The sequence below is a fragment of the Polaribacter sp. HA6-7 genome (assembly GCF_055693625.1).
Window position 1 is genome coordinate 57,672 of the sequence record NZ_CM146338.1, and the last position, 115,343, is coordinate 173,014.

Annotated in this window: 97 protein-coding genes and 28 pseudogenes (2 of these 125 cut by a window edge); 78 read left to right on the forward strand and 47 right to left on the reverse strand. The window is 31.0% G+C overall.

The genetic code is table 11. From position 1 onward, the window contains the following. From radA to panC, 4 genes and pseudogenes are all read right to left on the reverse strand, one after another. Nucleotides 1–477, reverse strand: partial view of a DNA repair protein RadA gene (gene radA / locus ACZ1HD_RS00365; RefSeq protein ID WP_472688305.1) — the 5' end (the start) only. 885 nt of this gene lie to the left of the window's left edge; 477 of the gene's 1,362 nt are visible here — the first part of the coding sequence; its start codon is at nt 475–477; its stop codon lies off the left edge, out of view. A 181-nt stretch (nt 478–658) separates the two neighbouring features. After that, a complete protein-coding gene (locus ACZ1HD_RS00370; RefSeq protein WP_472688306.1) occupies nt 659–1,561 on the reverse strand; it encodes a lysylphosphatidylglycerol synthase transmembrane domain-containing protein in 903 nt (300 codons plus the stop codon). A 44-nt stretch (nt 1,562–1,605) separates the two neighbouring features. Continuing rightward, nucleotides 1,606–1,956: an aspartate 1-decarboxylase gene (gene panD / locus ACZ1HD_RS00375; RefSeq protein ID WP_077810767.1), complete on the reverse strand. Its 351-nt coding sequence runs from the start codon at nt 1,954–1,956 to the stop codon at nt 1,606–1,608. 23 nt (nt 1,957–1,979) lie between these two features. Further along, a pseudogene (gene panC / locus ACZ1HD_RS00380) lies at nt 1,980–2,830 on the reverse strand (pantoate--beta-alanine ligase). 97 nt (nt 2,831–2,927) lie between these two features. Between panC and ACZ1HD_RS00385 the strand changes: the two are divergent. From ACZ1HD_RS00385 to glmS, 5 genes and pseudogenes are all read left to right on the forward strand, one after another. Further along, nucleotides 2,928–3,737, forward strand: coding sequence for a glycogen/starch synthase (locus ACZ1HD_RS00385; RefSeq protein ID WP_472688307.1), 810 nt, complete (start codon nt 2,928–2,930; stop codon nt 3,735–3,737). Between the two features lie 10 nt (nt 3,738–3,747). Then, the gene (locus tag ACZ1HD_RS00390) at nt 3,748–4,335 is read left to right on the forward strand and encodes a DUF4270 family protein (RefSeq protein ID WP_472688308.1); all 588 of its coding nucleotides are present in this window, start codon (nt 3,748–3,750) and stop codon (nt 4,333–4,335) included. Continuing rightward, nucleotides 4,332–4,652, forward strand: a complete 321-nt coding sequence (locus tag ACZ1HD_RS00395; protein ID WP_472688309.1) for a DUF4270 family protein — start codon at nt 4,332–4,334, stop codon at nt 4,650–4,652. Before ACZ1HD_RS00390 ends, ACZ1HD_RS00395 begins: the two co-directional genes overlap by 4 nt. Next, the gene (locus tag ACZ1HD_RS00400) at nt 4,612–5,349 is read left to right on the forward strand and encodes a DUF4270 family protein (protein ID WP_472688310.1); all 738 of its coding nucleotides are present in this window, start codon (nt 4,612–4,614) and stop codon (nt 5,347–5,349) included. The genes ACZ1HD_RS00395 and ACZ1HD_RS00400 overlap by 41 nt, the downstream gene beginning before the upstream one ends. Before the next feature lie 25 nt (nt 5,350–5,374). Continuing rightward, a pseudogene (gene glmS / locus ACZ1HD_RS00405) lies at nt 5,375–7,232 on the forward strand (glutamine--fructose-6-phosphate transaminase (isomerizing)). A 53-nt stretch (nt 7,233–7,285) separates the two neighbouring features. Here glmS and ACZ1HD_RS00410 read toward each other — a convergent pair. Further along, nucleotides 7,286–7,890 (reverse strand): annotated as a pseudogene (locus tag ACZ1HD_RS00410) (NAD(P)/FAD-dependent oxidoreductase). Between the two features lies 1 nt (nt 7,891). Further along, complete coding sequence (locus ACZ1HD_RS00415; protein WP_077810772.1) at nt 7,892–8,479, reverse strand: MarC family protein; 588 nt, start codon at nt 8,477–8,479, stop codon at nt 7,892–7,894. A gap of 85 nt (nt 8,480–8,564) precedes the next feature. On the opposite strand from ACZ1HD_RS00415, the gene ACZ1HD_RS00420 reads away from it, so the two are divergent. Then, nucleotides 8,565–9,134 carry a DUF3109 family protein gene (locus ACZ1HD_RS00420; protein ID WP_079737878.1) on the forward strand — a complete coding sequence of 190 codons (570 nt, stop codon included), beginning with the start codon at nt 8,565–8,567 and terminating at the stop codon, nt 9,132–9,134. Here the strand turns inward: ACZ1HD_RS00420 and ACZ1HD_RS00425 are convergent. Next, nucleotides 9,126–11,042 (reverse strand): tetratricopeptide repeat protein, encoded by a 1,917-nt coding sequence (locus tag ACZ1HD_RS00425; RefSeq protein WP_472688311.1) that lies wholly within the window; start codon nt 11,040–11,042, stop codon nt 9,126–9,128. The genes ACZ1HD_RS00420 and ACZ1HD_RS00425 overlap by 9 nt on opposite strands. A gap of 3 nt (nt 11,043–11,045) precedes the next feature. Further along, on the reverse strand, nt 11,046–11,777 hold the full coding sequence (locus ACZ1HD_RS00430; RefSeq protein ID WP_472688312.1) for a LytR/AlgR family response regulator transcription factor: 732 nt from the start codon (nt 11,775–11,777) through the stop codon (nt 11,046–11,048). Between the two features lie 331 nt (nt 11,778–12,108). Between ACZ1HD_RS00430 and ACZ1HD_RS00435 the strand changes: the two genes are divergently transcribed. The 16 genes and pseudogenes from ACZ1HD_RS00435 (at nt 12,109) to tsaB (ending at nt 23,849) form a co-directional block, all read left to right on the forward strand. Beyond that, on the forward strand, nt 12,109–12,678 hold the full coding sequence (locus ACZ1HD_RS00435; RefSeq protein ID WP_472688313.1) for an energy transducer TonB: 570 nt from the start codon (nt 12,109–12,111) through the stop codon (nt 12,676–12,678). 32 nt (nt 12,679–12,710) lie between these two features. Then, complete coding sequence (locus ACZ1HD_RS00440; RefSeq protein WP_472689412.1) at nt 12,711–12,848, forward strand: energy transducer TonB; 138 nt, start codon at nt 12,711–12,713, stop codon at nt 12,846–12,848. 69 nt (nt 12,849–12,917) lie between these two features. Beyond that, a complete protein-coding gene (gene deoC / locus ACZ1HD_RS00445; RefSeq protein ID WP_472688314.1) occupies nt 12,918–13,664 on the forward strand; it encodes a deoxyribose-phosphate aldolase in 747 nt (248 codons plus the stop codon). 2 nt (nt 13,665–13,666) lie between these two features. Continuing rightward, nucleotides 13,667–14,249 (forward strand): annotated as a pseudogene (locus ACZ1HD_RS00450) (acyltransferase). Next, entirely contained in the window at nt 14,242–15,669 is a 1,428-nt protein-coding gene (locus tag ACZ1HD_RS00455) for a hypothetical protein (protein ID WP_472688315.1), read from the forward strand. The pseudogene ACZ1HD_RS00450 and the gene ACZ1HD_RS00455 overlap by 8 nt, the downstream one beginning before the upstream one ends. Before the next feature lie 245 nt (nt 15,670–15,914). Further along, nucleotides 15,915–16,313, forward strand: a complete 399-nt coding sequence (locus ACZ1HD_RS00460; protein WP_472688316.1) for a hypothetical protein — start codon at nt 15,915–15,917, stop codon at nt 16,311–16,313. Nucleotides 16,314–16,513: 200 nt separating this feature from the next. After that, nucleotides 16,514–17,415, forward strand: a pseudogene (gene cyoE / locus ACZ1HD_RS00465) (heme o synthase). 10 nt (nt 17,416–17,425) lie between these two features. Beyond that, nucleotides 17,426–18,010, forward strand: a complete 585-nt coding sequence (locus ACZ1HD_RS00470; protein ID WP_079737886.1) for a cytochrome c oxidase subunit 3 — start codon at nt 17,426–17,428, stop codon at nt 18,008–18,010. A 57-nt stretch (nt 18,011–18,067) separates the two neighbouring features. Then, a pseudogene (locus ACZ1HD_RS00475) lies at nt 18,068–19,042 on the forward strand (cytochrome c oxidase subunit 3). 18 nt (nt 19,043–19,060) lie between these two features. Next, nucleotides 19,061–19,398: pseudogene (locus ACZ1HD_RS00480) on the forward strand (cytochrome C oxidase subunit IV family protein). A 144-nt stretch (nt 19,399–19,542) separates the two neighbouring features. Then, entirely contained in the window at nt 19,543–20,124 is a 582-nt protein-coding gene (locus ACZ1HD_RS00485; RefSeq protein ID WP_472688317.1) for a hypothetical protein, read from the forward strand. A gap of 5 nt (nt 20,125–20,129) precedes the next feature. Next, nucleotides 20,130–20,772, forward strand: a pseudogene (locus ACZ1HD_RS00490) (SCO family protein). A gap of 27 nt (nt 20,773–20,799) precedes the next feature. Further along, nucleotides 20,800–21,301 (forward strand): annotated as a pseudogene (locus ACZ1HD_RS00495) (DUF420 domain-containing protein). Beyond that, nucleotides 21,294–21,515, forward strand: coding sequence for a hypothetical protein (locus tag ACZ1HD_RS00500; protein WP_077810787.1), 222 nt, complete (start codon nt 21,294–21,296; stop codon nt 21,513–21,515). The pseudogene ACZ1HD_RS00495 and the gene ACZ1HD_RS00500 overlap by 8 nt, the downstream one beginning before the upstream one ends. Nucleotides 21,516–21,737: 222 nt before the next feature. Next, the gene (locus tag ACZ1HD_RS00505; protein WP_472688318.1) at nt 21,738–23,090 is read left to right on the forward strand and encodes a TolC family protein; all 1,353 of its coding nucleotides are present in this window, start codon (nt 21,738–21,740) and stop codon (nt 23,088–23,090) included. Between the two features lie 12 nt (nt 23,091–23,102). Further along, nucleotides 23,103–23,849 carry a tRNA (adenosine(37)-N6)-threonylcarbamoyltransferase complex dimerization subunit type 1 TsaB gene (gene tsaB, locus ACZ1HD_RS00510; protein ID WP_472688319.1) on the forward strand — a complete coding sequence of 249 codons (747 nt, stop codon included), beginning with the start codon at nt 23,103–23,105 and terminating at the stop codon, nt 23,847–23,849. On the opposite strand, the gene ACZ1HD_RS00515 is transcribed toward tsaB, so the two are convergent. The 3 genes from ACZ1HD_RS00515 to ACZ1HD_RS00525 all read right to left on the reverse strand — a co-directional run bounded on the left by ACZ1HD_RS00515 (nt 23,793) and on the right by ACZ1HD_RS00525 (nt 25,851). Beyond that, complete coding sequence (locus ACZ1HD_RS00515) at nt 23,793–24,593, reverse strand: mechanosensitive ion channel family protein (protein ID WP_472688320.1); 801 nt, start codon at nt 24,591–24,593, stop codon at nt 23,793–23,795. The genes tsaB and ACZ1HD_RS00515 overlap by 57 nt on opposite strands. Before the next feature lie 250 nt (nt 24,594–24,843). Continuing rightward, nucleotides 24,844–25,275 carry a hypothetical protein gene (locus tag ACZ1HD_RS00520; protein ID WP_472688321.1) on the reverse strand — a complete coding sequence of 144 codons (432 nt, stop codon included), beginning with the start codon at nt 25,273–25,275 and terminating at the stop codon, nt 24,844–24,846. Between the two features lie 375 nt (nt 25,276–25,650). Beyond that, complete coding sequence (locus ACZ1HD_RS00525; RefSeq protein WP_077810792.1) at nt 25,651–25,851, reverse strand: dodecin family protein; 201 nt, start codon at nt 25,849–25,851, stop codon at nt 25,651–25,653. 163 nt (nt 25,852–26,014) lie between these two features. Between ACZ1HD_RS00525 and ACZ1HD_RS00530 the strand changes: the two genes are divergently transcribed. Continuing rightward, the gene (locus ACZ1HD_RS00530) at nt 26,015–26,296 is read left to right on the forward strand and encodes a toxin-antitoxin system YwqK family antitoxin (RefSeq protein ID WP_472688322.1); all 282 of its coding nucleotides are present in this window, start codon (nt 26,015–26,017) and stop codon (nt 26,294–26,296) included. A gap of 480 nt (nt 26,297–26,776) precedes the next feature. Here ACZ1HD_RS00530 and ACZ1HD_RS00535 read toward each other — a convergent pair whose 3' ends face one another. The 18 genes and pseudogenes from ACZ1HD_RS00535 to ACZ1HD_RS00620 form a co-directional block, all read right to left on the reverse strand. Next, entirely contained in the window at nt 26,777–27,496 is a 720-nt protein-coding gene (locus tag ACZ1HD_RS00535) for an energy transducer TonB (protein ID WP_472688323.1), read from the reverse strand. Between the two features lie 69 nt (nt 27,497–27,565). Next, entirely contained in the window at nt 27,566–27,841 is a 276-nt protein-coding gene (locus tag ACZ1HD_RS00540; protein ID WP_472688324.1) for a VanZ family protein, read from the reverse strand. 58 nt (nt 27,842–27,899) lie between these two features. Next, a pseudogene (gene gcvH / locus ACZ1HD_RS00545) lies at nt 27,900–28,279 on the reverse strand (glycine cleavage system protein GcvH). A 30-nt stretch (nt 28,280–28,309) separates the two neighbouring features. Beyond that, complete coding sequence (locus ACZ1HD_RS00550; protein ID WP_472688325.1) at nt 28,310–28,747, reverse strand: hypothetical protein; 438 nt, start codon at nt 28,745–28,747, stop codon at nt 28,310–28,312. 56 nt (nt 28,748–28,803) lie between these two features. After that, nucleotides 28,804–29,343, reverse strand: a complete 540-nt coding sequence (locus tag ACZ1HD_RS00555; RefSeq protein ID WP_472688326.1) for a hypothetical protein — start codon at nt 29,341–29,343, stop codon at nt 28,804–28,806. 311 nt (nt 29,344–29,654) lie between these two features. Beyond that, a pseudogene (gene sov, locus ACZ1HD_RS00560) lies at nt 29,655–32,422 on the reverse strand (T9SS outer membrane translocon Sov/SprA). Nucleotides 32,423–32,471: 49 nt separating this feature from the next. Next, nucleotides 32,472–35,416: pseudogene (sov, locus tag ACZ1HD_RS00565) on the reverse strand (T9SS outer membrane translocon Sov/SprA). Nucleotides 35,417–35,420: 4 nt separating this feature from the next. Then, the gene (gene ruvA, locus ACZ1HD_RS00570; RefSeq protein WP_079737899.1) at nt 35,421–36,002 is read right to left on the reverse strand and encodes a Holliday junction branch migration protein RuvA; all 582 of its coding nucleotides are present in this window, start codon (nt 36,000–36,002) and stop codon (nt 35,421–35,423) included. A 29-nt stretch (nt 36,003–36,031) separates the two neighbouring features. Next, nucleotides 36,032–38,320 (reverse strand): annotated as a pseudogene (locus ACZ1HD_RS00575) (NADP-dependent malic enzyme). A gap of 92 nt (nt 38,321–38,412) precedes the next feature. Beyond that, on the reverse strand, nt 38,413–38,772 hold the full coding sequence (locus tag ACZ1HD_RS00580; RefSeq protein WP_472688327.1) for a hypothetical protein: 360 nt from the start codon (nt 38,770–38,772) through the stop codon (nt 38,413–38,415). Nucleotides 38,773–38,843: 71 nt separating this feature from the next. After that, nucleotides 38,844–39,704, reverse strand: coding sequence for an alpha-amylase family protein (locus tag ACZ1HD_RS00585; RefSeq protein WP_472688328.1), 861 nt, complete (start codon nt 39,702–39,704; stop codon nt 38,844–38,846). Between the two features lie 35 nt (nt 39,705–39,739). Further along, entirely contained in the window at nt 39,740–40,147 is a 408-nt protein-coding gene (locus tag ACZ1HD_RS00590; protein WP_472688329.1) for a hypothetical protein, read from the reverse strand. Nucleotides 40,148–40,179: 32 nt separating this feature from the next. Further along, complete coding sequence (locus ACZ1HD_RS00595) at nt 40,180–41,094, reverse strand: carbohydrate kinase family protein (protein WP_472689413.1); 915 nt, start codon at nt 41,092–41,094, stop codon at nt 40,180–40,182. A 9-nt stretch (nt 41,095–41,103) separates the two neighbouring features. Beyond that, a pseudogene (locus tag ACZ1HD_RS00600) lies at nt 41,104–42,396 on the reverse strand (MFS transporter); the annotation flags it as partial. Between the two features lie 100 nt (nt 42,397–42,496). After that, on the reverse strand, nt 42,497–43,093 hold the full coding sequence (locus tag ACZ1HD_RS00605; RefSeq protein WP_472688330.1) for a TonB-dependent receptor domain-containing protein: 597 nt from the start codon (nt 43,091–43,093) through the stop codon (nt 42,497–42,499). Continuing rightward, nucleotides 43,045–43,737, reverse strand: a complete 693-nt coding sequence (locus tag ACZ1HD_RS00610) for a TonB-dependent receptor domain-containing protein (RefSeq protein WP_472689414.1) — start codon at nt 43,735–43,737, stop codon at nt 43,045–43,047. Before ACZ1HD_RS00610 ends, ACZ1HD_RS00605 begins: the two co-directional genes overlap by 49 nt. Nucleotides 43,738–43,837: 100 nt before the next feature. Further along, on the reverse strand, nt 43,838–44,545 hold the full coding sequence (locus tag ACZ1HD_RS00615; protein ID WP_472688331.1) for a hypothetical protein: 708 nt from the start codon (nt 44,543–44,545) through the stop codon (nt 43,838–43,840). Then, entirely contained in the window at nt 44,545–45,120 is a 576-nt protein-coding gene (locus ACZ1HD_RS00620) for a carboxypeptidase-like regulatory domain-containing protein (protein WP_472688332.1), read from the reverse strand. Before ACZ1HD_RS00620 ends, ACZ1HD_RS00615 begins: the two co-directional genes overlap by 1 nt. Nucleotides 45,121–45,297: 177 nt before the next feature. Between ACZ1HD_RS00620 and ACZ1HD_RS00625 the strand changes: the two genes are divergently transcribed. The 6 genes and pseudogenes from ACZ1HD_RS00625 to ACZ1HD_RS00650 all read left to right on the forward strand — a co-directional run bounded on the left by ACZ1HD_RS00625 (nt 45,298) and on the right by ACZ1HD_RS00650 (nt 49,173). After that, nucleotides 45,298–45,600 (forward strand): LacI family DNA-binding transcriptional regulator, encoded by a 303-nt coding sequence (locus tag ACZ1HD_RS00625; protein WP_472688333.1) that lies wholly within the window; start codon nt 45,298–45,300, stop codon nt 45,598–45,600. Beyond that, a complete protein-coding gene (locus ACZ1HD_RS00630) occupies nt 45,566–46,321 on the forward strand; it encodes a substrate-binding domain-containing protein (protein WP_472688334.1) in 756 nt (251 codons plus the stop codon). The genes ACZ1HD_RS00625 and ACZ1HD_RS00630 overlap by 35 nt, the downstream gene beginning before the upstream one ends. Before the next feature lie 126 nt (nt 46,322–46,447). Beyond that, nucleotides 46,448–47,065 (forward strand): carboxypeptidase-like regulatory domain-containing protein, encoded by a 618-nt coding sequence (locus tag ACZ1HD_RS00635; protein WP_472688335.1) that lies wholly within the window; start codon nt 46,448–46,450, stop codon nt 47,063–47,065. Further along, nucleotides 47,041–47,457: a DUF5686 family protein gene (locus ACZ1HD_RS00640; protein ID WP_472688336.1), complete on the forward strand. Its 417-nt coding sequence runs from the start codon at nt 47,041–47,043 to the stop codon at nt 47,455–47,457. Before ACZ1HD_RS00635 ends, ACZ1HD_RS00640 begins: the two co-directional genes overlap by 25 nt. Beyond that, a pseudogene (locus ACZ1HD_RS00645) lies at nt 47,441–48,921 on the forward strand (DUF5686 family protein). Before ACZ1HD_RS00640 ends, ACZ1HD_RS00645 begins: the two are co-directional and overlap by 17 nt. Nucleotides 48,922–48,930: 9 nt before the next feature. Beyond that, nucleotides 48,931–49,173 (forward strand): MoaD/ThiS family protein, encoded by a 243-nt coding sequence (locus tag ACZ1HD_RS00650; protein ID WP_340931618.1) that lies wholly within the window; start codon nt 48,931–48,933, stop codon nt 49,171–49,173. A 3-nt stretch (nt 49,174–49,176) separates the two neighbouring features. On the opposite strand, the gene ACZ1HD_RS00655 is transcribed toward ACZ1HD_RS00650, so the two are convergent. After that, nucleotides 49,177–49,449, reverse strand: coding sequence for a DUF3817 domain-containing protein (locus ACZ1HD_RS00655; RefSeq protein ID WP_077810807.1), 273 nt, complete (start codon nt 49,447–49,449; stop codon nt 49,177–49,179). A gap of 93 nt (nt 49,450–49,542) precedes the next feature. On the opposite strand from ACZ1HD_RS00655, the gene ACZ1HD_RS00660 reads away from it, so the two are divergent. Next, a complete protein-coding gene (locus ACZ1HD_RS00660) occupies nt 49,543–49,950 on the forward strand; it encodes a molybdenum cofactor biosynthesis protein MoaE (RefSeq protein WP_472688337.1) in 408 nt (135 codons plus the stop codon). A gap of 35 nt (nt 49,951–49,985) precedes the next feature. Here ACZ1HD_RS00660 and ACZ1HD_RS00665 read toward each other — a convergent pair whose 3' ends face one another. Then, the gene (locus ACZ1HD_RS00665; RefSeq protein WP_472688338.1) at nt 49,986–51,008 is read right to left on the reverse strand and encodes a COX15/CtaA family protein; all 1,023 of its coding nucleotides are present in this window, start codon (nt 51,006–51,008) and stop codon (nt 49,986–49,988) included. A gap of 411 nt (nt 51,009–51,419) precedes the next feature. Here ACZ1HD_RS00665 and ACZ1HD_RS00670 point away from each other — a divergent pair. The 8 genes and pseudogenes from ACZ1HD_RS00670 (at nt 51,420) to ACZ1HD_RS00705 (ending at nt 60,338) form a co-directional block, all read left to right on the forward strand. Continuing rightward, nucleotides 51,420–52,390 (forward strand): annotated as a pseudogene (locus tag ACZ1HD_RS00670) (ribonucleotide-diphosphate reductase subunit beta). A 254-nt stretch (nt 52,391–52,644) separates the two neighbouring features. Continuing rightward, a pseudogene (locus ACZ1HD_RS00675) lies at nt 52,645–54,955 on the forward strand (ribonucleoside-diphosphate reductase subunit alpha). A 77-nt stretch (nt 54,956–55,032) separates the two neighbouring features. Continuing rightward, nucleotides 55,033–55,695 carry an SMI1/KNR4 family protein gene (locus ACZ1HD_RS00680; protein ID WP_472688339.1) on the forward strand — a complete coding sequence of 221 codons (663 nt, stop codon included), beginning with the start codon at nt 55,033–55,035 and terminating at the stop codon, nt 55,693–55,695. A gap of 29 nt (nt 55,696–55,724) precedes the next feature. Beyond that, nucleotides 55,725–56,057 carry a peroxiredoxin family protein gene (locus tag ACZ1HD_RS00685; protein ID WP_472688340.1) on the forward strand — a complete coding sequence of 111 codons (333 nt, stop codon included), beginning with the start codon at nt 55,725–55,727 and terminating at the stop codon, nt 56,055–56,057. A gap of 194 nt (nt 56,058–56,251) precedes the next feature. Further along, nucleotides 56,252–57,588: pseudogene (locus ACZ1HD_RS00690) on the forward strand (deoxyguanosinetriphosphate triphosphohydrolase). A 50-nt stretch (nt 57,589–57,638) separates the two neighbouring features. Continuing rightward, complete coding sequence (locus ACZ1HD_RS00695; protein WP_472688341.1) at nt 57,639–58,268, forward strand: hypothetical protein; 630 nt, start codon at nt 57,639–57,641, stop codon at nt 58,266–58,268. After that, the gene (locus ACZ1HD_RS00700; RefSeq protein ID WP_472688342.1) at nt 58,220–59,383 is read left to right on the forward strand and encodes a WD40/YVTN/BNR-like repeat-containing protein; all 1,164 of its coding nucleotides are present in this window, start codon (nt 58,220–58,222) and stop codon (nt 59,381–59,383) included. The genes ACZ1HD_RS00695 and ACZ1HD_RS00700 overlap by 49 nt, the downstream gene beginning before the upstream one ends. Before the next feature lie 301 nt (nt 59,384–59,684). After that, a complete protein-coding gene (locus ACZ1HD_RS00705) occupies nt 59,685–60,338 on the forward strand; it encodes a T9SS type A sorting domain-containing protein (protein ID WP_472688343.1) in 654 nt (217 codons plus the stop codon). Between the two features lie 50 nt (nt 60,339–60,388). On the opposite strand, the pseudogene ACZ1HD_RS00710 reads toward ACZ1HD_RS00705, so the two are convergent. Then, nucleotides 60,389–62,156: pseudogene (locus tag ACZ1HD_RS00710) on the reverse strand (1-deoxy-D-xylulose-5-phosphate synthase). 56 nt (nt 62,157–62,212) lie between these two features. On the opposite strand from ACZ1HD_RS00710, the gene ACZ1HD_RS00715 reads away from it, so the two are divergent. The 7 genes from ACZ1HD_RS00715 (at nt 62,213) to ACZ1HD_RS00745 (ending at nt 66,479) form a co-directional block, all read left to right on the forward strand. Then, nucleotides 62,213–62,662 carry a nucleoside deaminase gene (locus ACZ1HD_RS00715; RefSeq protein WP_472688344.1) on the forward strand — a complete coding sequence of 150 codons (450 nt, stop codon included), beginning with the start codon at nt 62,213–62,215 and terminating at the stop codon, nt 62,660–62,662. 7 nt (nt 62,663–62,669) lie between these two features. Further along, complete coding sequence (locus tag ACZ1HD_RS00720) at nt 62,670–62,972, forward strand: FAD-dependent oxidoreductase (RefSeq protein ID WP_472689415.1); 303 nt, start codon at nt 62,670–62,672, stop codon at nt 62,970–62,972. Further along, nucleotides 62,860–63,255: an NAD(P)/FAD-dependent oxidoreductase gene (locus tag ACZ1HD_RS00725; RefSeq protein WP_472688345.1), complete on the forward strand. Its 396-nt coding sequence runs from the start codon at nt 62,860–62,862 to the stop codon at nt 63,253–63,255. The genes ACZ1HD_RS00720 and ACZ1HD_RS00725 overlap by 113 nt, the downstream gene beginning before the upstream one ends. Before the next feature lie 41 nt (nt 63,256–63,296). Beyond that, nucleotides 63,297–63,884: an NAD(P)/FAD-dependent oxidoreductase gene (locus ACZ1HD_RS00730; RefSeq protein ID WP_472688346.1), complete on the forward strand. Its 588-nt coding sequence runs from the start codon at nt 63,297–63,299 to the stop codon at nt 63,882–63,884. 96 nt (nt 63,885–63,980) lie between these two features. Beyond that, nucleotides 63,981–64,538: a hypothetical protein gene (locus ACZ1HD_RS00735; RefSeq protein ID WP_472688347.1), complete on the forward strand. Its 558-nt coding sequence runs from the start codon at nt 63,981–63,983 to the stop codon at nt 64,536–64,538. Between the two features lie 56 nt (nt 64,539–64,594). Beyond that, on the forward strand, nt 64,595–65,506 hold the full coding sequence (locus tag ACZ1HD_RS00740) for a DPP IV N-terminal domain-containing protein (protein ID WP_472688348.1): 912 nt from the start codon (nt 64,595–64,597) through the stop codon (nt 65,504–65,506). Then, nucleotides 65,451–66,479, forward strand: coding sequence for an alpha/beta hydrolase family protein (locus ACZ1HD_RS00745; protein WP_472688349.1), 1,029 nt, complete (start codon nt 65,451–65,453; stop codon nt 66,477–66,479). The genes ACZ1HD_RS00740 and ACZ1HD_RS00745 overlap by 56 nt, the downstream gene beginning before the upstream one ends. Before the next feature lie 196 nt (nt 66,480–66,675). Here the strand turns inward: ACZ1HD_RS00745 and ACZ1HD_RS00750 are convergent, their stop codons facing one another. The 9 genes and pseudogenes from ACZ1HD_RS00750 to ACZ1HD_RS00790 all read right to left on the reverse strand — a co-directional run bounded on the left by ACZ1HD_RS00750 (nt 66,676) and on the right by ACZ1HD_RS00790 (nt 73,046). Then, a complete protein-coding gene (locus ACZ1HD_RS00750) occupies nt 66,676–66,882 on the reverse strand; it encodes a helix-turn-helix domain-containing protein (RefSeq protein WP_340931608.1) in 207 nt (68 codons plus the stop codon). Between the two features lie 2 nt (nt 66,883–66,884). Beyond that, nucleotides 66,885–67,679, reverse strand: coding sequence for a DUF2975 domain-containing protein (locus ACZ1HD_RS00755; protein ID WP_472688350.1), 795 nt, complete (start codon nt 67,677–67,679; stop codon nt 66,885–66,887). Nucleotides 67,680–67,813: 134 nt separating this feature from the next. Further along, nucleotides 67,814–68,314 (reverse strand): DUF2975 domain-containing protein, encoded by a 501-nt coding sequence (locus tag ACZ1HD_RS00760; protein ID WP_472688351.1) that lies wholly within the window; start codon nt 68,312–68,314, stop codon nt 67,814–67,816. A 3-nt stretch (nt 68,315–68,317) separates the two neighbouring features. Next, nucleotides 68,318–68,809 carry a DUF2975 domain-containing protein gene (locus ACZ1HD_RS00765; RefSeq protein WP_472688352.1) on the reverse strand — a complete coding sequence of 164 codons (492 nt, stop codon included), beginning with the start codon at nt 68,807–68,809 and terminating at the stop codon, nt 68,318–68,320. Nucleotides 68,810–68,959: 150 nt separating this feature from the next. Next, complete coding sequence (locus ACZ1HD_RS00770) at nt 68,960–69,661, reverse strand: Bax inhibitor-1/YccA family protein (RefSeq protein WP_472688353.1); 702 nt, start codon at nt 69,659–69,661, stop codon at nt 68,960–68,962. 69 nt (nt 69,662–69,730) lie between these two features. Then, nucleotides 69,731–70,166, reverse strand: a pseudogene (locus tag ACZ1HD_RS00775) (LexA family protein). 42 nt (nt 70,167–70,208) lie between these two features. Further along, nucleotides 70,209–70,358, reverse strand: a complete 150-nt coding sequence (locus ACZ1HD_RS00780) for a DUF4113 domain-containing protein (RefSeq protein WP_472688354.1) — start codon at nt 70,356–70,358, stop codon at nt 70,209–70,211. 55 nt (nt 70,359–70,413) lie between these two features. Then, nucleotides 70,414–71,469 carry a Y-family DNA polymerase gene (locus ACZ1HD_RS00785; protein WP_472688355.1) on the reverse strand — a complete coding sequence of 352 codons (1,056 nt, stop codon included), beginning with the start codon at nt 71,467–71,469 and terminating at the stop codon, nt 70,414–70,416. Nucleotides 71,470–71,546: 77 nt separating this feature from the next. Then, nucleotides 71,547–73,046, reverse strand: a pseudogene (locus ACZ1HD_RS00790) (aminotransferase-like domain-containing protein). Between the two features lie 67 nt (nt 73,047–73,113). Here ACZ1HD_RS00790 and ACZ1HD_RS00795 point away from each other — a divergent pair. Together ACZ1HD_RS00795 and ACZ1HD_RS00800 are read left to right on the forward strand one after the other, a co-directional pair. Next, nucleotides 73,114–74,933 (forward strand): annotated as a pseudogene (locus tag ACZ1HD_RS00795) (TonB-dependent receptor plug domain-containing protein). 245 nt (nt 74,934–75,178) lie between these two features. Next, nucleotides 75,179–76,044, forward strand: a pseudogene (locus ACZ1HD_RS00800) (cupin-like domain-containing protein). Between the two features lie 290 nt (nt 76,045–76,334). On the opposite strand, the gene rseP reads toward ACZ1HD_RS00800, so the two are convergent. Next, a complete protein-coding gene (rseP, locus tag ACZ1HD_RS00805) occupies nt 76,335–77,681 on the reverse strand; it encodes an RIP metalloprotease RseP (RefSeq protein ID WP_472688356.1) in 1,347 nt (448 codons plus the stop codon). Nucleotides 77,682–77,853: 172 nt separating this feature from the next. Here rseP and ACZ1HD_RS00810 point away from each other — a divergent pair, with 172 nt between their 5' ends. From ACZ1HD_RS00810 to ACZ1HD_RS00865, 12 genes and pseudogenes are all read left to right on the forward strand, one after another. Continuing rightward, entirely contained in the window at nt 77,854–78,534 is a 681-nt protein-coding gene (locus ACZ1HD_RS00810; RefSeq protein ID WP_340931595.1) for an SCO family protein, read from the forward strand. Between the two features lie 52 nt (nt 78,535–78,586). Then, complete coding sequence (locus ACZ1HD_RS00815) at nt 78,587–78,817, forward strand: FeoA family protein (RefSeq protein ID WP_077810830.1); 231 nt, start codon at nt 78,587–78,589, stop codon at nt 78,815–78,817. Next, nucleotides 78,817–80,927: pseudogene (feoB, locus tag ACZ1HD_RS00820) on the forward strand (ferrous iron transport protein B). The gene ACZ1HD_RS00815 and the pseudogene feoB overlap by 1 nt, the downstream one beginning before the upstream one ends. 208 nt (nt 80,928–81,135) lie before the next feature. After that, nucleotides 81,136–81,687, forward strand: coding sequence for a DUF2911 domain-containing protein (locus ACZ1HD_RS00825; RefSeq protein ID WP_472688357.1), 552 nt, complete (start codon nt 81,136–81,138; stop codon nt 81,685–81,687). Nucleotides 81,688–81,836: 149 nt separating this feature from the next. Next, entirely contained in the window at nt 81,837–83,762 is a 1,926-nt protein-coding gene (locus ACZ1HD_RS00830; RefSeq protein WP_472688358.1) for a class I tRNA ligase family protein, read from the forward strand. A 137-nt stretch (nt 83,763–83,899) separates the two neighbouring features. Beyond that, nucleotides 83,900–85,186, forward strand: a complete 1,287-nt coding sequence (locus ACZ1HD_RS00835) for a class I tRNA ligase family protein (protein ID WP_472688359.1) — start codon at nt 83,900–83,902, stop codon at nt 85,184–85,186. Between the two features lie 110 nt (nt 85,187–85,296). Beyond that, nucleotides 85,297–85,389 (forward strand): PQ-loop domain-containing transporter, encoded by a 93-nt coding sequence (locus ACZ1HD_RS00840; protein ID WP_472689416.1) that lies wholly within the window; start codon nt 85,297–85,299, stop codon nt 85,387–85,389. Beyond that, nucleotides 85,356–85,532, forward strand: coding sequence for a SemiSWEET family sugar transporter (locus ACZ1HD_RS00845; RefSeq protein ID WP_472688360.1), 177 nt, complete (start codon nt 85,356–85,358; stop codon nt 85,530–85,532). Before ACZ1HD_RS00840 ends, ACZ1HD_RS00845 begins: the two co-directional genes overlap by 34 nt. 94 nt (nt 85,533–85,626) lie before the next feature. Next, nucleotides 85,627–85,965: a hypothetical protein gene (locus ACZ1HD_RS00850; RefSeq protein WP_472688361.1), complete on the forward strand. Its 339-nt coding sequence runs from the start codon at nt 85,627–85,629 to the stop codon at nt 85,963–85,965. Continuing rightward, the gene (locus tag ACZ1HD_RS00855) at nt 85,962–86,090 is read left to right on the forward strand and encodes a hypothetical protein (RefSeq protein WP_472688362.1); all 129 of its coding nucleotides are present in this window, start codon (nt 85,962–85,964) and stop codon (nt 86,088–86,090) included. Before ACZ1HD_RS00850 ends, ACZ1HD_RS00855 begins: the two co-directional genes overlap by 4 nt. A gap of 49 nt (nt 86,091–86,139) precedes the next feature. After that, a pseudogene (locus ACZ1HD_RS00860) lies at nt 86,140–87,595 on the forward strand (sensor histidine kinase). Beyond that, a pseudogene (locus ACZ1HD_RS00865) lies at nt 87,585–88,365 on the forward strand (enoyl-CoA hydratase-related protein). The pseudogenes ACZ1HD_RS00860 and ACZ1HD_RS00865 overlap by 11 nt, the downstream one beginning before the upstream one ends. 93 nt (nt 88,366–88,458) lie before the next feature. Here the strand turns inward: ACZ1HD_RS00865 and ACZ1HD_RS00870 are convergent. Together ACZ1HD_RS00870 and ACZ1HD_RS00875 are read right to left on the reverse strand one after the other, a co-directional pair. Beyond that, nucleotides 88,459–89,043: a hypothetical protein gene (locus ACZ1HD_RS00870; RefSeq protein ID WP_472688363.1), complete on the reverse strand. Its 585-nt coding sequence runs from the start codon at nt 89,041–89,043 to the stop codon at nt 88,459–88,461. Between the two features lie 10 nt (nt 89,044–89,053). Continuing rightward, complete coding sequence (locus ACZ1HD_RS00875) at nt 89,054–89,182, reverse strand: hypothetical protein (RefSeq protein WP_472688364.1); 129 nt, start codon at nt 89,180–89,182, stop codon at nt 89,054–89,056. A gap of 64 nt (nt 89,183–89,246) precedes the next feature. Here ACZ1HD_RS00875 and ACZ1HD_RS00880 point away from each other — a divergent pair. After that, nucleotides 89,247–90,115: pseudogene (locus ACZ1HD_RS00880) on the forward strand (AraC family transcriptional regulator). A gap of 193 nt (nt 90,116–90,308) precedes the next feature. On the opposite strand, the gene ACZ1HD_RS00885 reads toward ACZ1HD_RS00880, so the two are convergent. The 3 genes from ACZ1HD_RS00885 to ACZ1HD_RS00895 form a co-directional block, all read right to left on the reverse strand. Beyond that, a complete protein-coding gene (locus ACZ1HD_RS00885) occupies nt 90,309–90,968 on the reverse strand; it encodes an HD domain-containing protein (RefSeq protein ID WP_472688365.1) in 660 nt (219 codons plus the stop codon). A 3-nt stretch (nt 90,969–90,971) separates the two neighbouring features. Then, the gene (locus ACZ1HD_RS00890; RefSeq protein ID WP_472688366.1) at nt 90,972–91,145 is read right to left on the reverse strand and encodes a hypothetical protein; all 174 of its coding nucleotides are present in this window, start codon (nt 91,143–91,145) and stop codon (nt 90,972–90,974) included. A gap of 132 nt (nt 91,146–91,277) precedes the next feature. Next, nucleotides 91,278–91,688 carry a BrxA/BrxB family bacilliredoxin gene (locus tag ACZ1HD_RS00895; protein WP_077810842.1) on the reverse strand — a complete coding sequence of 137 codons (411 nt, stop codon included), beginning with the start codon at nt 91,686–91,688 and terminating at the stop codon, nt 91,278–91,280. A gap of 157 nt (nt 91,689–91,845) precedes the next feature. Here ACZ1HD_RS00895 and ACZ1HD_RS00900 point away from each other — a divergent pair, with 157 nt between their 5' ends. From ACZ1HD_RS00900 to ACZ1HD_RS00985, 18 genes and pseudogenes are all read left to right on the forward strand, one after another. Further along, nucleotides 91,846–92,610: a TerB family tellurite resistance protein gene (locus ACZ1HD_RS00900; protein WP_472688367.1), complete on the forward strand. Its 765-nt coding sequence runs from the start codon at nt 91,846–91,848 to the stop codon at nt 92,608–92,610. A 309-nt stretch (nt 92,611–92,919) separates the two neighbouring features. Beyond that, on the forward strand, nt 92,920–94,926 hold the full coding sequence (locus ACZ1HD_RS00905; protein WP_472688368.1) for a DUF11 domain-containing protein: 2,007 nt from the start codon (nt 92,920–92,922) through the stop codon (nt 94,924–94,926). A 525-nt stretch (nt 94,927–95,451) separates the two neighbouring features. After that, nucleotides 95,452–97,746, forward strand: coding sequence for a hypothetical protein (locus ACZ1HD_RS00910; RefSeq protein WP_472688369.1), 2,295 nt, complete (start codon nt 95,452–95,454; stop codon nt 97,744–97,746). Next, nucleotides 97,734–98,099: a hypothetical protein gene (locus ACZ1HD_RS00915; protein ID WP_472688370.1), complete on the forward strand. Its 366-nt coding sequence runs from the start codon at nt 97,734–97,736 to the stop codon at nt 98,097–98,099. Before ACZ1HD_RS00910 ends, ACZ1HD_RS00915 begins: the two co-directional genes overlap by 13 nt. Nucleotides 98,100–98,499: 400 nt before the next feature. Beyond that, nucleotides 98,500–98,946 carry a CshA/CshB family fibrillar adhesin-related protein gene (locus tag ACZ1HD_RS00920; RefSeq protein WP_472688371.1) on the forward strand — a complete coding sequence of 149 codons (447 nt, stop codon included), beginning with the start codon at nt 98,500–98,502 and terminating at the stop codon, nt 98,944–98,946. Beyond that, nucleotides 98,921–99,496, forward strand: coding sequence for a DUF11 domain-containing protein (locus ACZ1HD_RS00925; protein WP_472688372.1), 576 nt, complete (start codon nt 98,921–98,923; stop codon nt 99,494–99,496). The genes ACZ1HD_RS00920 and ACZ1HD_RS00925 overlap by 26 nt, the downstream gene beginning before the upstream one ends. Before the next feature lie 271 nt (nt 99,497–99,767). Continuing rightward, on the forward strand, nt 99,768–101,978 hold the full coding sequence (locus ACZ1HD_RS00930; RefSeq protein WP_472688373.1) for a beta strand repeat-containing protein: 2,211 nt from the start codon (nt 99,768–99,770) through the stop codon (nt 101,976–101,978). 726 nt (nt 101,979–102,704) lie between these two features. Further along, entirely contained in the window at nt 102,705–103,619 is a 915-nt protein-coding gene (locus tag ACZ1HD_RS00935; protein ID WP_472688374.1) for a hypothetical protein, read from the forward strand. Nucleotides 103,620–103,862: 243 nt separating this feature from the next. Then, entirely contained in the window at nt 103,863–104,015 is a 153-nt protein-coding gene (locus ACZ1HD_RS00940; protein WP_472688375.1) for a hypothetical protein, read from the forward strand. A 19-nt stretch (nt 104,016–104,034) separates the two neighbouring features. After that, nucleotides 104,035–107,640, forward strand: a complete 3,606-nt coding sequence (locus tag ACZ1HD_RS00945) for a beta strand repeat-containing protein (RefSeq protein ID WP_472688376.1) — start codon at nt 104,035–104,037, stop codon at nt 107,638–107,640. Next, entirely contained in the window at nt 107,636–108,301 is a 666-nt protein-coding gene (locus tag ACZ1HD_RS00950) for a tandem-95 repeat protein (RefSeq protein ID WP_472689417.1), read from the forward strand. Before ACZ1HD_RS00945 ends, ACZ1HD_RS00950 begins: the two co-directional genes overlap by 5 nt. Next, a complete protein-coding gene (locus ACZ1HD_RS00955) occupies nt 108,297–109,340 on the forward strand; it encodes an Ig-like domain-containing protein (RefSeq protein ID WP_472689418.1) in 1,044 nt (347 codons plus the stop codon). Before ACZ1HD_RS00950 ends, ACZ1HD_RS00955 begins: the two co-directional genes overlap by 5 nt. A gap of 26 nt (nt 109,341–109,366) precedes the next feature. Beyond that, complete coding sequence (locus ACZ1HD_RS00960; protein ID WP_472689419.1) at nt 109,367–109,657, forward strand: Ig-like domain-containing protein; 291 nt, start codon at nt 109,367–109,369, stop codon at nt 109,655–109,657. A 35-nt stretch (nt 109,658–109,692) separates the two neighbouring features. Beyond that, entirely contained in the window at nt 109,693–110,466 is a 774-nt protein-coding gene (locus ACZ1HD_RS00965; RefSeq protein ID WP_472689420.1) for a tandem-95 repeat protein, read from the forward strand. Then, a complete protein-coding gene (locus ACZ1HD_RS00970) occupies nt 110,390–110,638 on the forward strand; it encodes a cadherin-like domain-containing protein (RefSeq protein ID WP_472688377.1) in 249 nt (82 codons plus the stop codon). Before ACZ1HD_RS00965 ends, ACZ1HD_RS00970 begins: the two co-directional genes overlap by 77 nt. 83 nt (nt 110,639–110,721) lie before the next feature. Beyond that, nucleotides 110,722–112,128 carry a tandem-95 repeat protein gene (locus tag ACZ1HD_RS00975; protein WP_472688378.1) on the forward strand — a complete coding sequence of 469 codons (1,407 nt, stop codon included), beginning with the start codon at nt 110,722–110,724 and terminating at the stop codon, nt 112,126–112,128. Further along, a pseudogene (locus ACZ1HD_RS00980) lies at nt 112,125–112,304 on the forward strand (cadherin-like domain-containing protein); the annotation flags it as partial. The gene ACZ1HD_RS00975 and the pseudogene ACZ1HD_RS00980, both read left to right, overlap by 4 nt. A 15-nt stretch (nt 112,305–112,319) precedes the next feature. Continuing rightward, on the forward strand, nt 112,320–115,343 hold the 5' portion of the coding sequence (locus ACZ1HD_RS00985) for a beta strand repeat-containing protein (protein WP_472688379.1). The gene runs 579 nt beyond the window's last position; only the first 3,024 of its 3,603 coding nucleotides appear in the window; its start codon is at nt 112,320–112,322; its stop codon lies beyond the right edge, outside the window.

A 115,343-nucleotide genomic window follows, 5' to 3' on the forward strand; every position in this document is an offset into this window, starting at 1 on the left:
ATTTTTAAAAATTTGTTGTGTGCTTGTTTCTGTTAGAATTAGACAATTAGAATTTTTTGCATCTAATCTTTCTGCTCTCATTTTTATTTGAGATTGACTTTCTTCACCTGAAACATACAATACTTTTTGACTAATATTTAAAGCAACCTGTAGTAATAATGTAGATTTACCAATACCAGGTTCTCCGCCTAAAAGTGTTACAGATCCTTTTACCAATCCGCCACCTAAAACAGTATCTAATTCGTTGTTATTGGTAACTACTCTTTCTTCTGGATTTAGAACAATATCTGCAATTTTTAAAGGTTTGTTAACTGTTTGTTTTGCAGTTGTAGATTGTTTCCAAACGTGTTTTTCTTCTTTTTGAATAACTTCTTCTACAATGGTGTTCCATTCTTTACAAGCGCCACATTGGCCAACCCATTTTGCGTGTTGTGTGCCACAGTTTTGACAGAAAAAAGTTGTTTTGGTTTTAGCCATTTAATTATTTTTGATAAAAGTATTAAACAAGTAAAGTTACAAAGTAAAATTAATTTATAACAGCTATTTTAGTTGTGTAATTAGTAACCAAATAGTTGCGTTAGCGATTGAAACGGCATCCTTTTTGCTTTTCGCAAAAAGATATAGTGTAAAGCGCGACCTTTAGGTAACGCCCAAAAAATTATTTACTTTTATTATATATTGGTAAAAAAAGAAATGCTAATCCACCAAAAATAATAATCATTGCTGTTTGCGCGGTCCACATAATCCAACCGAAAGCTGTTGCCGGTTCTGTGGCAACATTAAATAAAGCTAACGCGCTAGCAACAGCAATTGGATATAAACCAATACCGCCATTTGTTGCTGCAATTGAAAAACCACCAGCAATAAAACCGATTAGAATTCCGCCAAAAGGTACTTCTAGGCCATCTATAGCAGGTATTGTTGCCCAAAACATAGCAACATACATTACCCGGATAAATATAGTATGAAAAATAAAAGCCCATTTATTTTTCATTTTAAAAATACTTGTAACGCCTTCTATTAAACCGGTAACAAAAGTTTTAATTTTTAATAAAAAACCAGATTCTGCTTTTTTTACAAATGATGTAAAGATGTAAAAACCAATAATTAAAACTGCTAAGCCAATAATAATTTTTGTTGGGTTAAAGTTTTTTGTAAGTAGATTGTAAATAAAATCGAATTGAACAAATAGTGTAATTGCAACAATAGAAAGCATCATAATTAAATCTGCAATTCTTTCTGCGACAATGGTACCGAAGCCTTTTTCGAACGGAATTTTCTCGTAGTTTGCCATTACAGTTGCTCTAGAGATTTCACCGGCTCTTGGTAATGCTAAATTTACCAAATAGCCAACCAAAACAGCTAAAACACTGTTAGTAAATTTAGGTTTAAAGCCTAATGGTTCTAACATAAATTTCCAGCGATATGCTCTAGATAAGTGGCTTAAAATACCAAAAAATAAACCTAGAAAAATAAAACTATAATTTGCTTCTTTAAAGTAGGTAGCTAAGGTTTCTATTGATATTTCTGAGATAGAATACCAAACTAAAAAACCTCCCAAAGCGAGAGGTAATATAGTTTTTAAAATTTTCTTTATGTTCAAAACTAAGTAAGTGTATTGTCTTTTTCGTTAGGAAAAACTAAAGATGGCTTAAATGTTTTTGCTTGTTCTAGTTCCATAAAACCATAAACAATTAAAATTAATACATCTCCTTTGGCAACTTTTCTTGCAGCTGCACCGTTTAGTGTAATTTCTCCGCTTCCTCTTGGTCCTGGTATTGCATACGTTTCTAAACGTTCTCCGTTATTATTATTAACAATTTGAACGCGTTCTCCTTCGATAATATTTGCAGCATCCATTAAATCTTCATCTATGGTAATGCTTCCTATATAATTTAAATCTGCACCTGTAACTTTTACACGGTGGATTTTAGATTTTACTACTTGTACTAACATATGGCAAAAATACTATTTTTTAGTTAATTATTTTTTAGTCGAATGTTATCTATCAATCTTATTTCTCCTGCAAATACCGCAATAAAGGCTCTGTATTTTTTATTATCTATTTTAGTTTCTGCAGTTTCTAAAGTTTTTTCTTCTGCAATTGTAAAATACTCTAACTCTAATAAAGGTTGATTTTTAAATTGATTTTCTACCCATTCGTTTAATTCTATTACACTTTTTGTGCCAAAATTTTTCTTAACTTTTTTAAGCGTTTTGTAAATAAACGGTGCAATTTCTCGATGTTCTTTTGTTAGTCTAGTATTTCTAGAACTCATTGCTAAACCATCATCTTCTCTAAAAATAGGGCAGCCTTTTATTTTTACATCAAGCTGATGCTTTTGCACCATCTTTTTTATAATTTGTAATTGCTGAAAATCTTTTTCGCCAAAGTAGGCTTTGTTAGGTGTTACAATTTCAAATAAAGTTTTTACAATTGTACCAACACCATCAAAATGACCATCTCTAAATTTTCCTTCCATTTGGTGTTCTAATCCGTCGAAACTAAATTTTTCTGAGATAATTTTATCGGCATAAATTTCATCAACAGAAGGCGTAAATAAAACATCACAAGCAACAGACTCTAAAAGTTTACAATCGTTTTCTAATGTTTTTGGATATTTCTCTAAATCTTCTGCATTGTCAAACTGCGTAGGATTTACAAAAATACTTACTACAACAATGTCATTTTTTTCTTTGCTTTTTGTATTAAAGACAAATGACCTTGGTGTAAAGCGCCCATAGTTGGTACAAAACCTATTGTTTTTTTATTGAGTTTATACTCTAAAATACAGTCTTTTAGGTCTTTTTTGTTATTGAATATTTTCATTGTTATCTTGTTGCTAAAGTGTGCAAACTTACCATTTTAACACGATATTAGCATAAAAATTTGTATTTTTGCAAATCTCATAAAAGAGTTTGATTTAATGAAGGACAAGAGAATATTATTCGTTTCATCTGAAGTAGTACCTTACTTACCGGAAACAGAACTATCGTCAACTGCATTTAATGCAGCTAAAAATGCACATTCTAAAGGAGTACAAACTAGAATTTTTATGCCAAGATATGGTGTAATAAACGAAAGAAGACATCAATTACATGAAGTAATTCGTCTTTCTGGAATGAATCTAGTTGTAAATGATATGGATATGCCATTAATTATAAAAGTTGCATCGATACCGAAAGAAAGAATGCAGGTTTATTTTATAGATAATGAAGAATATTTTAAAAGAAAAGCCGTTTTTACTGATGAAGACGATACGCTTTTTGAAGATAATGACGAACGTGCAATTTTCTTTGCAAAAGGTGTTGTAGAAACTGTTAAGAAATTAAACTGGGCTCGAGATATTATTCATGTGCATGGTTGGATGGCTTCTTTATTACCACTTTATTTAAGAGAGTTTTATAATGAAGAACCATTGTTTACAGAAAGTAAAATTGTTACTTCTATTTATAACAATCCATTTGAAGGAAATTTAGATGAAGAATTAGCAGATAAAGTTAAGTTCGATTTAAATGATAATAGTAAAATAGCAACAATTAGTACACCTAACCATACTAATATATTAAAAAGTGCCATAGAAAATTCTGACGCAATTATACATGGTAGTGAAGACATTTCAGAGGAATTAACTTCTTTTATAGAAGAAAAAGAAATTCCTGTTTTAGGTTTTCAAGAAGAGAATTTTAAAGAAAGTTATTTAAATTTTTATGCTGATTTAGTTTCAGCAACTTAATTATTTTAGTGTGAAAAATATTTTTAGAAAGAATGCCTATTTTGGTGTTTTATTACTAGTACTTGCAGGTGTTATTTCTTGCGAAAAAGATTTTACAGATATAAATAGTGGTGTTGTAAGTAATACAAAGTTTACTACAAACGATACAATATTAGAAGTTTTGGTTTCTAATGCACCAATAGATAATGTTAAAGCAGATGGTTTAGAGTTACTATCATCACCTTATTTTGGTTTACAAGGGCAATATCTTTTAGGAACTTATATTAATGACGAGTATGAAAAAATAGAAGCATCTATTGTCTCTCAAATTAGCATAGATCCAGAATTAGAAATTGTGTCTTATGAAAACCCTGATAATTTAGCATATGAAACTACAATTGATACAGCTTTTTTAAGACTACCATATCACTCAACGTTAGTTTCTAATACAGATAGACCAGTTTATACTTTAGACTCTATTGTAGGAAATCAAGAATTACCATTCACTTTAAATATTTATGAATTAGATACATATTTAAATACTCTTAATCCAGAGGATCCTACAAAAACAAATTCATTTTTTCTGATGCAACTTATCAGACAAAATCTACACCATTGACTATTGAAGAAGATATGGATTTTAAACCAAATCCTAGCGATACTTTAGTGATTGTTAAAAGAAGGAATAGTTTAGGTGCAATTCATCAAACAGATACTATTAGATATACTTCTAGTGCTGCTTCAGAAATTGGGTTGCCAATGGCTATTATACCTTTAGACGAAACATTTGTAAAAGAAACGTTTTTAGATAATTATGGTACATCTAATTTCGATTCTCAGAATACTTTTAATAACTTTTTTAGAGGAATTGTAATTGAGGCAAAAGAAAAAGTACATGATTCACGGAGAAGAAGGAGGTTCTTTGATTGCTTTTAATTTAAGAAGTTCTGCAACTGCTGCGTTAAATCCATTAATCGAAGTGTACTATACAAACACGTTTTTTAAAGCAAACAGTACAGAAATTGATACTGTGATTACAAAAACACATACGTTTCAATTAGGCGGTATTATCAACAGTAAATATGCCGTTAATAACAAGGTTTACCCAGCAAATAATGAAGTGAAAATACAAGGAGCTGCTGGTTCTGAAGCTAATGTTGAGATCTTACAAGGAAATCAAATTTCTGTTCTCAAAAACAAAGAATGGTTAATAAATGATGCTACCTTAACTTTTTACATAAATCAATCTTCTGATACAGTTACTGCACCAAATAGACTTCATTTATATAAAAGAGGCGTTTCTGCGACAGGAACACCTATCTTAAGTCATGTAAAAGATAGTTATTCTGAATCTGCTACTTTTGGTGGAAACTTGGTTAGAGAAAATAGTAAGAAAGATAATTATGTATTTAAAATTACTGATTATGTTTCAGATTTATTGAGTGGTGAGACGAATTATAATCCTACGTTAAGGCTGAAGGTGTTTAATAATACAGATGCTCAAATTGCAGATACTACGTATACTAGATATAACTGGAATCCTAAATCTGTATCTATTTTAAACGGAGATGAAAGTTTAAACGGAACAAGAAGAGCTCAGTTAAAAATATCTTATACAAAGAAAAAGAACTAAAATTTTAGATTAAAATAGAATTGTTATGTGTGGAATTACGGGTTATATCGGTTTTAGAGATGCTTATCCTATTGTAATTAACGGATTAAAGAGATTAGAGTACAGAGGTTACGATAGTGCTGGTCTTATGATGTATGACGGAGAGAAAATACACTTATCTAAAACTAAAGGAAAAGTTTCTGAATTAGAATCTATTACAAACAATGAAGAAATAAGAAAGGTTGGTAAAATAGGAATAGGTCATACACGTTGGGCAACTCACGGAATTCCTAATGATACAAACTCTCATCCTCATTCTTCTCAATCTGGAAATCTAGTTATCGTTCATAACGGAATCATAGAAAATTACGATACTTTAAAGAAAGAATTAGTATCAAGAGGTTATACTTTTAAAAGTGATACAGATACAGAGGTATTAATAAACTTAATTGAAGAAGTTAAAAAACAAGAAAATTGTAAATTAGGTAAGGCAGTTCAATTAGCTTTAAATAATGTTATTGGTGCTTATGCCATTGCGGTTTTTGATAAAACAAAACCTAACGAAATTATTGTAGCTCGTTTAGGAAGTCCGATTGCAATTGGTATTGGTGAAGATAATTCAGAGTTTTTTATAGCTTCTGATGCTTCTCCTTTTATTGAGTATACGAAAGATGCTATTTATTTAGAAGATGAAGAAATGGCAATCATCAAGTTAGATAAAGGAATTAAAATACGTAAGATAAAAGACGATTCTTTAGTTGATGCAAATATTCAAAAGTTAAAGATTAGTTTAGATCAAATTGAAAAAGGTGGTTACGACCATTTTATGTTGAAAGAAATTCATGAGCAACCTAAAGCAATTATAGATACTTATCGCGGTAGAATGTTACCGAGATGAAGGGATTATTAGAATGTCCGGAATAGACAATCACATGAATAAATTCTTAAATGCAGAGAGAATTATCATTGTTGCTTGTGGTACTTCTTGGCATGCAGGTTTGGTTGGAGAATACCTAATTGAAGATAAGGCTCGTATTCCTGTAGAAGTAGAATACGCATCAGAATTTAGATATAGAAACCCAATAATTACATCTAAAGACGTAGTTATTGCAATTTCGCAATCTGGTGAAACTGCAGATACTTTAGCGGCAATTAAATTAGCAAAATCTAAAGGTGCTTTTGTGTTTGGTATTTGTAATGTAGTTGGCTCTTCTATTGCTAGAGAAACAGATGCTGGTGCTTACACGCACGCAGGACCAGAAATAGGTGTAGCGTCAACAAAAGCTTTTACTACTCAAATTACTGTTTTAACATTAATTGCGTTAAAATTAGCCTCTAAAAAAGGAGAAATTTCTAAGTCTGAATTAAGAACATTTTTACAAAAAATGCAACTGATACCAAAAAAGGTAGAAGACTTATTAAAAATTGATGAAAAAGTAAAAGAAATAGCAGCAGTTTATAAAGATGCACCAAATTGTTTATATTTAGGTAGAGGCTTTAATTTTCCTGTTGCTTTAGAAGGTGCTTTAAAACTTAAAGAAATTTCTTACATTCATGCAGAAGGGTATCCTGCTGCAGAAATGAAGCATGGTCCAATTGCCTTAATTGACGAGAACATGCCAATTTTTGTAATTGCAACAAACAAAGGACACTACGAAAAAGTTGTAAGTAATATTCAAGAAATTAAATCTAGAGCAGGAAAAATTATTGCAATTGTAACTGAAGGTGATACTCAAGTTAAAGAAATTGCAGATCATGTTATAGAAATACCAGAAACAGAAGAGGCTTTAACACCGTTATTAACAACAATACCTTTTCAGTTATTATCTTACCACATTGCTGTAATGCTAAATAAAAATGTAGATCAGCCAAGAAACCTTGCAAAATCGGTTACGGTAGAGTAAATAATAATACATATAAAATAAAAAAGCCAGCTAATTAGCTGGCTTTTTTATTGTTAAATTTTATGATGAATTTTAACGTGTTTGTTATTGTTCCAAAGAGTTAAAATATCGGTTGCAACTGCTGCTCCACTTCCCGCGGCAATGGCGTATTGACTTCTATGTCCTGCAATTGTTCCGCAGCAATAAAGACCTTTTTTTATAAAGTGATCGTTGTTTAAAAGTTGAATTCTGTCTTTCTCAGGATTTGCTTTTTTATGAGGTATAATGTATTCTTCGAATCCATCAATAGTAAATGGTTTAGAATAATTTAAAGCTAAAACTACTATTTTAGAAAGATAAGTGTCTTTATTTGTTTTAATTTGATAAGTATCTGCTAATTCTTTGACTGCAATTACCTTTTCATTTTCAATTTGCTGAATTTCACTATAAAGTTCTTCTAAATGTTCTTTTCCTTCTATAAGAATCTCTCTTCCTAGTTTTGCCGGAGCTAAACCTAAAACATTATTAAATAAAGCATTTTGAAGGTGAGAATTTTTTTGATGCATGATAATTCCAACTTTTTTTGATCAAAAAAAGGCTTGTCTTTTGCAGAACCAAGAACTAATGCGCACTGTAAACCTGAAACACCACCACCAAGAATTAAAGCATCAAAAACCATATTAAATAAATAAAGCTTTAATATTTTGAGCGAATAATTTTACAGCAATAGCTAATAATATAACACCAAATACTTTTCTAATTATCTGAATTCCGTTAGGACCAATTAGTTTTTCAATTTTAGAAGATGTTTTTAAAACTACGTAAATTAAAATAACGTTTAATAAAACAGCTGTTATAATGTTTTCTATATGAAACTCTGCTCTTAAAGATAATAAGGTTGTTAAACTACCAGGACCAGCAATTAAAGGAAATGCTAAAGGGAAAACAGAAGCTGTTATAGCATTTACACCATCTTCGCTATCTTTATAAAGAGTGATTCCTAAGATCATTTCTAATGCAATAAAAAATAGAATAAAAGAACCAGCAACAGCAAAAGAATTTACATCAATACCAATTAAACTTAATAAACTTTGCCCTAAAAACAGAAAAATAATCATAATTACACCAGCAATTAATGACGCTTTTTCAGATTGAATGTGGCCTGCTTTCTTTCTTAAATCGATAATAATAGGAATGTTACCAATAATATCAATTACAGCAAAAAGCACCATAAAGGCAGTAAATATCTCTTTAAAATTAAAATTCATAATCGTTTATTTTATTTTGCAAAATTAGTCAACTTACTTTACTGAAGTGTAAAATTAAAGAAAATAATTATCTTATTTTTGCAGCATGTTTCAACTAGGAAAAACTATAGTATCAGAAGATATAATCGAAAAAGATTTTGTGTGTAATATTTCTGCTTGTAAAGGTGCTTGTTGCATAGACGGCGAAGCAGGAGCGCCTTTAGATAAAGAAGAGACCAAGATTTTAGAAGATATATATCCTAAAGTAAAACCTTTTTTAAGAAAAGAAGGAATTGAGGTAATAGAAAAAGAAGGTACTTGGGTTACTAGCGAATGGGGTGAGTTAGAAACCCCTTTAATTAATGGTGCAGATTGTGCTTACGTAATTTTTGATGAAAAAAATACGGCACTTTGTGCAATTGAAGAAGCTTATAATCAAGGTGAGATTGATTGGAAAAAACCTGTTTCTTGTCATTTATATCCAGTTAGAGTGAAAGATTACAGCGAATTTTCTGCTGTAAACTATCATAAATGGGAAATTTGTGACGATGCGTGTACTCTAGGTAAAGAGTTGCAGGTACCGGTTTACAAATTTGTAAAGCAAGCTTTAATTAGAAAGTTTGGCGAAAATTGGTACGCAGAATTAGAAAAAGTCGCAGAAAAACATCTAAAATAGAGGAAACATTAAAATAACTTTTGTTCCGCAGGTTTTGTTGTTTTCGTTAACAACATCTTTGTACGTTAATTCAAAATTATTTTTAAGAGGTTTTGCAAAAGTTTCTAATCTATCTTTGGTTAATTCGATGCCAATAGATTTTCTTTGAATCGATTTTTTTGCTTTAATTTTAGCAGCAGCTTTTCTACCGATTCCGTTATCTTCAATTTCAATTTTAATATACTCGTTAGATACTTTTTCTAACGTAATACTCATTTTTTTATTCTCTTTTTTAGTTGATAAACCATGCCACAAAGAGTTTTCTAGAAAAGGTTGTAAAACTAAAGGAGGTATTTTAATTGCGTTTAAATTAACTGCATCATCATTTTTAATATTAAAGTCAATTTCATTAGAAAAACGAATATTCTCTATACTCATATAAAGTTTCATTGTTTCTAATTCTTCGGCTAAACTAGTTTCTTGAATAGAAGAGGCTTCTAAAATTTTTCGCATCAATTTAGAAAATTTATTTAGGTAAGAAGTAGCCTTTTTTTGATTGTTTTCTATAATGTAAAGCTTTATAGAGTTTAACGCGTTAAACATAAAATGAGGATTCATTTGCATTCTTAATGCATCTTGTTTTAAAGAAAGAATCTTTTTTTCAGTTTTAAGTTCCTTTTGCTGACCTCTATAAAACAAGGTAACAACAATAAATAAAAGAATACTAATAGAAAAAATTAGTAAATTTCTATTTCGAGTTACTTTTAAATGTGCAATCTGATTTTTTTTAGCTAAATCTTTAATTTGGTTTTCTGCTCTTTCTTTATTGTACTCGGTAATTAGGTCTCTAACATAAATTAAATTTCTTGCGTTAAATGTTTTAAAATCTTCTTCTTTTGCAACTTTATAATGGCTGTAAGCTTCTTTATAATTGCCTGTTTTGTTGTATAAAAAAGCCAGGTTTTCGTTTGCTTTTACAACAATTGTTTGAATTTTATGCTTTTTGGCAATTTCTAAAGCAGTGAGTAAATATTTTTTTGCTTCATCATAATTGCCCAAATATCCGTAGGATAAGCCCAAGGTATTATATGTATTCGATAAATAAAACTTGTCGTTTTCTTCTATTGCTAGCGGTAAAACTGCACTCACAGTTTCTAATGCTTTTTGATGATTGCCTTTTTTTGTAAGAACATTTGCAATACTATAACCACAAATAATTTTACCAATTTTAGAGTCTATTTGATTGTTATAATCTAACGATTTTTTAAAACTTTTTAGAGCTTCATCTAAATTACCCAAAGCTTCGTGAGCAGTACCAATTGTTTTATGATTGATAGCTAAACCTAATTTGTAATTTAATTTCTGATGAATTACGATAGATTTTTCAAACTCTTTTAGAGCCAAGTTATATTGTTTTAGTGAATTGTAAATGTTACCAATTCCGTTTTCTGAAATACTAATTAATTTCTGAATTTCGATACTTGGGTTTTCTACACTTAAACCTTTGTCTAATGCTTCTTTATGGTAATTTAAACCATTAATTATTTCGTCTTGCCTTCTGTAAACAGAGCCAATATTATTTAAGGTAGTAATTTCATTTTCTATACTATTTAATTCTTTGCTAATTTTTAAGGCTTCGTTATATTGAATTAAAGCTTCATTAAATAAAGAAATATCTCTATAATATTTTCCTAAAGTACTTTTACCGTAAAATAATCCTTCCAAATAATTGTTTTCTTTACTTGTTGCAATTATTTCTTCTAAAATTTTTTTGTTTTTCTCGTTACCTTTAAAAATAGAATCAATAGCACTAATGCTAGTGGGTTTGTTAAAAATAAGATAAGTTAATTTACTTTTTAAATCATTTTTTTGACTAAAAAGAACATTCGATAAAAGGTAAAACAGAATTAAAAGTATTTTAGACTTCATAAGTTAAAATTTTTCTAAGAATTCTGTTTTTTTACTTCTAGAAACCGGTATTTTATGATTGTTTTCTAACACAACATAACCATCGGTTTTTAAGTATTCTTTTACTTTATTTAAATTGATAACATAAGAATTATGGATTCTAAAGAAAACGTTTTGTGGTAATAAGGAATGAATTTCTTTTATCTTCTTAGTTACCACTATTTTTTTGTTGTCATCGGTAAAAATTGTTGAGTAATTTCCGTCAGAAGCAATAAATGTAATTTCAGACGGTTCTAAAAATAAGTTTACCGTCTGTGCTAAGCGTAATTTTTTTGTAGTCTGTTTGTCATTAAAATTCAATAACACTTTTTCTATATCGTTAGAATTTATAGATCGTAAATTATGCTTTTTTACTTTAGCGATAGTTTCTTCTAAATCATCTGTATCAATAGGTTTTAAAAGATAATCAATAGCTTCGTTTTTAAGCGCCTTTATTGCGTATTCGTTATAAGCAGTCGTAATTACAACTGCAAAATTTTTAGTTGTTAATTTACTTAAAAACTGAAATCCATCCATTGTAGGCATTTCAATATCTAAAAATAGACAATCGATTTCGTTAACAGCTAAATATTTTAAAGCCTCTTCGGGCTCATTAAAGGTAGCGACAATACTAATTTCATTTTCAAAATTAGACAATTCCCAAGATAAGCCTTGTATGGCTTTCGGTTCATCATCTATAATAACAGCTTTTAACATGATTGTAATTTATTCAGAATTGCTATATTATATAAATTTAGTAACACTTTTGCTTAATTAACGTACTTTTTGTCTTATAATTTTTACTTTTTGATAAAAAACAGACCAATTATACATTTTTAAGAACCATTTATACAAGTCTAAAATTTAAAGCTCTTGTTTTTATTTAGATTTGTATAGCATTTTAGGGGAATGCAACAATTTTTTTGAAATTTGAAACTGGTTAACTGTAGGGGGCTAATCAGTTTTATTAAAGCATCACATAAGTGATGCTTTTTTTATGGCACGTTCTTTGTTTTAACAAAGTCTTAACATAAAAAATTTCTTAATTATGAAAAACCTTAAAAAACTACCTTCAAAGCAATTAGAGAAATTCTCTAACATTTTTACACAATTAGGTCTTGTACTCGTTCTTTTTATTGTTTATATAACTCTAGAGCACGAAACTTCTAAGAAAACTGTTGCAGAAATTAAAGAGTATTCGTCCGAAAAAATATATTTAGAACCCACACAGGTTTTCGAATTTGTAAAAGAAGTCAAAACAAATCCGAAACCTAAGGCTATAAAACCACAAATTTTTATACGAGAAGAGGTTCAGAAAGTTAAAAACGATGTTGTAGAAACTGTAATAGATACATCAGAAGACGAACCTGTTATTATAAATGCTGATGATATTGTAGAGGTTGATATTCCTGATGAAGATCCAGTAATTAACGATGTACCGTTTATTAATATAGAAGATGCACCTGTTTTTAAGGGTTGTGAAGGTTTGTCTAAGAAAGAAAATAAAATATGTTTTGATAAAAAAATGAAACAGTTTGTGTTACGTAACTTTGATGCAGGTTTAGGTAATGAATTAGGTTTACACTCGGGATTCATAAAATTCAGACACAATTTTTAATTGATGACAAAGGAAACGTTGTCGATGTAAAAATTAGAGCACCACACAAAAGGTTAGAAAAAGAAGCAAGTAGACTGATAAAAAAACTGCCTAAATTTACTCCAGGAAAACAAAGAAATAGACCTGTAAGAGTTAGATATAATTTACCCATCGCATTTAGTGTAGAGTAATATTTTAAGCCCAACCAATTGGTTGGGCTTTTTACTATTGTATAGTTTAGATTTTGTTATTTTTGTAGTATGAAAATAAATCAATTTTTAGATGCTACCTATTTAAAGACTGCAGAACAAGCTGGTATAACCGAAGAAGAAAACCTTCAAAATGTTATAAGTTTGGTGGAAGAAGCAATTTTATATGAGTATAAATTGATTATGATTCGTGCCAATTACATAAAAGTTGCAAGAAGACTTTTAAACGATGCAAAATCAAATGTAGTTATAGGGACTGTTATCGATTTTCCTGCCGGAAACTCATCCTTAGAAAACAAAATTTCAGAAGCAAAAGAAGCTATTAATTTAACTGCAGATGAATTAGATTTTGTTGTAGATTATAGTGTGTTTAAAAACGGCAAAATTTCATCAATTAAAAAAGAAATAGAAGAATGCACTGCGCTTTGCCTAAAACATAATAAGAAAGCAAAATTTATTATAGAAGTTGCCGCATTATCTAGTGAAGAAATAATTGTAATTTCACAGCTTATAAAAGAAGTTGTAATTGAAAAGTTTGGATTAGAAAATGCAAAAAATGTATTTGTTAAATCCTCTACAGGTTTTTTTAAAACTGATGATAATTCTGCAAACGGCGCAACTTTAGAAACTATAAAGTTAATTCTAGAAAATGCAAAACCGTTAAAGGTTAAAGCAGCTGGTGGAGTTAAAAATTATGAAATGGCAGCTAAAATGATAGATTTAGGAGTTGACCGAATAGGAACTTCTTCTTCTAAACAAATTATAAATAAAATACAGAACGTAAACCAAGGTTATTAATTTTGAAAGATTTTTTTGCACACGAAACAGCTGTTATAGATACAGATTGCACAATTGGCAAAGACACTAAGATTTGGCATTTTAGCCACATAATGTCTAATTGTGTTATCGGTAAAGGTTGTAATATTGGTCAGAATGTTGTGGTTTCGCCTAAAGTTGTTTTAGGTAGTAATGTAAAAGTGCAAAATAACGTTTCTATTTATACTGGTGTTATTTGCGAAGATGATGTTTTTCTTGGGCCTTCTATGGTTTTTACAAACGTAATAAATCCAAGAAGTGCAATTAAAAGAAAAAGACGAATATAAAACTACAGTTGTAAAAAAAGGTGCTAGTATTGGTGCTAATGCAACCATTGTTTGTGGTAATAATATAGGTAAATATGCTTTTGTTGGCGCAGGAGCCGTTGTTACTAAAGAGGTTTTACCATATGCTTTAGTAGTTGGCAACCCTTCTAAACAAATTGGTTGGGTAAGCGAATATGGGCATAGATTAATTTTCGATGATAACGGTTTTGCCGTTTGTAAAGAGAGTAATCAGAAATATCAATTAAAAAATAATATAGTTATACAGTTAAAAAATGATTAAAAAATTTTTCCTTTTAGTTTTAATATTACCTTCTTTATTTTATGCTCAGTCAGAGAGGTATCCTGTTTTTGATGGTTGTAAAGGATCAGAAATAACATCCATAGAAAACTGTTTTTACGAAACTACAAAAAAACATTTTTTTGCAGAGTTTAAAACACCTGCAATTGTAGAAAATGAACAATATAAAGGTACAGCAAATGTTTTATTTATAGTAACTAAAGAAGGTGATTTTGAGGTTATCTATGTAAACACACCGTATCAAGAAATAAAGAAAGAAGTTTTAAGAGCTTTTAAGGTTTTTACAAGAATTACTCCTGCAAAATATAATAATAGAAGTGTAGAAATGCAATTTGAATTGCCAATTCAGTTTCCGATTGTAAAAAATAATAAAGAAACCAAGGCACCAATAAAAAAGAGTTTTTTGACTTCGAAAGAAGATTTATCTATAACTGTAGAAAAAAGTAGATTGGCAGATTCTGTTTTTTTAGAACACAATAGCTTGTTAAATATTCCTTTTACACATCAAAATTATGTAGATTATGAATTTGCATTGCACAAGGCTAGTGGTACGCATACAGCTTCTAAACCTTATGTTTATAATGAGATAAATAAATACTTAGATTTAAGTAAAGAGAAAACAAAGTTTTTAAAACCGAATAAAGAGTCTTGGTTGGGTAGAAAACTATGGAATGAACATTTACTGCAAGTAAAAAAGAAAGATTTTTGGTTGACTTTGGATTTTTTAGTTGATGTACAATTGGGAAAAGACAATTCTGATGTTTCTTATACATATAACAACTCTAGAATATTAACTGTTAATGGAGGTTTGGGTGATAAGTTTTCTTATTCTGCAACGGTTTATGAAAGTCAGGCAAGATTTGCAGATTATGTAAATAGCTTTATTAGTAGCAGATCTTTATTAACTAGACCAAAAAATTCTGACGGTTTAGTTCCTGGTAGAGGAAAAGCGAAGGCTTTTAAAGATGATGCATTCGATTATCCTGTTGCAGAAGGTTATTTAGCTTTTCAACCAAATAAATTTATGCAATTTCAATTTGGTAATGGTAGAAATTTTATTGGTGACGGTTACAGATCTTTTATTTTATCGGATGTTTCTGCACCAACCACTTACTTAAAGATGAAAGTAGATTTTTGGAAATTGCAATACACAAATGTTTGGATGTGGAATACAGAGCCATCAATTTCATCTGCTTCCAATCCTAACGAGCATGCTAGAAAATATATTGCAGCACATTATTTAAGTTTAAATTTAACAGAGAAATTAAATATCGGATTCTTTGAAACAGCAATATCTACAGGAGAAAATGGTTTTGATGCAGCGTTTTTTAATCCGGTAATATTTTATAGATCTGTAGAATTTAATAGAGGAGAAGATTCGGTAATGCTATTATTGGTTTAACAGGTAAATACAAGTTAAATAACAATGTTTCTTTATACTCTCAATTAATTGTTGATGAATTTTCTGTAGGAAATTTAAATGATTTAGGGAAATGGCAAAACAAATTTGCGTATCAATTAGGTGCAAAATACTTTGATGCATTTAACGTTGATGATTTATTTCTACAGTTAGAATACAATTATGCTAGACCTTATACTTTTGCTCACAAAACACCTATTTTAAATTATGGTAACTATAGCCAACCAATGGGGCATTTGTGGGGAGCAAACTTTTATGAAGCAATTGCAATTGCAAGATATAAGAAAGATAGATGGTCTTTTAGTGGTAAGTTAACCTTAGGTAAAAAAGGATTTGACTTTGAAGATGAAGCAATTAGTTATGGTGGTAACATTTATCAATCTTATGAAGATAGATTTAGCGATGTTGGTAATGAATTGGCACAAGGTAATACTGCAAATATTTTTATTGCAGATTTACAAGGTAATTATTTAATCAACCCGTCTAATCGACTAAGTTTATTTGCAGGCTTTACATACAGAAAGTTTTCGCCAAAAGTTTCTACTCAAACATATCCTGAAGGAAATACAGTATGGTTTTCTGCAGGAATACGAGCAGATTTATTTAATTGGTATTTAGATTTTTAATTTTATATAATTTTTTGGTTTTTATAATCGAATAATGATTATATTTGCAGTGTGATTCTTCTATAGAATCACACTTTTTCTTTTTCATAGCAATTTTCCCACTCAATTTATTGAGTGGGTTTTTTATTTATTATCAAAACTCTTAAAAGCTATGGTAGATTCATTTTTATCAAATATCTTTGCAGAATAATGGTAGTAATATGAATTCAACAGTTATTTCCGATAAGAAAACATCTATGCAAAGTATTATTTCAGACCTAAAACAATTAGCAAAAGTTGGTTTGTCTTTAAGTGTTGTGTTTTCTTCTATTGCAGGATATTTGTTAGCAGTAGAAACTGTGAGCTATTTTACACTCTTTCTTTTAGGTTTAGGTGGTTTTTTTATGGTTGGTGCATCTAATGCATTTAATCAAATTATAGAAAAAGATACAGATGCTATAATGAAACGTACACAAAATAGACCTTTACCAACAGGTAGAATGTCTGTAAACGTTGCGTTAACAATTGCAGTTTTATTCACAATTTTTGGTTTGGCAATTTTGTACAGTATAAACCCTAAATCTGCATTGTTTGGCGCAATATCTATATTCTTATACACTTGTGTTTATACGCCTTTAAAATCTGTAACACCATTAACTGTTTTTGTGGGTGCAATACCAGGTGCAATACCATTTATGTTAGGTTGGGTTGCTGCAACAAACAATTTTGGTATAGAAGCAGGGTTTTTATTTATGATTCAGTTTTTTTGGCAATTCCCGCATTTTTGGGCGATTGGATGGTTGCAGTTTGAAGAATATAAAAAAGCAGGATTTAATATGTTGCCAATGGGTTCTAAAGACAAAGGCGCAATTAAACAAATTATTTTCTACACGGTAATAATGATCTTGGTATCAATAGCACCTGTGTTAAAAGTTTCGGTTCATTTTATATTCACCCAATAACAGCTATAATAGTTGCTTTATTTGGTGTGATGATGCTTTTTTACGGAGTAAAATTATATAAAAGTGAAGATAATATTGATGCAAGAAAGTTAATGTTATCTAGTGTTTTGTACATAACAGTAGTACAAATTATATATGTGGTAGATAAATTTTTACATTAAAAGAAGACAGATGGAAGAACAAACATTACAACAAGAACTAACTGTTGCTAGAAAAAAATCTGCAAAACCTATGTTGTGGGTTTCGATGATTAGTATGGTTATGTTTTTTGCAGGTTTAACAAGTGCTTATGTAATAAGCATGAAAAGAGATGATTGGGTTACTTTTGATTTGCCAATTGCATTTTATACAAGTACAGCACTAATTATATTAAGTAGCATTACATTAATTTTATCTCAAAGATTTTTAAAACAAGATAAAAGACAATTATCGCTTATATTTGTAGTAGTAACACTTATTTTAGGTATTGCTTTTATTTGGCAACAATATGAAGGTTTTAACGAACTAAAAAGTCTTGGTTTGTATTTTACAGGACCAGGTAGCACAGTGTCTACATCGTTTATAATTGGTATTACATTAATGCACGTTTTTCACCTGATAGCTGGTGTTATTGTGCTTTTTGTTGTTATTTATAATCATTTTAAATATAAATATAAACCAAATGATTTGCTGGGGTTTGAACTTGGCGCTATCTTTTGGCATTTTGTAGATATACTATGGATTTATCTATTTTTCTTTTTCTATTTTATTAGGTGATGAAAAATGATTAATTTTGCGAAACTATTTCTAACATTTAATTAATAGATTACATTTATGGAAGCAAATATTGCTGTACCAACTGACAAAAAAGAAACCTGGAGCGGTGGTGGTGTAAAACCATTTGGCGCTAGTTATGGTAAAATGATGATGTGGTTTTTCATCTTATCAGATGCATTAACATTTTCAGGATTTTTAGCTGCTTATGGTTTAACTCGTTTTAAATTTATCGACTCTTGGCCAATAGCAGATGAGGTTTTTACTCACGTACCTTTTGTACACGGAGAATTTCCAATGATTTACGTTGCTATTATGACGTTTATCTTAATATTTTCATCTGTAACAATGGTATTAGCAGTAGACGCTGGTCATCAAATGAAAAAAATAAAGTAGCATGGTATATGTTTGCTACAATTATTGGAGGTATTATTTTTGTTGGTTCGCAAGCTTGGGAATGGAATACTTTTATTAAAGGTTCTTATGGTGCTGTTAAAACTACAGATGGTAAAGTTTTACAATTTGTAAAAGACGGTAAACAAATTGCTTTAGCAGATTTTGTTACCGGAGAAAGAACAGATGATAGGGTAGAGCACACTAGAAAAAATGGTTTATGGTTTCAAAGTGAAGAAACAATTGCTACTTATTCTGTAGCACAAGTTTTGGCTGCTTACAACGCTAACCCAGATATTCAAGTAAGAACAGAATTAATAGACAACAAGAAAAAAACAATATTATCTAGAGAAGAAGGTTCTTTACAACTTGCTAAAACTAAAATGGTAGTTGAAGGTGCAAACTTAAAAGCAAATGAGTATGGTAATACAATTTTTGCAGATTTCTTCTTCTTTATTACTGGTTTTCATGGTTTTCACGTATTATCTCGGTATAATAATTAATATCATCATCTTTTTTAATGTAATTTTAGGTACATATGAAAAAAGAGGACATTATGAAATGGTAGAAAAAGTTGGTTTATATTGGCACTTTGTAGATTTAGTTTGGGTATTTGTATTTACCTTTTTCTACTTAGTTTAATAAATAAAATAGATACAAATGGCACACGCACACGAATCAAACACAAAGAGAATATGGATCGTTTTTGGTATTCTTTCTGTAATAACTTTAGTAGAGGTTTATTTAGGTATTATTAAACCAGATGCTTTACACTTACATGGTCCAGGAACTAGTTGGTTAAATTGGATTTTTATAATCTTAACTTTAGCAAAGGCTTATGGTATTGCTTGGGTTTTTATGCATTTAGAAGGAGAAAAGAAATGGTTTAGAAGATCAATAGTTTGGTCCGAGTTTTTCTAATTTGCTATTTAGTAACCTTACTCTTAATAGAAGGAGGCTATTTATTCGATACATTATCACCACTTGTAAAATGGTAATATAATAAAGGTGGTTTTTAACCACCTTTTTTTATACCCAAAACTTAAGAAGTAACATTTTTTAAAAGGATTAATTATGAAGTTGTTTACAAAAAAAGAGTCGTATTATTTTTATTATTTATATTTCCTTTAATCTGTTTCTTATTGCTGTCTACAGGGCAAAATAATTTCACAAAACTTCCAATTGTTACCGAGCGTGTTTTAGATGTTTCTACGATTGATGAAACTAATACTGTAAAATTATACGATAAAGTTTCTATAATCTGCTTTTTGGGTAACGATATCGACAAAAATAAATCGCGTCTTTTTAATTTGAATCAGAAAATTTATAAAGAATTTATAGACAACAAAAAATTTCAAATAATAGGTATATATCCTTTAGGTAAAGAAGTAGAAGCAAATAATGTGAAAAAGCAATTAGGCGCTTTTACAGACATGAAGAAATGGAATTTTATTGCAGCATCCGATGAAAATATTTTGAAGCTTTATAACAGTTTCGAAACTAATGAAGAATTAATTAACTTAGGAAGTGCAAAAGCTTTTTTAGTAGACAAAGGCGTAAACCTTCGTGGTAGATTAGATGAAAAAGAAGTCTTATTTGGTTATGATATGAATTCTGTGGCAGAGTTAAAAGATAAGTTAAAAGATGATGTTAACGTATTATATTACGAATACTACGCAGCTTTTAAAGAGAGAAATAAAAACAAGGCAGAAAGAAAAATTTAAGTAATATGAACAAAAAATATTCTTTTATCGGTATTGCATTTATCATTTTGCTATTTGGTATTTACACTGTGCCTAAAGTTGTAGACAGATTTAAAGATTCTGATTTGGTAAAATTTAATAAAGTACCAAGTTTTGAATTTACAAACCAAGAAGGTAAAACAATTACTAATAAAAATTTTGAAGGTAAAGTGCATGTAGTAGAGTTTTTCTTTTCTACTTGTCCTACTATTTGTCCCATAATGAACCGAAAATGTTAACCATTCAAGATGAATTTTTTGGGAATCCTAACTTCGGAATAGCTTCTATATCTATTACTCCAGAAATCGATACACCGAAGTTTTAAAAGAATATGCAAAATCAAACGGAATTACACATAAAAATTGGCATCTGCTAACAGGTAAAAATGATGATGTAGTTTATGCACTTTCTAATAAAGGATTTAAATTATATGCCGGAAAAGGAGACGAAGAACATGGTGGTTTTGAGCATTCGGGTTTATTTGCGCTTGTAGATAAAGACGGTTACATTCGCTCTAGAAAAGATGAGTATGGTAATCCTATTATGTATTACAGGGCTATAGAAGAACAAACTTTTCCTGATCAGATTAAAGAATTGAAAGAAGACATTAAAACTTTATTAAATGAATAATTTAGCACAAGAAAAAAATATAAAAAAATTATTACAGTTTTATCTATAGTAATTCCTATTGCTGTAGCCGCATTATTTGGTATCAACTTAAGAGAATTAGGTTTTGATGTAGCTCCTTTAAAGTTTTTGCCACCTATTTATGCAACTATAAATGGTATTACAGCAATACTTTTAATTGCAGCAGTAATTGTAATTAAAAAAGGAAACAGAAAATTACATGAACAACTTAATAGCCTTGCAATTGCATGTTCTCTTTTATTTTTACTAATGTATATAGCTTATCACATGACAACAGATTCTACTACTTTTGGTGGAGAAGGTGTTATTAAATATATATATTATTTTATTTTGATTACTCATATTGTGTTATCTGTTATCGTGATTCCTTTTGTGTTAATAACATACATGAAAGCAAAATTGGGTAAATTTCGAACATAAAAAAGTAGCAAAAAAAACATTCCCTATTTGGCTTTATGTTGCAGTTACAGGGGTTATAGTCTATCTAATGATATCTCCTTATTATGTATAAAAACAAAATAGTTTTATTTATAGTAATTTTTTTACTTACTGTTTTTAATGGTTATTCTCAGTGCGCTATGTGTAAAGCTGTTGTAGAGAACGGAGATATTTCTATGGCAGAAGGTGTAAATAACGGTATAACATATTTAATGATTTTTCCTTACTTATTAATTGGAGTTTTATTTTACACACTTTACAGGTATAAAAAGAAAGCTAAAAATTAACAAATAAATAAGAGAGATTTACTGTAACATATTTTAATTTTAGTCGTCTTATTAAAACAAACAAAAAATAAGTTCTATTTATTATTTAAATTCTAGTCTGTTCATCATTCTGGTTTTTAGTAGATTAAGCTATTTTTGTTTTAATTATTGAAATAATAAATCAATTAACGCAGAATTAAAATTAAAGATTTTGAAAACCAAACTTATTTTATTTGTAGCCCTTTGTACCTCAATAGCTACTTTTTCACAAAAAAATGGACATTAAGAGAAGCTGTAAATCAAGCTTTAGCCAAAAACATATCTATACAACAGAATAAGTTAAGTGTAGAATTGGCAAAAAAGGATGTAGAAATTGCAAAAGGTAATTTTTTACCAAACTTAAATGGTAGTTCTTCTGGTAGATTTGGTTTCGGTTCTTTTATTGATAATATTAGTAATGCAAGAATTTCTACGGATAACTTTAATGCTTCTTTTGATTTAAGTTCTAGTGCAACCTTATTTAACGGCTTCAGAAATACAAATACATATAAACAAGCTCAACTTGGTGTAGAGTCTAGTTTATTAGATTTAAAACAAATAGAAAATGATATTTCTTTAAGAGTTGTAAATACTTTTTTAAATGTATTATTTGCTAAAGAGAACCTAGAAGTCGCAAAAGTACAAGCAGAAATTAGTAAAAAACAAATTGATGCTGCAAAAGCTAGATTTGATGCAGGTGTAATTGCCAAAGGAGAACTTTTAAATTTTCAGTCTACAGCAGCTAACGATGTTCAAAATGTAATTTTACAAGAAAATGCATTAGACTTGGCATTATTAAACTTAGCACAATTGTTACAAGAACCTGCAGAGAATTTTGACGTTGCACCGATAGAAGTTGCATCACCGTCATCAGATTTGTTGTATGCGAATTCTTCATCAGTATTTCAAAAATCTTTAAATTATATGCCGGAAATAGCAAGAGCTAAATTGGCAATTGACAATGCAAATTTTAATATAGAACTTACCAAAGGTGCTTTTTTACCTACTGTAACTGCTTTTGCAGGTATGGGAACAGGTTACAGTCATAGATTTAATGAGATTTTTACAAATGATTATTTTTTCAAACAACTAAATGACAATTTAGGTTATAATGTAGGTGTTTCTTTAAACATCCCTATTTTTAATAGATTCCAAACTAAAAATAGATTAGCACAATCTAAAATTAATAAAGAAATCTCAGAAACTAGATTAGAGAGTCAAAAGTTAGCTTTAAAACAAACTATAGAACAAGCCTTTTTAGACGTAAAATCAAGTTTAAAAGCATATGAAGCAGCAAAAATTTCTTTAGAAGCACAAAAAGAAGCTTTTAAAAACGCTCAAGAAAGATACAACTACGGTGCAATGACTTTATTTGATTTTGATTTGGTAAGAACAAGGTTGGTAAATGCAGAAGGGGCAATGATTCGTTCTAAATACGATTACGTGTTCAAAACAAAAGTATTACAATTCTATTCAGGAGAATTAGTTTTTAAAAACCCTCAATATTATATTTTAAGCCTCACTCGTTTTATTACTTGTGAGGTTTTCTTTTTTTGAAATACTATCTTTGTGAAAAAAAGAACATTGGCAATTATATTAAACATAGAGACATCAACTAAAAACTGCTCTGTAAACATAGCAGAAAACGGAGTTGTTTTAGCTATAAAAGAATTAAATAATGGTAATTATTCTCATGCAGAAGTATTACATCCATTTATAGAAGAAGTATTACAAAAAGCAGCTATAACAAAATCGCAAATAAGTGCAATTGCCGTTAGTAAAGGTCCAGGGTCTTATACAGGAATTAGAATTGGTGTCTCTGCTGCTAAAGGGCTTTGTTTTGCTTTAAATTGTCCTTTAATATCTATTGATACCTTAACAGCATTATCTTACGCCATATCTATCGAAAAAGGCTTTATAGTACCAATGTTAGATGCAAGGAGAATGGAAGTATATGCAGCGATTTTTAATTCTGAAAATGTTAATGTACGTGATACAAAAGCTGAAATAATAGATGAAGGTTCTTTTGCAAAAGAATTAGAACAATCTAAAGTATATTTTTTAGGTGATGGATCTGAGAAATGTAAACAAATTATAACTCATAAAAATGCAGTTTTTATAGATGAGAAGTTTCCTTCTTCTAAAGAAATGGCATCATTGTCTTATTTAAAATACAAAAAAAACGACATCGAAGATGTCGCTTATTTTGAACCTTTTTATTTGAAAGATTTTATTGTTATTCCGAAAAAAAGAAAAAACCTACTTTTTAATTTCCACTTGATGCGGATAAGGTATCTCAATTCCGGCGTTATCTAATGCTATTTTTGTGTTTTCAGTAACATCAAAATATACTTTCCAATAATCTTCTGTATTACACCATGGCCTTACTGCAAAATTAACAGAACTATCTGCAAGTTCTAATACTGTAACACTAGGTGCTGGATCTTTTAAAACTTTTGGATGAGAAGTTAAAACATTCAATAAAACATCTTTTGTTTGTTTAATATCAGCATCATAAGAAACTCCAAACACTAAATCTACTCTTCTTGTTCCTTCTGTAGTAAAATTAATAATGTTTCCGTTAGAAAGTGCACCATTAGGTATAATTATCTCTCTATTTGAAAGACCTGTTAATTTCGTTGTAAAAATTTCAATTTCTTTTACAACTCCGGTTTCTCCTTGAGCCTGTATCAAATCTCCAACTTTCATTGGTTTAAAAATCATTATTAAAACTCCTCCTGCAAAATTAGCTAAAGATCCTTGTAAAGCAAGACCTACTGCTAAACCTGCAGCGGCTATAATTGCAGCAAAAGAAGCTGTTTCTACACCTAACTTTGCTATAACAGTTATGAATAATAATATTTTTAAAACCCAATTAAGTAAATTTCCTAAAAATTTTTGAAGTGTAACATCTACATTTCTTTTCTTAAGAATTTTTGTAGTTGTGTTAATAATTATTTTAATTACAACTAAACCAATAATTAACATGGCTAACGCCATTAAAACTTTTGGTGTGTATTCTACCAATACCTCCTTTATATTTTCGATATGTTCTTCCATTAAATTTATTTAAATTGAATTATAGTAATTAAATACTTTTGTTACATCGTCAATTTTTTTCTATTTAGTTTTTCTTGTTTCATGAAGTTTTTAATCTTTGAAGATTTATTTCCAAATAAATTGTAAAAATCTTTCTTACCTTTAGGAAGTTTTACTAATTCGTTATTTAAAGCTACAAAATGTTCATCTTTTTTTGATATAAATTTTGCTTTTTTTGATGATTCAAATTGTGTTTTAGCTACTTTTCCTTCTATAAATGCAACATTTTTTTGGAGTATAAAGAAGCTTTTCCTTTTGCGTTTATTTCGAAATATTTTAATTCTCCGTTTAAATTAAGTACAGTAAACTTCTTACCTAAATTTACAAAATGGATTATTTGATTTTCTGTTTTAGACAAGAAATATACTGTCCCATCTTTAATAAACTCCATCTCATCTGCAAAAATATTGTAACGAAAATAAAATTTATCTTTCAAGTCATCTACTTTTGCCTCTTGATATTCTTCAGTTAAAAACCTTAAGTGTTGTGTTTGTGCTGAAGCATCTTTAGCGGTTACACCATCAATTTTAGTGTTTGGACCTTTAATTGTTATTGAAAGTCCATTTTGTCTTTCTAATTGTCCAAAAACAACTATTGATTGAGTAAAAAACAATACTGTTGCTAAAATTTTAATTTTTCTCATAATTTTTAATAAAACAAAGTTAGTTATAATGTTAATAAAGCCGGTATGGTTTGTGTATAAAAGATATTAATATTTTTAGTTGTATAACTTCACTAAAGTTCAGTTACTATTACACAATTTATAAAAAATAAGACACAATCTTCTATATTTAATGTTAAAGCATGCAATAATCTTGCCGAAATAAATAATTTATATAACTTTTGATTAGTTGCTATAACTTTTGTTTGAAATACAAATTATTTGTTTTTTTAGATTAAAAATATTCTAAAGATCATATGTACCCATGAATACAAACTACTATAGAAGAAATATCATTTTTATATACATACATAATTATGAACTAAAAAAGGCGATTTATTAAAATCGCCTTTTGTATTAGTTTACTTCAAATGTTATTTTTAAGTTGACTCTAAATTCGGTTACTTCATCGTCTTTTACTACTGCACTTTGCGATTGTACAAAAACGGATTTAATGTTTTTTACAGATTTAGAAGCTTGCTTTACTGCTTTTTTTGTTGCGTCTTCCCAACTTTTATCTGAGTTAGCTAAAACTTCTATTACTTTCATTACGGCCATGTTATTTGATTTTTTAAGATTAATGTTATGTAAATATAAGAAAATCAAGAGATTATTATCGTAATATTTTCCAATGTTAACTTAATGTTATGTAAATGTTTGCAAATTGTTATAAAAGTGTTATATTTGTAAACCAAGTGTTAACCCTCAAAACAGAAAAATCATGAAAAAAATTTTAACAATAGCATTTTTATGCATCGCAGCAATAGGATATTCTCAAGATATTAAGCCAACTTATGAAGCAGAAGGAGATTTAGTAAAGGCTACTTATTACCATGAGGATGGATCTATTAGTACAGAAGGTTATTTTAAAGATAAAAAATTAACAGGAATTTGGACTCGTTTTGATAAAGAAGGAAATAAAGTTCAAATGGCTTTTTATAAAGAAGGTAAAAAAACTGGAAAGTGGTTTTTCGGAATAATGCTGGTTCTTTACAAGAAGTAACTTACAATAACAATACTATAGAAAGTGTTAATTTGTGGAAAGCTGAAACTAAAGTAGCTACAAATAAATAATATTTTTCTACTATAAACACAAAAAAGCCTAAAGTTTTACTTTAGGCTTTTTGTGTTTATTGACATTCTAACCAAAGTCTTTTATGGAATATAAATCTATTTATAAGCTAAACGTATTTAAAAGAAGACTAAGATCATGTTGTAGTTGCGTTGAAATCTTCTGATAGAACCAAAACAAAACGTTTATATTCTTATTTATTAATAAGTTAAAGCTAATGAACGTAATTTGTAATCTTAAAATTCACTTTGTGTTTGTTGTTTTATTATTTATAAAGAATTTCTATTTTAAGAATACAACAAACGTTAATTATTAAATTAACTATTCGTATCATTTATTACTTCAAATAGAAGTAAAAAAAACGCTTAGAACATTGTTCTAAGCGTTTTGATATATTATAATTCTTATTGATTACTCTACTAATAAAGAGAAAGGAATGTTGTAACTAACACCAACTGGCTTACCTCTTTGCTTACCTGGTTTCATTTTAGGTAATAATTTCATTACTTTAATAACCTCCGCTTTAATTTTTGGGTGCGGTGCTCTTGCTTGTACATTAACAATGTTACCTTGTCTATCAATTTTGAAACCAATAAATACTCTTTTCTTACCTGGAGAAAGACCTAATTCATTTGGTAAATCTGCATCAAATTTTCTAGAAAAGTGTTTTTGTACCATTTTACTAAAACAATCTTTTAACTCTTTTTTACTTCCTCTACACCCAGGAAATACTGGTGCATCTTCAATAATCATAAAGTTTACATCTTCTACAACTTCTTCTGCTTCTTCGATTTCTACAATTTCCTCAACTTCTACAGCTTCAGTTTCATCTGTTTCAGTAGATTCTATTACAGTTTCTTCAACTTCCTTTTCATCTTCTACAACTTCAATTTTTTCTCGAGTTGGTGGTGGCGGAGTTTTAGGTTTTACAGGCTCTACTCTTTCAGTAATTGGAATGTCTTCTTCCATGTCTGCGTTCATATTAACTACACCTAAAGAACTTGTAGTTTTGTCGTATGTTTTCTTTTCGATTGCAGCATAAGTAACAAATAAGGCTAATACTAAACCTATTTGCATAAATATTTTACTGTAATTTTCTAAGTTCGATTTCGGGTTTTTCTTTATTTCCATTGAATAAGAGTTTTATATAGTTCGCTAATTTAACTAAATTATTGTGTTAAATACAAGTCTTTTTATTTTTTAACCTCTTTTTTTAAAAAAAATGCTAAATATTAATAAACCTAATAGTACACCAACAGAATTCGCAATAATATCTAAAAAATCGCCTGTTCTATATGAGGTAACAGTTTCTTGTAAAATTTCAATAATTATGCCAAAAGAGATACAACTAATTATAATTAAATAATTTTTATTGAACTTTTGTAATGCAAAAAGCCAAGACAATGATAAGACAGTATAAGCAAAACTATGTTGCCATTTGTCTATATTGCTAATAGATATATTGTACTTAGGCATTTTCATTAAGCTTAAGTACAAAATTAGTATTGCTATGGCTACAGCAAAAAGTAATTTTTTATCCCTTAATAAGTTTTTCGTAAGCTTCAGCATCTAATAAATTATCTATTTGCGAGCTGTCTGATATTTCAATTTTTATCATCCAACCTTTATTATATGGGTCTGAGTTTACTAATTCGGCTCGTCTTCTAACTCTTCGTTAAATTCTGTTACTTCTCCTTTTAAAGGCATAAATAAATCTGAAACAGTTTTTACTGCTTCTACAGAACCAAAAACTTCTCCTTCTTCTACAGTATCGTCTAAAGTATCTACATCAACATAAACGATATCTCCTAATTCACTTTGTGCGAAATCTGTAATTCCTATAGTTGCTACATTTCCTTCAATTCTTAGCCACTCGTGATCTTTTGTGTATTTTAATTCTGCTGGAATATTCATCTTAATATTATTATTGGTTGTTTATTGTTTTTAATTTCCTCCTAAATTATAGATAATGTTAAAGCCACCATTTATTGCTTGACGCGGGAAAGTGGTTGATATAGCATATCTAGATGTTTGATGATTGTAATAAAACGATGCCGTTAAATTTGCGCTCAATCTGTAATCGGCTGCAAATTTAATAGAAAATAATCTTTGTCCGCCACTTATTTGATTATTATCTTCATCTACAGATCTAATTTGTGTTAAATTATCTCTTAAAGAAACATCTGCTCTTAAATTAACGTCTCCTTTAAGAGTTGTCTTTTTACCTGTAAAACGAGTATTTACCTTTACATCTTTAAAAACATAACCCAAACCAAAGATATATTCTGTTCCTTTTATATCTGTTAAGGTGCTGTTGTTAAAATTCATTGTTAATGTTCTGTCTCTTTTTACTTCTCCTCTTAAAGAAAAAGAGTTTCTCATTTTCATGTCAACTTTAATTAGCGGAGAAAATTCGTCAACTAGAGTTGCAGCAGAAATTAATAATTCGCGCTCGTAATTTCGGAAGAATTTGTTGTGCTAAACGGATTATTAGAATCGTATTGTAAATTATTTGTAAAACTAGAAACCGTGTAAGAAGATTTGTAACCATGAGAAACTACAAAGTTGCTAAAGTTCTTCTTAAAGAAATCTAATTTCATAAGTCCAGTATATCTTAGAGTCCAATTTGGTATCGGAATATTTCTAAACAAACTAGTATTCACTTTATCCGGGCTAGAACCCGAATATGCAGCCATAAATGCAGGTAATAAAACTTGCTGACTATTGCTACCGTAACCAGTTGAGTTTCCTCCGTTTTCTGCTGCTAATCTTTCTGAAATTGCAGATCTATATGTTCTCATAGTTTCAAAAAGCGCATCACCGTCTTTAAAAGCAGTTGCAATCATAGAATGACTCGTGCTAAAGTTTCCTGTTTCAAAAGCTGGGGCACTAAAATCTAATGCTCCGTTTGTTGTGCCGTTTTCGATGACATCTAATTGCTGAGATAAATCTCTTGTTTTAATTTTATTACCTCTCACATCAATATTTAAATCTTTAAAAGGCTTAACTGTAAAAGTGTAATCTAATTTATTGTAATGAGTTCTGCTGTAGGTTTTATTATAATACTCGCTATTATCTGGATCTCTTGGACCAACTAACCAACCGTTTTGTAATGCTTTATTTCTAATATCTACTTGGCTACCAAAAGCAAAAGAAGTTGGTGCGCCACCTAAAAAGCCAATGTCTTCTGTGTAACCTGGTAAAAACTGACCATTATTTTCTGAATAACTTATTTTACCTTGTTTTACAGAGGTAACTACATCATAAACACCTTTTAAAATTTGCTTACCTACCGATAATTTTTTCTTAGAATTAACTCGTCCAGGAGCAGGAGGTAAACCACTTCTGAAATTCCTTTTGCATTTTTTCTTTGATTTTTAGATAATAGTAATTTTTCGAAACCTAAACTTTTATAGAACTTATCGAAAGTTAAAGTTGTATTTAAATTGTGCGTGTTTGCATTTTGTACAACATTACCAACCAAATCTACATAAGCAACATCGGTACCATTTACATCTATTGTACTTTGTGCTGCAGCTTGCCAATCAAAATCTGCTGTGTACGCATAATCTGCTTTTACCCAACTTAAAAATGGGACTTTATTTATGGGTAACTGGTAGGTTCCGTTTAACTTCTGATGATAATGGTTTGCTCTACCTGTGTTAAAGAAATCATCAAAAATCTGAATATCTTCATTCGTATCAAAAGTATCGTAAATGTAACTGTTGGTTGCATTAAAGTTAAACTGAAGTGACTTTGTTAAATCGAAACCAACGGTATAATCCCAATCAAATAAAAATCTACGTTGTTTTAATGCTGGTTGATCAGATAAACCTGCAACTAAATTTCTAGATTGTTGTTCTGTAAAATTTCTATTAATTCTAGAATTTACTGAAACTGTAGATGGTATCGGATTGAAATTAATATCTTTAATTAGTTTTAAATATTTGCTTTGTAAAAAACCTATGTTTTTAAAAGGCTCTATAGATTTTGACTGAAAATTGTAGTTGTAAGTAGCACCTGCAACTACGTTTTCGTTTACATATTTTTGAATATTGTAATCTCTATGAAACTCTTTGTTATGAGCATAAGAAACAGAAATATTTTCAACATCATAAAACTTTGGTTTTTTGGTTGAATTCGGATTTCTGTTTTTCTTTACATTGATAAAACTAATACTTGTTCTTTTAGTATAATCTCTAGAAAACTCGCTATTAGGGTTTTGTTCTAAAGCATCTTCTAAAGTTACATCTTGGTACTGCGGATCGTATTTTGGATCAATAAACTTTTCTCCGATACTATAACTCATAGGTAATTGAATTCCCCATTTTTTAGGCGTTAAAACCTTGCCTAAATTAACAGTTGTAGCAACATCGTATTGTTTTGTCTCGTCTAAACTACGTTGGTTTACTCTATCTTCTACATTACCAAAACCTATTGTAGACATGCTTCCGGCTAAAGAAACGTTTGCAACATCAGCAAAATTAGCATCTGCATTAATAACAGCAGCCCAACCACCTTTATTGTCAAAACCAGCAGATCGAAGTTCGTTAAACCAAACTTCTGCACTTCTAGGAGATAAAGAAATGTTTTTTAAACCTAACATTATTGTTCTTAATTGTGCTAAAGTTGGGTTTCCTTTTACACTAATTGTATATGGTAAATCTGGGTCTTGCTCTTGAGATTGATAAATTTCGTTTACCGGAAAGTTAACATTGTTTCTTTCTAATTTTATCTTACCAAAAGTTTCTAAAAAGGCATCTAAATTATTTGCTTCGGCCAAATGTCTAAAGCAGATGTTCCGGCTTTTGTAACTTTTAAAGGCAATTCTATTTGATAAAAATTCTCATTTAAATCGGTTCCTAATCTTATTACAGCAGCTAATTCATTATCGTTAACAACAGCTTCTCTTTCTATTTCTTGTAAGTGCATAAACATTTTTAATTGCTTAAAACGTCTTAAATCTACACTAATGTTTTTGTAAATAGCTCTTGTTTCTTCTGGTTCTAATCTAGTAACTTTTAGAGTAACCGATTGTTCGTTTTGCAATTGTACTGTTGTACTACCTTGTAAACGCTCTCTTTCGATACCTGGTGGTTGTATATAACTTCCTTCATTTTGCTCTATACTTACAACACCAACTTCAAAATCATTTAGTTCGTCTTGGGTTAATTCTCTATCTGGGTTTGTAGTTGGATCTAAAGTTCTCACATACCTTCTCCAGTCACCTCTAACCAAATCTAATTCACCAAAACGTACTACCACTGGCATTCTAAAATTGGTTAAAAACATTCTTACAAAACGAATACTATTAAAATCAGAAATACCATTTACAGGTGTTCCGCTTCTTACGGGAACTCTAAATTGATACCATTTTGTTTGTTGTGTATTTCCGTTTTCTAAAGTAACCGTTGTTGTTTTTTCATCTACAATATAACCAACTCCTTTTCTTAAATCATTCTGATTCATAGAAATTCTATATTCATAATAGCTTTCTACAGTATTCATTGTTTGATCTTTGTTGATGTCTTCTGTATCTGGATACGTTGTAGAAGATGTCGGGTAAGGTTCTGTAGATTGATTTAAGGTTGGCGAATTACCTTGAGTATTATTGTAATCTTTATATCTAGTTATTAATGATGCGTTTATTGCGTCTAAATTTGATCCTCTAAAAAACTGAAAGTTATCTGCCGCAGGATCTGTTAAATTTGCATATTGTCCAATGCCTGGTAAATTACGTTCTTCATCATCATTTAAACCATCAAAACCAATATCTTGGTTTGTTCTTGCATCATCTAATTCATTAAAAGCATAAATTATCGATGGATTTCTAGGAACATCTCCCCAAGTAGTTCTATTAACATTATTACCATTAACTTTTAAACCATCTTCTGGTAAACCGTTTTCGTACATTTTACGGTTGTCTTTCAAAATATCTTCAGAAATATTACCAAGATTTATATACAAATCTCCAACTTGATTTGCTGGATTGTTTGGGTCTATACCAGCAGGTAAACCTTCTTCGTTTGTGATAGAGTAATTTTGATAAGGATCCATAATCCGAATTGCATATACTCTACATTTGCTTGATCAAAATTATTTGTTGTTAAAGGTCGCATAATTCCTCCCCATCTTGTTTCGGGTTTGGTAATGTTACTTTATCGTTTTGTATTGTTGCTGCAGGATCATAATTATAAGAACCTCTTTCTGCCGGAAAATAAGCTAAATCTAAAGTTCTAACTAAAGAGTTTTGCGTAATATCTAATTGTACATTAGGAAACAATTCTCTGTAATTAATTTGTCTTGTTTCTGCTCTAGAAAGTTCGTCAGCATCAATACTTGCAGGCGTATCACCAACACCGTAAAATATTTGATCTACGCTGTACCAAGCTAATTTTGCTCTTTTATAGTTGTAAGATAACCCATCACTTTCTCCGTTAAAGTTAGGAAAGTATTTAGGTGTACTCGCTTCATACCAATCTAGTGAAGAAAGTAAACTAATTGGCACTTGCGACGCTTCAAAATCATCGATATAAGAAGTTGCTGCACCTGTTACGTCAATTCCGCTTGGTGTTCCAGGAATCAAATAAGCCATATCACCACGAACAGATAAATTAGAAGGCGCATCTGTATCTACAAACGGTAATTTGTTTGCCAGTTTTGTAAAATAAGGCACTTCTGTAGCATAATTAAAGTTAAACCCTAACATGGTGTTGTTAATAGGTTCTGCACCAAAATTAACTTTAGGTGTTAAAGGTCTTTCTTCGATATTTAAATAAGTTGCACCAACCACAAAATCTTCAGAAAATTTGTGTTCTACATCAATACCAAAAAGTTTTTCTTTGCTGATTAAAAACAGCGTTATTTTCTGTAGATACGCTAATAGGAACGCCGAAGCTTGTAAACCCGGATCGATAATTTGTACTCTTCCTAAAGAATAATCTACAACATAATCTACACCTTCTACCAACTGTCTTCCGCCAGCGGAAACTCTAACAGAACCTCTAGGAACATTGAAAGCGCCAATTGGTATTCCGCCGTAATTTTCTGATTTAAAATATCCCTTTAAAAAGTATTTGTCTTTATTCTGAAAGTTATTTTTAATGTTGATTTTAGTATTTAAATACAATTCTTTAAATATAAAATCTTCATCTGCAGGGTTTGTTAATTCGTCTGCTAAATCGTTACCAAAAGGTTCTGGTTCAGGAAAAAGATAAATCCGTTTTCAGAATTTACGGTAATTCCTTCTACATAATCGAAAAAACCATCCGGCGATCTAAACTGACTTTGATCTAATTGATCTAATTTTAAAACTTGTAATAAAGGTAAGTTAGAAATACCTACGGTTGCAGCATTTTGTAAAACATTAGAAGGTATACCTGTTTGATCGTCTCTGTATTGAATTTCGAAACGGAAACCATCTTGAGTTAACGGAAAAGCGCCTAAAGCATATACGTTCTTCATCATTAAACGCCAAGTAGGAAAAGCTTCATCTTCTCCGGTAGTTACATTTGTTCTTTTTGTTTGTAAGATTTCTGATCGCAATAATTTTACCGCTAAATTGTTAGGTGCTTGTATACCATCATTAGAAAACTCACCAACTTTAAAAGAGTTTTTTGTACTTCCTGTAACGTTACCCGCTACTGTATATTCATAAGCAACAGCTAAAACTTCACCATCGTTTAATCTTCTATTTAAAGAAATAAAACCTAATTGCGGATTTAGTCGATATTCATTTGCATCTAATTTTCTAGCATTTTCTAAAACCGAATAATTAGTTCCGTTTTGCATGTTGTATGGTTGCAAAGAGCTATCAACAGTAGAAATATCTCTTATACCGCCTGCAGGAATAATTTCTGTACCAATTCTATTTGCACCATTAAAAGGTAAATTATTACCAGCAACTTGTGGTTGTGTAATTGCAGGGTTTAATACAACACCATTTTCATCAACCAAAACTTGGTTTTCCGATTCGCCAATATCAGCAAAAGCAACAATACTTCTGTAATCTTCTGTACTTGCGTTTCTATTCGTTATCCAAACTTCTACTCTTGTTATATTAATTGGGCTATTAATTAACGGGTAATTTTTAAGCGAATTTGCATAATTATCTATAAAATATTGCGATAAGAAAAAGTGTCTGTCATTATCGTAATCTGTAGTTCTTAATTCGAAAGGTTGTATTGATGCACCGCCTTCTGCAACAACGGTTTTGCTTTCTGAGTTTTGCTGAGAAAACACTGCAGTAATATTGGTGTTACCAAACTTTAAATCGGTTTTTACACCAAATAAACTTTGGGCTCCGTTTATTAAAGAGTTTTTAATTGGCATAGATACATTACCAGCTTCTAAACCTTGTATGATGTCGTCTTCGTTTGGTTCGAAACCAACTTTAACTAAATTCTGAAAATCGAAAGAGGCTTGTGTATCGTAATTTGCTGTAAACTCTAATCTACTACCAACTTTAGCTCTTATACTTGCGTTAATTTGCTGATCAAAATCAAAAGTAAAATTACTTCTATTTTCTTCGGATATTTGCGGATTATCTGTGTTTTGATAGATAAAACCTAACTTTAAATTTAAGCTACCAGTTGGTGTTACTTTTACTTCTGTACCGCCAAAAATGGTTTCGAAAAACTTGTTGTTCACATAATAAGTTGGCAATAAATCTTTTTGTGCTTCTTTAGAACCTTTTTTCTTACCGTTTGTTGCACTCACTTTATCTTTAAAGTAAAGCAACATATCTCTTTTTAATCGATATTGTTGGTACTCTCTAGGTGATAAATAAATAGGAGTTCTTGTGTAGTAATTCCCAATTTTTTCTACAATTACATATTTATTTAAAACTTTATCAAAAATGATTTCTTTTTTAGATAAATCATCTAAATATAAACCACCTTTTTGGGTGCTTTTAAAATCGTAACGTAAATCTACTTTGTCTTTGTTAACTTTTGTTGAGTCTTTTTCTGTAGTGTCTTGAGCATAAGTAGATAAACTTACCGTTAAGATAATTGCTATTAATAAAAACGTATTTTTAAAAATTGTACCCAATTGATTATAAACTTTTTAAGGCTAATTTTATAATTTTTTCTACAGAAGCATCTGTATGTTCTTTTAAAATTGCTGTTATTATTTTGTCTGATTGTTTTCTTTGAAAGCCTAAAACTTCTAAAGCAGATAACGCTTCTTCTTTGTTTGTATTGCTTACTGTTACAGAAACTTCGTCGATATCGAAAGTCTTTAAGATTTTATCTTTTAAATCTACAATAACTCTTTGGGCTGTTTTTGCCCCAATACCTTTTACAGATTGTATTAATTTTACGTTTTCTGATGCTATTGCTTGTTGTATTTCTTCCGAAGTCATAGAAGACAACATTGTTCTAGCAATGCTTGGGCCTACACCAGATACAGAAATTAAGAATTTAAATACGGCTCTTTCTGTTTTATTGATAAATCCAAAAAGTGTATGCGCATCTTCCCTTATAGAAAGATGCGTATACAGAACTATATTTTCATCTGCAGGCAATGCAGAAAATGTATTTAGAGAAATATGAAGCAAATAACCAACACCGTTACAATCTACTACAACTTCGGTTGGGCTTTTTTCTACGAGTCTTCCTCTAACTTGTGTAATCATAAAATTATCTTTTTCAGGCTTCTAAAATACTACTTTTTATTTGTTGTTTCTTTTTCTTTTTGTTGTGCATCTACAACAGCTAATGCTGCCATATTTACCATCTCATCTACACTAGAACCTAATTGTAAAATATGTACTGGTTTGTTAAAACCTAAAATTACGGGTCCAATAGATTCTGCGCCTTCTACTTGCTTTAATAATTTGTAAGTAATATTTGCAGATTCTAAGTTAGGAAAAATTAAAACATTTACTTTTTTACCATTTAATTTAGAAAACGGAAATTCTTTAGCAAGCATTTCAGAATTTAAAGCAAAATCTGCTTGTACTTCTCCGTCGATAACCGTTTCTCGAAAGTGACGATGCACATAAGATACCGCTTCTCTAATTTTTTTAGAAGTTTCTGAAGTTGAAGATCCAAAGTTAGAGTAAGATAACATAGCAATATTTGGTTTCATACCAAACATGTTTACAAACTTACCTGTCATTTGAGCAATTTTAGCCAATTCTTTAGCCGAAGGATTTTGGTTAATGGTTGTATCTGCTAAAAACAAAGGTCCTTGTTTTGTTAACATTAAATTACAAGCTGCAATTTTAGTAACATCTTTGTCTCTTTCTATTAACTCTAACATTGGTTTTACAACCGTTGGGTAAGGTCTAGAATATCCGGTAATTAAAGCATCTGCTTCACCTTCATTTACCATCATTGCTGCAAAATAATTACGTTCTCGCATTAATTTTTTAGCTTCAGAAAAAGTTCTACCTTTTCTTTGACGTGTTTTCCAGTAAGCTTCTCCAAAACGGATTCTTCTTTCTTTTTCTTCGTCTGTTTTAGGATCTATAATTTGCACATCTGCAGTAAAACCGATTTCTTCTTTCAGTTCTAGAATTACTTCTTTTCGTCCTAATAAAATTACTTTTCCTAATTTTTCTTCATGAACTCTTTGTGCTGCTTTTAAAACATCTAAATGATCTGCCTCTGCAAAAACTACACGCTTAGGATTGCTTTTTGCTCTGTTATGCAAAAGTCTAATTTCTTTACTTCCGTAACCCGAACGTTCCATTAATTCTTCTCTATATCTATCCCAATCTGAAATTGGTTCTAGAGCAACTCTGAATCCATTGCTGCTTTTGCAATTGCTGGTGGAATTTCATAAATTAATCTTGGATCAAAAGGTTTTGGAATGATGTATTCTTTCCCATAAGTTAAGCTTACTTCATCATACACAATATTTACCTGTTCTGGTACAGATTTTTTTGCCAAGTCTGCTAATGCATGCACTGCGGCAAGCTTCATTTCTTCGTTAATTTTTGTAGCTCTTACATCTAAAGCTCCTCTAAAAATAAAAGGAAAACCAAGTACATTGTTAACTTGATTAGGATGGTCTGATCTACCTGTTGCCATAATTATATCTTTTCTTGTGGCTATGGCAACATCATATTCTATTTCTGGTACAGGGTTTGCCATTGCAAACACAATTGGGTTTTTTGCCATTGATAAAAGCATTTCCGGCGAAACGATATTCCCTTTTGATAAACCAATAAATACATCAGAATCTTGCATTGCTTCTTCTAAAGTATTAAGGTCTCTGTCGGTTGCAAATTCTTCTTTTTGAGAAGTTAAGTTGCCTCTATCTTTTCTAATAACCCCTTTACTGTCGCACATTACAACATTTTCTCTTTTTACACCTAATTTTAAGTATAAACGAGTACAAGAAATTGCAGCGGCACCGGCACCATTTACTACAATTTTAACTTTACTAATGTCTTTTTCTGTAATATCGATGGCATTTTTTAAAGCAGCTGCAGAAATTATTGCAGTACCATGTTGGTCATCGTGCATTACCGGAATGTCTAACTCTTCTTTTAACCTTCTTTCGATTTCAAAAGCTTCTGGAGCTTTAATATCTTCCAAATTAATTCCTCCAAAAGTAGGAGCAATTGCCTTAACCGTTTGTATAAATTGATCTACGTCTGTAGCGTCTACTTCAATATCAAAAACATCAATATCTGCAAAAATTTTAAAAAGTAATCCTTTACCTTCCATTACAGGTTTAGAGGCGTCTCGGGCCAATATCACCCAAACCTAAAACTGCTGTACCATTAGATATTACAGCTACTAGGTTTCCTTTTGCAGTATATTTATAAACGTTATTTTTATCTTTTGCAATTTCTAAACAAGGTTCTGCTACACCAGGAGAATACGCTAAAGCTAAATCGTGCTGTGTTGCGTATTTTTTTGTAGGAACAACCGCAATTTTTCCTGGTTTTGGTTTTGCATGATATACTAAGGCTTCGTGTCTTTTTCTAGAATCACTCATATAATATTTGTTTGCTTGTTTAAGCATACAAAGATAGGGTTTTCAATGAAAGACCATATTAAATAACAAAGAATAATCGATTCTAGAGTTGTTTAAAAAACCAGTTTTGTAATCTTATTGTTTTCTGAATAATTTATAGAAAAATTTAAAGAACTTAAATTTGCAGATAATCTTGCAAACTCATTCTTGTTTGTCCATGTAATTTCTAATTCATTTTCTTTGGAAGCACTACAAGATATTTTACCTAAAAAAGCGCTAGAAGTATTTCTTAAACGCATAAGTTTAAGTTGGTTTTTAACAATATCTTTTTTTAAGCCTTCTTCGATGTCTTTATTTGAAAGCGTTGTTCTGTTTATTTCTTTATGACCACCGCTTCCGCCTTTATCTGCTGCAGCATAATTATTTTTACCAGCAAAAATATCTAAATACCAGACCTGAGGAATACCAGGCATAAATAATTGAATTGCTCGAGCTAATAATAATTTTTCTTCACTTTCGCCTAGAGCGCTAAAGAATGTTGCATTTATTTGGTAGTAAGATATTTTTTTCCTGACGGATCATATAAATTTTTCACTCTTCCGCCTCTGTCCATAATTGTATTCATTATAGTTTCGATTTCGGCGTCTTTTAGTAAACCTTTATTGTAATTACCGTTAACTTCTTTTCCTTTTAAATCTAAAACAGGTATACCGTCATGACAACCTAACATGTTAACGGTTTTATAATTTTTAGTTATAATTTCGTCTATCCAAGTTAAAAGCGCTTTGTTGTTTGCTTTTTCTAGGGTGTGAATCATTAAACCAGGTAAGAAAAAATCATAAATTTGGTAGGATTCTTTTGCAACTTCATCATGTAAATTTAAACCATATTCTGCATGAATTTCTGGTAATAAAATAAGGTCGTTTTTTTTAGCAATTTCATTAATTCTGTCTAAATATGTCCAAGTGCCAGGTTTGTTAAAAAAATTTGTTTGTCCTATTTCTTTATGTAAATAAGCAAAAGCATCTAATCTTAAAATTTTACAACCAAAACTTTTAACTTTGGCTAAAGTTTCTTCGTAAAACTGCCAAACAAGTTCAGATTTTGCATTCACATCCATTTGACCTAAATAGGTTGCTTTTTGATTAACAAAGTTTAAAACATCATTTTTAAACTCATTAAAATCATCAAAATTAATAGTTGATAAATCTTGATTAGCTTCTAATGCTGTGTTTATTTTTTCTGAAATTATTGCAGCCTTGTTTAAGGGTAAACTAGTGATTTTACATATTTCTTCAGAAGAAATTTTATGATATGTTATGTCTTGATAAAAAGTGTTCCAATAAGGTTTTTTAGTGCCGTCTGGAAAAGGAACCTTTAATATTGGAAGTCCAGATTTTCTCATGAACAATTTATCTAAAAATTCTTTTTTAGGAATTATTATATCATCTTCATTTTTTGTTCCGTTACCTTCCCAAAAAGAATTCCAATTGATAAAAAGTCTTTGTATTTAGATTTTTCTCCGTTTTTTAATAAATCTTTAAATTGAGGTGAAGCTACAGATAAATGATTTAAAACGATATCGAATTTTAGCATTATGTTTAGTTCTTCTAAAGCTTTTAAATCATCTTTAGAAACCAAATTAGTATTTAAATTGTAATCGATTATAGAGAAACCTCTATCTAAATCGCTATTAAAAAATGTGGGTAAAATGTAGAATAAAGAGAAAACATCTTTAAATTCTGGCATTTTAAGCATATTAATAGTGTCTGTTAATTTCTCTCCAATACTATCCGGGTATGCGTTTAACATAACTCCGTTAAAAGTTTTATTTTCTTCTAGCTTCATTTGTTTATTATTCTAAAAGTTTAGATAAAATATTAATGTTGTCTCGGTAATCTACCTACGTTTTGTAATTTTAATGCCGCAAGTTGTAATGCTACTTTTAAACACTCTTCTATTGGTTTTTCTTTTATGTAAGCAAATAAAAAGCCCGACCAAAAAGCATCTCCTGCACCCGTTGTATCCATTACTTTGTCAACTTTAATGGCAGGTAAAGCAATTACCTTTTTGTTTTTTTTAGATAATTTTACACCGTCTTGACCTAAAGTTAAACAAACTGTATCTACATTTAAATCATGAAAAAACTTAAATATTTGATCATGAGGAAGTTCTTTTTCAAAAAGTCGTAGCATATCATCTTCGCTAATTTTTATTAACGGATTTAATTTACAGTAAGCTTCAATCACTTTAAAAGCTTGATCTCTACTTTCCCAAAGTTTCTTTGCGTAATTTAAATCGATGCTTAATTTACAACCTAATTTATACGCTTCTTCTGCTTTTTTTAGAATTGTACTTTGTGCAGGTTCTTTACTTAAAGCAAAACAAGTAGTATGAAATATTTTTGAATCTGATAATGTTTCTTTGGATATTTGATCTTTAGTGATATATCTGTCGGCATCTCTAAAAGGTATAAAATCCGGCGTTCCTTCAGATTTTGAAACAAATATTACACTTGTAGGTTTGTTTTCTAAAACCTTTATATTTTCTATATTAACACCAACTTCTTTTAATCTTTTAAAAATGTATTCGCCAAAACCGTCGTTACCAACGGTAGAAACCATTACTGGTTTAAGCCCTAATCTTGCTGCATTCATTGCTACATTTGTAGGCGAACCACCAAGATATCTATGGTAGTCTCTTGTATTGTTAATTAAAACACCTGTTTGATGACCAATAAAATCTACTAGTACTTCACCAACACATAAAATGTCTATATTTCTATTATTGTTCAAAATTTTATTTTTTAAATTGCTTTTACTTTTAATAAAAAGCGTAAAAATTGCACTGATGATTAGTAAAACGCCTGCAAAGGTTATTGCGTTTCGAGGATCGTTATCTAAAAAGTTTTTTAAGATATAACCAAACGATAATGTTTGAATTATCATTGGAATTACAATCATCATGTTTATAATGCCCATGTAAACGCCATACCTTTCTTTAGGAATATCGGCAACAACCATTAAATAAGGAATACCCATCATGCTTGCCCAACCAATACCAAAGCCTGTTATTGCAAAGAATAATAAATTTTTATTTTCGATATACGGGAATGCTAAGAAACCAATTGCGGCAATTATTAAACAGAAAGCGTGTACTTTTTTAGGACTGAATTTTTTAGCAAAACCAACCAATGCAAATGCTACTAAAAATGTAACAACGTTATACCAACCATTAACTAAACCTGTCCAGCTTACAGCTTCGCTATAGGCTTCTTTGTTTTCTCGAGTCGCATTCCAAACAGAAAGGGCAACACTTTTAGAAGAATTTTGCCAATAACAAAATAAAGCATACCATTGAAATAAATAAACCAATGCTAACTGCCACATAACTTTTGGCATGTGCTTTATTGCAGAAAATATTTCTATTAGCGGTTCTAAAATACTTTTCTTTTCTCTTAGTTTTTTTAGCTCTTCTTCTGTTGGCGGAATTTCTTTAGTTTTTTTAATACTCCAAAGAATAGTTGCTATAGAGCAAACAGCACCTAAGAAAAATGATGCGTAAACCCAAGTTGGTAATGCGCCAGTTGTTCCTATAAATATTAATGGAAAAATAAATAGAGATAAATTGGCCAAAACTTGTCCTAAACCTGTAAAAAAGCTTTGCATTTGAAAGCCTAAAGGTTGTTGTTCTGTGTTTAATTTATCGGCGATTAGTGCTCGATAAGGTTCCATTGCGGTGTTGTTACCAGCATCTAAAATCCATAAAAGGCCGGCTGCCATCCAAAGAGAACTACTAAAAGGGAAAGCAAATAATGTTAGACTACACAAAATTGCGCCAATTAAAAAATAAGGTTTTCTTCGTCCGAATCTTGGGCTCCAGGTTTTATCACTTAATGCTCCTATAATTGGTTGTACTAATAAACCTGTTACAGGACCAGCAAGATGTAAAATTGGAATTTGATCTGGACTTGCACCTAAAAAATCGTAAATTGGTGTAACTGCACTTTGTTGTAAGCCAAAACTATACTGAATTCCGAAGAATCCAACATTCATGTTTAATATTTGCCAAAAACTTAGGCTAGGTTTTTTTAACATTATGGTATAATTTTTAAATGATTTTTTAAAATAAGAAGAGGACCAACAGAATGTACGTTGGCCCTTTTCTTAATAACCAAACTTACTATTAACTCAAACTTTAAAAACTATATTGTAATGTCATTGTTGTAGAACGACCAGAAATTGTTCTTGCTGCAGCTAAACCACCAGCAATGTTACCGTTTCCTTCTACTTCTGTAACACCTATTGTATCAAATAAATTGTTAGCGTTTACACTTAAAGATAATCCTTTAGTTAAACTTACTTTTGCTACAGCGTTTATATATGCGTAACCTGGCATAACTAAATCGTTATCATCTTGTGCGTAAGATTCTGATGTGCCTAAAATTGTAATTCCTAATAAGTGTTGCTTACTGGTACCAAAAGAATATGTTGGCGCTAGATTATAAACAAAATCTGCTTGTCTTCTTGGTGTGTTTCCTTGATTTGCACCACCATCAATTTCTGCTTTTGTATAAGTAACAGAACCATTTATACCGAAGTTACCAAAACTTAATGCAGATTCAACTTCTAAACCTAATGCTTTAAATGGATTACCAACTGTTCTGTTTAATTCGTTACTAATACCTTCGTCTGTATTACTTACAAAACCAGTAACATTTAAAACTCCGTTGTTTAATCTCTTTTTTAAACCAACTTCGAATTGAGAAATTTCATCAAATTGAACATCTCCCAAACCATCTGTTCCGTAATTATTTCTATCTGCAGCTCTACCGAAGCACCTTTACTATATCTACCAAAAACAGCAGTACCGTTGTTGATTTTATAATTTAAACCAGCAGAGTAAGAAATAAAATTATAATTGTCGCTAATTGCTTGTCCTGGGTTACCAGCTATAGTTGGTATTGTAGATTCAAAGTCACTAATTTCACCATCACTATCATAATCAAAACCGATTAAGTCTCCGTTTGCATCTAAATTACTTAATTGTCCGTAATTGATAGAACCATTAACATTAACGTTTTCGAAACGGATACTACCATCAAAATTTAATTTTTCATTAATTTCTGCATCTACACCTACATAAGGAGAATTTACATTGTGTACTGTATTGTATTTTCTTTGACAACAGTTACCCCAAACTGGCTGACCATATGAATAAGCACCACCTTCAGAAAATCCTTCGAAAATACCAAGTCTAGCTTTACCGTCTCCTGCTACTTCAGAAATAGCAGAACTCCATTGCCAACCAATCTTTGTGTTTTGTGTTGCAGAGAACATACCAACTGTTACTCCTATATTATCATTAATTGCTTTGGTAACTTTTACATCGCTAAAAAAGTTGCTTAAATCTTCGATAGTAACATCAAAATATCTAATATCTTGTGCTAATCCGTTTGCAGGATTAAATGGTGTTCCGTCTTTATAAGTTAAAGCACCAGTTGCACCGAAGCACCTCTAACTAAAGCTTCTATTTCTGCTACAGTACCAACGTTAGCAGTAAAAGGAGCATTCCATTGACCGAATTGTTAGAATATCTTGCTTTACCGTTTACTTTCCAATCATCACCTAGATCAAAAGAGAATTCTGCACCAATTGCCGAACTTACTGGGTTGTTACCGCTTCTCATATCGTTTTGAGTAGGATTTCCATCGTATACACTATATGTATTCTGGATATTTACAGAATGAGGAGAATCTGAAGTAATATCAAAACCAGGTAAGTTTCCAAAAGTTGGGTTTGCATTTGTACCCGTTAAACTTACTGGCATTGGCATATACATAACTGTTTTATCGTTTAAGTATTTAAAATAAGTACGTACATAACCGTTTTTAAACTCTTTTGTTATATTGGCTTTAATTTGACCACCTTTATTACCTTGGTAACCAATGTTTCTTGGTCCTTCGCCAACTCGCATAAAACCACCAACATGATAATACAATCCTTCGCTAATAGGTGTACCATATTCAAAATCTAATCTACTAGATTGAAAGTCTAAACCATAAGTTGCACCGATTGTACCACCTTCTGTTCTACCAGTTTTACTAATCATGTTTATAATACCAGCAGGACCATTAGAAGTTTGTGTAGAAGCAGAACCACCTCTAATTGCTTCAACTCTACCTACATTAGAATCTATACGTAAAAAGTTATCTGCATTACCAAAAGAAGTGTCTCCAAATAGCATTAGTGGAAGACCGTCTTCTTGTAACTGTAAATATCTAGATCCACCGAAGAAACTGGTACACCACGTACATTAAAGTTTGCATTACCTTCTCCACCAGAAGATTCTGCACGAATACCAGGTATGTTTCTAAAAAGTTCACCAGCAGATCTTGGCGAAGCTTGTTCTATTTGTTTAATACCAACTGTAGAAACAGAAATACTAGATTCTATTTTAGATTTTGGGTTAACAACACCAGTAACTATAATTTCATCTAATGATTGTGCATTTTCTACGATAACGATGTTTAAAACAATTTTAGGAGAATTAAAATTAACTTCTTTTGTAAAATTGTCGAAACCTAAAGAAGAAGCAACTAATGTATAAACACCTTCTTTAATGTTTTTAATTTCATAATTTCCATCAAAATCCGAACTTGTTCCTATAGTGGTTCCTTTTAAAATGATGTTTACACCAGGAATTAATTCTCCGTTTTGGTCTTTTACTGTTCCGTAAATACTAGATTGTGCTAATAATGTAGATGTCCCTGCTAGGAATAACATTAAAAGTAAACCTTTAAGATTTGTTAGTTTTTTCATTTTTTTGATTGTGAATTTAATAATTAGTTAATCATTTCTTAAGTAAAGTTAAATTTTAACCCAATTTTTTTATCAAATTAATAAATCGAAAACGTTTTCGATTTACCGAAAACGTTTTCGATTTATTTAATTGCTTATATTTGAGTACTAATTTAATTTAAATCAACAGATTAAGATTTGGTAACATTAAAAAATATTGCAGAAGAGTTAGGTATTTCTATCACAACGGTGTCAAAAGCATTAAAAGAATACCCAGATGTTAGTGAAAAAACAAGAAAGCTAGTTAGAGAAACCGCCGCGTTGTTAAATTATCAGCCAAATTCTTTTGCGGTGAACTTAAGAACTAAAGAATCTAAAACTATAGGTTTAATTATTCCGGTGGTTGTGCATCACTTTTTTTCATCTGTAATTAAAGGTATTATAGCGCAAGCAGAAAAAAGGTTATTTGGTTATTATTCTTCAATCAAACGAATCGTATGAATTAGAACAAAAACAAATCGATTTACTACTTAGAAAAAGAGTTGACGGAATTTTAATTTCATTAGCGAATGAAACATCAGACTTTTCACATTTAAATAAAGTTATAAATCAGCAAACACCTATTGTGATGTTTGATAAAATAGCTAAAGTTGTAAAATGTTCTAAAGTTATTATTGATGATCGAAAAGCCGCTTATACTGCAACACAGTATTTGATAGATATAGGTTGTAAGAAAATTGCTCACTTTAGAGGCCCTTTGCTTCCTCAAAATTCTATTGATCGATTTTTAGGATATAAAAAAGCGTTGTTAGATAACGATTTAGAGTTTGATGTTTCTTTGGTTTACACCTGTGAATGTGGTGATATGAGTTTTGAAGAAGGAAAAGCCAATGCAAAACAACTTTTAAAAGATCATGATGATGTTGACGGAATCTTTATAAACACAGATTTAGTTGCAATTGGTGCTATGAAAGAATTTAACGATCGAGGCGTAAAAGTGCCAGAAGATATAAATATTGTGGGGTTTAGTAATTGGTTTATGGCTTCGGTGATATCACCAAGCCTAACAACTATAAATCAACCAGGATTAGAAATGGGTAAAAAAGCGTTTAAATTACTTTTTAAAGAAATTAAAAGTAGAAAGGCAAATAAGTTGATAACTCATAAACAAGTAGTTTTAGATACAGATTTAGTAGTTAGAGATTCCACTAAAAATAAATAATAGGCAACCATTTACATAAAATAGTAGTCTTACTTTTTTGTGAACATTTTATATTTCGTTTAACAAATATTAAACATTTGCTAAGCATTTAAAAATTAAGTTTGCAGCAATCAACCTCAATTATTTATGAAAAAAATTACTTTAATTTTCTTTTTATGCATTGCATTTTCTTTAAAAGCACAAGTAAAAGGAACTGTTACAGACCAAAAAGGAGATCCGTTATCTTTTGTAAGTGTTTATTTAAACAATACAATAACAGGAACTACAACTAATGAAGAAGGAAACTATCTTTTAAACCTAAAAAAACCTGGAAAGTATACTGTAATTTTTCAGTTTATAGGTTTTACAACTTTAAAAAAGGAAATAACAATTACAAGCTTTCCTTTTCAATTAAATGCCGTTTTAAAAGAAGAAAATGTGCAATTAAACGAAATAGTTATTTCTACAAAAGACAATCCTGCAAATAGAATAATTAGAAACGCTATAAAAAGTAAAGATAAGAATACAGAAAAGTATGCAAATTATACTGCTAAGTTTTACTCTAGAGGTTTGACAAGAATTAAAGATGCGCCAGAAAAATTTTTCGGACAAAGTATGGGCGATTTTGGTGGAGGTTTAGATTCTACAAGAAGCGGAATTATTTATTTATCTGAAACATTTTCTAAGATCTCATTTCAAAAAAGCCGAAAAAATTTAAAGAAAAAATTGTTGCGTCTAAAGTGTCTGGTCAAGATAATGGTGTAAGTTTTAATAGAGCAGAAGAGTCTAATTTAGATTTATACGAAAATAGTATCGAAATTTTTAACGGTTTAGTTTCTCCTATTTCTACAAACGCTTTTACGTATTATAACTATAAATTGGTAGGAACCTTTTATGATAAAAATCAAAAATTAATAAATAAAATACAACTTTTACCAAAACGTAAAAACGACCGAGTTTTTGAAGGTTTTATTTATATTGTTGAAGACGATTGGGCGTTGTACGGTATAGATGTTACCACAACCGGCGCGCAAACTAACATTCCAATTGTAAATACTTTAAAAGTAACTCAAGGGTTTAATTATTCCGAAGAAATAAAAGGTTGGGTTTTAATAAATCAAACATTAGATTTCGATTTAAATTTTCTCGGGTTTTAAACCTAGCGGAAAATTCTCTTATACCTATTCTGAATATAATTTTAACCCAAACTTTACAGAAACAACTTTTACAAATGAGGTTTTGTCTTTTGAAGAAAGCGCCACAAAAAAAGATACTTTATTCTGGAATAAGTTAAGACCAATTCCTTTAACATTAGAAGAAGTAACAGATTATAAAGTTAAAGATAGTATTAAGGTGCTAAGAAAATCTAAAAAATATTTAGATTCTATTGATGCAAAAGGCAATAAATTTGGTTGGTTAGATCCTATAACTGGTTACAGTTTTAATAATACTTTCGAAGATAAATCTTTTTCTTACAACGGCCCTTTGTTAAGAACAGGATTTAATACAGTGCAAGGTTTTTATACAGGTGTTGGGTTTAATTATTTTAAATCTTTAAATGATACCGGTAAGTGGTGGAGTGCAGGTGTAAATGCTAATTATAGTTTTTCTGAGAAAAAAATAAGGCCATCTGTGTATTTTTCTAAAAAATGGAACAATATTTCTAGACCAAGATTATTTGCAAAAATTGGTATTACAACACCACAGTTTAACGAAAGAAATCCTATAGCTAGGTTAAACAATTCTTTAAGTTCGTTATTGAGTAATCTTAATTATTTGAAAATTTACGAGAAACAAGCTGCAGAAATTACGTATTCTCAAGAAATTAAAAACGGAATTTACTTTTCCGAACTTTAGAATATGCAAATAGAAAACCGCTATTTAATACCACAGATTTTTCTTGGACCTCAAAAGAAGAAAACGGCGGTTATACATCTAACAATCCTTTAAATCGCTCAGGTTTTAATACGGCCCCTTTTGTAGAGCATAAAATTGCAACTATAGATTTAAGAACACGTTTTGTTTTTGGTCAAAAATTCTTATCGTACCCGGATAGCAAGCAAAATATAGGAAATAATAAATATCCGACTGTAAGTATTCGATATCGAAAAAGATTTGGAGCTTCTAATTCCGAATTAAATTCTGATTTATTTACAACAAATATTAATCATTTTGTAAATGCAGGCAATTATGGTAATTTTAGATACAATTTAAGGGCAGGAATTTTCTTAAAAAAGAAAAACATTGCTTTTATGGATTATTTACAACCCAACGGAAACGAATTAACATATCCTTTAAAAACCGCAGGAATTAGTAGTTTTGGTTTGTTAGATTATTATAAACTGTACTCTAATGATAAATATGCAGAAGCTCATTTAGAACATAATTTTAGAGGAGCAATTTTAGGTAAAATTCCGTTACTAAATAAGCTTAATTTTTATTTGGTAGCAGGTTCTAAAGCAATGGTAATGGCAGATGCAAAACCTTACACAGAATATTCTGTTGGTTTAGATAATTTAGGTTTTGGTAAATGGCGCTTTTTAAGATTAGATTATGTAATGTCTAACTATAATGGCGTATCAGAAAATGGCTTTTTGTTTAGATTTAGCCTTTTTAATTAAATAATATACATGAAAATAAAAACACTCTTTTTTGGTATTACTTCTGATTTGATAGGAGAAAATCAATTAGACTTTGTCATAGAAAACAATCTTTCAATCAAAGATTTTAAGCAATTTTTGATTGAGAAACATCCGTCAATAGAAAATATAAATTCTTATGCAATTGCCGTAAATGAAGAATATGCAGAAGACGATTTAATTTTAAAAGAAAATGATGTTGTTGCTATTATTCCGCCAGTTAGCGGAGGTTAGCAATTATCTTAAATATTTTTTATCCACATAAAAAGTTCCAAAAGGAATTACAGAAGCAATTAAAACAATAGCCAATGTTTTATTGTTCCAGTTCATTTCTTTTTTAATAACAATTGCTAAAACAATGTACAACATAAATAAAATTCCGTGTGGCATACCTAACATTTTTACATAAGAAGCATCGCCTTGTAAATACTTAATAGGTGTTGCTATAAAAAGTAAAAGTAAATAAGAAACCCCTTCTAACAAGCTAACAATTCTAAAGACACTTTTCATTTTTTTTGAAGTATAAAATATTAGTTTGCAAAGATACATCATGAATTATTATTTTTGCTAAAAGCGTTTAACTTGTTTTAGATTTAAAAAATTATGCAGAGAACTTCAATAAAAATTACATCAGAAAAATTAGATCTAAATGCTTGTTATACTTTTGTTGAAGACGATTCTTGCGGCGGTATATCTGTTTTTGTAGGTACTGTTAGAAACGATACAGAAGGCAAAGAAGTAAAAAAGTTAGATTTTTCTACATATAAACCGATGGCGCTAAAAGAAATGCAGAAAATTGCAGATTTAGCACTCGAAAAATTTGATGTAAAAAAAGTAGCTGTTCATCATGCAGAAGGCGAATTACAAATAAGAGATATTCCGGTAATTATTGCGGTATCGTCAAAGCATAGAAAAGCAGCTTTTTTAGCGTGCGAATTTATTATTGATACTTTAAAAGAAACCGTGCCAATCTGGAAAAAGAACACTTTTCTGATGGCGAAGTTTGGGTGAACGCGCATCCTTAAATCAATAAAAATTATTAGCTATTAATTATTTATGGTTTTTCTACTTTGAAGCCATAAATAAAATTGTAAACCAAATAAAATTGCTCCTGCCAATAAATGCACTGCTTGTGTACCAAAAGGAATTTCTGCATAATACATTAAAATACCGTAAATTACTTCGATAAAAATTAAGGCAACAATCCAATTTACTAATTTATAACCAAGGTTTTTAATTTGGTTTAAGTACAACATACCGAAGTTTACCAATACAATTGCAATAGTAAAAGATCTATGAAAGTAAAATTTAAAACTAGGATTCATTAAACTATAATTCTTGTTTTCGAAGCCATATAATTTTACTTGCTCATCAATAAATTGTCTTACTTGGGTTCCCATTGCAATTTGAATCAAAGAAAAAATTACAGAAACTATTAGTAGTTTGTTAAAAACGGAATTGTATTTAAAAGTTGTTTTTTTATTAGTAACAATAAAATTTAATTTTAATAAAAGAGCAATAATTATCAAGCCAACCACCATATGAATGGTAATAATTGTAGGTGTTAAATTTGTGTCTACTACCGTTTTACCTAACCAAGCTTCAAAAAGCATTAGAAAAAATGCGCCAAAAGCTAACCAAGTAATTCGTTTGTCTTTTTTTCTATTTTTAAAAGCACTGTATATTAAAAATAGAAAAACAAAACCAGATAAAACAGAGGCAAGTCTATTTATGTATTCTGTCCAAGTATGGTATTTGTTAAATTTTGCGTAATCGTGTTTTGTATAGTTTACCCAATTATTAATGTTGAAGTCTGTTGCAGTTTGTATGTCTTTTTCTGCAACAAATAAAACTTCGTCTTTTATAATTATAATTCCTTTTTTATAATTGGTGTTTGGTTGCCAAGTAATTTGTTCTTCGGATGTTGGTGGTATGTAATAACCAAAACATTTTGGCCAATCAGGACATCCCATTCCAGAACCTGTCATTCTAACAACAGAACCCGCTAAAAATATTAAATAAACAGAAATTATAGCAATTTGTACAATTTTTGGAAACCTATTTTTCATTAGAAAAGTCTTTTTGCAAAGATACTTCAAAAATGGGGTAGCAAAAAGAATTTAAATAGTCTTCTGTTATCTTTAAAAATTCTAAATAACCTTTTTTAATGAAAATTTAATTAAGAGAAAACAGTTAATTTTAAAAACCAAATCTGAAATAAAATTGATAAAAAAAACTTTTTAAATTACGTTTTAAGAATGTCAATAGTAGCAATGGTTTAGCTAATTTTACTGTTTTAATGGGTTGATTTTTAGTAAAATAAAATAGTGTTAAAATTTAACGAAAATCATAATTTTTGTCTTTTTGTTAAAAACTTCAAGGGATTTGTGAATAAGTATGACTTTCATTTTGGAACAAAAAACCCAATCTTTGTAGAACTCGTTTTAACAAATAATAATTCTCAAAAATCTCAATAAAAAATGTCTGTATTAGAGCCTATTTTACAACCAAATGACAACCGTTTTGTAATTTTTCCTATCCAACACGATGATTTGTGGGAATGGTATAAGAAACAACAAGCTTGTTTTTGGACGGCAGAAGAAATTGATCTTACAGCAGATCTTGTAGATTGGACATCTAAGTTAACAGACGATGAGCGTTATTTTATAAAGCATATTTTAGCATTTTTTGCTGCATCAGACGGTATTGTAAACGAAAACTTAGCAGAAAACTTTGTAAACGAAGTACAATATTCTGAAGCTAAATTTTTCTATGGTTTTCAAATAATGATGGAAAACATTCATTCTGAAACATATTCTTTATTAATAGATACTTATGTTAAAGATGAAGTAGAAAAAGACAATTTATTTAGAGCTATCGAAGTTTTTCCGGCAATTAAGAAAAAAGCAGATTGGGCATTAAAATGGATAGAATCTGATTCTTTTGCAGAGCGTTTAATTGCTTTTGCAGCAGTAGAGGGTATTTTCTTCTCTGGTGCATTTTGTTCAATTTTTGGTTAAAGAAAAGAGGTTTATTACCAGGTTTAACTTTTTCTAACGAATTAATTTCTAGAGACGAAGGTATGCACTGTGATTTTGCTGTACACTTACACAATAATCACATGGTAAATAGAGTGCCAAAAGAGCGTATTTCAGAAATTATTGTAGACGCATTAAATATAGAACGTGAGTTTATTACAGAATCTTTACCAGTTAGTTTAATTGGTATGAATGCAAAATTAATGACTCAGTACTTAGAGTTTGTTACAGACAGATTGTTATTAGAATTTGGATGTGACAAAGTTTACGATGTAACAAATCCTTTCGATTTTATGGAAATGATTTCTTTAGAAGGAAAAACTAATTTCTTCGAAAAAAGAGTATCAGAATACCAAAAAGCCGGTGTAAAATCCGGTGGAACAGGAAGTATTAGTTTCGATTCTGATTTTTAATTATCAGAATACATAAAATTAACGCCGATTATTCTTAGGCGTTAATTCATACAAAATAAGAAGTAGTAAAAAGAGTATCCTAAAAAATTGGACGTTTTTGTGGGCTCTAATAATTAATAAAAAAAACCAAATAGAAAAATGTTTGTACTAAAAAGAGACGGTAAAAAAGAGCCGGTGATGTTCGATAAAATCACGGCAAGAGTAAAAAAATGTGCTACGGTTTAAATAAAATTGTAGATCCGGTAAAAGTTGCAATGCGTGTAATTGAAGGTTTATATGATGGTGTTACAACATCAGAATTAGATAATTTAGCCGCAGAAACTGCCGCTACAATGACAACTGCACACCCAGATTATGCAAAATTAGCTGCAAGAATTGCTGTTTCTAACTTACATAAAAACACTAAAAAATCATTCTCTGAAACAATGGATGATTTGTATACTTATGTAAATCCTCGTACAAACAAAAAAGCGCCATTATTGGCAGATGAGGTATATAATATCATTAAAGAAAATGCAGAAAAATTAGATTCTACTATTATTTACAATAGAGATTTTAATTACGATTATTTTGGTTTTAAAACATTAGAACGTTCATATTTATTAAAATTGAACGGTCAAATAGCAGAACGTCCACAACACATGTTAATGCGTGTTTCTATTGGTATTCATAAAAATGATATTGATGAAGCAATTGCTACTTATGAGTTAATGAGTAAAAAATATTTTACACACGCTACACCAACTCTTTTTAATGCAGGTACACCAAAACCACAAATGTCTTCTTGTTTCTTATTACAAATGCAAGATGACAGTATCGAAGGTATTTATGATACATTAAAACAAACTGCAAAAATATCGCAATCTGCTGGTGGTATTGGTTTGTCTTTACATAATATTAGAGCTACAGGTTCTTATATTGCTGGTACAAACGGTACATCAAACGGTATTGTACCAATGTTAAAGGTTTTTAATGATACTGCTCGTTATGTAGATCAAGGTGGTGGTAAGCGTAAAGGATCTTTTGCAATGTATTTAGAGCCTTGGCATGCAGATATTTTCGACTTTTTAGATTTAAAGAAAAACCATGGTAAAGAAGAAATGCGTGCTAGAGATTTATTCTATGCAATGTGGATTTCTGATTTATTTATGAAACGTGTAGAACAAGATGCAGATTGGACGTTAATGTGTCCTCATGAATGTCCGCACTTATACGATACTTATGATGAAGAATTCGAGCGTTTATACACAAGTTACGAGGCAGCTGGTAAAGGTAGAAAAACGATAAAGGCACGTGAGCTTTGGGAGAAGATATTAGAATCTCAAATCGAAACAGGTACACCATATATGTTGTACAAAGATGCAGCAAACAGAAAATCGAATCAGAAAAATTTAGGTACAATTCGTTCTTCGAACTTATGTACAGAAATTATGGAGTACACAGCAGAAGATGAGGTTGCGGTTTGTAACTTAGCTTCTATTGCTTTGCCAATGTTTATTTCTGAAAGAGAAGGCGGAGAAAAATACTTTAATCATAAAAAATTATACGACGTAACTAAAAAAGTAACACGTAATTTAGATACAGTAATAGATGCTAATTTCTATCCAGTTATAGAGGCAGAAAACTCTAACTTTAGACATAGACCAGTTGGTTTAGGTATACAAGGTTTAGCAGATGCATTTATACAATTGCGTTTACCTTTTACAAGTGATGAAGCTAAAAAACTGAATCAAGAAATTTTTGAAACGATGTATTTTGCAGCTGTAACTTCTTCTATGGAAATTGCAAAAGCAAAAGAACCTTACTCTACTTTCGAAGGTTCTCCAATGTCTAAAGGAGAATTTCAGTTTAACATGTGGGGAATTAAAGATGATGAGTTAAGCGGAAACTGGGATTGGGCTAAGTTGCGTAAACAAGTAATGAAACACGGTGTAAGAAACTCGTTATTAGTTGCGCCAATGCCAACAGCATCTACTTCTCAGATATTAGGAAACAATGAAGCTTTTGAGCCTTATACATCTAATATTTATACAAGAAGAGTATTATCTCGGTGAGTTTATTGTTGTAAACAAACATTTATTAGAAGACTTAGTAGAATTAGGTTTATGGGATAATGATATGAAAGAAAGTATAATGCGTGCAAACGGTTCTATACAACATATCGAAGAAATTCCTGCAGAATTAAGAGAGTTATATAAAACTGTTTGGGAAATGAGTATGAAAGATATTATCGATATGGCACGCCATAGAGGATACTTTATCGATCAATCTCAATCGCTAAACTTATTCTTAAAAGATCCAGACTATGGTAAATTAACTTCTATGCATTTTTATGCTTGGAAATCTGGCTTAAAAACAGGAATGTATTACTTAAGAACAAAATCTGCTGTAAATGCAATTCAGTTTACAGTTTCTAAAGAAAAGAAATCGCAAGTTATAGAAGAAGAAAAACCAATGAGTGCTGCAGAATTTAAAGCAATGGTAGATGCTTCTAAAAACGGAGCACTGAGACGACGATTGCTTAATGTGTGGTTCTTAATTTTGTCTACAACAATAGAATTTTAAACTTGTTTTAGAATCTTAATAATTTAATATTGATAAAAAGAGAAGTAGAAATGCTTCTCTTTTTTATTTTCTAATCTATGGAATTAAAATATTACATCATCTTAGGGATATTTTCAGCTTTAGTTATCATATTAAAAAATCAAAATGAAGATGATTCTGTAAAAATTGAAAGGAAAAAAGTTGTTAGAGAAAAGTCGAGGATAATGTTACAAAAATTTAAAAATTCTGAAGATATAAATCATCCTATTTCTGATAGCATTATAAAACTTTTAGAGAATTATCATGTTCACGAGAATCCTGGCAAAGTGCTTACAAATAAAGAAATAGCTAGCATAGAAGATAAATTGAATTTAAGACTTCCAAAATCCTATAAAATTTTTCTCAAATATTTTGGAGATGGAGGAGATTGGATTTTTACGCAATATATAGATAGTATACAAAAAGGAGGTTTTTATAAAACATATGATTATCACAATCAACTCAAGAATTTTGTTTATTTAGAAGCCGAAAAAATTAAAACAAGTACTTTACTCAGGCTAATGGTTGAAGATTCTAATGGCGGTGCATGGTGTTGGTTAACTCATGAAGATAAAAAAGATAATGAATGGGCAATTGCTTATTTTATGGAAGGTAAACTCTATTATAAAGTTGAAAATTTTATAGAATGGCTCAATGTTGTTGCATCTAACAATGAGGTTATAAGATTTTATGATAAGGAGGAAAAGTTAGGTTTAGGTTAAAGATTTTGTATTTTCGAAGAAATTTTAAAATGAAAAAAGCTTTTTTATTATTGGCTATAGTTTTGATCTCTTTTTCTTGTAAAAAAGATAAAGAGGTAAATACGCAGAAACTTAGTAAAGAAACTTCAGAAACATTTATCAATTTTGATAAATACACTTTTAATACAGCAGATAATACTAGAGAAAAAATAACCTTATCTAAAGAAACTTCTTATATTTTAGATTTTTGGTATTTAGAATGTGAGCCGTGTGTAAAACAACATAAAGAAATCAAAGAATATCAAGATATACTTGCTGAAAATAACATAAAAATTATAGGTATTTCTATTGATAGAAGCCGAAAAATTGGAGAAATTATTTAAAAAAACATCAATATAACTGGCAAAATTACAATCAGTTTCAAGAAGAAAATGATTTAAAATACGACTTAAATATTAAATTTTTTCCAAGATATTATTATGTCAATGATAAAGGATTTATTTTGCGAAAATTTAATTCTTTCAAGCAAGTAATCAATTATTTAAAAATAACAAAATAGCCCTAAAATAATAGTAAAATGAACTGGGAACAACTCCTTTCTTTAAAACGCTTTGGCGATACTCAAAAAAGACCAAGAATTGCACAAGATGAAACACGATTAGGTTTTGATGTAGATTTTGACAGAATTATTTTTTCATCTGCATTTAGAAGTTTACAAGACAAAACACAAGTAATTCCGTTATCAGAAACAGACTTTGTACACACGCGTTTAACGCATAGTTTAGAGGTTTCTGTGGTTGGTAGAACACTTGGTAGAAGAGTTGGTAAAGCGTTGTTAGAACGTCACCCTAACTTGGTAGATTTAGGTTATACGTTTAATGATTTTGGCGCAATAACTGCCGCAGCGTCTGTTATGCACGATATCGGGAATCCGCCATTTGGTCATTCAGGAGAAAAAGCAATTGGCGAGTATTTTAAAACGGGTAAAGGTGTAAAATATAAAAATGAACTAACCGATAAAGAATATCAAGATTTAATTGATTTTGAAGGAAATGCAAACGGATTTAAAATTTTAACCGAATCTAGAAAAGGAATTTCGGTGGTTTAAGATTAAGTTATGCAACCTTGGGCGCGTTTTTAAAATATCCTAAAGAAAGTCTCCCTAAAAAGCCAACTAATCATATTGTAGATAAAAAATATGGCTTTTTTCAATCAGAAAAAGAAGCATTTTTAGATGTAGTAAAAGATTTAGGAATGCTCGAAAAAAATCTGAAGGTATTTCTTTTTATAGACATCCTTTAGCTTATTTAGTTGAAGCTGCAGATGATATTTGCTATACAATTATAGATTTTGAAGACGGAATAAATCTTGGTTTAATAGACGAAGAATTTGCTTTAGAATACATGATTAAATTGGTAAAAGATACAATCGATATCAAAAAGTATCATTCTTTACAACATAAAACTGATAGAGTTAGTTATTTAAGAGCTTTAGCAATTGGTGTTTTAATTAACGAAGCAGTAACAATCTTTTTAGACAACGAAGAAGCAATTTTAAACGGAACTTTCGAAAAATCTTTACTAGACAAGTGTAAGTTTGAAGCTCAAATTAACGACATAATTAAAATAAGTGTTTCTAAAATTTACAAAAGCACAGAAGTTGTAGAAAAAGAAGTTGCTGGTTATAGAATTATTGCAGATTTATTAGATGTTTTCGTAACAGCATTAAATAATAAGTTTGAAGGTTGTTCATCAAATTTTGACAACTTGGTTTTAAATTTATTACCGAGAAGAATACAAAACAGAAACATCAAACTTATATGATAGGATAATGCAGGTTTGTAGTTATGTTTCTAGAATATCAGATAGTTACGCTATACGAATGCATAAAAAATTAACTGGTAATATTATATAAAGTTACTAATAATCATTAGATTAGATGCCTTTTTTAAAACAAGTTTATGTATGAATAAAAAATCAACTTTTTCTATCATTACAATAATTGGTTTACTAATTTTTGTGTTTTACACAAGTGACTCAGAAATAACTTTTGAAAAAAATAAGAAGGAGTATGCTGAATACTTAGCAAATCATCCTTACACTAAAAGATCTCCTTTAACAAAAGAAGAGATTAAGGCAATGCCAAAAAAAGACCGACCAGATTTAGCGTTTGAGCAAGACTTTTTAAGAACTATGGATCCTAATACTAAAAAGTTACATCAAGATAGATTGGTAAAAGCTTTAAAATATGGTAAAAAGGTAAAACAAGATGCTAGTTCTAAATCTGCAACAACTTTTAATTGGGAGTCTAGAGGGCCAAAAACAGTAGCAGGAAGAGTTAGAGCAATGATGTTTGACCCCAATGATACCGAAAGTAAACGTGTATTTGCTGGTGGAGTAAGTGGTGGAATATGGAAAAACGAAGATATTACAAATGAAAACTCATCATGGGCAATGGTGAATTCTGATATGACGAATTTTGCTATTTCAGTAATGGTTTATGATCCTGTTCAGAATAATACATTCTATGTTGGTACCGGAGAAGGTTGGGGAAATGCAGATGCTGTAAATGGTGCAGGAATCGGAAAACTTTAGATGGTGGTTTAACTTGGAGTAATTTATCATCAACTACTAATTTTGAATATGTTTATGACATAATTGTTAGAAATGAGAATGGAATAGGTGTTGTTTATGCAGCAATGAAAGATCAAGAAAATATTTTATCTGAGGGTACAGATTTATTTAGATCTGTTGATGGAGGAAATACTTGGTCTGTAGTTTCTACAGAACCAATTAGAGATTTAGAATTAGCATCAGATAATAAGATTTGGGCAGGTTCTGCATCAGGATCTATATTTTCATCATCAAACGGAGTTGTATTTTCATCTAATTATAACTCTTCTTTACCTTCTGCAGGTAGGGTTGAGTTAGCTACAGCAAAATCAAATTCTAATGTAATATATGCCCTAATTGCATCAAGAATAGAAAATTCAAATAGTCCCGATACTTTTGTAACAGGTTTAGGGGAAATTGTAAAAAGTATAGATGCAGGAGTAACTTTTACAAACTTAGATGAACCATCAGATACTAGAGATTCTTCGGTACCAAATGATGATTTTACAAGAGGACAAGCTTGGTATGACTTAATTATTGAAGTAAACCCAACAAATCAAAATGAAGTTTATGTTGGTGGAATTAATACATTTAAAAGTACAAATGGCGGAGTTTTATGGTCTAAAACCTCTAGTTGGGACAGTCGTTTTGACAACTCTGTAAGTTATGTGCATGCAGACATTCATAATATTGTTTTTAGACCAAGTAATAATCAATTACTAATAGCTACAGATGGAGGCGTTTTTTATTCTCCTGATAACTCCAAGAATGTTAATCAAAATTCAATATTTCCAAGAAATCTTAATTTAAATATAACTCAATTTTATTCTGCTGCTATAGACCCTGTTAACTTAAATGGTTTTATGGGAGGAGCGCAAGATAATGGTACAGTTTATTTATATGAACCGGGTATTAGTAATACTATAGAGGTATTAGGAGGAGATGGAGGTTTTAGTTTTATAGATCAAACGGCAACAAATGCAACAGAAAGTATTTATTATATAGCTTCTACACAATTTAATGTAAGTTATCTCTATGATTCTTCATTTCCTGCCACAGACTATATAACTTTAGTTAATAATAGAGATTCTCGGTAATTTTATAAATGCATCAGACTATGATGATGAAAATAATATCTTTTATTCTTTTAATGATAAGAATGAAATTACAAGAGTTATTTTAAAAGATGATTTCGAAAACCAAGGTTTTAGAGATAATTTTAATGGTGTTCAAGATATAATTTCAACACCTCTTTTTGGGAATTCTGATGTAACACATATTAGGGTTTCTCCTTACAATGTAGCTGCTAGAAAAGTATTTTTTGGTATAGTTACTGGTAGGCTTTTAATTTTTGATAGTACAGACGAAAGTTTTCAGATAATTAATGAACCATTTAATGTGTTTGGAGCAATTTCTTGTATTGAACTTGGTGCTTCAGATGATGAAATCCTACTAACATATTCTAATTACGGTGTAAAAAGTGTTTGGTACACTACTGATGGTGGAGATAACTGGACAGATGTTGAAGGTAATCTGCCAGATATTCCTGTAAGATGGTCTTTATTTAATCCTTTAGATAGAAAAGAGGTTTTATTAGCTACTGAAGCAGGAATATGGAAAACAAGCGATGTAACCGCAGAAACAGTTGTTTGGGAACCTGCATCTTCCGGAATGGGAAATGTTAGAGTAGATATGCTACAGTATAGAGCATCAGATAACTTAATCTTAGCAGCTACTCATGGTAGAGGAATGTTTACTTCAAATTTTGTAGACAGTACTGCTTTTGTTACGAGTGTGGTATCTAGTGAAAAATTATTTACGGTTTACCCTACAGTTTCAAAAGGAGATATTACAGTATTTGGTAAAAATACTTTAGGTAAAGTGAAAATAAATATTTTTGATACTGCCGGAAGACAAGTTTATGGTTCTAGTTTAGATTTTAGTGTCAATGAAAAACAACCAATTTCATTAAATATTGATTCAGGAATTTATATTGTAAATTTAGTAGATAAGAACAATAACAAATCTTCGAGAAAAATTATAATAGAATAATTTTATAAAGTTTATAATTCAAAAAACGGCACTAATTTTAGTGCCGTTTTTTATGCTCTATTAAATCTAGAAATTAAACTATCAACATCTAAATTAAGTGTTTGTTGTAGCTTTGTTACACTACCATGTTCAATAAAATCATCTGGTATACCAAGTATTTCTACTTTATTTTGATATCCATTTTCTGCCATAAATTCTAAAATAGCAGTTCCAAAACCTCCTTTTACTGTTCCGTCTTCGATAGTATAAATATTCTGATGCGTTTTGGCTATTTTATGCAAACTATTTTCATCTAATGGTTTAACAAATCGCATATCAAAATGAGAAAAATCAGAAGGAGAATCTACCGATTTTAAAGCTTCAGAAACATTCTTAGCAATTGTGCCAACAGACAAAATAGCCGTTTTATTTCCTTTTTGTAAACAAATACTTTTAGCAATTTCAATTTTTTCGAAAGGTTGTTTCCAGTCGATAATATTACCAGTTCCTCTAGGGTAACGAATCGCAATTGGTTTTTGTAATCCTAACTGAGCGGTATATAAAATATTTCTTAATTCAATTTCATTTCTTGGTGCAAAAATAATTAAATTCGGAATTAAACGAAGATAAGCTAAATCGAAAACACCGTGATGCGTTGCGCCATCTTCACCAACTAAACCAGCTCTATCTAAGCAAAAAATAACCGGTAAATTTTGCAAAGCTACGTCATGTATTACTTGGTCGTAAGCACGTTGTAAAAACGTAGAATAGATATTACAATATGGTATTAAATTTTGAGTTGCCATACCTGCAGCCAATGTTACCGCGTGTTGTTCTGCAATACCAACATCAAAAGTTCTGTTAGGGTGTTTTTCTAACATTAACTTTAAAGAACTACCCGTTAACATGGCAGGTGTAATACCAACAATTCGTGAATTTTTATCTGCTAGTTCTACAATCGTTTGTCCAAATACATCTTGATATTTGGTATACAAGCTTTTTTCCTTTTTAATTCTTTCTCCGTAAATTTTATCAAATTTTCCTGGCGCATGGTAGGTTACCTGGTCTTCTTCGGCTTTTTTTAAACCTTTTCCTTTTGTGGTAATAACATGTAAAAATTTTGGGCCTTTAACAGATTTTAAGCGCTCTAATTCCTTTAAAACCTTAGGTAAATCGTGTCCATCAATCGGTCCAGTAATAATCGAAGTTTAAAGCTTTGATGATATTATTTTGAGCCGCTAATTTTTTATCACTTTTTACTTTTGTTAAGTATTCTTTTAAAGCCCCAACAGCAGGATCAATACCAATTGCATTGTCGTTTAATATGATTAATAAATTTGCATTAGAAACACCAGCGTGGTTTAAAGCTTCAAAAGCCATTCCGCTAGCAATAGAAGCATCACCAATTACGGCAATATGATGTCTTTCTGTTTCATTTTTTAAGTTGGATGCTATTGCCATTCCCAAAGCAGCAGAAATTGATGTTGAAGAATGCCCAACACCAAAAGTATCAAATTCACTTTCTTTTCTAGCAGGAAAACCAGCAATTCCGCCAAATTGTCTATTCGTGTGAAATACTTCTTTTCTTCCGGTTAAAATTTTATGCCCATATGCTTGATGCCCAACATCCCAAACTAATAAATCGTCTCGAGTTTCAAATAAATAATGCAGAGCAATAGTTAATTCTACAACGCCTAAACTAGCACCAAGATGCCCTTCTTTTGTAGCAACAATATCAATAATAAACGTTCTTAATTCTTTTGCAAGTTGCGGTAACTGATTTGGATTTAATTTGCGTAAATCTTTTGGGTTTGATATGTTGTCTAACAAATTTGTCATGAGAATGCAAAAATACAATTTAACTTTTTGTAATATTGATTTTTATATTTCAAAAAATGATACAACCTTTCGACGATGTTTATTTTATGAAGAAAGCCTTACAAGAAGCAGAATTTGCTTTTGATAAAGGTGAAGTTCCTGTTGGTGCGATTGTTGTTTTTAAAAATCAAATAATTGCAAGAGCGCATAATTTAACAGAAACGTTAAACGATGTAACAGCACACGCAGAAATGCAAGTATTTACAGCTGCCGCAGATTTTATAGGAGGAAAATACTTAAAAGATTGTGTATTATATGTTACGCTAGAACCTTGCCAAATGTGTGCAGGAGCAAGTTATTGGGCACAATTAGGAAAGATTGTTTATGGTGCATCAGAACCCGAAAGAGGTTTTAGAAATTTAGGAACAAAATTGCATCCAAAGACAGAAATTGTAGCAGGAATTTTAGAGAATGATTGTGCACAGATTTTAAAACGATTTTTTATTCAGAAACGTAATTTGAATTAATTTTATGATGCAGAAATACGATGTAGTTGTAATCGGTGGTGGTCCAGCAGGAGGGCAAGTTGCAAGAAATTTAGCCAAAAAAGAACATAAAATTTTATTAGTAGAACGCTTTCCTTCTTTTTTGGACAATAATTTTTCTAGCGCTGGCATGACATTAGCGCCTTTAAAAGAATTTGATTTACCAAACAAAGTTATTGGTGCTTACTGGAAAAATATTACCATTCAGTGTACAAAAAACAGTTATTTCGAAAGGAAATACGAACAAAGGAGTTGTTTTAGATTACGGAAAATTAAAACAATTTTTAGCTGATGATGCAAAGAGTTTTGGCGGAGAAGTTTTAACAGGCTATAAATACATCAGTAAAAAAGTAAATGAAAAATCTGTAATTGTTTCTTTACAAAAAGCGAAGTCTACAGAAATTATAGAGGTAGAAAGTAAATTAGTTGTAGATGCTACAGGGCCACTTAGAAAGGTAATGTATGATGATAAAGAAGTACAGCCAACAATGAATTTAGGTAGCGGTACAGAATATTTAATAGAAGTTGCGCCAGAGATTTATGAGAAATACAAAGATCAATTGGTCTTTTTTTAGGGCATAAATGGGCAATTAAAGGGTATTCTTGGATTTTTCCGATGGAGCAAAATATCTTAAAAGTTGGTGCAGGAAAAACACATTTAAAATCTCTTAATCAAGAAAATACAGATAAAACTACTAAGAAAATTACCGAACAAATTATTAAAGAATATTTAAAGTGTGATACTTATAAATTATTAGATGTTCATGGTGGTATTTTAAGATATTCTGAAGGTTTAAAAGATAAATTCTACAATAATAAAGTAATTGCGGTGGGCGATTCTGTTTCTGCAATAAATCCAAGAGGTGGTGAAGGAATTAGATATGCAATGCAAAGTGCAAATTTAGCATGTGTTTATATTGATGAATATTTGGTAAAAGGCACAACAAACTTTGATAATTATCGAAAAAAATGGCGTAGAAGAAAACTCTTTAAATGGCGTTTAAGTGAAGTTTCTAGTCAAAGAATGTACAGTAAGTATACTGATATTCAGATAGAAAATAGGGTGCAATTTTTTTATGAAAACTTTAGTACAGACGTTTTAATAGACAGTTTATTTAACTTTAAATACAACCAAGTTGTTTTACGATTTTTTCAATTAATTCGATTAAAAATAGAATTCGCTTTTAAAAAAGATCGTTTTTAATATATTTTTGTTAAATATTTTATAAAAAAATCTTAAAAATTTGCGAGATAGTTTGTTTTAGAGAACTTTACAAGAACTAATTAAATTCTCTTACAGATGAAAAACATTCTACTCTTATTCTTGTCATTATTTGCTACAATAGCAATAACTGCACAAGAAACCCCTGAACCAAATTATAGAGCAGCAGCAAAATATTCGCCCAAAAACTTAGCGAAAATGGTGCATTCTACAAATGTTAGTCCGCATTGGTTAAAAAAAGGAAACCGTTTTTGGTATTCTTACAAAACATCAGAAGGCTCTAATTATTACTTAGTAGATGCAGATAGAAAATCGAAGCAACTACTTTTCGATAATGTTAAAATGGCAAAATGGTTAACAGAAATTACCAAAGACCCATACGATGCAAAACATTTACCTCGTTTTAGATTTAAATTTAACAAAGCAGAAAATGCAATTCGTTTTAGAGTAAAATCTACAGAAGAAGTTGCCGTTGTCGAAGATAAAAAAGAAGAAAAGAAAGATTCTACATCGAGTAAAAAGGCCAAAAAGAAAAAGCCTAAAATGGAGAAGAAAACTTATTATTTAGAATATAAGTTAGGCGGAAACGGTTTGACAATAATCAATACTAAAAAGGAAGAAAAAAGCCTTGGTTAAGATGGGCAAATGTAGCACCAGATAGTTCTATCGTTTTATATTCTAAAAATTACAATTTGTACTGGATGGATAAAGTAAACTTTAAAAAGTTTATTAAAGATGAAAAAGATAGTACGGTTGTAGAAAATCAATGGACTAAAGACGGAGAAGAAAACTATGGATACGGCGGCGGTTCTAGAGAAGATAATGTAGATAAAGAAAAAAACAAAGACAAGCGTAAAGGTGTTTGGGGAACTTGGTCTCACGATTCTAAAAAGTTTGTATTTCAAAAATCGGACTCTAGACATATTAAAGATTTATGGGTAATTAATTCTACAGGTAAAAAAAGACCAACTTTAGAAACTTATAAATACCACATGCCAGGAGAACAAGAATATTATAAGTCTGAATTATTAATTTTTGATATTCCTTCAAAATCACACATAAAAGTTCCTTTAGACACAGTACGTCAACAAAGTATTTCTGTGTTTAGAGCACCTAGAAAACAATCTAGTAGAGATGATGATTTTAGACCTTCTTTGCTTTTATCAAAAAAAGGAAAAATATATTTTAGTGTAATTTCTAGAGATCGTAAAAAGTATGATATTAATGTTGCAGATCTTAATACAGGAGAATATAAAACGTTAATAGAAGAACGTTTTAATACATACATCGAGTCTCGTCCGTTAATTTTGTTAAACAACGAAAAAGAAATGTTACATTGGGCAGAACGAGATGGTTGGGCACATTTTTACTTATATGATTCTGACGGAAACATAAAAAATCAAGTTACAGAAGGAGATTACCATGTAGATGGTTTTGCAGGTTTAGATGAAAAAACAAGAACACTTTATTTTACTGCAAACGGTGTTAATAAAAAACAAGATCCTTATTATTTACATACTTATAAAATTAATTTAAACGGGTCTCGGAATGAAAACATTAGATGCTGGAGATTTTACAGCAACTACTTCTATGGCAGATTCTAATAAATATTTTGTGAGTAATTATTCGAGGGTAAATACTGTGCCAAAATCTGAACTTAGAGACGCAAACGGGCGTAAAGTTATGGATTTAGAAACGGCAGATTTATCGCAATTATTTGCATCCAGGTACAAATTTCCAGAACCGTTTAAAGTAAAAGCAGATGACGGAATTACAGATATTTACGGAGTAATGTACAAGCCTTTTGATATGGATTCTACAAAAGTATATCCGTTGTTAGAATATGTGTATCCTGGGCCGCAAACAGAAGCTGTAAACAAATCTTTTTCTTACAGAATGGATCGTTTAGATAGAATGGCGCAAGTTGGTTTTGTTGTAATTACTTTAGGAAACAGAGGTGGTCATCCAGATAGATCTAAATGGTATCATAATTATGGTTACGGTAATTTACGTGATTATGGTTTGGCTGATAAAAAATATGTTGCGCAGCAATTGGCTAACAAACACAAGTTTATCGATATCGAAAAAGTAGGAATTTATGGTCATTCCGGTGGTGGATTTATGTCTACTGCAGCAATGTTGGTATATCCAGATTTCTTTAAAGCGGCAGTTTCATCAGCCGGAAATCACGATAATAATGTGTACAATTCTTGGTGGAGTGAAACACATCATGGTGTAAAAGAAGAAATAGATGCAAAAGGAAAAATTTCTCATAAATATAAAATTGATGACAATCAATCTTTAGCAAAAAACTTAAAAGGACATTTAATGTTGATTCATGGTGATATGGATAATAACGTAAATCCGGCAGGAACTATAAGAATGGCAAACGAATTAATTAAGGCAAACAAACGTTTTAAATTTATGATTATGCCAGGACAAAGACATGGTTTTGGTAGTATGACAGAATACTCTTTCTCGCTAAGAGCAGATCATTTTAGTAAGTATTTGTTAGGCAAAGAAGCTACTGATACAGATATTTTATTTATGAATTTAAATAAACCAATGAATAGGTAATTCTATTTTGATATTGATGTTTTAAAAAGCTCCGAATGAAAATTCGGAGCTTTTTTACTTCAATTTATAAGTTTTCGAAACAATTTTTCTTCCTTCGTTAGAAAAATCAATCGAACTGACAATTAGATTTTTAAAACTTGTAACCTGTCACATCGAGTGATTTTGTTTTTTTGCAAAATTGTATCGAGATGTTTTTTTAATCTTTTTTATATTCTAAAATATCTGCAGGTTGGCAATCTAAAGCTTTACAGATTGCTTCTAAAGTAGAAAAACGTACAGCTTTAGCTTTACCAGACTTTAAGATGGATAAGTTTGCTGTGGTAATACCAATAATTTCTGCCAATTCTTTACTTCGCATTTTGCGTTTGGCAAGCATTACATCTAAGTTTACAATAATTGCCATGTTTATATTGTTAGGTCGTTTTCTTGTTGAATTTGATTTGCTTTAGAAAGTAAACCACTAAAGACAAATAAGCCCAAGGCAATAATAATTAATGTAAGGTCAAATTCATATTGAGGTGATATGCTTAAAAAAACATCACTTTGTACTGTGTTTTTAAAACTTGCATGATCATAATATAAACTAAATAAGAAACTAAAAATCAAATTAAGGACTTGCCAAATAATGATTAAACTTGCAATTTTGTTTATAATTTTCACCAATCCTAAGCTAAATTTGAGTGATGTTTTCAATAGTTGAAAAAGCGTTTTTAAATAGTAAAGTATTAGAATTATTATTATAAATGATAAATAGAATTTTAGATTAAAAAGAGTAGATAATTGCCAGTTTTTTGTCTCAATTTTTAAATTTGTTTTTCCTGAAATCGTGGAAACTTTTGTTGATACATTTTCATTATAACCTCCGTCAAATTGTATTTTTTTGCCAAAAAATTCTACATCTTTAGAGTTTTCAAAAATACTGTCTAATTTTTCTTTTGTAAACTTACTTTTTCCAAGAAAATCAGGATTTACAAAATTTAACCTATCATCAGAATATCTGCTAAAAACTTGAGTATCTATAGTGTTACCTATACTGTCTTTTGTGTAATCTGTAAACCTTTTACCTTGATTAAAAGATAAGCTAAAATTTACAGGAATTTGCTTATTTGAAATATTGATAGTGGAATTTTTTGAAGTTTGTAAAATTCCGTTTCCTGTATAAAGAGTAAACGCTAAGGCTACAAAGGAGATTACAATCATCAGCCAAAAACTCATTGTAAAAAGAAGATGTAAAAATGTAGTAATTCTTTTTTTCTGAAAAATACTGTAGATTAAGAACCCTACAATAGAAAATATTATTATTAATACAGTTGTTTGAAATATAGTTAACATAATTATATTGTTAAATCGTTTTCTAGTTTTACTTCTCTTGCTTTTTCTAATATTTTGCTAAAAATATAGAAAAAGAAACCCATAATCATAGAAAAATATAAGATGAATATAAAGTCTGTACTCATCTTTAAGCTGGCAAATTTACCATCAAAAATATCTACAAAAATTGTTAAACTGCCGACTGCTGCGGCGCGTAAAAAGTAAAAACCTGTTTTTTTAAACAGCAATATTTTTTCGATTGAAAAGATATTTTCAATGTCTTTAAAATTTAGAGTTTTTATCAAATTGTAAAAACCTATAAAAAACACAATACTGGCTATAAATTTGACACCAAATTTTATCCAAATAATACTAGAACTTGCGTTATTAATTACCATACCTAAATAACTGAAATCGTTTTCCATATAAGCAAATAATGCTTTAATTGGATATAGAAAAAGAATAAACGTAAAAACGAAAGAAAATGTTTTAATTCCTTTTTTTAAGTCTTGTGTGTCTTTCATAAACTATATTGTTAGGTCGTTTTCTTGTTTTGTGTTTTTGGCAATTTTAAAAATTTCACTTAGTGTTAAAAAGAACAATCCTAAACAAATAATTACCAAGTGTTGATTTAAACCAAATTCTAAAGATATTTTTTGCTGAAAGTAAATCTTGTTTATAAATGAAATTATACCAGAAATAGCTAACAAGTTTCCAATTTTTTTGAATGATGCTATAACTGTTTCTTCAAATATTTTTACTCTTATAAAAAAGTGTAATACTTTTCTAAAAAAATACAAAGCAGCTATTATCAATAAATAATTTAAAGCAGCAATTGAAAGTAATATTTTTGATAATGGCGTATTGTTATCAAAATCTATTGAGTTTATTTTGATGTTTAAATCGTTTAAATCAACAAAGAAAACCGCAATTGATATGCCGATTATAATTAACACAATGGGCATAGAAAAAATCCAAAGAAAATCTACAATTGCTTTTAGAATATTAAGTTTTTTCATTATTTCATGTATTTTTGATAATCCAAAGATATAAAAATTATTGAAAAACAATAATAAAATATTAAAAAAGAGTAATTTTGTTATTTCAGGATAAAAAAATCAGAAGTTTAAACTTCTGATTTTTCTAAATATTTTTAAATGAACTGGTTCTTAATCTCTAGACATAAATATTTGTAAAACGTACCGGAAAAGTAGCATTAAAGAAGCAAATAAACCTAAAGAAGCTGGTATGTAATCTTCTGTACCAAATTTGTGTATTAAGTTAGATGTTTGGTATAGGATAGAGCCGCCAGCTAAAACACACATTCCAACAGAAAACCATAACCCTAAATTAAAACCGAATAACGAACCTGCAACAATTAAACCTAAAGCTATAAAAAAGCCAATTGTTAAACCTGTTCTAAGAAAAGAAAAGTCTTTTTTAGTTAGAAAAACAACTGCAGAAATACCTGCAAATAAAGCTAAAGTAACTAATGCAGCTTGTTGTATTAAATCTTCACTTTCTGTGTAATAAATGGCAATTGCCAATAATGGCACAAAAATAATTGCTTGTGCAAATACATACAAAGCATAGGCCATGTATTGTATGTTTTTATCTGCAGTTTTTAAAACTGTGCTTTCTGCATAATTTGTAATCAGCATAAAACCACCCAACATAATTAACCAGCGCCAACCTTGTGTCATAGACATCATAAAGGTTACAATAGCATCGCTTTGTAATAGTAAATATTCAAATAAAACAAATAAGAGTACGCCACCAGCAACGTGTGCATATGTTTTTTTGTAGAATTCTACTCGATCTAAATCGGTAGCATTAATTAACATCGTTTTGTTTTCAAACGTATTTTCCATAGTAATATAATTTTTTAAAAAATAAAGATATTCTTTTTTAAGCTGAAGTAAAAAAGAGAGAGAAGAAATTTATACTTTCTTTATAACATTGGTTACAATTCCCGCGATAACAAAATCGTTATCTTCTGTAATGTTTATAATTGGGTAATTAGGGTTTTCTCGGTTGTAACCAAACTTCGTTTTTTTCTACACGTAAACGTTTTACGGTAAATTCGCCATCTAAAAAGCAAACCGCAATTTTGTTATTGGCAGGTTCTAAACTTCTATCGATTACTAATAAATCGTTGTCGTCTAAACCAGCATCAATCATAGATTGTCCTTTTACTTTAGCAAAAAAAGTAGCGTCTTTGTTTTGTATCAGTTCATCATCTAAAGAAATTCTAGTTTCTCTAAAATCGTCTGCAGGTGAAGGAAAACCAGCAGAAATGCCAACATCAACCAAAACAGCGCCATCTCCGGAAGAAGCCTTTGGTGTAAAAAAAGTAAGATTTTTAGATGTTGTCATAATACTTTGCAAATTAAAACATTTCTTTAAATTTTAAAGAGTTTATTTTACAATTAAAACTTCGTTAATATTTGTGGTAAATTTTTTAGACAATCGGTTTTGTTTCATTTTCCAGGTTCGGTTTAAATCTTGATTGCCAAGTTTAATTTTATCGCCTTTAAATTTCTTGTTTAAATTGTCTATTGCAGACATTAGTGGTTTGTGTTTCGGGTTTTCATGACTAAATAAATTTAGCTGAAAATTATCGTTAGGTACCAAGCCAGTAAATAATTACGCCAGCTTTTTTATAGTTAACATCCTTCTTAAAAATAGTTTTTACCGCGGCTATTGCTGCAGATGAAATTGTTAGCGTAGAATCTGTTGGGTAGGATAAAAAAACTGTTTTATTTTCTTTTAAATACGCTTGATTTTTATCAAAACGATTGCTTCTAAGAAATACTGTTATTACATGACAATTCGAATTTTGTTCACGTAATTTTTTAGCGCAACTCGATGCAAAAGTAGAAATACGTTCGGTAATATTTTCTAGATCTGCATATGTGTTTTCGAAACTTCTTGTGGTAGCAATCATCTTTTTAGAAGTAACAGCATCTTCTAAAGGTATTTTAGAAATGCCTTGTAAATCTTTTTGCAAACGCCATTCTACAATAGAAAAATTTTTTAAAACCCAATCGCTTGGTAGTTGTGTAAAATCGTAAGCAGTTTCACAACCTTTTGCCTGTAAACGCTTTTTTAAGCGACTTCCAATTCCCCAAACATTGCCAATTTTAGTCCATTTTAACGCTTTAATTCTGTTTTCTTCAGAATCGATAATACAAATGCCTTTAGATTGTTTTAAGTTAGAACGCGCAATTTTATTGGCAACTTTGCTAAGGGCTTTTGTTGGCGCAATACCTACACAAGTAGGTATTCCTGTCCATTTTAAAATTTTACTTCGCATTTTGGTTGCGTAGTTAGACAAATCGTAATTTTCAAAACCTTTTAACTCTAAAAAAGACTCATCAATAGAATACACTTCTATATCCGGAGAAAAACCCGCCAAAATATTCATAACACGCGTACTCATGTCTCCGTATAACGGATAATTAGAAGACAAAACAGTAATATTATTGCTTTTACAAAATTGTTCCCATTTAAAAATTGGCGCACCAAAAGGTAGTTGCAATTTCTTGGCTTCGTCGCTCATAGAAATAACACAACCATCATTATTGCTTAAAATAGCAACTGGTTTTCCTTGTAAATTTGGGTTAAAAACGCGTTCACAAGAAGCATAAAAATTATTACAATCTATTAGCGCAAACATGTTACAAAATTATAAAAAAATAGGCTGAAATTAAGATTGTTAATATCTTAATCTGTTAAAAAACGATTGTATCTTTTTTAAGAAATGGATGCCAATTTTGCGTAAGCATTCTTTAATTTTTTGATAACAATTACCATTTCTTCTTTTTCTAAATGCCCAAAACCAAACCGAATTGCACACGTGTTTTTATCTTGATATAAGATGGTTTTAGGCAGAAATAAATCATTTTTTTGTGTTTCTTCTGCTAATTTTATTAAAGAAATATGTTTTTTAAATTGCAACCAAATAGCCAAACCACCAGCAGGAATTTGCCATGTTGCAATTTTAGAAAAGTTTTGGGTGAGTAGATTAGACAAAGAATCTCGCCTTTGCTTATAGATTACAATGTTTTTTTCATTAGACGATGAATTTCGCCTTCGTGAATTAATTCTGATAGCATTTGCTGCTGAATTAAATCGCCTTGTTCGTCTAATAATTGCAAGTAGTTTTTGGCTTCTGAAATGACATTTTTTGGCGCAACTATAAATCCGGTTTGAAAACTCGGAAATAAAGATTGACCTAGTTTACCCAAATAAATGACCAATCCGTTTGTGTCTGCACTTGCAATTGGTAACATTGCAGCGCCATCGTACTGAAAATCGTACTCGTAATCATCTTCTATAATAGCAAAACCAAACTCTTTTGCTAAAGTAAGTAATGCCAAACGACGTTCTGCACTTAAAGTTACTGTTGTTGGGTAATCTCTATGCGCACAAACATATACACATCTTATGCTGTTTTTTATAAAATGTTTTCTAATATAATCTACATCCAATCCGTTTTTATCAACAGGAATCGTTTTAATAGCAGCACCAGCTTGATGAAATATCATGTTTGCAGCATAATTACTAAGATTTCCTACTAAAACAACATCGTTTTGTTTTATCAGAAGTTGAGAAACAATGTACAAACTCATCTCTGTACTTCTAGTACTTATTAAATTTTCTGGTTTGATAAAAAATCTCTAGTTGCATTTAAATAATTACACAATTCGGTTTGAAACAGAGAGTATGAAATTTCGTTTGATCTGTTCCATTTTTTAATCAACGTTTTACGTTTCATGGCTGCGCTATACCATCTAGAAAATTGATGTACAGGATGCAAACGTAAATCCGGTTTGCCATCGTTAATAGTATACTTTGCTTTTGTAGTTTGTGTAGTAGAGGCTAAATGAAAAGAATTTTGAAAAGGAAAACCAGCATTTGTAGCATAATTAGATGTTTCATTTCCGTTTTGTACAGGCGCTTTTATTTTTTCTTTTGTACTGCGGATGCAGATATAAAAGTACCTTTATTAGGAATAATTTCTACCCAACCTTGTGATGCCAATTCGTCATAAATAGCAACTGCGGTATTTCTATGGATTTTTAAAAGTTTACTTAAAACTCTAGTACCAGGTAAAGTTGTGCCTTCATTTAAATGCTTTCTTTGAATTGCATTTATAATTTGTTGCGCAACTTGTATGTAAACAGGTTGTGCTGCAGACTTATCAAAATTAATTGTTTCTTTAAAAAGAGTATTAACCGGACTATCTTTCATTTTAAAACTGGACTAGTTTAATCGTCGTGAAAGTTACGAGTTTTGCATCATAATAAAATCATTATTCATGAAAATTAAATTTACCTTATTATTTGCTTTAGTTTTAAGTGCAATATCTTTAAAAGCACAAGAAAATACGGCACAAAGAGATACTTTAAAAGAAGTTGTAATTACAACAAATAGAATCGATTTACCTTTTAAAGAAAATTCTAGAACTATAAATATCATAACATCAGAAATTATAAAAAATAGTGCAGCTACAAACGTTGCAGATTTATTACAACAAGTAGCTGGTGTAGATATTAGAAGAAGAGGAACTGCAGGAAGTCAAGCAGATTTATACATTAGAGGTGGTGGTTTTGATCAAACTTTACTTTTAATTGATGGAATTAAAATGGACGATGCGCAAACAGGTCACCATACATTAAATGCTGCTTTGCCTATTGAAGTTATCGAAAGAATAGAGATTATTAAAGGACCAGCTGCAAGGGTTTTTGGTCAAAATGCGTTTACCGGCGCTATAAATATTGTAACTAAAAAAGGTTAAAAAACACGGCTTCTTTAAATGTTGAAGCGGGTTCTTTTGGGCAATTAAACGGTTCTTTAACCGTTGGTAAAGAGTTTGAAAATACATCGATTATTGCGCATGTTGGTGCTTTAACATCAGATGGTTATAGAGAAAATTCTGATTACAATAATTTTAATTATTTCTTAAAAGGAGTTTTTAATAAGAACAATCAACCAATCGAGGTTTTAGCTACTTTTTTCGACAAAAAATTTGGTGCGCAAAACTTTTACACGCCGAAGCTTTTGGTTTAAATGAATATGAGGAAACTCAGAATAGTTTATTAGGAGTTTCTACAACTTTTAAATCAGAAAATCTTAAAATTACACCAAGAATTTATTGGAGAAGAGGTCAGGATATTTTTCTATTAAAAAGAGATGATCCAGATTTTTATAGAAACCTGCATATTACAAATAAAGTTGGTGTAGAGACAAATGCATCTTATACGTCTAATTTAGGGGTTACCGGTTTTGGTGTAGATGTTTCTAGAGTTTTTATAAGTAGTAATAACTTGGGTAAAAGAAACAGAACAATGGCAAATGTGTTTTTAGAACATCGTTTTAAATTTGGTGCTGTAGATATTACTCCGGGTGTAGCAGCAACTTATTTTTCAGACTTTAAATTTCATGCATTTCCTGGTTTAGATATTGGGTTAAAATTGTCTGATAAGTTTAAATATTATTGGAATATTGGTTATACGTATAGAATACCAACGTATACAGATTTATATTACAATGACTCTAGTACAACCGGAAACCCTAACTTAAAACCAGGAAGAAGCAATTGCGCAAGAGTTTGGTTTAAAATATACTGATAATAACTTTTTTGCAACATTATCTTTATTTACCAGAGCTTCTGATAATATTATTGATTTTATTAGACAAAATGATGCTCAAAACAAATTTACGGCAACAAATATTGCTAAAGTAAATACGCAAGGTTTAGAGTTTAATGCTAATTATACATTTAAAATTAAAGATTTTGATCAGAATTTATCATTTGGGTACACATTTATAGAAGATGATATAAATGATCAAAACAGAAGTTTGTCTCGTTATAGATTAAATACTTTAAAGCATCAATTTATAACACGTTTTTCTACAAGGTTATTTAAAAATGTAAGTCAGAATATTATTTACAAGCATGCAGATAGAACCGTAGGACCAAGTTATAATGTTTGGGATGCTTCTGTAATTGTTGCAGTAAATAAATTTAACTTTACAGTTACAGCAAATAATTTTTTTGATGCAGAATATATAGAGTCCGGTTTTTTACCAATGCCACCAAGTAACATTTTATTTGGGTTGCGTTACAATTTTTAAAAATTGTAGAACTTTATAGTTAATGAAATTAAAAAACCTGTTGAAAAACAGGTTTTTTTATAAATTGAAGTTAACGGTAAATAACAGATGCTAATTAATAAAATTTTATACAAATTAAATTAAGTCATTCATTCGAATTCAATAGAAATTACCAATACCATCATTTTTCGAAACGATCGTTTTTTTCCTTTAAATAAAGCGATTAATTTACAATTTCTTAACTTTGTCGCTTAATTTTTAATAGCATGAGTTTAAACTTATCTCAAATAGATACGGTAAAAACAATAACCAAAGAAGACTTTATAAAAAATTACTTTAAGCCACAAAGACCTGTAGTAATAGAGAATTTTGTAAATGATTGGCCTGCATATTCTAAATGGAATTTAGACTATATGAAGCAAGTTGCCGGAGACAAAGTAGTGCCTTTATATGATGATAGACCTGTAGATTTTAAAGATGGCTTTAACGAGCCGCATGCTAAAATGAAAATGTCTGAATATGTAGATTTGCTAAAAGAGAACCAACCAAATTCAGAATTTTTCTTTGGAATATTTTGAAGGAAGTACCCGTTTTACAAAAAGATTTTAAGTTTCCAGATTTTGGTTTACGTTTGATGAAAGGTTTACCAATGTTATTTTTTGGTGGTAGAAATTCGCATACATTTATGCATTATGACATCGATTTGGCTAATATTTTTCATTTTCATTTTGAAGGAAAAAAAGAAGTAATTCTATTCGATCAAAAGCAAAATGATTTTTTGTATAAAATTCCGCATTCTTTAATTGTAAGAGAAGATATCGATTTTTCGAATCCAGATTTCGATAAATGGCCAGCTTTAAAGAAAGCGAAAGGTTATACTACACATTTAGAGCATGGGCAAGTGCTATATATGCCAGAAGGATATTGGCATTATATGAAATACATAACGCCAGGTTTTTCTATGAGTTTAAGAGCTATTGCTAGAAAGCCTAAAAACCTGTCTAAGGCAATTTACAATGTGTTTGTTATGCGAACAATAGACAATGTAATGAGGCGAATTAAAGGGCAAAAATGGATAGATTGGAAGAATGAAAAAGCAATTACAAGAACTAATAAGTTAAATGGCTTTTAAATAAGGTGATTTTACCTGTTGTTATATGTTTAGGTTTTTACTAAATTGCGAAAACTAACTAAACTTTTTATTTATGAAGGCATGTCCAAAATGTAAATCTGAATCTAGACATAGAATGAAGAGAAAAGGCATTTCTAGACTTTTTCCGGGTACAAAGGGCTATGCGTGCGATAAGTGTAACACGAGTTATACTTGGTTTCCTTTGATAAATAGATCTTTCAGATTATAAAAAAAGCTTCACAATTATAACAATTGTGAAGCTTTTTTTATGAGTTAACTCTTTAAAGTTGCTACTTAAAGAGTCTAAATATATCATTTCCGTTTGCAAAAAGTAATAATGCAATTAGTAGAATAAAACCAACTACTTGTGCATATTCTAAGAATTTATCTCCTGGTTTTCTACCTGTAATCATTTCCCAAAGTGTAAAAACTACATGTCCACCATCTAAGGCAGGTATTGGTAAAAGGTTCATAAAACCTAGCATAATAGATAAGAAAGCAGTTATTTCCCGGAAAGATTGTGCACTCCAAGTGTCCGGAAAAATACTTCCTATAGAAATAAAACCACCTAAACCTTTATAAGCACCAGTACTTGGGTTAAAAATCTTTTTTAATTGTTTTATATAATCTGTTAGAGTTTTCCAAGATTTGTTTAAACCAGCAGGTATTGCTTCAGAAAAAGAATATTCTATTTCTTCTAAATCGTAATAACCTAAACGTTCTAAATCTTTAAAAGAGGTTCCGCCAAAAACTACACCTAGGTTTCCGTAGTTAGAAACTTTTACGGGTATTTCTTTTGTTTCGTTGTTTCTTTTAACTGTTAAAGAAATGTCTTGTCCTTTATACTTTGCAAGTTCTTTTTTAGCTTCATCATAATAAGTAATTGATGTGCCATTAATTGCTGTAACAATATCTTTTGGTAAAATATTTGCATTTGCATTTAAAGAATCTTTTTGAACTTTTGCAATTACAAAAGGATATCTAACATTTAAAAAATTACCAGCATCTTTACCTCGATCCATTAATTGAGAAATAAAATCTTCTGGTATTTCCTTGTCTAAAACTTGTCTGTTTCTTTCTATTTGATAAGTGTTACCGTTGATGAATTCTAAAGATAATCCGGAGAATTTTTTTACTTTTTGACCATCAACAGTTAAAATTTTATCACCGGTTTGTAAGCCTAAGTTTTCTGCTAATTTATTTTCTACCCAAACACCATCTTTTACGTTTTCGTTTGGTAAATATTTTTCACCATAGGCCCACATTAGCATTATGTAAATAAAAATACCTAAAACAAAGTTTACAAAAACACCACCAAGCATAATAATTAAACGTTGCCATGCAGGTTTAGATCTAAATTCCCAAGGTTGTGGTGGCAAAGCCATTTGTTCGGTATCCATACTTTCGTCTATCATACCAGAGATTTTTACATAACCTCCTAACGGAATCCAGCCAATACCGTAAACGGTTTCTCCTATTTTTTTCTTGAAAATAGAGAATTTATAATCGAAGAATAAGTAGAATTTTTCTACTCTAGTTTTAAACAATTTTGCAGGGATAAAATGCCCTAATTCATGCAAAACAATTAATAAAGATAAACTTAGTATAAATTGCGATGCTTTTATTAATATTTCCATTCAGCGTTAAATCATAATTAAATAAGAAACAAATGTAAGGTTTTCGAGAGAGTTGTAAAAGAACAATTACTACTAGCTTTTTTTATTTAACATAGATTTTAGATAGCTTTTGATTTTGTTTCCTTTTTTTGACTGTTTTTAAGTCGTATTTTTGCAATATAAACGTTGTATTATGGAAGTTAAATTCTTTAAAAAATCGATTCCGACACTTATTTTTTTAGCAGTTTTTTCTGCGGTTGCGATACCTGTTTTTTATCATTTGTTAAAAGTAGATACTAAGCTAAAAGTTTACAGTCCTGCAGATGTAAATCCGCGATTGGTAGATTTTTCTATGAAACATATTACAAAAGATCATACAATTGCAGATTTTGAACTAACAAATCAAAACGGAGAAATAATTACGAATAATACTTACAAAAATAAAATTTACGTAGCAGATTTCTTTTTTACACGTTGTCAAACTATTTGCATTGCAATGGCTTATAATATGAGCGAGTTGCAAGATTTTTACAAAAATGATAAAGATATTATGTTTCTTTCACACTCTGTAACACCTGTTATAGATAGTGTTTCTGTGTTGAAAGAATATGCAGAAAGAAAAGGAGTTGTAGATGGTAAGTGGAATGTAACCACAGGATCTAAACAGCATATTTACGAGCTTGCTAGAAAAAGTTATTTTGCTGTTTTAGATGAAGGAAGCGGAGATGAAAACGATTTTATTCATACAGAGCAATTTGTATTAGTTGATAAAGATAGGCGTATTCGTGGTTACTATGATGGTACAGAAAAAGAAGATATGGAGAAGTTAAAAAACGATATTGTTTTGTTAAAGGATGAATATGCATCAGAATAACTTGTTTAGAATCATTCTAAATGATTATCTTTGCTAATCCAAAAACAAAATATTGAGCACAATTGCATCTTTACATATTGGCGAAATGGGATATATATCTGAAGAATCTTTAGATTTTATTCCGTTAAAATTACTAGAAATGGGTTGTTTGCCAGGAGCCGAAGTAGAATTGGTGCAAATAGCGCCTTTAAAAGACCCTTTATATATCTGTGTAAACGGTAGTCACTTGGCCATTAGAAAAGAAACAGCTTCAAAAATAAGAATCTTAAAAGCAAATTTATAATGCCTAAAAACGATATAAAAGTTGCTTTAATAGGAAATCCTAATACCGGAAAAACTTCTTTATTTAATCAACTAACAGGTTTAAATCAAAAAGTTGGTAATTATCCAGGAGTTACAGTAGATAAAAAGCAAGGTACAAGTAAATTATCTGCAACCCAAAATGCCTTAATTACAGATTTACCAGGAACATATAGTATAAATCCTACTTCTTTAGATGAAAGTATTGTATTAAAAACATTACTTAAAAAAGATATAAAAGAATCACCAGACGTAATTTTAGTGGTTGCAGATGTAGAGAACTTAAAAAGAAATCTTTTATTGTTTTCTCAAATTAAAGATTTAGAAATTCCGACAGTTTTGGCTATTAATATGGTAGATCAAATGACTAAGAAAGGAATTTCTATAGATTTATCTGCCTTAGAAAAAGAGCTAAATACTGAAGTAGTTTTAATTAGTGCCGTAAAAAATCAAGGAATCGAAGATGTTAAAGCGGCAATTATTCGTTGCCATGTTGCGGCAAAAGCAGCACCTTTATGCGGAATTAATTCTAAAATAGATCCAGATTATTTTTCTAAACTAAAAGAAATTAGCCCTAACTATTCTTTATATGAACTGTGGTTAATGGTAACGCAGAACAATTACCCGGATACCATAAGTAAAGAAGAAAAAGAAAAGTTACTTGCCTTTAAGCAAGACGTATCTAAGTTAAAAAAATATCAGCATAAAGAAACAATTTATCGTTATCAAGAGATAAATAAAATTTTAAAGAAAACGTATTTAGTAGATAAAAGTAAAGCTACAGATATAAGAAGTAAATTAGATAAAATTTTTACACACAAAATTTTTGGTTACGTAATTTTCTTTTTAATCCTTTTGGTAATTTTTCAATCTGTTTTTGATTGGGCAACAGTACCAATGGATTTTATTGATGCCACATTTGCTGATTTATCAAATTTTGTAAAAAGTAAATTAGCACCAGGTGTTTTAACAGATTTATTGGTAGAAGGTATAATTCCTGGAATTGGAGGAGTTATCATATTTATACCTCAAATTGCAATACTATTTTTATTTATTGCTGTTTTAGAAGAAACAGGTTATATGAGTCGTGTTGTTTTTCTAATGGATAAAATTATGCGTCGTTTTGGTATGAATGGTAAAAGCGTAATTCCGTTAATTTACGGTACCGCTTGTGCAATACCAGCTATAATGGCAACAAGAACTATTTCTAGTTGGAAAGAGCGTTTAATTACAATTTTAGTAACACCATTTACAACCTGTTCTGCGCGTTTACCAGTTTATGCAATTTTAATTGCGTTAATAATACCGAATAAAAGAATCTTCGGTTTTCTAAATTTACAAGGTTTAGTTTTACTATCTCTGTATGGTTTAGGGTTTGCAACAGCAATTTTAGCAGCTTATATTTTGCATAAAACTTTAAAAGTAAAATCAAAATCGTTTTTTATAATAGAAATGCCAAACTATAAGGTTCCTTCTGTTAAAAATATCTTTTTTGAAGTAGTAGAAAAAACAAAAGCGTTTGTATTTGGTGCAGGAAAAATAATATTAGCCCTGTCTATTATATTATGGTTTTTGGCTTCTAACGGGCCGAATCTTTTAAAAATGCAGAGAAAAACATTATCGAAAATGTAGCAAACAATAATTTAAATGAAGACGAGTTAAATCAAAAAATAGCTTCCTCTAAATTAGAAAACTCATATATTGGTATAATGGGTAAAACTATAGAACCAGTTATAAAACCTTTGGGTTATGATTGGAAGATAGGAATCGCTTTAATAACATCTTTTGCAGCCGGAGAAGTTTTTGTAGGAACTTTGGCAACAATTTATAGTGTAGAGTCTGATGATGAAGATACAACCACAATTAAAGAAAAAATGCGTTCTGAAGTAAATTTAGAAACAGGTAAAAGCCGTTTCAATTTTCCGGTTGGTATGTCTTTAATGGTGTTTTATGCGTTTGCAATGCAGTGTATGGCAACGTTAGCAATTGTAAAAAGAGAAACCAAAACCTGGAGGTGGCCTTTAATACAGTTGTTTGGTATGGCTTTATTGGCTTATGTTTCATCGTTTATAGTATATCAATTATTAAGCTAATGCAAGAGATAATCGTGTACATATTAGTAGTTTTAGCTGTTTTCTTTTTAGGTAAAAAGTATGTTTTTCCTGCAAAGAAAAAAGGAAATTGTAATACAGGTTGCGATTGCCATTAAAACTTAACAGAATATTAATTGTCTTTTCTTGTAATGATTTCTACTTTTGAAAGACTTGAAACAAATACATTAACAAAACATATTTTAAAAACATGAAAAAATCAATTTTAGCAATTGCAGTATTTGCAATTACATTATTTAGCGGTACAGATTCTTTTGCGCAAAAATGGAAAAAATTAGATGTAAGTCCTATGGATGCTTCTACGTTTCCTGACAATTGGAGAGAATCAAATAAAGTAGTAAAAGTTGTTTATGGTCGTCCGCAGTTAAAAGGTAGAGATTTAGCAAAACTAGCACCAGCAGGTAAAGTTTGGAGAACCGGAGCAAACGAAGCTGCAGAAATTACATTTTTTAAAGACGTATTTTTTGGTGGTAAAGCAGTAAAAGCAGGAACGTATTCTTTGTTTACAATTCCTTCTGCAGAAGGAGATTGGACAGTTATTTTAAATAATGCTAGAAACGTTTGGGGGCATTATACCTACAAAGAAATAGAAGATGTAATTAGAGTAAAAGGTACTGTTTCTAAATCCGAAGAAAATATAGAAGCTTTTTCTATGATTTTTGAAGACGATATGACATTAAAAATAGGTTGGGCAAATACAGTAGTATCTGTGCCGATTAAAACAGAAATTATTGAAAAATAATTACAATTTAAAACTTGTAAAAAAGCCTTTTAATTTTTATTAAAAGGCTTTTTTATTTTCAAAATATCTTAACTGTTTAAGCAACTACTTTTTTACTTTAATCTTCTAAAGATTAAATGTAAATTTGCACCCTATAATAAAAGAATCAAATGCAATATAATCATCAAGAAATAGAAGAAAATTGGCAAAAGTTTTGGGCAGAAAACGAAACTTTTAAAGCCGAAAATAATTCTGAAAAACCAAAATATTACGTGTTAGATATGTTTCCTTATCCGTCTGGTGCAGGTTTACATGTTGGGCATCCTTTAGGCTATATTGCAAGTGATATTTATGCACGTTACAAACGTCATAAAGGTTTTAATGTATTACATCCGCAAGGGTATGATTCTTTTGGTTTGCCTGCAGAACAATATGCAATACAAACAGGGCAACACCCTGCAAAAACTACAGAAGCAAATATTGCAACGTATAGAAAACAATTAGATAAGATTGGTTTTTCTTTCGATTGGAGCAGAGAAGTAAGAACTTCTAGTCCAGAATACTATAAATGGACGCAATCTATTTTTATTGAGTTATTTAATTCTTGGTATAACAAAGATGCTGACAAAGCAGAAGATATTTCTAGCTTAGAAAAAATCTTTAATAAAGAAGGAAACGCAAATGTAAATGCAGTTTCAGATGAAGATATAGCTATTTTTTCTGCAGATGAATGGAAAGCTTATTCAACGAAAGAACAAGAAGAAATTTTATTACAATATCGTTTAACTTTTTTATCTGATACAGAAGTAAATTGGTGTCCGGCATTAGGAACCGTTTTGGCAAATGATGAAATTGTAAACGGAGTATCAGAAAGAGGAAGTCATCCGGTAATTCGTAAAAAAATGACGCAATGGTCTATGCGAATTTCTGCTTATGCACAACGTTTGTTAGACGGTTTAGAAAAAATAGATTGGCCACAACCATTAAAAGATTCTCAAACCAATTGGATTGGGCGTTCGCAAGGTGCTATGGTGACTTTTAAAGTAGAAGAAACTGCTGTAAATACATCATCAGAAGTAAAACTATCTTATAAAGAATTAGAAGATTTAAAAGAAGTTCGATTAAATTTAACCAAAGCAGAAACTACACTTTGGAATGAGTTAAAGAACAAAAAAGGAGCATCAAAATTTAGAAAAAAGTATACAATTGGTACTTTTATGGTAGATTTTGTATGTATAGCTAAAAATTTAATAGTAGAGTTTTCCGGTAAAGAAGATGAAGCTGAAAGAACAACTTATTTTAAAAACGAAGGTTTTCATGTAATACGTTTTACAAATGAAGAGGTTTTAGATAATGTTGTAAAAGTAGTATCAGAAATAAATACAGCAATTCAGTTTCCGAAAGAAATTGAAAAAACAACTGTAAAAGAAGTTGTTAAAAAGAAAAACGAATATAAAATTGATGTTTTTACCACAAGACCGGATACCATTTATGGTGTAAGTTTTATGACGTTGGCGCCAGAGCACGAACTAGTTTCTAAAATTACAACAGACGCTCAAAAAGCAGAAGTAGAGGCTTATATTGCTGCAACAGCTAAAAGATCTGAACGTGATAGAATGGCAGATGTAAAAACAATTTCTGGTGCATTTACAGGTGCATATGCTATACATCCTTTTTCCGGTGAAAAGGTACAAATCCGGATTGGAGATTATGTTTTAGCAAGTTATGGTACAGGTGCAGTAATGGCGGTTCCTTGTGGCGATCAACGTGATTATGATTTTGCAAAACATTTTGGTATCCCAATTCCTAATATTTTCGAAGGCGTAGATATTTCTAAAGAAGCACACACAGATAAAGAAGGAACTGTAATTGCGAATTCAGACTTTTTATCAGGATTAAAATATAAAAAAGCACTAAAACTTGCCATTTACGAAATGGAAAAAAGAGGTTTTGGTTACGGTAAAATAAACTACAGATTAAGAGACGCTGTTTTTAGTAGACAACGTTATTGGGGAGAACCTTTTCCGGTTTATTATAAAGACGGAATGCCACAAATGATAGATGAAAAACATTTACCAATTGTGTTGCCGAAGTAGAAAAATATTTACCAACAGAAGATGGTAAACCACCATTAGGAAATGCAACAGAATGGGCATGGGATTCTCGTGCTAAAAAAGTAGTTTCTAATGATAAATTAAAGAATAAAACAGTTTATCCTTTAGAATTAAATACAATGCCTGGGTGGGCAGGAAGTTCTTGGTACTTTAATCGCTATATGGATGCTTCTAATACAGAAGAATTTGCAAGCAAAGAAGCTTTAAATTACTGGAAAGAAGTAGATTTATACATTGGTGGTTCCGAACACGCAACAGGGCATTTACTATATGCTCGTTTTTGGCAAAAATTCTTGTTTGATAAAGGAATTGTGCCTGTAGATGAGTTTGCTAAAAAGCTTATAAACCAAGGTATGATTTTAGGAACTTCTGCATTTGTTTACAAAGCGACTCCGTTTGTTAAAAACGGTTGCGCAATAGACAAATCTAACGACGATGTTATCGAGAAAATACCGGCTATTTTTGTTTCTAAAAACTTATTTAGTTCTGATGACGAATTTGAAACTGTTGTTAAAAATTATTTATTAGATAAAGGTTTACTAAATCCTAATTACGCAGATTTAGTAATGATTGTTAAAACACCTTTGCACGCAGATGTATCTTTGGTAAATGCTTCGGATGATTTAGATATCGAAGGATTTAAAGAACATCCTTTAAATGCAGAGTATAAAGATGCCGCATTTATTTTAGAAGAAGGAGTTTATAAAGTTGGGCGAGAAGTAGAAAAAATGTCTAAATCTAAGTACAATGTTGTTAATCCTGATGATATTGTAAAAGAGTACGGTGCAGATTCATTGCGTTTGTTCGAAATGTTTTTAGGGCCGTTAGAGCAAGCAAAACCATGGAAAACTTCAGGTATTTCTGGTGTTTCTTCATTTTTAAAGAAGCTTTGGAAACTTTATTTTAACGGAGAAGAATTTTCTGTTTCTGATGATAAAGCAACCAAAGAAGAATTAAAAACATTACACAAAACAATTAAAAAGGTAGAAGAAGATATAGAGAATTTCTCTTTTAACACATCTGTTTCTACATTTATGATTGCTGTAAATGAGTTAACTGCTTTAAAATGTAACAAGCGTGAAATCTTAGAACCTTTATTGGTATTATTATCGCCTTATGCACCACATATTACAGAAGAATTGTATAGTAGATTAGGAAATAAAGAATCTATATCTACGGCAGCTTTTCCTGTTTTTGATGCAAAACATTTAGTAGAAAGTGCCAAAGTATATCCTATTTCTTTTAACGGTAAAATGCGTTTTACATTAGAACTTCCTTTAGATTTATCTAAAGAAGAAATCGAGAAAACAGTAATGGGGCACGAAAAAACAATAGCACAATTAGATGGTAGAACACCCAAAAAAGTTATTATTGTACCAGGAAAAATTGTAAATATTGTAGGTTAATAAAACCATATAAAATTTTAATAAGTAAGGAATTTGATATTTTTAAATATTGAATTCCTTCTTTTTTTGAAATCTGATTAAAGAATAATTATGAACGCTTTTTTGAAATTATTGGTTTATTAGCAGCGCTACTAACTACCATATCTTTTTTACCGCAAGTATATAAAACATGGCAAACCAAAGATACTTCGGGTTGTCTTTAACAATGTTTATTGTGTTTTTTTTAGGTATTGTTTTATGGCTTATTTACGGTATTTATTTAAATAGTTTACCCATGATTTTAGCCAATACAATTACAGCAGTATCTTCTATGTATTTAATAATTATGAAGTTGAAACATAAATAGAAAACATATTTTTAATGTGAAATTGATAAAGCCATTACAGTATTTGTAATGGCTTTTTATTTAACTATCTTGTCCTTTCTAAAATAAACTTCAAATGAAAACAAATTATTTCTTCTTTATATTGATTTTTGGAATGCTTTTTGGTGCCTGTAAACAAGAAGAATCCTTAGAAAAGTATATGGCAAAAAGTTGGGAAACAAATTATTTAAAAATAGAAATGCCAACTTTTGAAAATACAGATTCTTTAAATGTTTTTGAAGATAAATTTGATAATAATCCTATACAAGTAGCCCAATCTAAATACAATTTAGATGGTACTTTTACAGCTTGGTTTTTAACCAATTCTAATCAGAAAATATTAGAAACCGATGGTACATGGAATGTGGTTGGAGATTCTTTACAGGTTTCTTTTTTTATAATAATAAAGAGATGAAGGTAAGTTACAAAATCACAAAAACAGAAGAAGGGTTTATGGGAGAAAGCAAATACGATTGGGATAACGATGGTGTTGCAGATGATTTTTTAACAATGAAAACGAAAGAAATTAAAACTGAATAATTTGAGTTTATTTAAAAACATATCTTTAAGAATACGTATTTTCTTATCGATGATTTTGTTGGTACTGCTGGCATCAGTATTAATTACGGTGGTTACTGTTTATCAATACGACGAGCAAACAAAAGACTATAATATACAAAGGTTTGAGCGTAAAGAAGCCATTGCCAAAAAAACCATAGAATTAGAGCTTACAAATAAAACTACGTATGCTGTAAAAACAGAAAATCTTCCAAAAATTTTTCAGAATAGAATTTACGAAATTTCATCTATAAATAAATTAAACATTACTATTTATGACTTAGAAGGTAAGATGCTAAAAACCTCTTTTGGTAACGCTTTCGAAAAGATAGATAATACGCCTTTAACAGATTTTATTGTAACTGAATTGGCTCAAAATTCGAATCATAGAATTTTTAAAAACAAACAAATTGATGGTACAGGATATCAAACATCATATTCTTATATCACAGATCCAAAATTTAAAAGAATTGGTATTTTAGAATTACAATTTACTCAAGACAATTCAGAAATAGAACACGAATTAAAAGAATTTATTTACAGGCTAAGTTTGGTGTACGCACTAATGTTTTTAGTAGCAATATCTTTAGCTTATTTTTTATCTAGTTATATAACACGTTCTATTAAAACAATTTCAGACAAAATGCAGCAAACACGTTTGAATGAAAGAAACGAGAAAATTATATTAAACAAAGCAAGCTCAGAAATTGAAGTTTTGGTTGCTGCGTATAATAATATGATTGATCAACTAGAAGAAAGTGCAGCCAAATTAGCTAGAAGCGAGAGGGAACAGGCCTGGAGAGAAATGGCAAAACAAGTGGCTCACGAAATAAAAAACCCGTTAACACCAATGCGTTTATCGGTACAAAGTTTCGAGAGAAAATTTAATCCAGAAGACGAAAATATTAAAGAAAAATTAGCAGAATATAGTCAAACTTTAATTCAGCAAATAGATGTTATGAGTTCTATTGCATCTGCATTTTCTGACTTTGCAAAAATGCCAACTCAGAAAAAAGAAGAAATAGAAGTAATTAGTGTTGTTAAGTTGGCTTTAGATATATTTAATGAAAAATCGATAAAATATCTTCCGAGAAAACAAAGAATTATTTGCTTTTTTAGATAAAACCCAGTTAATTAGAATTGTAACTAATTTGGTTAAAAATGCTATACAAGCTACAGAGAATGAAGAAAATCCGTTAATACAAGTCGAGGTTTTAGAGCATCAGAATAAAATAAAAATTGTTGTTTCTGATAACGGAAAAGGAATTTCTAATGATGTAAAAGATTTAATTTTCGAACCAAAATTTACCACAAAATCTAGCGGAATGGGATTAGGTTTAGCAATGATTAAAAATATTATAGAAGCATACGATGGTAAAATATCTTTTACTTCTACTGAAGGTGAAGGAACTGTATTTACCGTAACCTTGCCAAAAAATAAAGACGAATTACAATTTAATAATAAATATACATTACATGAATTTTGATAATATATTAGTTGAAAAATCAGCGGCTTTAGCCAAAGTAATTATTAATAGACCAAAAAAATTAAATGCCTTAAACAAAGCAACTATAGAAGAGTTGCATCTTGCTTTTAAAAGTTTAGATAACGATACAAATGTAAAAACAATTCTAGTAACTGGTAGCGGAGATAAAGCATTTGTTGCCGGAGCAGATATTTCTGAATTTTCTGACTTTTCTATTGAAGAAGGTGGTAGTTTGGCAAAAGCAGGACAAGAAATGTTATTCGATTTTGTAGAAAATTTGGCAACACCTGTAATTGCTGTTGTAAATGGTTTTGCGCTTGGTGGTGGTTTAGAATTGGCAATGGCGTGTCATTTTAGAATTGCTTCTGATAATGCTAAAATGGGATTACCGAAGTTTCTTTAGGTGTAATACCAGGTTATGGTGGTACACAACGTTTACCGCAATTGGTTGGTAAAGGTAAAGCTATGGAAATGATTATGACAGCCGGTATGATATCTGCAGAAGAAGCAAAGCAAAATGGTTTGGTTAATTATGTAACTACCCAAGAAGAATTAATGCCTTTAGCAGAAAAATTGGCATCTAAAATTTTAAGAAATTCATCTGTTGCAATAAGTGCAGCAATAAGTGCTGTAAATGCTAATTATAAAGATGGTGTAAATGGTTTTAATACAGAAATAGAAGCTTTTGGTAACTGTTTTGGCACAGAAGATTTTAAAGAAGGTACTACTGCATTTTTAGAAAAAGAAAAGCAAATTTTCCAGGAAAATAATTTTAAAAAACAGCATAAAAAAAGCGAACCAATCAAGGTTCGCTTTTTGCATCAAATTATAGCAGTAATCTGATGAAACAATTAACTAAATTTTTATAGATTAAAATCTTGTTCGTAAGATCTATTATCACTTTTTATAACCACTTTGTAGTCTCCTTTTATTTCTTTTGATACTTTATAAACTCTACTTAATACATCTTCTGTATTTGTAACAGTTTCAGAAAAAATAATTTCGTTTTCGTAGTATAACTCTACTTTTACTGGCTCTTTTTCGAATGTAATTTTAGATACATAAACTGTGTCGTCTTCTGCTCTAATTACTGGTTTAAAGATTGTTTTTTCGTCGTTAAAAGAAATTTCACCATCGTTTACAGTAAAGTATTTTACTATTATTTCGAAATCTTTTTCTAATTCTGTAGTGTAATTTCCTTTTTCTAATTTAGATAAATCAAATATCTGAGAAAATGAACCTGTATTTTTAATTACCTGAGTATAAATTACTGTTCCGTTTTCGTTCTTTATAGATAAAGTATGTCCCTTTTTTACAGTTCTATACTCTAATCTTACTCTCTTTCCTTTTACAACGTCTATAGAGTTACTATTTACGTTTGCGTAGTTCATTAATGTTCCTAACATCATAACTACTACTACTAAGTACTTTTTAATTGTTGTTTTCATTGTTTTTCATTTAATGATTATTAACACTACAAATGTATGGCGGTTTTACAACCCCAAAAACATCAAAATTGATTAATATATATGCTAAATTATCATCAAAAATACCGACTATTTCGTTGTAGGTTAATTTAGTATACAATAAAGTTAATTTTATATATTTTATTACATTTAAGTGTTGTAATTTTGTAGCTTAAATTATTTAAATGAAAACAAAACCTACTTTAGAAAAAATTACGCCAAGTTTTGGTAGTTCTTTGTTGGTTAAAAAACACGTACAGTTTTTAAAGGAGAATAAAGCATTTTGGCATTTTCATCCGGAAATAGAAATTGTATACGTTAATAAAGGAAAAGGTAAAAGACATATTGGTAACCATATAAGTTATTTTAATAATAGTCAATTAGTACTTATTGGTTCTAATTTGCCACATTTAGGTTTTACAGATCGATTAACTACAAATGGTTCTGAAACCTTAATACAGTTTAAGCCGATTTTTTAGGAGCAGAATTTTTTAAGATTCCGGAAATGATTGCCATTGATCAATTATTTGAGCGTGCAAAAAAAGGAATCCGTTTTAATATTGAAATTAAAAAGAGAATTGGTGCTAAAATAGAAGAGTTAGCAGATTTAGAAGGAGCAAGTAGAATTATTTCTTTTTTGCATATTTTAAAAGAATTGGCTTTAACAGATGATTACACCATTTTAAATGCAGATGGTTTTGCTTTTGAAACACAGCCGCAAGACAGCAGTAAGATTGATATTATATTTAAACATATTAACGAGAACTTTAATCAACATATAAGTTTAGATGAAATTGCGGGCTTAGTAAGTATGACGGTTCCGGCGTTTTGTAGATTCTTTAAAAAAACAACCTCTAAAACTTTTACCAAGTTGGTAAATGAATATAGAGTTGTGCATGCAACAAAATTATTATCAGAAAGTAATATGAGTATTACAGATATTTGTTATGAGTGTGGTTTTAACAATTTTTCTCACTTTAATAAATTGTTTAAAGAATTTACGGGGAAATCTGCTTCAAAGTATAGAAGTGAAATGTTGAATTTAGTTCAGTAGAGAAAAAATTAGTTTAGAACTTTAGATTTTATCCAATTTCATCAGAAAAATTAAAATAAAGGATTCTAATAGCTTTATTTAAGTTAGGTTTTGTAATTGGGTTTGATAAAATAAAAACTACTTTAAAAACCGTTTTAAGGTGTTAAAAATTATAAATTCTGATTATTGATTTTGTCTAAATTATAATTTTTAGTTATTTAACACCATTCCACTCTTCATAAAATTGTTTTAAAAAAGTTTCCATAAAAAGATGTCTTTCTGCAACAATCTTTTTTCCGGACGTAGTATTCATTTTATCTTTTAGAAGTAAAAGTTTTTCATAAAAATGATTGATGGTTGGTGCGCTAGAGTTTTTATATTTCTCTTTTGTCATATTTAAATTAGGAATAATTTCCGGGTCGTAAAGCGCTCTATTTTTAAAACCACCATAATTAAAACATCTTGCAATACCAATGGCACCAATTGCGTCTAATCTATCTGCATCTTGAACAACTTCTAATTCTTTAGAATTAAAATTGGCTTTAGTATTTTCGAAAGAGTTTTTAAAAGAAATGTTATTTATAATGTCTACAACGTGTTTAATGATTGTAGGTTCAACGTTTTGATTTTTAAGAAAATCGTTTGCAATTTTGGGCCCTATTGTTTCGTCTCCGTTATGAAATTTTGGATCTGCAATATCGTGTAATAAAGCAGCCAAAGAAACAACAAAAACATCTACATTTTCTTCTTTAGAAATTAATATTGCATTTTTAAAAACACGTTCTATATGAAACCAATCGTGCCCACCTTCAGCATTTTTTAATTCTTCTTTTACAAATGCAATTGTTGCTGTAATAATTTTTTCTTGATTCATTTTTTACTTTCTAGAAACTAATTCTGTTTTTATTTTTTTCATTTCTATAAACATATAGATGCTCATCGGTATAAAAAATAATGGTAAAAATGTATGAAAAGACATACCGTTTTCTATAGTAGAAAATATTGAAAAGAAAATCATTAAAACAATTACAACACACTTTATTGCAAACATTTTTTTGAGTCTTTAGCTTTTTTGTAAGCTCTTGTTTAGTATATGTTGTAAATGCCATTTTAATAATTTTAGTAAAAATAAAAAATCCATTCTTAATTAGAATGGATTTTTGAATTCTTTAATATAAGTTGCTTAACAAAATTCTTCGTATGCTTGCGCTAAATTTTGAGCAATCATTTGTGCAGATCTACCTTCTATATGGTGTCTTTCTAACATATGCACTAAATTACCATCTTTAAATAAGGCAATTGCTGGTGAAGAAGGAGGAAAAGGAACCATAAACTCACGTGCTTTTTGTGTAGATTCTTTCTCTACACCTGCAAAAACAGTTGTTAAGTTTGTTGGTGTTTTATCTGCTCCTAAAGAGGCAATTGCACCTGGTCTTGCAGTACCAGCAGCACAACCACAAACAGAGTTAACCATTACTAAAGTTGTACCTTCTTTAGACATTGCGTTTTCAACGTCTTCACTTGTATATAATGCTTCAAAACCAGCGTTAATTAACTCATCACGCATTGGTTTTACTAATTCTTCTGGATACATAATTGTTTATTTTAAAGTACAAAGATAAGTATTAGTTCAGTAAAATTCAACTTTATAGATATTGATGTTTCAATGCATATATCAATAAAATTGATGCACTAATTTTTGTCTTAAAAAATGTAGTTTTCATATCTTTGAAAACATACAAAAAAAGAATATGGGAAATTTTACAAAATGGTTAGGTGCAGGTTTAGGATTTACTTTTGGAGGGCCAATAGGTGCTGCAATTGGTTTTGCAATAGGTAGTTTTGTAGATGGTTTTTCTGAAGATGATTTAAAGCAAGAAAGAATAGATTACGAAAGGCAAAGAAATTCGGTAAATCAAGAGGCGGTAATAATACACAGTCTCGGAGATTTTGAAATGAGTTTACTTGTTTTAGCGTCTATTGTAATAAAATCTGATGGTAAAATAGACGAGAAAGAACTTTCTTTTGTAAGAAATCAGTTTGTAAACATGTATGGTAAACAAAGAGCAAATAGTGCTTTTAAGTTGTTTAACGGTATTGTTAAAAAAGATATTTCTGCACGCCAAGTCTGTATTCAAATTAGGCAACACATGCCTCATGCATCTAGATTGCAATTAATACATTTCTTATTTGGTATTGCGAAAGCAGATGGTTTTGTTACTGAGAGCGAAGTAGAAGAAATTAGAAAAATTGCAGGTTATTTATATATTAATGATAAAGATTATATTTCTATAAAAGCAATGTTTTATGATGAGTCTGATAATGCATACAAGATTTTAGAAATTTCGAAATCTGTAACAGACGCCGAGGTTAAAAAGGCATACAGAAAAATGGTTAAAAAATACCATCCAGATAAATTACAAGACTTGGGCGAAGAGCATTTAAAAGGTGCAAATGAAAAATTTCAAAGGATACAAGAAGCTTACGACCGAATAAAGAAAGAGCGAGGAATGTAAAAGCTACCTATCTATGTAAATAAAAATGCATAAATTTGAACTTTATGTAATTAGAATCATCATTTAAAAAACTAGTTTGAGTTTAAAAGTGCCTTTGTTAAAATTTACTTCAATAAAATTATTTTTTACATTTATAATTGCATTGTTTTGTGTGTCAAATAATTATGCTCAATTAGATAGTGAGCATTATTTACCGCCCTTAAAACAAGTTTTTAATAACGCAGGTATACAGCAGCAAGCGGTATATTTTTCAACTCAGAAACGACACCTTTTCCCATAGAGATTTATAGAGGTAATAGTACAACTCCATTGTTAACTCTTACAGGTTTAGTTAAAGGTTCCGGTAAAATATTTGATAATTCTAACGGTTTAGGTAACGGAGATAATAATATAACTTTAGTTTCAAATGCAAATACCGGAGAAGTTTTATCAACTGCAGGTTTAAGAATTATTGCTCCTGGCGGGCAAAAATTTTATGTAAATTATAGAGGAAGATCTGGTGCACAAGCCGGTTCTTTAACTTCAAAAGGTTCAAAAGCTAAAGGAACAGAGTTTAGATGGGGAGGAATACCAAACAGAGCAGAAGATAATAATAATAGAAAATTGTCTACAACCCTTGGTATGATGGCTACAGAAGACGGAACAGTTGTAACGGTTTCGGGATATGATAGTGGTGTTAGATTTAGAAAAGGAACAAATGCAGGAGGTATTACAGGTACTTCTCAAACGATAAGTCTTAATAAAGGGCAATCTTTTGTATTAGAAGCTGTAAAGAATCAAAGTGCTTCTAATGTAGACGGTTGGTTAGGTGCTAAGATTGAAGCAACAAAACCAATAGTTATAAGTAATGGTGGACTAAACGTAGGTGTAAGAACCGGAAGCCAAAGTAGAGATGTTGGTATAGATCAACCTGTAGCAGTAGAAAATCTTGGTAGAGAATATGTTTTTGTTAGAGGAAATGGTGCAAATGAAACAGAGTTTCCTATAATTGTTGCAACACAAAATAATACACAAGTTTTTGCTGGCGGAAATTTAATAGGAACAATAAATGACGGCGAATATTTAGAGATTCCGGGTAGTAATTACTCTTCTACAAGTGCTGGGGCAAGTATGTTTGTTACAACATCTAGAGAGGCTTATGCATATCAATGTTTGCAAGGTGCACCAGGAAATAAAATTCAAACAATTGGTATGAATTTTATTGCACCAGTTAATTGTTTACTTCCAAATTTAATGGATGAAATATCAGATATAGATAGAGTTGCTGGTTTTCTAACAAACGAGTCTGCAATTACAATTATAGCATCTGCATTAACGCCAAATACAAATATAAAAGTTAGAGAAAATGGTGTTTTAGTACCTTTACCAACACCTGTTTTTCCTGCAGGAACCTCAGATTGGAAAACTTTTTATGTAAACGGTTTGTCTGGTGAAATAGATGTTAATTCTTCCGGGCCAATAGCTGTTGGTACTTTTATGAGTTTAGGTGCTAACGCTGGTTTGGCGGGTTATTTTTCTGGTTTTGATACTGTGCCAGTTGTTGGTGTAGAAATTACTGGTGGTGGTTGTTTTCCGGCAGGAAATTTAGAAGAAAGCACTAAAAATTTTGATGCTTACCAATGGTATAAAAACGGAAATATAATTGCGGGTGCAACATCTGCAGTCTATACACCAGATAGTATTGGAGAATATTATTTAGTTGTTACAGAAGGTACCTGTTCTTATTCTTCTAGAACTGTAGACGTTTTTAATTGTGATCCGGATATTGTAGTGAAAAAAACTTCCGATATTTCAGGTGATTTAACAGACGGAGACGAGGTAAATTTTACGGTTACGGTTCAAAGTTTTGGTTTGTTTCCTGTAACTAATTTAGTGATTCGAGATATTTTTCCAACACAGTTAGATTTAATTAGTGTTACTCCAAGTCAAGGTACTTGGGTAAGTCCAGATTGGACAATTGGTACTATGGAAGCTGGAGAATTGTTTACTTTAAAATTTGTATCTAAAGTACCTAATAAGCTTGAAGAAGGTGTTTTTTCTAATGTAGTTTCTAATACACAAGATCAAGTAGATAGTAACGACTCTGCGGATGATTTAATAGAAAGTTTTACGTTAGTTTCTAAAAAAATAGATTTGTCTTTAAATAAAACAGTTGACAAATCAGTTGTAAAATTAAATGATATTGTAACTTTTACGCTTACTTTAAGTAACAAAGGTCCAGATACAGCTACAGGTATTCAAGTTAAGGATTTATTACCATCTCGGTTTAGAATATGTAGCCTTAGGTTCAGAAATACCTGTAAATACAACTTATAATTCCACTACCGGAATTTGGGATGTTTCTGCTCTAGATTTATTACAAAACAATTCAATTGTTTTAAAAATCAGAGCAAAAGTTACAGATTTAAATGTTTTAATAGTAAATAAAACAGAAATTTTTAAGACAGAACAAAAGGATTTAGACTCTTTTCCAAATTCAGAAAACTAAGCAATACTGCACTTCATCGGTCTTAAAATGAATCTTATCGATAGATTTATTTTAATATACTCTTATATTTTAATTTTGCTTTTAAGAAAAACATTAACATTTGTTAATAAATATTATAAATTTTTATTAAATTTGTTATGATTGTACTTTTTAACCCCCGAAAAGCGTATGAAATCAAAATTACTTCTAACATCACTTCCCTTTTTAAAGAAGAGTAATTTTATCTGTGCTTTGGTTTTAAGGTTTTCAGAAAATTTTTTTCTTACACAAGAATACATTTCTTTTTACAAATACAAATCTGTAATTGCTATGGGCGATAACAGGTTAAAGGTTATATACAATTATATATGATTATGAAAAATTACATATCACATAGCATATCTAAGTTGAAGAATAATTTTTCTTTAACAAGAAAGAATGCGACTTTACTACCAGTTTTTCTAATGCTGTTGTTTGCTTTTGCAAGTACAAATACATCTTTGGCTCAAGATACTTTTGAAACATCTTTTGATAGCTGGGTAAACATTGCAGGAGACCAAAGTGATTGGGTAAGAACTACTGGTTCTACGCCAAGTCCAAATACTGGGCCAACAACAGGCTCCGGAAGCGCAACATATATTTATTATGAGGCAACAGGTGGTACCACTGGAGATGTGGCTTGGATAGAGAAGGAGTATGATTTTAGAGGTAAAGAAAATGTACAATTAGTTTTCGATTTTCACATGTGGGCCAATTCAATAGATGCAAACGCTATGGGGTCTTTAGATGTTTTTGTAGATTATGAAGGTACTTTAACCAACGTTTTTACAATAACGGGTAATCAAGGTAATAATTGGTTAAGAACAAACCCGATAAATTTGAGTTATTTTGATAAGAAACTTGTTAAATTAAGATTTCAAGCAACTAGAGGTACTCAGTTTACTAGTGATATTGCAGTTGACAATATAAATGTAACATTTCAACTACCTGGTCCCCTAGATTCAGACGGAGACGGAGTGTTAGATATAAATGATTTAGATGATGATAATGATGGTGTTTTAGATATTGATGAATGTCAATCAATTTCAGGTGCAGCTTTACCTGAAGCAGATGCAATATCATATAGTAGAGATATTTATGATTTTTATGTTGCCGGTAACAATACTAATGCATTAGGGTATAAAGAGTCTGGTTTTGAAAAAGCAGCTTTTGAAAAAGGTGTTTCTTTAACAGTATTAAGCGGTCCAGATGAATTTAGTGTAACAGGAGCAACTGGTGCAGGTTCGGCATCTAATTCTACGGTTTCTTTTGCCAATGGTACAATAACTTATGAGGTAAATTATAGTTCGCCTACCAACAATGATCAATTTAGAACTACAACAGCTTCAAATTTCTTTTCAGGAAATGTTGGTGAAGGTGTTTATGTTTTACCATATCAAGGAGGGCAAGCAGGTGATACATATACAGCAACAATTAACTTTACAACACCAGTTACTGCATTTAGTTTTGATTTGGTCGATATTTTTGACACTATAACAACAGGTAATCCAGTAAGTACTTATTCCTTGGTTATTAACGGTGTAGAGTATGTAGGTTTTACAGGAGGATTTTTGGGTGATGATGGTACAGGTAATTTAAATGTCATCGATGGTAGTGGTACTAATGTTGGTTCTGTAGTTGCTGGTCAAAATATAGAGAATACAATTGGTTTTATCTCACAAACACCAATTACTCAGATACAAGTTATACATAGAGTAGAATCAGGTAGTATATCCTCATCAGCAAGAGATCCGCACGGTATAGATAATTTTGTCTATGGAACGGGTTCATGTGATACTGATGGAGATGGTATTTTAAATTATTTAGATACAGATTCTGATAACGATGGTTGTTCAGATGCAAACGAAGCATATTTTGGAACAACTTTAAGAGTAGATGGTGACAATGATGGATTTTATGGTAATGGCGCCGTAACGGTAGATGGACAAGGTAGGGTTGTAGGTGCGTCTTACAATACTCCTAATGCTGTTTATTTAGATGAAACAGTATCTGCTTGTTATGACACAGATAATGACGGTGTGCCAGATAGTGTAGATTTAGATGATGATAATGATGGTATTTTAGATTCTATAGAATGCCCCGTGACTCCTTTAAGTGCAGCCGCAGATGCATCTTATTATCAGAGTTCTCACGGGCGATATTTTTCAGTTTCAAATAACATAAATGCAAATGGATATATAGAATCTGGTTGGTCCGGTGCAATATCAGAGGCAGGAAGTGTTGTAGTATCTGAAAGTGACTTTACAAGTACAACATTTTCTAACGGATCACTTACTATAAGTTCAGATGTTAGTGCTGCTGCGAATACAAGTGCAGTTGGCATAAGTGTAACAAATGCAGATTCATTTATATCCGGGGCTTCAGTTCACGGTTATTCAATTGTTCCTGGAGACGCTAGATCAGAAACGGATCAAAATTTAACAACAAGTGTATTTATTAATTTTACAAATCCGGTTTACAGCTTCGGTTTTGATTTGGTAGATTATTTTGATCATGGTTCGGCTGGTAGTTTTGAAGATGAATGGGGAATTTATGCAGACGGAATACTTATATTTAAAATTGGTCCAGATAAATCGGTTGGTTCTGCAATTTCGGCTTGGTTACCTTAAAAGACGGTGCAGGTAATTTTTTATCTAACATTACTGTAGGTCAAAATTTAGAAACTTTTATTGGTTTTATTCAACCAAGACCAGTTTCTACTATAGAAATTAGGCATAGTTCAACTTATATTACAGATAGTTTTGGTGCAGATAATTTTGGTATTGACGAGTTTAGATATAGTGAAGAAGCACCATGTGATTTTGATAAAGACGGAATACCAAACTATTTAGATTCAGATAGTGATAATGATGGATGTTCAGATGCAGATGAGGCTTATTATAATGGTTTAGCAGATGCAGATTCAGATAATAATGGATTTTATGGCTCGGCGCTCCTGCGGTTAATGCAGAAGGGAAAGTAACAACAGCTTCTTATGCAACACCAAACGCTTATTATTTAAATACAGCAGTTATTACTTGTGATGATAATGATAAAGACGGCATACCAGATGCGGTAGATGTAGATGATGATAATGATGGGATTTTAGATCTATCAGAAGAGCGTTGCGATCAGCCTAGTTATGCAAACTCAACATCAGGTACTGGAGCTTTTCAAGATCAATTATATATTTTTAATTGGTCAGACATCGGAGGCTCCTTAAATAATGGGGATACACAAACTTTTACCATTAATAATCTTATTATTACTGCTACTTTTTCTAATGTTGTTGCAACAGGGGGAGGGGTAAATACTAGCGATTTAAAAACTTGGCCTCAAGCTTTAATTGGAGACTTATATAATACTTCGGTACACAAGAAAGTTTGTATGGAGATGCTGCAACTACTTCTTTTTCGTTTACTGTTGATTTTACTGCTACCAAAAATGGGATGCCATATCCTTTAGATATTATAGCAATAGACTCTGAAAGTACAACAGCAGCTGGAGGCGAATCTATAATTTTTGATTCTAATGGAGGAAACTGGACATTTCTAGAAGGGAATATTGGTCTTGGAGGAACAACATTTGGAGACTTTACGACCAGTAATCAAAGATTAACAGTAGTAGATACTTTTGATGATGATGATCGAGGGAATAGTTTATATTTTTCTAAAAATTCAACATCAATTAACGTTTCTGTAAATAGTCCGGGTACTGCTCAACAAGCTGTAGCTTTTGGTATTTATCTTTATTGTGATACAGACAATGACGGTATTATAGATTCTTTTGACACAGATTCAGACAATGACGGATGTCCGAGATGCAATTGAAGGTGCAGCAACATTAACTTTAGATAAATTATCAACTTTAACAGGTGGTAGTGTTGGTGGAAGTTCACAAAATTTAGGGGCTAATGTAGATGCAAGCGGAAGTCCTATTGTTAGTGGCCAAGGAGCAACTGGTTTTACTCAAGCTTCTACAAACGATGTTAAAGATGCAAATGTAAGTTTAGCTTGTGCTATAGATTTAAACATAACAAAAAAGGTTGATAAACCAATTTTAAAGATTGGTGAAACAGTAATATTTACATTGGTGTTAACTAACTCGGGGCCTCAACCTGCAACAAATGTTCAGGTAAGAGATTTACTTCCAGCAGGTTTAACATACAATGCAGCAAGTTCTGTAATTGCAACAAATACAACTTACAACCCAACAACTGGTATTTGGGATTTAAGTTCTCTTACAATAGGAATTAATGACTCTGTAGAACTTAAAATAGCAGCAACAATAAATACTTTAGGTGTAATTATTACAAACAATACAGAAATCTTTTCTACATCAGAAACAGATAAAGATTCTACACCTAACAGTAATAATTAAAAAATAAATTTAAAAAGATGGAAAAAATGTACACACTTTTCAACTTGAAAAATAAATTTAGTAAAAAGACAAGGCAGTTATTTCTGCTTGTCGCATTCTTATTTATTTCAATTAGCGCAAGTTTCGCTCAAACGATTACAATTGTGCCAAATGCAACTACTCCAGACGGAAGTAAAAATGCCGGCGATATAATTAATTATAGCGTTGCGGTATATAATTCGGTGCAATTCCTTTAAATAATGTAGCGATTTCAAGCTCTAAAGGAACTGCTATGACATTAAATAGCGGAGACTTAAATAACAATAGTATTTTAGATGCAGATGAGAGCTGGGTGTACACAGGTTCTTACACAATTACTGCAGCAGATATTACAGCTACAAAAGTAGATAATGTATTTAGTGTTACAAGTACAGAAATTACTACGGCAGAAACTGCAGCTCATACAGAAAATGTTCATGAAGATGATATTTCATTTGCATCAGTATTTGCAATATCAAATATTGTTGCAACAAATGATGATTTTTCAGCAACAGCTGTAAATGGTATTAATGGCGGAACTGCTGGTAATGTTTTTATAAATGATACAATAGATGGTGTAACAGCAACTTCTACCAATGTTACAGTCTCATTAATAGATTTAGACGGCTTAACCGGTGCTACAATTAATGCAGATGGTTTAGTATCTGTACCAGCAAATTCTGCAACAGGAAGTTATACATTAGTTTATAAAATTTGTGATAGTTCAAATGCAAATAATTGCGAAACTGCACAAATTATTGTAGTTGTAGATGGAGATACAGATGGTGACGGAGTTTTAGATTCTGTGGATGAATGTAATGGTTTTGATGATAATTTAGATAACGATAATGATGGTGTTGCAGATGGTTGTGATTTAGATGATGATAATGATGGTATTTTAGATTCGGCAGAAAATGCGTCAAGCGGAGACCCGATTGTTGATACTAATGATAACGGAGTTTTAGATTACCAAGATCCTGCAATTTCCGGTTTTGTAGATTCAAATTCTGATAACATAGACGATAGATATGATATAGATTTAGACGGAACTATAGATCAATTTGATACAGATGCAGATGGTGATGGTTGTAACGATGTATTAGAAGCTGGTCATACAGAAAGCTCAACAATGCCCGGAGAAGTTCAGGGTTCAGGTTATAACGCAACAAACGGTAGAGTTACAGGTTTTACAACGGCATATACAGGTACAAATACAAATGTTTCAACGGCAGGTACAGCAGCTTCTATAACTGCTCAGCCACCAAACAGAAATATTTTAGTTGGAGAAAACACTACTTTTACGGTAACTACAGATGGTACAATTTTTCAATGGGAGATTAGTACAGATGGTGGTACAGTTTACAATACTGTTTTGGACGGTGGTGTTTATTCCGGTACAGCTACAAATACATTAACTATTACAGGTGTAACAAGTGCGCAGAATAATTACAAATATAGAGTTGTTGTTTCTAAATCTACTTATGCTTGTCCTACAATTTCAGATGCAGGTACATTAACTGTTTTTACAAATGATCCGCCAGTAGCAAGTAGCAACGCAATTACTGTTGCAGAAGAAAGTACGGGTACATCATTAGGTTTAACGGCGCCTTCAGATCCAGATGCAAATGCAATTACAATAACAGTTACAGGTTTGCCAAATTTAGGAATTGTTAAAAAAGCAAACGGAGACGTTGTTGCAAACAATTCTAATTTAACTCCAGCAGAGGTAGATGGTCTAATTTATGATGCACCAACAGCTTACGACGGAGTAGCAGATCCGGGAGAATTTACGTACACAGTTTCAGACGGAATAGCAGCACCAGTAACAGGCACAGCAGATATAACAATAACAGCTGTAAACGATTTACCAGTTGCAAATTCAGACGCAGGAACTGCATTAGAAGATAACCCTGTTAATATTGCAACAATTGGTAATAATGATACAGATGAAGATGGCAATGTTGTGCCATCAACAATAATTTTAATAGATCCTACAGATGCAGGAAATACAGGAGAAACAGGAAATCCTTTAGTAATTGCAGGTAAAGGAACTTACACTGTAGATGCTGCAGGTAATGTAACTTTTACTCCTGAAGATAATTTTAATGGCGATGCAGACATCAACTATACAATAAATGATGATAGTGGTTTTGCATCTAATGAAGCTTTACTAGATATTTCAATAACATCTGTAAATGACGTTCCTGAAGCAAATGCAGATGTAAATTCAACTACAGAAAACACAACATTAACAGTTAATGCTGCAAACGGAGTTTTAAATAATGACTCTGACGTTGATGCAGGAACCACTTTAAATGTAACCACTTTTACTATTGCAGGAGACGCAACAAATTATAACGCAGGACAAACTGCAACTATTGCAGGAGTTGGTACTTTGCAAATTAATTCTGATGGTAGTTATGAGTTTGTTCCGACAGCAAATTATTCGGGCCAGTACCAGTAACAACATATAACATTACAGATAATAACCCCGGAACACCAGGAACAGCTTCATCAACATTAACAATTACAATAAATGTAGATTCAGATAATGATGGTGTAGCAGATATAGCAGATTTAGATTCTGATAATGATGGAATTTTAGATACTGTTGAAGGATTAGGTACAGATCCAACTGCTGATGCAGATAATGATGGAACTCCAAATTACTTAGATGCAGATTCTGGAACATTAGACGGAAACGGTATCGTTGCAGGTTTTGATTTTGATGGTGACGGAATTCCAAATCACTTAGATTTAGATTCAGATAACGATGCTATTCCAGATGTTTTAGAAGCGGGTTATGCAGACACAAATAATGACGGTATTGCAGATGCAGCAGCAGTTAGTGTTGGTGCAAACGGTTTTGCAGATGGTTTAGAAACTGCCGCAGAAAGTGGTGTTGCAGCAAATAATCCAATAAATACAGATGCTGCATCAGATATAAATACAAACTTATTTAACTTTTTAGATAGAGATTCAGATAACGACGGTATTTCAGATACAGAAGAAGCTTTTTCTAATAATATAACTTATAATGATACCGCTAACGATGGTATTGTAGATGGTTTTGTTGATGCAAACAATAATGGTTGGCATGACACTATAGATAATGAAGGAACTTTTCCAACATTTTTAAATTCAGATACAGATACAATTCCTAATTATTTAGATTTAGATTCAGATGGCGATGGATTACCGAGATACTTTTGAAGGGAATTTTCAAGTAACAGATGGAGATAATAATGGTATTGTTGGTACAGGAATACCAGCAGATGCAGATGCAGATGGTTTAGCAGATACTAATGACCCAGATTCTGCTGGTAATATTTTAGGAGGTTTTGGATTTAATCAAGATAGAGACGGTGATGGTGTAAAAAATTATTTAGATATAGATATTGATAATGACGGAATTATTGATAATATAGAAGGACAATCAACTACAGGTTATATTGCTCCTTCAGGAGTAGATACAGACGGCGATGGTTTAGATAATAATTATGATGTAGATAACGGAGGAACAGGAATTGGTTATACAAACACAGATGGTGGTTCTGCACCAGATTACGCAGATACAGATTCTGAAAATGATGGGATATTTGATATTTCTGAGAACAATATAGACAATTCTATAGATGCTGTTTTAGATGCAGATGCAAATGGAATTATAGATCCAGCTAATTTTACAGATTCAGATAATGATGGTTTAGCAGATATTTTTGATAATGTTTCAGGAATATCAACAGCAAATAATGCAACAAACGGAGATCAATCTGGCGTAAATGGTGGTGCAAAAACACAGCCAGATACAGATCCTATTGGAGGAGATAGAGACTGGAGAGAGTCTTCTACTCAAGATAATGATGGTGACGGAATTAATGACATCGTAGATTTAGATGATGATAACGATGGTATTTTAGATGTTGATGAAGATTTTAATGAAGATGGTGATAATAATCCAAGAACAAATCCGTCTGATAAAGATGGAGATGGGATACCTAATTATTTTGATTTAGATTCAGATAATGACGGTATTACAGATTACATTGAAGCAGGAGGAACAGATGACCCGAAGGAAATGGACAACCAGGAACAGGTGTTTTAGATAGTACAGAAGTAAATTCTAAAGGAATTCCTTTAGCAGTTTCACCGAGACACAGCAACAACAGGAACTAGCGAGACTTCAAGTTTAACAATACCAAATACTGCAGGAGCAGACAATCCTAACTTTGTAGATTTAGATTCTGATAATGACGGAATAACAGATGTAATTGAAGCCGGAGGAATAGATCCAGATGGAGATGGAAGATATGGTGCAGGGTCGTTAAATGATGTAGATTCTGATGGGTTGATAGATGCAATTGACCCTTATGATGATAGAAATGGTAACGCAGATACTGCTTTAAACCCAGGTGAAAAATTAACAATACCTAATACAGACGGAGATAGTTTACCAAATTATCTAGATTTAGATTCAGATGATGATTCTATTCCGAGATAATGTAGAGGCACAAAGTACTTTGGGTTACATTCTACCAGCAGCAAATGATACAGATGAAGATGGTTTAAATGATGCTTATGATTCTACAAACGGAGTTGGAACTGCTGTTGTTCCTGTTGATACAGATAATGACGGAACACCAGATTATTTAGATTTAGACTCAGATAACGATACTTTAAAAGATATTGTAGAGGTAGGAAATGCTGCATTAGATACTAATGGAGATGGAAAAACTAACGGAACTACAGGTGTAAATGGATTAGAAAACACTTCTGAAAGTATAGACGGATATGATGACACTAATGGAATATATAATGACCCAAAAACAGATTTTGCAGATGAAGATGGAGATTTAAATACTGGTGGAGATGTAGATTACAGAGACATTTTAGACAATGATAATGATGGCGTTGCTGATGCTTTAGATTTAGATGATGATAATGATGGTATTTTAGATACAGCTGAAACGCCAGGTAATGTAGATCCAGACGCAGATTCAGATAATGATGGAACTCCAGATTATAAAGATCCAGATTATTTAGGTTTTGTTGATACAAATTCAGACGGAATTAACGATAATTTCGATACAGATTTAGATGGTACACCTGATCATCAAGATACAGATTCAGACAACGATTCTTGTCCGGATGTAAGAGAAGCAGGTCATATAGAAAGTACTACAAAATCAGGAGAAGTAGCAGGTACAGGTTATGCCACAAATGGTACGGTTACAGGTGCTACTACTTCATATTCAGGTAGTAATACAAATGTTACTACAGCTGGTACACCAGTAGTAATTAGTCAGCAACCTCAAGATCAATCTGGTTTTATTCAAGGTAGTGTAACTTTTGAAGTAACATCAACAGGTAATGTTTTTCAATGGCAAGAAAGTACAGATGGTGGTTCTACTTTTACAAATATTACCAACGGAGGTAAATATGCAGGAGCAACTACAAATTCTTTAACTATTTCTAACTTATCTACAACAGAAAATAATTACCAATATCAGGTAATTGTTTCTAAAACAGATTATAGTTGTGAAACCCCATCAACACCACCAGCAACATTAACGGTAAACAATAATCCACCAGTTGCTGTAGATGATTTAAACAATACAACAAATGAAGATACAGTTATAACAGTTGCAACAATTGTAGCGAATGATACAGATGTAGAAGATACAAATCCAGATCCATCAACAGTAATTTTAATAGATCCAAACAATACTTCAAATACAGGTTCAACAGGTACACCATTAGTTATAGCTAATATTGGTTCTTATGAGGTTGATCCTTTAGGAAATGTAAAATTCACACCAGTTTTAAATTACAATGGTGCGGCAAACATTAATTATACTGTAAAAGATAGTAATAATAATGTTTCTAATGAGGCTGTAATAGGAATTACAGTTACTGATGTAAATGATGCGCCAATTGCTAATAATGATACTTCTTCTGGTTTAGAAGGAGCAACACAAACTTTAACAACAATAGGAGCAAATGATACAGATGTAGACGGTACAATAGACGCTTCAACTGTTACTTTAATTGATCCAAATAATGCAGCGAATACAGGTTCTAATGGAGATCCTTTAGTAATTGCAAATGTTGGTACCTATTCGGTAAATGCTTTAGGAACAGTAACTTTTGTTCCTTTAGAAAACTTTAACGGATCTGCAGATATTTTATATACAGTTAAAGATGATGATGATTTAGTTTCTAATCAAGCTACTTTAGATATTTCGGTAACACCGGTAAATGACGCACCAGTTGCAAATCCAGATTCTGCAACAGAAGAAGAAGAGGTTACTATAAATGTAAATACTGTAAATGGTTTATTAAATAATGACTCAGATGTAGATGCCAATCCATTATCAATAACTCAATATGTAGTCGACGGAATAACAGTTCCTGTTGCAGCAGGTTCACCAGGAGTAAGAGCTATACCAAATGTAGGAACGTTAACAGTAAACTCAGATGGTAGTTATAGTTTTGTGCCCTTAGCTGATTATAACGGATCGGTGCCACAAGTAACATACACAGTAACTGATGGAGAAAACACAGCAAACAGCACATTAAATATAACAGTAACACCAGTAAATGATGCGCCAGTAGCTGTTGATGATACATATACAACAAATGAAGATACAGCTGTAACCTTATTACCATTAACAGGAGATGATGATGTAGACGGAGACACAATCTCAATTACAAGTATCAACGGAACAGCATTAACACCAGGAACAGCACAAAGCATTACAGTTCCAGATGGAACCGTAACAGTTTCAGCCGCAGGAGCGATTAGTTTTAAAGGAGATGCGAATTACAACGGAACCTCAACATTTGCTTATGTAATAAGTGATGGTAACGGAGAAACAGCCACTGCAAATGAGATTATTACAATTCAAGCAGTAAATGATGCGCCAGTAGCAAATCCAGATGTTGCCACAGTAAATGAAGATGTAACATTAACAGTAGCAAAAGCAGACGGATTAATAGATGATAATGATACAGATATTGATGCAGATACGTTAACTGTTACTCAATATGTAGTTGGCGGAATAACAGTTCCGGTTGCAGCAGGCTCACCAGGAGTAAGAGCAATACCAAATGTAGGAACGTTAACAGTAAACTCAGATGGTAGTTATAGTTTTGTACCCTTAGCTGATTATAACGGATCAGTACCACAAGTAACATACACAGTAAGTGATGGAGAAAACACAGCAAACAGTACATTAAATATAACAGTAACACCAGTAAATGATGCGCCAGTAGCTGTTGATGATACATATACAACAAATGAAGATACAGCTGTAACCTTATTACCATTAACAGGAGATGATGATGTAGACGGAGATACGATTTCAATTACAAGTATCAACGGAACAGCATTAACACCAGGAACAGCACAAAGCATTACAGTTCCAGATGGAACCGTAACAGTTTCAGCAGCAGGAGCAATTAGTTTTAAAGCAGATGCGAATTACAACGGAACCTCAACATTTGCTTATGTAATAAGTGATGGTAACGGACAAACAGCCACTGCGAATGAGATTATTACAATTGATGCAGTAAATGATGCGCCACTAGCAAATCCAGATGTTGCCACAGTAAATGAAGATGTAACTTTAACAGTAGCAAAAGCAGACGGATTAATAGATGATAATGATACAGATATTGATGCAGACACGTTAACTGTTACTCAATATGTAGTTGGCGGAATAACAGTTCCGGTTGCAGCAGGCTCACCAGGAGTAAGAGTAATACCAAATGTAGGAACGTTGACAGTAAACTCAGATGGTAGCTATACATTTGTACCAGAGGAAGATTATAACGGATCGGTACCACAAGTAACATACACAGTAAGTGATGGAGAAAACACAGCAAACAGCACATTAAATATAACAGTAACACCAGTAAATGATGCGCCAGTAGCTGTTGATGATACATATACAACAAATGAAGATACAGCTGTAACCTTATTACCATTAACAGGAGATGATGATGTAGACGGAGATACGATTTCAATTACAAGTATCAACGGAACAGCATTAACACCAGGAACAGCACAAAGCATTACAGTTCCGAGATGGAACCGTAACAGTTTCAGCAGCAGGAGCAATTAGTTTTAAAGCAGATGCGAATTACAACGGAACCTCAACATTTGCTTATGTAATAAGTGATGGTAACGGACAAACAGCCACTGCGAATGAGATTATTACAATTGATGCAGTAAATGATGCGCCACTAGCAAATCCAGATGTTGCCACAGTAAATGAAGATGTAACTTTAACAGTAGCAAAAGCAGACGGATTAATAGATGATAATGATACAGATATTGATGCAGACACGTTAACTGTTACTCAATATGTAGTTGGCGGAATAACAGTTCCGGTTGCAGCAGGCTCACCAGGAGTAAGAGTAATACCAAATGTAGGAACGTTGACAGTAAACTCAGATGGTAGCTATACATTTGTACCAGAGGAAGATTATAACGGATCGGTACCACAAGTAACATACACAGTAAGTGATGGAGAAAACACAGCAAACAGCACATTAAATATAACAGTAACACCAGTAAATGATGCGCCAGTAGCTGTTGATGATACATATACAACAAATGAAGATACAGCTGTAACCTTATTACCATTAACAGGAGATGATGATGTAGACGGAGATACGATTTCAATTACAAGTATCAACGGAACAGCATTAACACCAGGAACAGCACAAAGCATTACAGTTCCGAGATGGAACCGTAACAGTTTCAGCAGCAGGAGCAATTAGTTTTAAAGCAGATGCGAATTACAACGGAACCTCAACATTTGCTTATGTAATAAATGATGGTAACGGACAAACAGCCACTGCGAATGAGATTATTACAATTAAAGCAGTAAATGATGCGCCAGTAGCAAATCCAGATGTTGCCACAGTAAATGAAGATGTAACATTAACAGTCTTAAAAGCAGACGGATTAATAGATGATAATGATACAGATATTGATGGAGATACGTTAACTGTTACTCAATATGTAGTTGGCGGAATAACAGTTCCGGTTACAGCAGGCTCACCAGGAGTAAGAGCAATACCAAATGTAGGAACGTTAACAGTAAATTCAGATGGTAGCTATACATTTGTACCAGAGGAAGATTATAACGGATCGGTACCACAAGTAACATATACTGTAAGTGACGGAACAAACACAGCAAACAGCACATTAAATATAACAGTAACACCAGTAAATGATGCGCCAGTTGCTAATAATGATTCAGCAGGTACAGATCCAGGAGTTGCAATAGATATTCCGGTATTATCAAATGATGATGATTTAGACGGAGACACGATTTCTGTAAGTAGTATTACAGTTCAGCCAGCGAACGGTACTGCAAGTATAAATCCTAATGGTACAGTTAAATATACACCAAATACTGGATTTAATAACGGGTCTGATAGTTTTACGTATGAAATATCAGACGGAAATGGAGGCACAGATACAGCAGTTGTAAATGTAACAGTTCCTATTTCACCATTTCCACCTGTTGCAAATCCAGATTCAAATTCTACTTTAGAAGATATTACATTAACGGTTTCAGCTGCAAACGGAGTTTTAAAGAATGATACCGACGGTAACTTAGATACTTTATCTGTTGTAAGTTTTTCTGTAGATGGTATTCCTGGTTCTAAATTAGCAGGCGAAACATCAGTTATTCCAGCGGTAGGTTCTTTAAAAATTAATGCAGACGGAAGTTATGAATTTATACCAGCATTAAATTATAATGGAGATATACCTCAAGTAACATATGTTGTAACAGATAATTCGGTTTAACAACAGATGCATCTCGTACACTAGATATAGAAGTAACACCAGTAAACGATACACCAGTTGCAGAAAACGACACTAATACAACAAATGAAGATACAGTTTTAAATGTAACTGCTGCAAATGGAGTTTTAGATAATGATGATGATTTAGACGGAGATGCAATTTCTGTAAAAGAATTTGAAATTAACGGTACAGTTAGTACTGCAGGAACAACTGTAACGGTTACAGAAGGTACACTAACACTTTTAAGTGATGGTAGTTACACTTTTTCACCAGCTACAGATTTTAATGGAAGCTTTCCGAAGTTACTTATACATTAACAGACGGTACTGTTGATGTAGATGCAACATTAAATATTTCTGTAACACCGGTAAATGATCCGCCAGTAGCAGTAGATAATTTAGGGAATTCAGGAAATGAAGATAACCCAATTACTGTAACAGCAATTGGTGCCAATGATACAGATGATGGTTCTGTAGATCCATCAACAATAAGACTTATAGATCCAAGCAACGCTTCTAATTTTGGAGACTCTTCGAATCCATTAATAATTGCAAATGTGGGTACTTATACGGTTAATAACAACGGAGACGTCTTGTTTTCTCCAGTAGCCAATTTTAATGGAAATGCAAATATTAAATATACAATTAGAGATAATGAAGGTTTAGTTTCTGCAAATCAAGCTACAATTGGAATTACTATTAACGGAACAAATGATGTTCCTGTTGCAACAGCCGATGTAAATTCTGTTGATGAAGGAAACACACTAAATGTAAATGCAACAAACGGTGTTCTAAGTAATGATTCTGATGTTGACGGAAATCCTTTAATGGTAACACAGATTTCTATTGATGGAACTACATACTTAGCAGGTAATACAGCTTCTATTACAGAAGGAGATTTAGTAGTTAATTCTGATGGTAGTTATACTTTAACTCCTGCAACAAACTTTAATGGAGTTATTCCGAAAGTTACTTATACTGTTTCAGACGGTATAACAACTACAACATCTACATTAGATATTACAGTAAACCCTATTAATGATAGGCCGGATGCAAATCCGAGATGTAAACAGTACTTTAGAAGATACATTATTATCTGTAGCAGCAGCAAACGGAGTTTTAAATAATGATTCTGATGTTGATGGTGATGCAATTTCAGTGACAGCAATTTCTATTGGAGGCACACCTAAAAACGTAGGAGAAGATATTGCTTTAACAGAAGGAACTTTAAAATTAAATGCAAACGGTAGTTATACATTTTTACCAGCATTAAATTTTAACGGGAATGTACCGAAATAACTTACACGGTTTCTGATGGTTCATTAACAGAAACAAGTACATTAAATATTAGTGTAACTCCTGTAAATGATGCGCCAACGGCAGTGTTAGATACAGATACTACATCAGAAGATACAGTATTAACCGTAAATGCAGCAAACGGAGTTTTAAATAATGATTCTGATATTGATGCAGATCCATTAACTGTGTCACAATTTTCTGTTGCTGGTATAACTTACAATGCAGGTGAAACAGCAAACTTTGCAGAAGGTTCAATCAAATTAAATTCTGATGGTAGTTATGAATATACACCTACAACAGATTTCAACGGACCAGTTTCTACAGTTACTTATACTGTTTCTGATGGTACAAATACTTCTAATACAACTTTAAAAATAGAAGTAACACCAATTAATGATGCACCAGATTTAGTAGTAGATACAAATAGTACACAAGAAGATATTCAATTAAATGTATCTGCAATAAACGGAGTTTTAAGTAACGATACAGATAAAGAAAATAATAGCTTAACGGTAACTCAATTTACAGTTAGTGGTACAAATTATACACCAGGAAATACAGCTAACTTAACAGAAGGAACTTTAAGGTTAAATACAGACGGTAGTTATGTTTATACACCAGCAACTAACTTTAATGGTGCGGTGCCAACTGTAACTTATACGGCTACAGATGGTAATGATACTTCAACATCAACTTTAGATATTAATGTTACTCCAATAAACGATTCGCCATTTGCAAACGTAGACACAAATGCAACTAACGAAGATGTTACATTAAATGTTACAGCAGCAAACGGATTATTAAATAATGATTCAGATCCAGAAAATGACCCAATAACTGTAACTAAATTTACAATTGGAGGAACAGAATATACTGCTGGAACTTTAGCAAGTATAACAGAAGGAGATATACAAATAAATGCAGATGGTAGTTATAGTTTTACACCAGCATTAAATTATAATGGCGCTGTTCCTGTAGTTAATTATACTATTACAGATGGTACAAACACAGCTAATAGTACATTAACGTTAACAATAAATGCAACAAATGATGCACCAACAGCAATTTTAGATACAAATTCAACTACAGAAGATGTCGCTTTAAATGTTGTACCAGCAGACGGAGTACTTAAAAATGATTCTGATTTAGATGGAGATGTAATTAATGTAACTGGTTTTGTAGTAGAAACTACATCTTATTTAGCAGGAGAAACTGCAACTACATCAGCAGGAACAATCAAATTAAATTCTGATGGTAGTTATACTTATGTGCCAGCTAGTAACTTTAACGGAGCTGTGCCTCAAGTAACTTATACAATTACAGATGGTGTTTTAACAGCATCTACAACATTAGATATTAACGTAACTGCTGTTAATGATTCGCCAATTGCAAATACAGATACTAATTCAACAGACGAAGATGTTGCAATTAATGTAAATGCTGCAAACGGATTATTGAATAACGATTCTGATCCGAAGGTGATGCTATAACAGTTACTCAATTTACCGTAAACGGTACAGTTTATACAGCGGGTGCAACTGCAACAATAACAGAAGGAGTTTTAAAAATTAATGGAGACGGAAGTTATGACTTTACGCCAGCATTAAATTATAATGGAGCTGTTCCTCTTATTAATTACACAATTTCAGATGGAGCCAATACAGCAAATAGCACTTTAACATTGTCTATTAATCCTGTAAATGATGCGCCAACTGCAATTGCAGATACAGATGAAACAAATGAAGATGTAACCTTAAATGTAGCATCAACAAATGGTGTTCTTACAAATGATTCTGATATTGATACAAATTCAATTACCGTAACGCAATTTGAAATTGGAGGAACAACTGTTCTAGCAGGAAATTCAGTTTCTGTTGCAGAAGGAGATTTAACAATTAATACAGATGGTAGTTATACATTTGTGCCAACACCAAACTTTAACGGGGTTGTACAAACAGCAACTTATACAGTTTCAGACGGAACAGATTCAGCAACATCAACATTAATTATTACAGTAAATCCAACAAATGATACACCAACATTAATTGCAGATACAGATACAACATCAGAAGATGTTACGCTAAGTGTAAACGCAGCTAATGGAGTATTAAACAACGATTCTGATATTGATGGAGATGCATTAACTGTAAGTAAATTTACAGTATCTGGAACATCATACACAGCAGGACAAACTGCTACAATTCCATCAGGAACAATTACTTTAAATACAGATGGTAGTTACGATTATGTGCCAGCTTTAAACTTTAACGGAGCTGTACCATCTGTAACTTACACAGCTACTGATGGTGTAAATACAGCAAACAGTACATTAAAAATTACTGTAACGCCTGTAAATGATAATCCGGTGGCGCTAGATGATACATCATCTACAGATCCAAATATTTCAGTAAATATTCCGGTATTAACAAATGATTCTGATTTAGATGGAGATATTTTATCAATAAGTAATATTACTGTTGCACCAACAAAAGGTACCGCTGTAATTTTTGATAACGGAACTCCTGCAGATACATCAGACGATGTAGTTACATATACACCTCAACCAGGGTTTAACAACGGAACAGACACATTTACTTATGAAATTTCTGATGGAAATGGAGGAACAGATACAGCTGTTGTAACAATTGCAGTGCCACAATCTGCATTCTCTCCGGTTGCAAATCCAGATACTAATCAAACAGATGAAGAAGTTAACTTAGTAGTAGCAGATGCTGATGCAAAAAGTTTAATTAAGAATGATACGGATGCAAATTTAGATGCTATTACAGTAACACAGTTTACTGCAGGAGGTGTAAATTATGCAGCAGGAAGTACAGCTAATTTACCACAAGGTAATTTAACAATTAATGCAGGTGGTGGTTATACTTTTGAACCAGCAACTAATTTTAATGGCGCAGTACCACAAGTAACTTATACAATTACAGATGGTACAGGAACGCCAAACGCAACTAGTACTTTAGATATAACTGTTAATCCTATTAATGATGCTCCGATAGCAAATCAAGATAATGAAACTACTTTAGAAGATACTACGTTAACAGTAAATGCTGCAAACGGAATATTAGATAATGATACAGATATCGATGGAGATGTACTTTCTGTAAAAGAATTTGAAATTGGAGGAACTACTTTTACAGCAGGAACTACTGCAAATGTTACAGAAGGTTCTATAACTATTAATGCAGATGGTAGTTATGTGTTTGTACCAGCATCAGATTCTACTGCAAATTTACCACAAGTAACTTATACAATTACAGACGGTACAATAGATACTGTAACAAGCACATTAGATATAACAGTTACATCTGTTAATGATGCACCAATAGCAGTAAATGATTTAGGAACAACAACATTAGAAGATACTGATGTTACCGTTGTTACAATTGGTAATAATGATACAGATGATGATGCTGTAGATCCATCAACAGTTACTTTAATAGATCCAAACGATCCAACAAATACAGGAAACACTGCAATACCATTATTAATTGCAGGAGTTGGAACTTATTCTGTTGATAATTTAGGAAATGTAACATTTGATCCGGCAGATAATTTTAACGGACCAGCAAATATTAATTATACAATTCAGGATAACGACGGAACGCCATTGACATCAAATGTTGCAACAATCGGAATTACTGTAACATCAGTAAATGATAATCCGTTGGTTGTAGACGAAGTGAATTCGACAACAGAAGATACGCAGTTAATTGTAACCGCAGCAAACGGATTGTTAACCAATGATTCAGATTTAGACGGAGATCCATTAAGTATAGCAACTTTTGAAGTTAGAGGAAACGTTTACACAGCAGGTGAAACGGTAAGTTTAACAGAAGGTTCTATAGAAATTTCATCAGATGGTAGTTATATTTTTACACCAGCAACTAACTTTAACGGAGTAGTACCGCAAATAACATATAATGTTACAGATGGTTCTGCAACAGTTCCTGGAACTTTAGATATAACAGTTACACCTGTTAATGATGCACCAATAGCAGTAAATGATTTAGGAACAACAACATTAGAAGATACCGATGTTACCGTTGCTACAATTGGTAATAATGATACAGATGATGTTGCTGTAGATCCATCAACAGTTACTTTAATAGATCCAAACGATCCAACAAATACAGGAAACACTGCCATACCATTATTAATTGCAGGAGTTGGAACTTATTCTGTTGATAATTTAGGAAATGTAACATTTGATCCGGCAGATAATTTTAACGGACCAGCAAATATTAATTATACAATTCAGGATAACGACGGAACTCCATTGACATCAAATGTTGCAACAATCGGAATTACTGTAACATCAGTAAATGATAATCCGGTGGTTGTAGACGAAGTAAATTCGACAACAGAAGATACGCAGTTAATTGTAACCGCAGCAAACGGATTGTTAACAAATGATTCAGATTTAGACGGAGATCCATTAAGTATAGCAACTTTTGAAGTTAGAGGAAACGTTTACACAGCAGGTGAAACGGTAAGTTTAACAGAAGGTTCTATAGAAATTTCATCAGATGGTAGTTATATTTTTACACCAGCAACTAACTTTAACGGAGTAGTACCGCAAATAACATATAATGTTACAGATGGTTCTGCAACAGTTCCTGGAACTTTAGATATAACAGTTACACCTGTTAATGATGCACCAATAGCAGTAAATGATTTAGGAACA

What these genes read in the sequence shown, in the direction of transcription:
- panD (WP_077810767.1), bottom strand. Translation starts at nt 1,956, where the DNA reads ATGTTAGTACAAGTAGTAAAATCTAAAATCCACCGTGTAAAAGTTACA.
- ACZ1HD_RS00385 (WP_472688307.1), top strand. Translation starts at nt 2,928, where the DNA reads ATGAAGGACAAGAGAATATTATTCGTTTCATCTGAAGTAGTACCTTAC.
- ACZ1HD_RS00400 (WP_472688310.1), top strand. Translation starts at nt 4,612, where the DNA reads ATGATTCACGGAGAAGAAGGAGGTTCTTTGATTGCTTTTAATTTAAGA.
- ACZ1HD_RS00415 (WP_077810772.1), bottom strand. Translation starts at nt 8,479, where the DNA reads ATGAATTTTAATTTTAAAGAGATATTTACTGCCTTTATGGTGCTTTTT.
- ACZ1HD_RS00420 (WP_079737878.1), top strand. Translation starts at nt 8,565, where the DNA reads ATGTTTCAACTAGGAAAAACTATAGTATCAGAAGATATAATCGAAAAA.
- ACZ1HD_RS00425 (WP_472688311.1), bottom strand. Translation starts at nt 11,042, where the DNA reads ATGAAGTCTAAAATACTTTTAATTCTGTTTTACCTTTTATCGAATGTT.
- ACZ1HD_RS00430 (WP_472688312.1), bottom strand. Translation starts at nt 11,777, where the DNA reads ATGTTAAAAGCTGTTATTATAGATGATGAACCGAAAGCCATACAAGGC.
- ACZ1HD_RS00435 (WP_472688313.1), top strand. Translation starts at nt 12,109, where the DNA reads ATGAAAAACCTTAAAAAACTACCTTCAAAGCAATTAGAGAAATTCTCT.
- deoC (WP_472688314.1), top strand. Translation starts at nt 12,918, where the DNA reads ATGAAAATAAATCAATTTTTAGATGCTACCTATTTAAAGACTGCAGAA.
- ACZ1HD_RS00455 (WP_472688315.1), top strand. Translation starts at nt 14,242, where the DNA reads ATGATTAAAAAATTTTTCCTTTTAGTTTTAATATTACCTTCTTTATTT.
- ACZ1HD_RS00460 (WP_472688316.1), top strand. Translation starts at nt 15,915, where the DNA reads ATGGGGCATTTGTGGGGAGCAAACTTTTATGAAGCAATTGCAATTGCA.
- ACZ1HD_RS00470 (WP_079737886.1), top strand. Translation starts at nt 17,426, where the DNA reads ATGGAAGAACAAACATTACAACAAGAACTAACTGTTGCTAGAAAAAAA.
- ACZ1HD_RS00500 (WP_077810787.1), top strand. Translation starts at nt 21,294, where the DNA reads ATGTATAAAAACAAAATAGTTTTATTTATAGTAATTTTTTTACTTACT.
- ACZ1HD_RS00515 (WP_472688320.1), bottom strand. Translation starts at nt 24,593, where the DNA reads ATGGAAGAACATATCGAAAATATAAAGGAGGTATTGGTAGAATACACA.
- ACZ1HD_RS00520 (WP_472688321.1), bottom strand. Translation starts at nt 25,275, where the DNA reads ATGAGAAAAATTAAAATTTTAGCAACAGTATTGTTTTTTACTCAATCA.
- ACZ1HD_RS00525 (WP_077810792.1), bottom strand. Translation starts at nt 25,851, where the DNA reads ATGGCCGTAATGAAAGTAATAGAAGTTTTAGCTAACTCAGATAAAAGT.
- ACZ1HD_RS00530 (WP_472688322.1), top strand. Translation starts at nt 26,015, where the DNA reads ATGAAAAAAATTTTAACAATAGCATTTTTATGCATCGCAGCAATAGGA.
- ACZ1HD_RS00535 (WP_472688323.1), bottom strand. Translation starts at nt 27,496, where the DNA reads ATGGAAATAAAGAAAAACCCGAAATCGAACTTAGAAAATTACAGTAAA.
- ACZ1HD_RS00540 (WP_472688324.1), bottom strand. Translation starts at nt 27,841, where the DNA reads ATGCCTAAGTACAATATATCTATTAGCAATATAGACAAATGGCAACAT.
- ACZ1HD_RS00550 (WP_472688325.1), bottom strand. Translation starts at nt 28,747, where the DNA reads ATGAGAAACTCTTTTTCTTTAAGAGGAGAAGTAAAAAGAGACAGAACA.
- ruvA (WP_079737899.1), bottom strand. Translation starts at nt 36,002, where the DNA reads ATGATTACACAAGTTAGAGGAAGACTCGTAGAAAAAAGCCCAACCGAA.
- ACZ1HD_RS00580 (WP_472688327.1), bottom strand. Translation starts at nt 38,772, where the DNA reads ATGCCTGGTATTCCTCAGGTCTGGTATTTAGATATTTTTGCTGGTAAA.
- ACZ1HD_RS00585 (WP_472688328.1), bottom strand. Translation starts at nt 39,704, where the DNA reads ATGAGAAAATCTGGACTTCCAATATTAAAGGTTCCTTTTCCAGACGGC.
- ACZ1HD_RS00590 (WP_472688329.1), bottom strand. Translation starts at nt 40,147, where the DNA reads ATGAAGCTAGAAGAAAATAAAACTTTTAACGGAGTTATGTTAAACGCA.
- ACZ1HD_RS00615 (WP_472688331.1), bottom strand. Translation starts at nt 44,545, where the DNA reads ATGCTATTTGGAGACACTTCTTTTGGTAATGCAGATAACTTTTTACGT.
- ACZ1HD_RS00620 (WP_472688332.1), bottom strand. Translation starts at nt 45,120, where the DNA reads ATGAAAAAACTAACAAATCTTAAAGGTTTACTTTTAATGTTATTCCTA.
- ACZ1HD_RS00635 (WP_472688335.1), top strand. Translation starts at nt 46,448, where the DNA reads ATGAAAAAAATTACTTTAATTTTCTTTTTATGCATTGCATTTTCTTTA.
- ACZ1HD_RS00650 (WP_340931618.1), top strand. Translation starts at nt 48,931, where the DNA reads ATGAAAATAAAAACACTCTTTTTTGGTATTACTTCTGATTTGATAGGA.
- ACZ1HD_RS00655 (WP_077810807.1), bottom strand. Translation starts at nt 49,449, where the DNA reads ATGAAAAGTGTCTTTAGAATTGTTAGCTTGTTAGAAGGGGTTTCTTAT.
- ACZ1HD_RS00660 (WP_472688337.1), top strand. Translation starts at nt 49,543, where the DNA reads ATGCAGAGAACTTCAATAAAAATTACATCAGAAAAATTAGATCTAAAT.
- ACZ1HD_RS00665 (WP_472688338.1), bottom strand. Translation starts at nt 51,008, where the DNA reads ATGAAAAATAGGTTTCCAAAAATTGTACAAATTGCTATAATTTCTGTT.
- ACZ1HD_RS00680 (WP_472688339.1), top strand. Translation starts at nt 55,033, where the DNA reads ATGGAATTAAAATATTACATCATCTTAGGGATATTTTCAGCTTTAGTT.
- ACZ1HD_RS00685 (WP_472688340.1), top strand. Translation starts at nt 55,725, where the DNA reads ATGAAAAAAGCTTTTTTATTATTGGCTATAGTTTTGATCTCTTTTTCT.
- ACZ1HD_RS00695 (WP_472688341.1), top strand. Translation starts at nt 57,639, where the DNA reads ATGAATAAAAAATCAACTTTTTCTATCATTACAATAATTGGTTTACTA.
- ACZ1HD_RS00715 (WP_472688344.1), top strand. Translation starts at nt 62,213, where the DNA reads ATGATACAACCTTTCGACGATGTTTATTTTATGAAGAAAGCCTTACAA.
- ACZ1HD_RS00720 (WP_472689415.1), top strand. Translation starts at nt 62,670, where the DNA reads ATGCAGAAATACGATGTAGTTGTAATCGGTGGTGGTCCAGCAGGAGGG.
- ACZ1HD_RS00730 (WP_472688346.1), top strand. Translation starts at nt 63,297, where the DNA reads ATGGAGCAAAATATCTTAAAAGTTGGTGCAGGAAAAACACATTTAAAA.
- ACZ1HD_RS00735 (WP_472688347.1), top strand. Translation starts at nt 63,981, where the DNA reads ATGAAAAACATTCTACTCTTATTCTTGTCATTATTTGCTACAATAGCA.
- ACZ1HD_RS00745 (WP_472688349.1), top strand. Translation starts at nt 65,451, where the DNA reads ATGAAAACATTAGATGCTGGAGATTTTACAGCAACTACTTCTATGGCA.
- ACZ1HD_RS00750 (WP_340931608.1), bottom strand. Translation starts at nt 66,882, where the DNA reads ATGGCAATTATTGTAAACTTAGATGTAATGCTTGCCAAACGCAAAATG.
- ACZ1HD_RS00755 (WP_472688350.1), bottom strand. Translation starts at nt 67,679, where the DNA reads ATGATTGTAATCTCCTTTGTAGCCTTAGCGTTTACTCTTTATACAGGA.
- ACZ1HD_RS00760 (WP_472688351.1), bottom strand. Translation starts at nt 68,314, where the DNA reads ATGAAAGACACACAAGACTTAAAAAAAGGAATTAAAACATTTTCTTTC.
- ACZ1HD_RS00765 (WP_472688352.1), bottom strand. Translation starts at nt 68,809, where the DNA reads ATGAAAAAACTTAATATTCTAAAAGCAATTGTAGATTTTCTTTGGATT.
- ACZ1HD_RS00770 (WP_472688353.1), bottom strand. Translation starts at nt 69,661, where the DNA reads ATGGAAAATACGTTTGAAAACAAAACGATGTTAATTAATGCTACCGAT.
- ACZ1HD_RS00780 (WP_472688354.1), bottom strand. Translation starts at nt 70,358, where the DNA reads ATGTCTGCAATAGACAATTTAAACAAGAAATTTAAAGGCGATAAAATT.
- ACZ1HD_RS00785 (WP_472688355.1), bottom strand. Translation starts at nt 71,469, where the DNA reads ATGTTTGCGCTAATAGATTGTAATAATTTTTATGCTTCTTGTGAACGC.
- rseP (WP_472688356.1), bottom strand. Translation starts at nt 77,681, where the DNA reads ATGGAAATATTAATAAAAGCATCGCAATTTATACTAAGTTTATCTTTA.
- ACZ1HD_RS00810 (WP_340931595.1), top strand. Translation starts at nt 77,854, where the DNA reads ATGGAAGTTAAATTCTTTAAAAAATCGATTCCGACACTTATTTTTTTA.
- ACZ1HD_RS00825 (WP_472688357.1), top strand. Translation starts at nt 81,136, where the DNA reads ATGAAAAAATCAATTTTAGCAATTGCAGTATTTGCAATTACATTATTT.
- ACZ1HD_RS00830 (WP_472688358.1), top strand. Translation starts at nt 81,837, where the DNA reads ATGCAATATAATCATCAAGAAATAGAAGAAAATTGGCAAAAGTTTTGG.
- ACZ1HD_RS00835 (WP_472688359.1), top strand. Translation starts at nt 83,900, where the DNA reads ATGCCTGGGTGGGCAGGAAGTTCTTGGTACTTTAATCGCTATATGGAT.
- ACZ1HD_RS00845 (WP_472688360.1), top strand. Translation starts at nt 85,356, where the DNA reads ATGGCAAACCAAAGATACTTCGGGTTGTCTTTAACAATGTTTATTGTG.
- ACZ1HD_RS00850 (WP_472688361.1), top strand. Translation starts at nt 85,627, where the DNA reads ATGAAAACAAATTATTTCTTCTTTATATTGATTTTTGGAATGCTTTTT.
- ACZ1HD_RS00855 (WP_472688362.1), top strand. Translation starts at nt 85,962, where the DNA reads ATGAAGGTAAGTTACAAAATCACAAAAACAGAAGAAGGGTTTATGGGA.
- ACZ1HD_RS00870 (WP_472688363.1), bottom strand. Translation starts at nt 89,043, where the DNA reads ATGAAAACAACAATTAAAAAGTACTTAGTAGTAGTAGTTATGATGTTA.
- ACZ1HD_RS00885 (WP_472688365.1), bottom strand. Translation starts at nt 90,968, where the DNA reads ATGAATCAAGAAAAAATTATTACAGCAACAATTGCATTTGTAAAAGAA.
- ACZ1HD_RS00890 (WP_472688366.1), bottom strand. Translation starts at nt 91,145, where the DNA reads ATGTTTGCAATAAAGTGTGTTGTAATTGTTTTAATGATTTTCTTTTCA.
- ACZ1HD_RS00895 (WP_077810842.1), bottom strand. Translation starts at nt 91,688, where the DNA reads ATGTATCCAGAAGAATTAGTAAAACCAATGCGTGATGAGTTAATTAAC.
- ACZ1HD_RS00900 (WP_472688367.1), top strand. Translation starts at nt 91,846, where the DNA reads ATGGGAAATTTTACAAAATGGTTAGGTGCAGGTTTAGGATTTACTTTT.
- ACZ1HD_RS00910 (WP_472688369.1), top strand. Translation starts at nt 95,452, where the DNA reads ATGAAAAATTACATATCACATAGCATATCTAAGTTGAAGAATAATTTT.
- ACZ1HD_RS00925 (WP_472688372.1), top strand. Translation starts at nt 98,921, where the DNA reads ATGACGGATGTCCGAGATGCAATTGAAGGTGCAGCAACATTAACTTTA.
- ACZ1HD_RS00930 (WP_472688373.1), top strand. Translation starts at nt 99,768, where the DNA reads ATGACATTAAATAGCGGAGACTTAAATAACAATAGTATTTTAGATGCA.
- ACZ1HD_RS00935 (WP_472688374.1), top strand. Translation starts at nt 102,705, where the DNA reads ATGGATTACCGAGATACTTTTGAAGGGAATTTTCAAGTAACAGATGGA.
- ACZ1HD_RS00970 (WP_472688377.1), top strand. Translation starts at nt 110,390, where the DNA reads ATGCAAATCCGAGATGTAAACAGTACTTTAGAAGATACATTATTATCT.